Raw genomic sequence first — 115,343 nt, 5'->3', positions numbered from 1 at the left:
CGACGCGCGCACGGCGTAGCGTTCGCGCCCAAGCTGGGCGTGGGCTTCGTCACCAGCGGCGATGCCGATAGCGTGGTGGTGTTCGACCTGGAGAGCCTGAAAACCAGGAGCGAAGTGCGCGTCTCCGGCAAGAACCCCGACGCCGTGCTGTACGAAGAGGACAGCGGCAAGCTGTACACCTTCAACGGAAAAAGCGCCGACGTGTCGGTGTTCGACGCCGCCACGATGGCGCCCAAGGCCACCATCGCCGTCAAAGGCAAGCCGGAATTCGCCGTCAGCGATGGCCGCCGCATCTACGTCAACATCGAGGACAAGAACCAGATCGCCGTGATCGACATCGCCACCGACAAGCTGGTCGCGCAATGGCCGCTGGCCGGTTGCGACGAGCCGACCGGCCTGGCGCTGGATGCCGCGCACAAGCGCCTGTTCTCGGTATGCGGCAACGGCGTGCTGGCCGTCACCGACGCGGCCAGCGGCAAGGCCGTGGCGCGGGCCGCCATCGGCAAGGGCGCGGATGCGGTGGTGTTCGACGCCGCCAGCGCCACGGTGTTCTCGTCCAACGGCGAGGGTACGCTGACGCTGATACGCCAGACCGACGCGGATCACTATGCGACGCCAGTCACCGTCAAGACTTTCAAGGGCGCGCGCACCATGGCGATGGACCATGCCAACGGCAAGCTTTATCTTCCGACGCTGGTGGAGCAGCGTTTCACGGTATTGGTGACGACGCCGTAGCGGCGCGCTACAATGGGCTGATCGTAGCCACCACCGCCCGCCGGCGGGCAAATTGTGCTTCGCATTTCAACCAGCAAGTCTGTGCTTTGCGCGTTGCTGTCCATGCTCTGGACAGCTGGCGCAGGTGTGGCCGCGACTGAGATCCGTACGTCGGCGCAGCACGGCACCGAGCCAAAATTCCAGGCCGACGCCAACTCCGGCCGCGTGGTGGGCATCTGCATCGACATCATGCGCGCCGTCGAGCGGCTGGATCCCGGCCTGAAATTCACCGGCGACCAGGTCTGGCAGCCTTTACCCCGCATCTATTCCGCCATGGACCGTGGCATGCAGGATGCGTCCTGCGGCCTGTCGCACTCGCCGGAGCGGGATAAAAAATACCAGTTCGTCGGCCCGCCGCTGTTCAGCATCCGCTACTACCTGGTCGCGCGCAGCGATGATGCGGCGACGATCAACAACTGGGACGACCTGCGCAATCTGGGCAAGGACAGCGTGGTGCTGGCCAACCGTGGCTTTGCCGGGGCGACGATACTGGAAAGCCTGGGCGGTATCCAGGTCGATGCCGGCGCCACCGATCCCAAACTGAATCTGCAAAAGCTGCTGGCGCATCGGGGCCGCTTCTTCTTCCACCGCTCGCCGGGTTTGCAGGCGGTGCTGGAGCGTTCCGGCGTGGTCGGCAAAGTCAAGATCCTGCCGACGGTGATGACCACCAGCCAGCTGTATTTTGTGATGGGCCGGCAGGTCGCCCCGGCGCTGGTCGAACGGCTGCGCACGACCTTGCAGGCACTGGAGAAAAGCGGAGAGCTGGAGCGTATCGCTAAGTCCTGGGAGTAGCGGGCTGCAGCCCCGCGATCAGCGCCAGCAGGGCTTCGACATCGACCGGCTTGACGAAGTAGTGGTCGAAGCCTGCGGCGTCGGCCAGGTCGCGGTCCTCGCGGCGGCCGTAGCCTGTCACCGCCACCAGCGTGGCGTGGGCCGTTTGCGGCAGGGCGCGCAGGCCGCGCGCCAGCTCGTTGCCGCTGATGTCGGGCAGGCCGATATCGAGCAGGCACAGTTCCGGCGCCGAGCGCTGCGCGATCTCCAATGCGTCCAGCGCGGTGTGCGCGACCAGCACTTCATGGCCGGACGCATCGAGCAGCAGCTGCAGCGTTTGCGCGGCATCGACGTTATCGTCCACCACCAGCACGCGCAGTTTGGCGCCGCCGGTGGCCGCCGGCCCCGCCGGGAAGGATGGTTTCTGGCCCGGCCCGCCGGGCAGGGTGATGGTGAAGGTGCTGCCCTGGTGTTCGCCGGCGCTGTCGGCGGCGATGGTGCCGCCATGCAGCTCCACCAGCGACTTGACCAATGCCAGCCCCAGTCCCAGCCCGCCCTGCGAACGGTCGGGATTACGGTCCGCCTGTGCGAACAATTCAAACACGCGGCTGCGCAGTTCCGGCGCCATGCCGATGCCGGAATCGCTGACCACCAGCCGCACCAGGCCCGCTTCGCCGTGCACCGACAGCTTGATGATGCCGCCCACCGGTGTGTACTTGGCGGCGTTGTTGAGCACATTGACCAGCACCTGCACCAGCCGTTTGTGGTCGCCCGCGACCTGCTGCGGCACCTCGGGCAGCGTCAGTTCGAAGCGGTGCTGCTTGGTGTGGAATAGCGGCTCCGCCTGTTCGACGGCGTCGGCGACGACATCGGCCACGTTCAGCGGCACGCGCGTCAGCGTCACCAGCCCGCGCGTGACGCGCGATACGTCGAGCAGGTCGTCGACCAGCCGCGTCATGTGCGTCACCTGGCGCACGATGATGCCGGCGGTGCGCGACACCACCGCCTCGGTGGCGTGGCCGCTTTGCAGCAGCTGGGCGCCGGCGCTGATCGGCGCCAGCGGATTGCGCAACTCGTGCGCCAGCATCGCCAGGAACTCGTCCTTGCGCTGGTCGGCCAGGCGCAGCTGGCGCTCGGCGTTCAGGTGCTGCTGTTCTTTTTCCTGCAGCGCCTCGGCCATCGCGTCCAGCGCCCGCGCCAGTTCGCTGATTTCCTCGTTGCCGTAGCTGATGCCGCTGCGCGCGCCCAGCGTGCCGGAGGCGATGCGGTTGGCCGTGGCGGCCAGGCGCTTGACCCGGCGCAGCACCAGCACGTCGCCGACGAACCAGGCAGCCAGCATTGCCAGCAGCAGCGTGACGGCCAGCGCCGTCATGTCCATCAACTGGTCGCGGCGGGCGACGGCGGTGATGTCGTCGACCGGAATGCCGATGGTGACGGTGTAGTCGGACAAGCCGTTGTTGCCGACGCGGGCGAAGCGGTGCAGCCGTTCGATGCCGTCCGGCCCTGTCAGCAGCACCGGCTTGCCCGGTTCGCCGGCCATGGCGGCGCGCATCTCCGGCCACACCTGCTTGCCGAACCACTGCTCCGGATTGGGCTTGCGCGAGATGATCTTGCCTTCGGAATCGGCGGTCAGCAGCAGCGAGCCTGGCGGCAGCTTGATGTCGGCCACGAAGCGATCGAGCTTGGTCAGGTCCAGCGCCGCGAACACCACGGCCTTGACCTGCTGGTCGTCGTCCAGCAGCGGGTAGGTGAGGTTGACGGTGTGCTTCTGGATCACGCGGCCGAACACGTAGCCGCCGGCGACGAAGCGGCGCAGGTGCACGGCGCGGCGGAAGTGCGAACGGTCGGCCAGGTTGACCGGCGCCGACGCCGGTATGGCGCTGCAGGTGACGTCGCCGTTCAGCTGTATCAGTCCGAGGTTGGCGTAGTCGGGATTCTGGCGCTGGATGTTGGCCAGCAGGCGGCTGCAATGGGCCTGGTCGCCGGTGAGGTCGGGAATGCTGGCCAGGTCGCGCAGGATCTGGCGCGCGCCTTCGATCGATTGCGCTTCGTTGGCGGCGGCCAGGTTGGTCAGGCGTTGCAGGTTCTCTTCCGCCACCTCGACCGCGTGTTCGCGTTCGCGCACGCCGCTGACCAGCGTCATCACCGCGATCGGCGCGATCGCCAGCGCCACCAGCAGGATCAGGCGGCTGCGCAGGCTGTTGAGTTGGAAGAGAAGGAAGGCCATGTTGGCGGCTTAGCTGAGTGCCTGATAGCGCTCGTTGCCGAAGCGGATGATCGCCTTGACGCCGCGGCGCAGCGTGAAGATGTCGTCGGATATGTAGCCGATGCGGATGTAGCCCGGCATGCCGAGCGCCTCGCCGGGCATCAGCGCGACGCCGCATTCGCTCAGCAGCTGTTCGGCGAACTGGGTGGTGTCCATGGTCAGGGCCGAGATGTCGCCCCACAGGTAGGGGCCGGAAGCGGGGCAGTGCATGCGCAGCCAGGGCAGGCCTTGCACCAGGTCCAGCACCAGGTCGCGGCGCTGGCGGTATTCGCTCAGCATGGCCGAGGGCTCGCCCGATTCGAAGGCGGCCGCCAGTGCCAGCTGCATCAGCATCGGCGCGGCGGCGGTGATCGGGCCTTGCAGCGTTTCCATGGCCGTCACCAGCGCGGCCGGCGCCACCGCGAAGCCCGCGCGCCAGCCCATCATGGCATAGCTTTGCGAGGCCGAGTAGATGGTGACGATGCCGATATCCTGCCAGTCCGGCCGCGCGGCCAGGCTGATATGGGTGCCTTCGAAGATCAGCTTTTCGTAGCTCTCGTCGACGATGGCGCGGGTGCCGGTGCGTTTCAGCCAGGCGGCGATGCGGTCGGCTTCGTCCGCGCTCAAAACGGCGCCGGTGGGGTTGTGCGGATTGTTGATGATGAGGATCTTGGCCGGCGGCAGGCTGTCGAGCAGCTCGTCGGTGATGGCGCCGGGCAGGTCGACCAGCACCGGCTCCAGTCCCAGCAGCCGGCAGGTGGCGACATAGGCCGGCCAGTGCGGCTTGAAGATGATGACGGCGTCGCCCGGATCGGCCATCACGTACAGCGCCTGATACAGCGCCTGCTTGGCGCCGTTGGTGACGATGATCTCGTCGGCGCTGGCGGCGATGCCGTTCTCGTTCACCACTTTGGCGGCGAGGCGGGCGCGGATGGCGGCGTCGCCGCCGACGGTGGTGTAGTGCAGGGCCGGCAGTTCCAGCCCGTCGCGCACCGCCTGCAGCACGCTGTCGGGCGCCTGGAAGTGCGAGATCGCGATGGAGAAATCAATGACGTTTTCGCCGCGCGCCTTCATGGCGTCGACCCGGCCGTGCATGGCGGTGGTAGCCAGCGGGCGGGAGCGGCCAATGCGTTGTGAAGTTTCCATACAAAATGTCTCTATGGCAAATGTTTCGATTTGTCATTTTACTTCAGATACGCAAGTCGGTACGCACGCATGACATACATATTTGCCTGGTGGTATCCTTGGTCACTTAACCAATGAGGAAGCCTCAATAATCTTATGCAGCTGACAATAAAAACACTGGCCCAGGCGCTTGCGCTGGCCTTCGTTGCCACCGGCGCCGCGCAAGCGGAAGAGATCATCAAGATCGGCCACGTGGCGGCGACTTCGGGCGCCATCGCCCATCTGGGCAAGGACAATGAAAACGGCGCCCGCATGGCGGTCGACGAGCTCAACGCCAAGGGCGTGGTCATCGGCGGCAAGAAATACAAGATCGTGCTGCAGGCGGAGGATGACGCCGCCGATCCCAAGCAGGGCACGGCCGCCGCGCAAAAACTGGTGGACGCCAGGGTGAACGGCGTGATCGGCCACGAGACCTCGGGCACCACGATCCCGGCTTCCCGTATCTATCACGATGCCGGGATACCGCAGATTTCGCCGTCGGCCACCAATCCGCAGTACACGCGCCAGCGCTACAACACCGCCTTCCGCAACATCGCCAACGACGAGCAGCTGGGTTCCGCGCTGGCCCGCTATGCGATGCAGAACGTCAAGGCCAAGCGCATCGCCGTGATCGACGACCGCACCGCCTACGGCAAGGGGCTGGCCGACGAATTCATCAAGAACATCAAGCACGGCGGGGCGGCGACGGGCACGACCGTCGTATCGACCCAGTTCACCAACGACAAGGCCACCGACTTCAGCGCCATCCTCACCGCCATCAAGGCGACCAAGCCGGATATGGTCTTCTTCGGCGGCATGGATGCGGTGGCGGGGCCGATGCTGCGCCAGATGAAGCAGCTGGCCATCCCGATCAAGTTCATGGGTGGCGACGGCATGTGTTCGGATTCGGTGCCGCGCCTGGCGGGCGACGCCATGAGCGACGGCCAGGTGATTTGCGCGGAAGCGGGCGGCGTCGAGCCGTCGCAGGAAAAGGGCATGGCCGATTTCCGCGTGGCGTATCAGAAGAAGTACGGCATCGGCGTGCAGACCTACGCGCCGTACACTTACGACGCGCTGATGACGATGGTGGAGGCGATGCAGAAGGCTGGCTCGCCGGACCCGGCGCGCTACCTGCCGGCGCTGGCCGGGATCACGCACAAGGGCGTCACCGGCAACATCACCTTCGATGCGCGCGGCGACGTCAAGGACGGCGTGCTGACCATCTTCACCTTCCGCAACGGCAAGCGCGAGAAGGTGACGGTCATGAAATAAACTCCGGGGATTTTTAGCCGTCCGACGGGCCGCCCGGGCCGCCACGGCCTGGTCCGCCCGGACCTTGCGGCGGGCCGAAGCGCGGCTCGTTGTTCGACTCGGGCGCCGTCGCCGGACCGCCCAGGCGGTAGGACAGGCCCACGTAGAACACCCGGCCGTCGAAGCGGCGGGTGCTGGTCTCACGCAGCGTGGCGCTGTTGATGACGGTCTCCATCTTGTTGGTGCTGAACAGATCGGTCACGGTGCCGACCAGGCTCAGACGCGGCGTCACGGCCTGGCGCACGCTCAGGTTGAAGGTGTTGTTCGGCGAGCGGTAGCCCTGGCCGGACAGCGTCTTGCCCTGCATCTGCAAGGCCATCTGTACTTGCGTGGCGGCGCTGTATGCATAGTTCAGGCGCACGCGGCCGCTCAGCGAATTGGCGGTGCGGGTGACGAGCGCGCCGGTGTCGTCCTGCGTGGTCTGCTGGCTGCGCGCCAGGTTGCCGCTGGAGTTCAGCGTCAGCGACGGCGTCAGCTTGCCGCTGACCGTGAACTCCAGGCCGCTCGAATGGCTGCCTTCGCCGTTCTGGCGCGTAGTCAGCAACACGTTGTTGGCGATGAAGGTGCGGTAGTCGACGATGGCGTCGGTGTCCTTGCGGTAGTAGCCGCGCAGATTGGTTTCCAGCCCGGCCACTTTGGTCTCGTAGCCCACTTCGAACGAATCGGTCTTGGTCGGCTTCAGCATCGGATTGCCGGACGAGACGTTGAACTCGTCGCGATACACCACATACGGATTGAGGTCGTTGGCGTTCGGACGGCGGATGCGGCGCGCGTACGAGAAGCGCATATTGGCATCCTCGGTCGCCTTGTAGGTGGCGAACAGGCTCGGGATGAAGTTGGTGTAGCTGTTCTTGGCCTCGGTGCCGCTGGTGATCTGGTGGATATCCATGTCGGTGTACTCGGTGCGCAAGCCGCCCAGCACGCCCCAGCGGTCGTTCAGCTTGAGCTGGTAAGAGCCGTACAGCGCGACCACGGTTTCTTCCAGGTCGAAGCGGTTGCTGCGCGCCGGATTGACCACGGCCGCCGAGGTCTGCGGATTGATGTCGGTGTACAGCGTGTCGAAGTTGTTCTTGTTGGTGGCGACCTTGTAGCCTGCCTTCAGGCTACCGCCGGCCAGCGGCCGCTCGTAGTCGCCGGTGAAGTCGACGATGTGGGTGCTGGTGTCGTTGCGCTGATGGGCGCGCGTGTCCGGCAAGTTGCCGCTGGCGTAGTCGTTGGCGTAGGCGCTGTTGCTGTCGTTCTCGGAGGCCGACACGCGCAGGTCGATCTTCAGCGTTTCGTTGGGCAGCTGGCCTTTGTGGTCGTAACGCGTGCCCCAGCTGAAGTTCTTGGCGTCGCCTTCGCGCGCGGTGGTGCGCACGTAGTCGGTGGCGGGGAAGCCGGCGGTGGCGCCGTTCAGGTAGTGGTCGATGCCGCGCTGGTCGTTGCCGCGTGCCATGTAGTTGGCGCTGGCGGTCAGCGTGTCGCTCTGGTCCAGGTTGTAGCTGACGGTGCCGTTGACGCCGCCCATGTCGTTCAGGCCTGCGCCGGACGAAGTCTGGCTGCTGTGCACGAAATTGCCGGTGGCCGGATCGAGACGGTCGCGGCTGACGATGGCGGTCGAGTTGCGGCCGTCATGGCGCACGTTGACGCCGCCCTGGAAGCCCCACGGTCCTTCGTTGTAGCTGCCCGATGCGGCGCTGTTGTAGCGCCCGGCATAACCGGCGTTGGCGTTGACGTTGGCGAAGCCGCCCGGCTTGCGGTTGCGGCGCATCACCAGGTTGAGGATGGGGCCGCCGCCGGCTTCATTGCCGAACTGTGCGCCGGGATTGTTGATGACCTCGACGGATTCGATATCGTCGGCATTCATCGCCTGCAGCGTGGGGCCGCGGTTATCGCCCTGCAGCATGGCGGACGGCTTGCCGTCGACCAGGATCTGCACATTGGAACTGCCGCGCAGCGTCACGGTGCCGTCGGGGTCCACGGCCACCGAGGGCACGTTGTTCAGCGCGTCGGCGGCGGTGCCGTTGGTGCTGCTGATGTCGGACTTGACGTCGTACACCTGGCGGTCGATGCGGTTGGTCGGACGCTCGCCGGCCACCGTCACCGACGGCACCACCGGCGCGGCCTCCTTGGGCTTGGCGGAGGTGGCGGGCTTGGCCGGGGTGGCTTGACCCTGGGCCTGGGGCTGAGTCTGGGCAAGGGCGGTCAACGGCGCGGCGAGGCAGGCGGTCAGAAAAATCTTGTGCATGGTTGGGCGGGCCATCGCGATGGCGCCGTCGGGGTCGTCATTGAAAGGGTGCCATTTTACAGTTGAACTCAACTAAGAATGATTGCCATTTACAATACTTTACTTATCAGCACATGCCCGGGCTAAAATAGCGCTTCACATAGGAGACTCACATGGCACGCGGTACCGCCCACATCGGCAAGGATAGTTACCAAACGAAGATAGAAGTCGGCGGACACGCGCTGGTCGGCGACGAGCCGGAGCGCAACGGCGGCCACGACGCCGGCCCGGCCCCGTACGATTTCGTGCTGGCCGGCCTGGGTTCCTGCACCGCCATCACGCTGCGCATGTATGCGGACCGCAAGCAGTGGCCGCTGGACGCGGTCGATGTCGGCCTGCACCTGAGTCCGGGCGACGACGGCCTCATGCAGATCAAGCGCACGCTGTCGTTCACCGGCGCGCTGGATGCCGAGCAAAAAAACCGCCTCGCGGAAATCGCCGAGAAGACGCCGGTGACGCTGACACTGAAGGCCGGCATGGCCATCGCCACCTCGATCATCTAGGCAGCGGTATCGCTCTCCCGACCATCCGGCCTCTGCGCCGGATTTTTTTTGCCGGTGCGGGAACTGATGAGCGGCTGGCCGGTCTAACCCAGGCAAGCTGAGATCACTTGGGAGAGAAATATGGATACGATGAAACGATGGGCGGGGCTGTTGGCAGCCGCCGCGGGTTGCGCCGTGCAGGCCGCGCCGGACAATGGCGTCATGACCTTTCCGCACGTGAATGTCGTCAGGCAGGCGGCCCCGCCGCCGCAACAGACGGCGTCCGGACTCAAGGCCTACAAAGACCCCGTCACCGGCCAGCTGGTCGAGCCCAGTCCGGAGCAGGCGGCCGATCTGGATGCCGCGATCCGCGCCAGCAACGCCGGCAGGTTGCGCGCCACCAGTCCCGGCATCGTCCACCCGCCGCAGGGCGGCATCGGCGTCGTGCTCGATGAATCGCACACCCATTACGCTGTCGCGCGCAAGACGCCCGCCGCACGGGGAGAACAAAAATGAAACGCATGCTGCCCATCTTCATCGCAGCGTTGGCGCTGCTGTGCTCGTCGCCAGGCTGGGCCGCGGCGACCATCACCATCGTCAACGCGGACAGCCCCGGCGTGGGCTTCAACGATGTGACCACGGTGGCGCCGGTCGGCGGCAACACCGGCACCACGCTGGGCGCCCAGCGCCTGAACGCCTTCCAGGCCGCCGCCGGCAAATGGGGCGCCACGCTCACCAGCACCGTGCCGATCCGCATTCTCGCCACCTGGCAAGCCTTGCCCTGCGACGCCGGCGGCGCTGTGCTCGGCTCCGCCGGTGCGCTGGAGGTATTCCGCGACTTCCCCGGCGCACCGGTGGCCAACGCCTGGTTCAGCAAGGCGGAAACCAATAAATACGTCGGCGAGGACGTCGATCCCGACACGGCGGACATCCGCGCGCGCTTCAATATCAACCTTGGCAAGCCGGGCTGCCTCACCGGCTCGCCGTTCTACCTGGGCCTGGACAACAAGCATGGCGCACAGATCGATCTGGTGACGGTACTGCAGCACGAGTTCGCCCACGGCCTCGGCTTCCAGACCTTTACCGACGCCCAAACCGGCGAACAACTGGAAGGCTACCCCAGCATCTGGGACTACTTCCTGCTAGACACCGGCACCGGCAAACTGTGGAAGGACATGAGCGACGCCGAGCGCGTGGCGTCGGCCGTCAAGTCCGGCAAGCTGGTGTGGAACGGCTCCAACGTCAAGGCGGCCGCGCAGACGGTGCTGCAGCAAGGCACGCCGGTGTTGACGGTGCTGGCGCCGGCCAGCGTGGCCGGCGTTATCCAGGTCGGCACGGCCGCCTTCGGGCCGGTGCTTGCCAGCCCGGGCGTGACGGGCGAGGTGATGCCGGTGGTGGACATGCCGGACGGCCGTGGCCTGGCTTGCGATCCGCTGTCGGCCAACAACGCCGCCGCCGTCAGCGGCCATATCGCGCTGATCGATCGCGGTACCTGCACCTTCGTGATCAAGGTCAGGAACGCGCAGAGCGCCGGCGCCATCGGCGTCATCATCGCCGACAATGTGGCCGGTGCGCCGCCGCCCGGCCTGGGCGGCACCGATCCTTCGATCACGATTCCGGCGGTGCGCATTACGCTCGACGACGGCAACCGGCTCAAGGCCGCGCTGGCCGCCCGGTCGCGCCAGCATTCCGGCGTGTTTGCCAACCTGGGCGTCAACCTGGCGATACGCGCGGGTGCGGACGCGGCGGGCAGAGTGCTGATGTATGCGCCCAATCCCAGCCAGCCGGGATCGTCCGTATCGCACTACGACACCAGCGCCTTCCCCAACCAGCTGATGGAGCCGTCCATCAATGGCGACTTGTCGCATGACGTGGCGCCGCCGCGCGACCTGACCTTCCCGCTGCTCAGGGATATCGGCTGGTAGCGGCCTTAGGCCTGGCCGGCCTGGCTGCCCAGCTGCCGCCGGTACTGGCCCGGCGACGTGGCGAACCAGCGCTGGCATGCGCGGCAGAAGGTGCTCTGGTCGGCAAAGCCCAGCATGAAGGCGACCTGGCCGAGCACGATCTGCTCCTGCGCCAGGAACTGGCGGGCCAGGTCGCGCCGGGTGTCGTCCAGCAGTTGCTGGAACGACGTGCCTTCATCTTGCAGGCGGCGCTGCAAGGTGCGTTCGCTGATGTTCAGCGCGGCGGCTGCGGCGGCGCGCGGCGGGTCGCCGTCCGGCAGGCTGCGCACGATCAGCTCGCGTACGCGTGAGGTCAGCTTGTCCTTGTCCATCTGCTGGAGGAATTCTGCTGCGTAGCGCTCGTGCACCTCGGCCAGGCGCGGATTGGACGCGGGCAGCGGCGCGTCCAGGTCGGCGGTCGCGAACAGGATGCCGTTGCTTGCCGCGCTGAAGCGCAACGGTCCGGCGAAGGAGCGCGCGTGCGCCTGCGTGCTGCCCGGTTCCTCGTGCGTCAGCTCGATGCCGATCGGGTTGATGGTGCGGCCGGCGATCCAGCGGCACACGTTGAGGATGGTAATCAGCACGAACTCGAAACGCTGGCGCGGCACCGGCAGGCTGCTGCCGGCGATGAACAGCCGCAGCCACTCGCCGCCGCGCGCATCGGCCTCCATCGTGAAACTGGCGGCATCGCTGACGATGCGCACATAGCGTATGAAGCGGTGTAAGGCCGCGCGCATGGTCGGCGCCGTCATCATCGTATAGGTGAGCAGGTCCAGCATCGCCGGCCGCGGGTTTTCCTGCGACTCCAGCGCGACCGCTTCGTTGCCGGTGGCGGCGGTGATGACATTCCACAGCATGCTCAATTGATCGCTGTCGAAACGATGGTGCGGATCCTGCATGGCGCTGGTGTCGATGCCGGCGTCGGTGAAGATGCGGTGCGGGTCCATGCCGATGGAGGTCAGCATCTCCCATATGCCGTTCAGCCACGTACCTGCCGTGGTGAGTTGACTCATGTGGTCTCCTGTTGCGTATCCGCGGCTTTTGGCGCCGCTGTCTTCTTCAAACAATAAGCTGGCTTCTGCGGCAAAGACGCGGCGCCCGCGCCAGCCTACAGTGGGTTCCATTATGGCAGGCATGGAGACATGATGGTAGAAGAATGCAACAGCCCGGTACCGGGACAGATGATGCGCCGCCCTTTGTTGATCTCGTCGCTGCTGCGGCATGCGGACCGCTATTTCGGCCAGCGCGAGATCGTCAGCCGCAACGAGGACGGCAGCATCCACCGCTACACGTGGCGCGACTGCCACACCCGCACGCGGCGCATGGCCAATGCCTTGTCGGCGCTGGGCATACGCATGGGCGAGCGGGTCGCCACGCTGGCCTGGAACGGCTACCGGCATCTTGAGCTGTACTACGCCGTCTCCGGATCGGGCGCGGTGCTGCATACGTTGAACCCGCGTTTGCATCCAGAGCAGCTGGCCTGGATCATCAACGACGCCGACGACAAGCTGGTGTTCTTCGAGCGCTCCTTCCTGCCGCTGATCGCCGCCATTGCGCCGCTGTGTCCTTCGGTGCAAGCCTTCATCATGCTCGGTTCCCGCGCCGACCTGCCGGCCCACGCCTCGATGATGACCTACGAAGAGCTGATCGGCGCCCACGGCGGCGACTACACCTGGCCGGTGTTCGAGGAAGACGCCGCTTCCAGCCTGTGCTACACCTCCGGCACCACGGGCCATCCCAAGGGCGTGCTGTATTCGCACCGCTCCACCATCCTGCATTCGTATTCGTCGGTGATGCCGGACGCGATGAACATCTCGGCGCGCGATTGCGTGATGCCGGTGGTGCCCATGTTCCATGTGAACGCCTGGGGCTTGCCCTACACCTGCGCGCTGGCCGGCGCCAAGCTGGTGCTGCCCGGCTGCGCGCTGGATGGCCGCTCTCTCTATCAGCTGTTCGAAGAGGAGGGCGTCACCTTCTCGGCCGGCGTGCCGACCATCTGGATGGGACTGCTGGACCACGTGCGCGCCAACGGCCTCCGCTTTTCCACCTTCAAGCGCACCATGATCGGCGGGGCCGCGTGCCCGCCGGCGATGAGCGACGCCTTCCGCGACGACTACGGCATCGACGTGGTGCACGCCTTCGGCATGACCGAACTATCACCGCTGGCCACCACCTGCACGCTGCAGGCGCAGCACATGTCGATGACCAAGGCCGAAAAGCGCCGCGTGCTGCAGGCGCAAGGCCATGTGCTGTATGGCGTCGACATGAAGGTCATCGACGACGACGGTGCAGAACTGCCCTGGGACGGCGAATCCTCGGGCCACCTGATGATGCGCGGCCAGTGGGTGATGGACTCCTACTTCAAGCAGCCTCCCGGCGGCGCCCTGCGCGACGGCTGGTTCCCCACCGGCGACGTGGCGGTCATCGACGCCGACGGCTATATGCGCATCACGGACCGCAGCAAGGACGTCATCAAGTCCGGCGGCGAATGGATAGGCTCCATCGAACTGGAAAACATCGCCATGACGCACGAGGCGGTGCGGCTGGCCGCGTGCATCGGCGTCAGCCACCCCAAGTGGGACGAGCGCCCCTTGCTGGTGGTGGTGCGCAAGCAGGGCGCGGTGCTGGACCGCGACACGCTGCTCGGCTTCTACGAAGGAAAAATCGCCCGCTGGTGGACGCCCGACGACGTGGTGTTCGTCGACGCGCTGCCGATAGGCCCGACCGGCAAGGTGCTGAAGAACCGCATCCGCGAGCAGTTCCGCGACCACCGCCTGCCCACCGTGCGCGCGTAGCGCCAACCGAATGAATAGTCCCTGCCGATCCCCACGGCCAGGGATGTGCGGTGCCGGGGAAACCAAAACAATCATAAAAGAAGGAGACATGTATGCGATATACCAAAGAACTCTGCGGGACGATGGCCGCGCTGGGCCTGGCCGTCACCGCGCAAGCGCAGCAAAGCGACGATCAGGGCGACACCGCGCGCGTGGTCGTCACGGCGCAAAAGCGTGAGCAGCTGCTGCAGGACGTGCCGGTGTCCGTCAGCGCCATCAATTCCGACTCGCTGAAGAGCGCCAAGATCGACACCGGCACCGAAATCGCGCGCCAGGTGGCGAACCTGCGCGTATCGGTGCTGGGCGATGAATCGCAGCCCAAGTTCTCGCTGCGCGGCATCTCCACGCCGGAGTTCAACCTGAACGCCATCTCGCCCACCGGTATCTTCTTCGATGAAGTCTACGTCGGCGCACCGTTCCTGGGCGGCGCACAGATTTTCGACGTCGAGCGGGTCGAGGTGCTGCGCGGGCCGCAGGGCACGCTGTTCGGCAAAAACACCACGGCGGGCGCGGTCAACTTCATCTCCAAGAAGCCTACCTTCCGCCAGAACGGCGACCTGACGGTGGGCTACGGCAGCCACAATCTGAAGGAAGCCAAAGGCGCCATCGAAGTGCCGCTGATCGAGGACCGCCTGAGCGCGCGCTTCGCCTTCACCGCCGCGCATTCGGACGGCTACATCGAGAACGTCAACCCGGCCGGCCACGACCTGTCGAACATCGACCGCAAGGCGGCGCGCCTGACGCTGGCCTACAAGGACGGCGACGGCTGGAACGGCACGCTGCGCCTGTTCGGCGTCAACAACAATCCCGAGGCGGTCGGCGCGGTCAACGAGGGCAGCGGACCTGGCGGCCTGAATGCCAACGGCCGCAATCCGCGCATCAATCCCTACACCGGCCAGCCGCTGTCGCTGCACCAGGTGGCGACCGACCGTTCCGGCGTGATCGAAGTACGCGGCAGCGGCGGCTACCTCACCATCAACAAGAACACGGACCTCGGCACCTTCACCTCGATCACCTCCTACGTCGACGGCCGCTTCTACAACCTGGTGGACGCCGACGGCACCATCGATCCGCTGCTGCACATCGACTTCAGCTCCAAGACCCGCGAGATCAGCCAGGATCTGCGTTTCACCACTGCGCTGGACGGCCCGCTCCAGCTGATCGCCGGCCTGTATCACCAGCGCGACGACATCGATATCGGCACCACCTACACCATCTTCGGCGGCCCGCCGGTGCTGCCCATCCTGCGCCAGAGCTACAACCAGGGTCGCCGTTCGTACGCCGCCTACGCCGACGGCACCTATGAGCTGAGCAAAATCCTCACCCTGTACGGCGGCCTGCGCTACACCCGCGACGAGGGGCGGCTGAATAACTTCAAGGTCGACCCGGTGATACCGCAGCAGGGACAACTGAGCTACAACGACGGCAAGCCGACGGGCCGTATCGGCATGAGCGCGCAGCTGGACAAGGACGTCATGGTGTTCGGCCACTATGCGCGCGGCTACCGCAGCAGCGCCTTCAACGGCGGCACGCTGACCAACGTCGCCGACCTGAATGTGGCCAAGCCGGAAGACCTGAACTCCTTCGAAGCCGGCATCAAGACCCAGCTGTTCGACCGCAAGCTGACGCTGAACGCCTCCGCCTTTCTGTACAACTTCAAGAACCAGCAGTTCCTGAACGTGGTGGGCATCGGCACGCAGCAGCTGGTCAACGCAGGCTCCTCGCGCATCACCGGCACCGAGATCGAAGCGATCTACGTGCCGACCCGCAGCCTGCGCCTGTCGGCCGGCGTGGGCCTGCTGAACGCTTCCTACCGCGAGCTGCTCATCAACGGCGTCGACCTGTCCGGTAAGCGCATGATCGAAGCGCCGCGCTACACGGCCAACGCCGCCGCAGACTACCGCGTGGCGGCCGGCGCGTGGTCGCTCAACTTCCACGCCGACGCCACGCTGGTGGGCGAGCAGTACTTCATCGCCGCCAACACGCAGCCGTCGCGCGTCGGGCAATCGCGCGATGTCGCCGCCCGCGTCTCGCTGACCAGCCCATCGAAGAAGTACGAGTACGCGATCTACGGCAAAAACCTGACCGATAACCAGGTCGCCACCGGCATCGTGCTCGATCCGACTTCCGCCACCCGCTTCACCACCATGCCGTATCCTCGCCGTTACGGGATCGAAGCCTCGGTCCGATTCTAAGGGAGGTCGCGATGACGATACAGGAACAACGGCTCACGCTAACGGCCGACGACGGCCAATCGATCGAAGTCATTTGCTGGCAGGGGCGCACCAAGCCCCGCGCCATCGTCCAGATCGTGCACGGCATGGCCGAGCATTCGATGCGCTACCGGCACGTGGCGGAAGCGCTGGTGGCGGCGGACTACGTGGTCTACGCCAGCGAACATCGCGGCCACGGCATGCTGGCGCGTGAACTCGGCACTTTGGGTGACTTCGGCCCACGCGGCTTCCAGGGGCTGGTCGACGACATGGTGCGCGTGACGCGCCACGCCGAAGACAGCCACCCCGGCCTGCCGATGGTGATGCTGGCGCACAGCATGGGCTCCATGGCCGCGCAGATCTACCTGCTCGACCACGGCGGCTTGCTGGACGCGGTGGCGTTGTCCGGCACCACAGCGCTGGAGCTGCTGGATCCGCGCGTCTCCGGCTGGACGGTCGAAACGGCCAACGCCACGGTGCCGGATGCGCAATCGCCGGTCGATTGGCTGAGCCGCGATCCTGCCGTGCCGGCGGCCTACATCGCCGATCCGCTGTGCGCCTTCCCGCTGACCGAGGCGTCGCTGTTCTCGATCTTCGACACCGGCCTGCGCACTGCGGATCCGGCGCAACTGGCGCGCATGCCCAAGGATCTGCCGATGTACCTGTTCACCGGCGACAGCGATCCGGTCAACGGTATGCTGGCGTGGTTCGATCCGCTGGTGGCGCGGCTGCGCAAGGCGAGCATGCGCGATGTCTCGACCCATGTCTACGGCGGCGCGCGTCATGAGGTACTCAATGAAACCAACCGCGATGAGGTCATCGCCAATTTGCTCGCCTGGCTGGCCAGGGTGACAGGAGAATTATGAAAGACGTGTTTCAACCGAATCTGCTGGCGGGGAAGGCTGCCTTTATCACCGGCGGCGGCAGCGGCATCAACCAGTGCATCGCCGAGCGCATGGCCGCTGCCGGCGCGGCCGTCACCATCGTCGGCCGCGATCTGGCGAAGGCGCAGCGCGCCGCTGCGGCGATCAACGCGGCGGGCGGCAGGGCGATAGGCCTTTCCGCCGACGTGCGCGATTACGACCAGGTCAGCGCGGCGCTGCATCACGCGCAGCGCGAGTTCGGGCGGCTGGATATCGTGGTCGCCGGCGCGGCCGGCAATTTCGTCGCACCGGCGATGGACATGTCGTCCAAGGGCTTCCGTACCGTGATCGATATCGATTTGATCGGGACCTTCAACACCGTACATGCGGCCCACGAATACCTGGCCAAGCCGGGCAGCCTGGTGCTGGCGATATCGGCGGTGCAGTCCACCATGCCGACCGCCACGCAGAGCCACGTCTGCGCCGCCAAGGCCGGCGTGGACATGTTGATGAAAACCCTGGCCGTCGAGTGGGGCGCTCAAGGCATACGCTGCGTCGGCATCGCCCCGGGTCCAGTCGGCGACACCGAGGGCATGCGGCGCCTGGCGCCGGACGGGCAACGGAGCTGGGACCGGCTGCTGGGCAGCATACCTTCCGGCCGCGCCGGCGCGCGCGAGGAGATCGCATCGCTGGCCCTGTTCCTCGCCAGCGGCGCGGCCGACTATATCAACGGCGTAGTGCTGCCCATCGACGGCGGCCAGACGGCGGTAGGCGGCCATGAATTCGGCGCCATGCTGGTCGATTCGTTGCGGCCTCGGAGCACCAGCATTTGAAGCCGCCTGTTTTCGATTGCGATGTGCTGGTGGTCGGTGGCGGCATCAACGGCGCAGGCATCGCGCGCGACGCCGCCGGGCGCGGCCTGTCTGTGCTGCTGTGCGAGAAGGACGACCTGGCGTCGCATACCTCGTCCGCATCCTCCAAGCTGATACACGGCGGCCTGCGCTACCTCCAGTACTACGAATTCGGCCTGGTGCGCAAGGCGCTGATCGAACGCGAAGTGCTGATGCGCTGCGCGCCGCACCTGATAGCGCCGCTGCGCTTCGTGATGCCGCACGCGCCCGGCCTGCGACCCGCGTGGATGCTGCGGGCCGGCCTGTTCCTCTACGACCATCTGGCGCCGCGCAAGCTGTTGGGCGGATCGGAAGGCATCGACCTGCGGCGCCATGCCGCCGGAGCGCCGCTCAAGTCAGCCTACCGGCGCGGCTTTACCTACTTCGACGCCGCCGTCGACGACGCGCGGCTGGTGGTCGCCAACGCCATCGACGCGGCGGAGCGGGGCGCCCGCGTGCTGACGCGCACCGAGTGCCTGACCCTGATGGCCGAGGATGGCCACTGGACGGCCACGCTGCGCGGCACCGACGGCGCTGTGACTGGCGTGCGCGCACGTTGTGTGGTCAACGCCGGAGGCTCGTGGGCGATGAAGCTGCGCCATGGCGCGGTGGGCGCGGCTAAAGGCGGCCTGCGTCTGGTGAAAGGCAGCCATATCGTCGTCAAGCGCCTGTTCCAGCACGATGACGCCTATATTTTCCAGCATGCGGACGGCCGCATCGTGTTCGCCATTCCGTATCAGGGCGAGTACACGCTGATCGGCACCACCGACCTCGATTACGACGGCGACATGGGTAAGGTCGAGATCAGCCCGGAGGAAGTAGCCTACCTGTGCGACTTGAGCAGCACCTACTTCAAACAGCCGGTACGGCCGGCCGATGTGGTGTGGAGCTATGCGGGCGTGCGGCCGCTGGTGGACGACGGCGCAGGCGACGCCAAGGCCGTCACCCGCGACTATCAACTGGTGATGGACGAGAAAGCGGCGCCGTTGCTGTCCGTCTTCGGCGGCAAGATCACCACCTATCGCAAGCTGGCCGAGGAAGCGGTAGACCGCGTGTGCGCCGTCCTTGGCGCGCAGGGCGATGCCTGGACCGCCGGAACTTGCCTGCCGGGCGGCGACATCCACGGCATGCGACCCGATGACCGTTCGGTGGTCGGCTTCGGAGCGTTCGTGCGCGAGGCGCAGCGCCGATACAGCTGGCTGCCTGCACGTGTGATCACGCGCTATGCCCACGCCTACGGCACCCGCATGCACCGCATGCTGGACGGATGCAGCACGCCGGCTTGCATGGGCCGCCAGTTCGCGGCCGACCTGTACGAGCGCGAGGTGCGCTATCTCATCGATGTGGAATGGGCGCGTAGCGCAGACGACGTGCTGTGGCGCCGCACCAAGCTTGGGCTGCACACGCATCCGGAGACCGCTGCGGCGCTGACGGAATGGATGCACCATCATGCGTGATTACATACTGGCGCTGGACCAGGGTACATCCAGTTCGCGCGCGGTGCTGTTCGACCGTGCGGGCCGGATGGCGGGCATGGCGCAGCAGGCGTTCCGGCAGATCTTTCCGCAGCAGGGCTGGGTGGAGCACTGCCCGCAAGAGATCTGGAAATCGCAGTTGACCGTCATGCGGCAGGTGCTGGCGCAGCAGGGCGTGGCGCCATCGCAGCTGGCCGCCATCGGCATCGCCAACCAGCGCGAGACCACCGTGCTGTGGGACCGCGCCACCGGCCTGCCGCTGATGAACGCCGTCGTCTGGCAGGACCGCCGCACCGCCGACTACTGCGAAAGCCTGCGCCGCGACGGGCTGGAACCGTGGGTGGGCGAGAAGACAGGCCTGGTGATCGACGCCTACTTCTCCGCGACGAAGCTGAAGTGGATGCTGGAGCACATACCCGGCGCCCGCAAGCGCGCGGAACGCGGCGAACTGGCTTTCGGCACGGTCGATACCTGGCTGGCCTACAAGCTGACGGGCGCGCACATCACGGATGCGGGCAACGCCTCCCGCACCATGCTGTTCAATCTGCATACCCGCACCTGGGATGCGGATTTGCTGGCACTGTTCGACATACCGCCCGCGCTGCTGCCGCAGGTGGTCGACAGCAGCGGCGTGGCGGCGCATACGCTGCCGGAACTGCTGGGCTGTCCGGTGCCGCTGGCCGGCATCGCGGGCGACCAGCAGGCGGCCACGTTCGGCCAGGCTTGCCACCGTCGCGGCAGCGCCAAGAACACCTTCGGCACCGGCAGCTTCATGCTGATGAACGTCGGCGCCGAGCCGGTGGCGTCGCAGCACAAGCTGTTGTCGACATTGGGCTGGACACGCGGGAAGGAGACCAGCTATCTGTTGGAGGGCAGCGTCTTCATGGCCGGCGCCACGCTGCAATGGCTGCGCGACGGCCTGGGCATCGTCGACGTCGTCGAGCAGATCGACGCACTGGCCGCGACCGTGCCCGATGCCGACGGCGTGATGCTGGTGCCGGCCTTCACCGGCTTGGGTGCGCCGCACTGGGATCCGTTCGCGCGTGGCGCGATCCTTGGTTTGAGCCGAGGCTCAGGCAAAGCCCATATCGCCAGGGCTGCGCTGGAGGGCATCGCCTGCCAGAACGTCGACGTGCTGGCGGCCATCGAGAGCGATGCAGGCATGGCGCTGACCGAGCTGCGGGTGGATGGCGGCGGCTCGCGCAGCGACATGCTGATGCAGCTGCAAGCCGACTTGCTGGGAGTGCCCGTGGTGCGGCCAGTGAACATCGAAACCACAGCCCTCGGCGCGGCGCAACTGGCGGGGCTGGGCGTGGGCTACTGGCAGGGGCTGGACGAGCTGGAATCGCATTGGGTGGTGGAGCGCTGCTTCGAACCGGCCATGGGCCGCGACCAGCGCGAGCAGCAGATGGCCCAGTGGCGGCGGGCCTTGCAACGCGCCGCCGGCTGGCTGGCGCCCTGACGGCTTCAGTTTGCGGGGGCGCTGGTCACGTATTCGAAGATCAGCTCCGCCGTCTCGTCGGGTATGGTCAGGAAGCGCGCGCCGTTGCGGTAACGGCCCTGCGTTCCGATCATGGCGCTGTGCAGCACGATCAGCGTGACTTTGTTCTGGACAGGGCTGCCCGGAAAACTGAAAGTCAGTACATAGGTGCTGTCCACCGGCAGCTGGTGATCGCTGAGGAAGGCCACGCCCATGCGCGAAATGTCTATGATTTGTGCGATAGCGTTGTTTTGGCCATCCATGTCGCTGACGTGGGCATCCACTTGTAGCAGCCGGCGCACATGTTCTCGTCTCGGGTCCATCTATCCATACCAGCGAAAAAACATCAGTATGACAGATTTGGACGGCTACCGAGGCTGAACCTTCAGTGTGTTGGATGCTTGAAACGGACGGATGCAAGCCACTGCCAGCAACGCCGCGATCAATAGCAAACCGCTAGATACCGCCATCGCCTGCTGGATGCCGCCAAGCGCGCGCAGGCTGCCGTCCGCCGCCGCCAGCGCGCCGAACACGGCCACCCCCGCCGCGCCGCCGACCTGGCGCGCGGTGTTCAGCACAGCCGACGCGGTGCCGGCCTGGCGGCGCTCCACGCCGGACAGTATCGAGGTGGTCATCGCCGGCACGGCCAGCCCCATGCCGGCCGGGATCAACGCCAGGCCGGGCAGCATCTGCAGAAAAGTGGCTTCGCTGGATATACCCTGCCAGCCCAGCAGCGCGTAGCCGCTGGCGCCGATCAGGGCGCCCGCTATCATCGGCAGGCGCAAGCCGGTGCGCGGCGCCATCCAGCCGCTGACGATGTTCGACAGGATGAAAGTCGCCGTCAGCGGCAGGAACACGAGCCCCGCATGCAGCACGCTGAAGCCGCGCAGTTTTTGCAGGTAGAAGCTGAGCACAAAGATCACGCCATAGTATGAAAAATTCATCAGCACGCCGAACAGCACGGCGCCGGAGAAGGGCGCGTTGCGGAACAGCGGCAGTGGCAGCATCGGCGCCGCGCTGCGTGCCTCGACACGGATGAACAGCGCACCGGCCACGATGGCGGCGGCAAAACCTGTGCGCACCAGCCAGTGCGTCCAGCCCAGCGATTCGAACTCGATGATGGCACCGATCAGGCCTGTCAGCGCAACGATGGCCAGCAGCTGTCCCGCCAGGTCCAGCGCGCGGTGGGGATCGCGGCCGGCTGCCGCCGGCACCACGCGGCGGGTCAGCCAGAAGCCGGCGATGCAGATGGGGATGTTGACCCAGAAGATGCTGCGCCATCCCGATACCGACAGCAGCAGCCCACCCAGCACCGGCCCGGCCGCGATCGACACGCCGCCCGCCGCGGTCCACCAGGCGATGGCTTTCGCCAGCATGGCCTTGTCGTCCGCATAGGCGGTGTTGAGGATGGCGAGGGAGCTGGGCACCAGCAGCGCGGCGCCGGTGCCTTGCAGCGCGCGGGCGATGTTGAGCACCAGCGCCGTGGGCGCCATCGCGCACGCCAGCGAGGCCGCCGTGAACAATGCAAAGCCGGTCATGAAGATGCGGCGCGAGCCGAATTTGTCCCCCAGCGCGCCGGCGGACAGCAGGAATACGGCGAAGCCCAGCGTGTAGGCGTCCACCACCCACTGCAAGTCCGTCACGCTCGCACCCAGTTCGCGGCCGATCTGCGGCAGGGCCACATTGACGATGGTGACGTCCAGCTGGACGATGATGAAGGCGAAGCTGCAAGCGAGCAGGATGGCCAGGGAGGGGGTGTGGTCGGTTTTCATGACTGCACTATAGGATGGTTTGACTATTTAAAAAAATGAATAATAATGAAGCTATCTATCTCATTTTAAGAATCGACCATGGAACTCTCCGCCCTGCGCATTTTCAAAGCGGTTGCCGAAGAAGGCAGCGTTACGCTGGCCGCCTCGCGGCTGAACCGCGTGCAGTCCAATGTGTCGGCCCGGTTGACGCAGCTGGAGGACTCGCTCGGCGTGGCGCTGTTCCTGCGCTCCGGCCGCAAGCTGCAGATCACCGCCGAGGGTTCGCGGCTGCTGGCCTACGCCGACCGCCTGCTGCAGCTGGCGGACGAGGCGCAGGCCGCCGTGCAGCCGGACCAGAAGCCGTCCGGCCAGTTGCGCATCGGTTCGATGGAGACCACGGCGGCCGCCCGCCTGCCGCACGCGCTGGCCGCGTTCCATCGCAAGCATCCGCATGTGGAGCTGATGCTGGATACCGCGCCGACCGACCAGCTGCTTGAGGGCGTGCTGAAACACCGGCTGGACGTGGCCCTGGTGGCCGGCCCGGTGCCGCACACCGAACTGGCCTGCCTGCCGGCGTTCGAGGAAGAGCTGGTTCTGATCACCTGCCACGACCATCTGCCGGTGGCGTCGCCGCAGGACGTGGCGCGGCGCAATCTGCTGGTGTTCCGTTCCGGCTGTACCTACAGACGCCGTCTGGAAGCCTGGTTCGCCGAGGGCGACGTGGCGCCGGCGCGCGTGTCGGAGTTCGGCACCTACGAAGCGATCCTCGGCTGCGTGGCGGCCGGGATGGGCGTCGCGATCATGCCGAAGGAGATACTCAACCAGCGCAAGCTGGCCAGGACGATACGCCAGCACGCGCTGCCGCCGCATATCACGCAGGTGGAGACCCTGCTGGTGTGGCGCAAGGACGTGCTGCACCACCCGGCCCGCAGCGCCTTCGCGGAAATCCTCGCTTGAAGCCTCGCTCAGCGGCGCGGCAGGTGCGCCACCAGGAAGTCGACAAAGGTGCGTACCCGCAGAGACAGATGGCGCGCGTGCGGGTAGAGGAGGATGAAGGGGCGCGACGTGCCGCCATGCTGCGGCAGCAGTTCGACCAGGTCGCCGCGCTCCAGGTCCTGTTCGACGATGTAGCGGTAGGTCTGTACCAGCCCTGCGCCGGCGCGCGCCAGCGTCACGATACCCAGCACTTCTTCCGAGCAGCATAGGCCGCCGCTGGTCGGCATCTCGGTTTCCACGCCGTCCTGCATGAACAGCCACGGTATGCGGCGGCCGGTGCTGGGCAGTTCGAACTGTATGCATTCATGTTTGGCCAGGTCTTCCAGCTTGCGCGGCTTGCCGTGGCGCTTCAGATAGGCGGGCGACGCCACCAGCACCAGTTCCGCATCCTCCAGCTTGCGCGCGATGAGATTCGAATCGGCCGGCGCGCGGCCGCGTATCGCCAGGTCATAGCCCTCGTCGGCGAAGTCGATATTGCGGTTGCTGATGTGGATGTCCAGCGTGACTTCCGGGTACTTGCGGCGGAACTCACCCAGCAGCGGCAGCAGGCGGTAATGGGCAAACGGTGTCGGCGCGCTGACGCGCAGCATGCCGGCCGGCTTGGCCTGGCTGCCCGTGACCTGGCGCTCCGCGTCCGTCAACTGCGACAGCGCCTGCCGGCATTGTTCGAAGTAGATCCTGCCGCCGTCCGTCAGGCGTATCTGGCGCGTGGTGCGCACGAACAGGCGTACGCCCAGCCTTTCCTCCAGCCTGGCGATGGAGCGGCTCACCGCAGCGGGTGTGACGCTGGCGGCGGCAGCTGCTGCGGTAAAGCTGCCCAGTTCCGCAGCAAAGCAGAACAGCTCTATGCTGCCCAACAGGACATCGTCGAAATAGCGCTTCATATCCGCCTCATTGATTACATTGTGTATCAATTATCTTGCATTGGCATGTGTTTATCAACGCAGGGGTCATAAGTATAGTGATTTTCACCGTAACCCAAAAGGAGAAACACCATGAAAACAGTCATCGTCACCGGCGCATCGAGCGGCATCGGCTTTGCCACCGCAGAGGCTTATATCAAACGCGGCTACAACGTCGTCGGCAACGCCCGCACGCTGGACCGTTTGCAAACGGCGGCCGCCCAGTGGGGCAATCCCGCCAACTTCCTGCCGGTAGCGGGCGATATCGCCGACCCGGCCACCGCCACCTTGCTGTTCGAGCGCGCCGTCGCAGCTTTCGGCCAGGTAGACATCCTGATCAACAACGCCGGCATCTTCATCGCCAAGCCCGTCGGCGACTACACGCAGGACGAGGTCAAGTCCATCGTCGACACCAACCTGATGGGCTTCTTCTATCCGTCGCAAGCGGCGGCGCGGCATATGAGCGCCAACCGTAGCGGACATATCGTCACCATCACCGCCAGCCTTGCGCTGCAGCCGACCGCCAAGGTGCCCGCGCTGCTGCCCATCCTGATCAAGGGCGGCCTGAATAACGCCACGCGTGGTTTGGCGCTTGAACTGGCGGCGTCCAACGTCAAGGTCAACGCGGTCGCTCCCGGCATCATCGATACGCCGATGCACGGCAAGGACGAAGGCACGCGGGTCTTCTTGAAGGGACTGTCGCCTGCCGGGGAAATCGGCGGCGTGCAGGATGTGGTGGACGCGGTGCTGTACCTGACCGAATCCGGTTTTACCAGCGGCGTGGTGCTGCCGGTCGACGGCGGGGCCACCGCCGGCACCTGGTAAGGAGCTGCGCCATGCCCTACGTGAATATCCGCGTTACCAATGAAGGCGTTACGTCAGCCCAGAAGCTGGAGCTGATCGAAGGCGTCACCGATTTGCTCACCCGCGTGTTGAGCAAAGATCCGGCAACCACCTTCGTCATCATCGACGAGGTGGAAACCGATAACTGGGGACTGAACCGAGAGAGCATCACTACCCGCAGGCGGTGCCCCAAGGCTGCGGTATAAAAATCAGGCGGCGTGCTGGATGATGTTCGCGGGCGCACCGGCCGCCACCTGTTCCAGTGCGGAGCGCGATAGCACCACGAAGCCGCGCTGGCCCAGCGAAATCCAGCCGTTGCGCTTCAAGGCGCTGAGCGTGCGGCTGACCGTGGCCGGGGTCAGGCCGAGGTAGTCGCTGATGTCCTGGCGCGACATCGGCAGCGGCGAGTGCATCTCCGGCGATGGCGCTTGCGGCGCCGGTCCCGCGCGCTGCAGCAGGAACATCACGATACGTTGACAGGCGCCGGCGCTGCGCAGGATGGCGGCGGCCAGCTGCTGGCGGTCGATCTCGCGACTGAGCATCGCGCTGAACAGGTCGCAGCTGTAAGGCTCTTCATCCATCAGCTCCGCCAGCTGGCGATACTGCACCACATCGATCAGGCAGTCCGTCAGCGCGAGGGCGGAGGCATGTCGCTGCTGCTCGCCTATGGTGTCGATGCCCATCCAGTCGCCGGGCCGCACGAAATCGATAATGCGATTAACGCCGTCGCCGCAAGGCTGGTACAGCTTGAGATGGCCGCTGCGGACAAAGTGCAGATCGCCGCACACCTCATCCTGCGTGCGGAACAGGTGGGCGCCGCGCGGCACCTGCAGCGAAGTGCCAAGCTGGTACTGGGCGAGGTCCATGACCATCATGCCGCCACCAGCACCGGCGATGGCGTACGGCCCAATGCCAGATGGTGCAGCGTCGGCATGTCCAGCAATTTGATATCGCGGCGGCGCAGTTCGAACAGCGCCCGCTGCTTGAAATTCAACAGCAGCCGGCTCACGCATTCGGCGGTGACGCCCAGGTAGCTGGCGATATCGCAGCGCGACATCGGCAGCCGGAACTGCTCCGGTTCATGGCCGTATTCGGCACGGCGCTGCGACAGCGACAGCAGCAAATCCGCCATGCGCTGTTCGGCCTGGGTGTTGCGCAGCATGAGGGCGGCGCGCTGTTCGCGGCGTATCTCGCGGCTCAACAGCGCGTGCAGGCTGGCGCGCATGACCGGACGGCGACGGCCCTCGAAAGCGTGGCGGTTCCAGTTGATGCTGCATACCTCGCTGTCTTCCAGCGCGACGACCGTATTGGCGTACTGCCGGCTGTCCAGCGCATCCAGGCCGAGGAAGTCCGGCGCCAGCGCGAAGCCGATGATCTGCGCCGGGCCGCACGGCGCGGCGCGCAGCACCTTGAAGCTGCCCTTGCGGATGTTGAAGATATGGTCGCCGACCATGGACCCGGCCTCGTAAAGGCTGGTGTGGCGCTCGATGCGTATGCGCTGGCTGGCGTCCCGGCTGCCTGCGGCGGCGCCCACGCAGGTCATGCGGTGTTCGCATTCGGTGCAGTTATTGCGCTCGTTTGAGATGTTCATGATTTTCTAATCTTTGCTACGATGAGATCATGTTAGAGATGTGTAACTTTAATTTCTTTGATCCAGATCAATTAATTTCTTGATGAAGATCAGTAGTCTCTGCGGACTGATTTGTTAGCAACAAAGGTTTTAGATGAATTACTCCATGAGCGCTTGTGCAACGGCGCCCATCGCCACGGCCGATGCCGACGCCGTCCTGCGCGTGGCTGCAACCGTGTTCGAAGCCGCGCAGGGCATGATGGTGACGGATGCGCGCGGCCGCATCGTGCGCGTCAACCAGGCTTTCGTCCGCATCACCGGCTACAGTGCGGACGAAGTGCTGGGGCAGACGCCGAGGTTATTGAGCTCCGGCCGCCACGTGCCGGGTTTCTATGCGTCGATGTGGGCGGCCATCGCCCGCGACGGCAGCTGGGAAGGGGAGATCTGGAACCGCCGCAAGAACGGCGAGGTCTATCCCGAGCACCTGAGCATCACGGCGGTGCGCAACCGCGATGGCGTCATCATCAACTACGTCGCGGCGCTGACCGACATCACGCTTAGCAAAGCGGCCAACGATGAAATCCGCAGCCTGGCGTTCTACGATCCGTTGACCAGGCTACCCAATCGCCGCCTGCTGCTGGACCGTCTGCGGCAGGTGCTGGCGGCCAGCAGCCAGCATGACAGCCACTGCGCGCTGATGTTCATCGATCTCGATAACTTCAAGACCTTGAACGACACCCTGGGCCACAACGTCGGCGACCAGTTGCTGCAGCAGGTGGCGGAGCGTCTGCAATCGGGCTTGCGCAAGGGCGATACCGTGGCGCGGCTGGGCGGCGACGAGTTCGTGGTGCTGGTCGAAGGCTTGAGCAGCGGTGCGCGGGATGCGGGCGCGGAGGTCGAGGCACTGGGCGCCAAGATACTGGCAACGCTGAACCGGCCCTACGAACTGGGGAAGCATCTGTGCCGCAGCACGCCGAGCATCGGCGTCACATTGTTTCATGGCGCGCTGCCGCCGCATCCGGACGAGCTGCTGATGCAGGCCGATATCGCCATGTACCAGGCCAAGCAGGCCGGCCGCAATGGCATGCGCTTCTTCGACCGGCAGATGCAGGATCGCATCAGCGAACGCGCGCAAATGGAAAACGATCTGCGCCACGCCGTCGAGCGGCACCGGTTTGCGCTGCACTATCAGGTGCAGGTCGACCAGCACGGAAACGCCCGCGGCGCCGAAGCGCTGATACGCTGGGTGCGCGACGACGGCACGATGGTGTCGCCCGCCAGCTTCATTGCGCTGGCGGAGGAAACCGGCCTGATACTGCCGATCGGCAGCTGGGTGCTGGAGACGGCCTGCGCGCAGCTCAAGGCCTGGCAGCAGATGCCGGAGATGGCGCATCTTATCCTGGCGATCAATGTCAGCGCCCAGCAGTTCCATCAAGCGGAGTTCGGCGAGCAGGTGCGCGCGGCGGTGCAGCGGCACGGCATCGATCCGCGCTTGCTGAAACTGGAACTGACCGAGGGCGTTTTGCTGGATAAGATCGAGGACACCATCGCCTGCATGCAGCTGCTCAAGGCGATGGGCGTGCGCTTCGCACTGGACGATTTCGGCACCGGCTACTCGTCGCTGCAATACCTGAAGCGCCTGCCCCTGAACCAGTTGAAGATCGACCAGTCCTTTGTGCGTGACCTGGTCAGCGACAGCAGCGATCAAGCGATCGTGCGCACCATCATCGCGATGGCGCGCAGCCTGCAACTGGACGTGATCGCGGAAGGCGTCGAGACCGAAGCCCAGCGCGCGCTGCTGGAGGAACTGGGCTGCCGGCGTTACCAGGGCTATTTGTTCAGCCGTCCGGTGCCGGAGCCGCAGCTGCGGGCATTGGTTAAGGATTCACCTCGAACAGCAGCAGTTGTATGACCTGGTTCTTGCCGAAGTTATCGTCGGAGATGAGTACAAGGCTGGCGTGGCCGTTGGCCAGCATCGGGCCGAAGGACATGCCTTCCAGGTTGTCGACCGTGGGCAGGTTCAACTGGTTGAGGTCTAGCACCAGCCGCTTTTTCACAGGCTGGTAGCTTGCGCCGTGCAGCGCCGGCAGATGCTGGATGTCGGTGGCGCCGTCGGCATCTATCTCGAACAGTCGCACATAATCCTTGTACTTGCCGTCCGCGCTTTGCACACCGGAGCGCTCCATCACCAGCAGCTTGGTATCGCTGAGCGCGACGATCTCGGAGATGCCATTGTCGGCGTACTTGCCTTTGCCCGGCGCGGCCGGTATGGCGTCCAGCGGATAGGCGAACTGGCCAAGCACCTTGCCGTCACGGGCGAAGTGCGTGATGCGGTTGACCGAGCCCTGTTCCGGCGTGGGGGCCTCGCTGTCCTGGTACATCGGGCCTTCCATCGACACCCACAGCGAACGGCCATTCGGCGCGAAGCTCATGCCTTCGAAACTCAGGTTGTTGCGCGGCCCGGTCTTGTGGTCGGCCGATACGCTGAACATGTCGGGTAGCGGCAGCGTCGATAGATAGCGGCCGTCCCGCGTTGCGTGGCGCACGAAGGGATCGAGGCCCATGCCGGCGTCGCCTTCGCTGGCGTACCAGATGCTGCCGTCCTGCGGGTCGACGCGGATGGTTTCCAGATCCGGCACGACACCGCCACGGGTTTTGTATTCTTCCTTGGACGGATAGGTGCTGCCATCCGGTTGCAGCAGGAACGATACGCCGGTCAGTTCGACGGACTTGAATGCCTGCAGGTCGTAGTCCAGGCGCGCGCGGTAGTAGCGGGCTGGGTTGTTGGCCGACCGGTCATCGCTGATAAGCAGCCATTCGCCGCTGGCTGCGTCGTAGTCGATGCCGGACAGGCCACCGACCATGGTGTCCTGGAACTGCAGGCGCCATGGCAGGCGCTGCTCGCCGATAAAGCGCAGGCTAGCCACGGAATCCGGCGGCGCCTTGGTCGCCGTCATCGGCGCGCAGGCGGCCAACAGAAGCGGGAAGGCGAGCAGCGATATGGCACGGCGCCATATGGGCATTGATGGTTTCATATTCATGCGCGAAGTATAACGTGGGGTAGGCCGTTTCAGCGAGTGGTCCGGCGGCGTTTTTTTTCCAGCAGGACGGCGGCCAGCATCAGCAGCGCGGCGATCCACAAGGCCAGCGCGCCCAGCTGCGGCGGTGCTTGCGGCGATACCTTCATCGCTGCGGAGGCGGAGAAGCGCGGCACGCCGTCGAAGTCCAGGAAGCCAAATCCACCAAGGCAGGTGGCGGGGCAATGGTGTTTCGCATCGCCTAGCGCTGCTTTCCCGATGACGTCCTGGAAGTATCCGCGTAGCCGTAGCTGATGCTGCTGAACGTCAGCCATGAACTGTTGATGGCGTTCGCTGTCGTTGCCCGCAATGGCTGCCATGCTCTCGTATGCCAGCGTGACTGGACTGAGCACAAGCACCTGATTGAACAGCTGTTGCCTGCGCGTGCGGGCTTGCTGGAACATGCTGTCGACGCCGGCCATCTGGCCCTCCAGCGCGACGGCGCGGTCCAGGCGCTGCAACCCGCCGGGCAGGCGGTCGCCGGCGTCGCGCATCGCCTGCACATAGCGCTCGCGTTCCGGTACCGGTACGGCCAGCTGGGTCGCTGCGGTGAAGGCCGCAGGCAGCATGACCGCCAAAGCCAGCCACACGCCGAAGCCGGCGAAGGCCGCCATCATGCGGTTGTCGCAGGCCGCGCAGATGGCAATCGCCACTGCGCCCCAGAAGGCCGAGTACAGCAGGACGATGCCGCTCCATACGGCCAGCGCGGACAAACCGGGGGCATCCGGCGCCACCGCGCCAACGAGCAGCGAGGCGACCGTGCAGAACGCCAGCAATACAGCGCTTGCGCCCAGCGTGCGTGCCGTCACCTGTGCAGCCAGCATGCGGCCCTGGCGCACGCCTTGCAGCTGTAAGGCCCGCAGGCGATGGCTTTCACGGTCCTGCGTCAGGACCGACCTGCAGAGCGCCAGCAGTATCAACGGCCATAGATAGACGATGAAGAAGCCCAGGTCAAAGCGGCCAGCGGCCAGCCGCGCCGGGTGTTCGATCTCCACCGCAGTGCTGGCGGATTGCATCGATTCTGCCCGCACGCGTACATACGCCGGTTGCAGGTCCGCCTGGCCGACCGCCAGTGCGGAACCCGCGGTTTGCGGTTTGGCGGCAAAACCGACATGCTCGCGGAATGCGTATCCGCGCACGTCGATGGCGGTGCGGAACCATTGCAGGCTTTTGAATTCTTCCGCGCCGGGATCGGCGAAGTAGCGCTGCGCCAGCGAGTTCGCGTCGCTACGCGCCTGCGCTTCCTGTGCCTGCGCGGCGGAGATAGCCTGGCGCTGGTGGTGGTCGAAGCGCGCACCTTCAAACAGGCCGAAGCCCGCAAGCAGCAGCGCAACCAGCATCAACGCGATGCTGCCGCGTTCGCGCAACTGGATGCGCAGGTCATACGCGATCAGGGTCAATATCTTTTTCATCGTAAGCTTCCGCGACGGAGATGACGCAAGCCTGAACCGCACAGAAGCAGGCTTGCAAGGAAGAGGAATGCCAGCGGCAGCACCTGGCGCAGCGCCAGCGAGTCAAGATCCAGCGGCGCGTAAGTGAACCGGAACGGCGGCACACGGTCCCAGAGGGCCTGGTCGCCGTCGTAGCGCACGCCGTTCTTCTCCGGATTGGCGGTGATCGCGACGTTCAACACTTCCTGTATCGCGCGGCGTTGCTGTTCCGCGCCATTGACGAACTGGATATGGTGAGCGGTGTCGCTGCCTGCGGCGGCCCCGGACAGGCCGGCCAGCGCCACTGCGGGCGACAGCCAGCCGGCCAGCGCGGCCGCGTTGTCCTGGCTGCGCATGGCCGCGAACAGGCGGCCGTAATGTGCGTCGAACAAACGGTTGCCGTGTTCCTCGCCGCGCCGCAGGCTGATGCCTGCCCAGTTGACCGGCAAGTCCTTGACATCGCTGACGCCGTATTGACGCAGCAGCTGCTGCTGGTCGCGCCTGGCCTGATCGGGATCGTCCGGCGTGCCGAGTGCGGCGTCGAGATCGGCGCGGAACTGCTGCATGGTCGGCAGCGGCGCCGCCAGCTGCGCAAGCTCGATGGCCGCGCGCGGCAGCACCAGCGTGGTGGCGGCCCAAAGTCCGATCAGCACCGCCAGGCTGGCGCGCAACGATGGCGCCCACGCCGAAACTCCAGCGATCAAGGCCGCCCAGGTGCACAGGTAGAGCAGGTAGCCGCCGCCGAACAGCACTGTGCGTGCGGCGCCGTCGCTGAAGGGCGAGCGTGCGGCCGTCGACCATTCCAGCGCGCCGACCGCCAGGCACGCGGGCAGCACCAGCGTCGCGGCCAGGCATAGCAGCACCGCCGCGCGCGCCAGTGCGATAGCGCCCAGCGGCGCCGCATTGATGCGCAGCGACGCCAGCGTACCGCGTTCCCGCTCGCCGGCAAACATGCCGAAGCCGAGGAAGACCATCGCCATCGGCGCGATCACCAGCAGCACGAATGCGGGCGTGAGGCGGAACTGCCGGGTGGCGCCAGGTTCGTCGTCGGCAGGGCGGTAGATCAGTTCATTCTGCTTGTGCGCTTCCAGCCATACGCTGGAGCCGACGTAGCGCTCCACGCCGGGATCCAGCGCCGCCAACACCGACAAGGGTTTGAAGACATAGACGCCGTAGTGCGCCGCCGCATGCGGATACTTCTTGCCCTGATGCGACCAGCGCTCCTGCTCCGCATGCTGCGCGTCGGCGCGTGCCGCCAGCGTGGCGTTCAGCTCCAGCGACGACAGCAGCGCCGCGCAGACAGCCAGCGCCAGGCCCACGCCGATCACCAGCCATACCCGCCAGTCGCGGCGGCGTTCGCGCCAGTCGGCCTGCCATGCGCCATGGCAGGCGGTGGCCCATGCGCGCCAGCCGGTGCAGCCGGTCCGCTCAGTTGCGGCGGGCGAGGATGTCAAGGTAGTTACGTTCAAGTTCGCCTGCATTCAATTCTCCCAGTCTCCATTCACCGGCCAAGCGGCCACCCACCAGCATGCCGCAACGATCCGCCAGCTCCTGCGCGCGGAACAGGTCGTGCGTCGCCATCAGCACCGCCGCGCCATCCTTGGCCAGCGAGCGCACCAGCTCCCCGAAACTCACGCTGGCTTCCGGATCGAGGCCGGATGTCGGCTCGTCCAGCACCAGCACCTGCGCGCCCTTGGCCAGCGCCATGACGATGCCGACCTTCTGTCGCATGCCTTTCGAATAGCCGGAGGCCATGCGGTGCCAGGCATGTTCCGGCAGGCCGGCGCGTTCCAGCAGCGCCTCGATCTGCGCGCGGCTTGGGCGTTTGCCCAGCAAGCGCATGAAGAACTCGACGTTCTCCACGCCGGTCAGGCGTTCGTACAGCGCGATGTTCTCGGCGATGTAGGCGGCATGTTCGACGGCGGCGCGTGCCGGTGGTAGCGAGGATCCGGCCAGCCGGATGCTGCCGCCATCGGCTTCCACAAAGCCCAGCAGGCAGCCGATGGTGGTCGATTTTCCCGCGCCGTTGGGGCCCAGCAGCGCGTAGATCTCGCCGCCGTGCACGTGCAGGTCCAGCGCGTCGACCACGGTGCGGCCGTCGTAGCGTTTACTCAGTTGTTCGATGCGTATCATGCGGGCTCCCTAGAAGGCGTAGCGCACTTCGGCCGACAGCGTGCGTCCCGGATAGGGATGCAGCTGGTAGGCGCGGTTGTTGTTGAGGTTATCGATGCCGATGGCGACTTCCGCGCCTTTGGCGGGCTTGATCAGCAGCCGCACATCCAGCTGGCTGACGCGGGAGACGCCGCCGTAGACGTCGGAGTTGTAGTCGCTGTTATTGATCTCGTTGAACTGCGCGCCGGCATAGCGGTAGGTTGCGGAGGCGCTCCAGGTGTCGGCTGGCGCATAGGTCAGCGTGGTGGCCGAACGCACACGCGGCACGCGCGCCCAGTTCTTGCCGATTGACGGCAGATAGTTGTCGTTCTCCAGGATGGTGGATTTGCTGAATGCGATATTTGCGTCCGCGCTCAGGCCCTGGATGCCCAGCCTGTCGATCTGGCCGGCCAGCTCCAGCCCGCGCGTGCGCACGCGTCCGACGTTCTGGACATTGGTCACGTTGGGGAAGACGTTGAGATTCAACTGGCTCCAGATGGTGTTGCGTACGTCGTCCTGGAACAGCGAGGCGCGCAAACTGCCGGCCGTGTAGCGCTGTTCCGCCATCAGCTCCAGCGCGTTGGAGCGCTCAGGCTTCAGGTTCGGATCGTTGACGATGATGCTGCTGCCTGCCGCTGTACCCTGGAACAGCTCGGCCACGGTGGCGAAGCGGGTCGCCCGCGCGGCGGACAAACGTACCGTGGTGTCGGCCGATGCATCCCAGGCCAGCGAGAACTTCGGCGACCAGGCCTGCTCGCTGCGGCGTGGATAGGGCTGCGCGACCGCGCCCACGCGCTGCACGCCGTTGGTGGCTTCCCACGATTCGGCGCGCAGGCCGAAGGTGGCTTGCCAGTGCGACGCGAAGCGCCATGCATCCTGGGCGTATGCCGCCAGCACCTGGGTCTCGCCGCCGACGAATTGCGCTTCCGGGCCGTTGGCGTTGCGCCAGTCGGCGGTGTTGCGTGTGGTTTGTTTGAGTCGATAGTCGTCCGCGTGCAGGCCGAAGGTGAGGGCGTGTGCGCCGCCGGTCCAGTCGCCAGGCGTCGGCGTGTAGGTCGATTGCAGGTCGATGGAGCCGAAACCGCTGCCGTCGCGGACCACCGCGTTGCCCGCGCCGCCGCTGGCCGCAAGCGGATCGGCGCTGCCGGCGTTGCGCTGCACGTCGTCGAGTATGCGATAGACGCTGGCGGAAACGCTGGCGTTCCAGCCGATCTTGTTGCGGCTCTTGACCGTCAGGCCGGCCTGGCCATGGTGCTCGTCCCGCGTGTATGGCGCAAAAGCCGAAGCCGGAAGCACGAAGACATTGGCGCCGTCGGTGACGCGGCCGGACCATACTCTGGCGCCGGATGCGTCGCGCAGGAAGGTCTGGTTGCGGGTTACGCTCTGGTTGCCCCACCACGCCACGAAGCCTTCCGCACCCAGCACCGGCGAGAAGTCGTAGCCGAAGGTGGCCTTGGCGGTGTTCTGCTGCGTGTGGTCGATGGCGCCAGCGTTGGCGCCGAAGATGGCGCGTTTGGTGCCGAAAGGTCCAGTGTCGTAGCGGATGCCTGTCACCGGCGTGGCCGCGCCGCCCGCCGGCACGGGGAATGCGCCTGCCGCGTTGGCGGTGACGGTGTAGTAGCCCATCGGCTGGCTAGTCGAGTCCTGATGGTTGAGCATCAGCTTGTACCACAGGCCGGAAGCGAGCCTGTCGCCGATCAGCGCCGATCCCTGATAGTTTCGGTAGTGGCCTTTGTCGCCGTACTGGTCGAAGCTCTGGTCCTGCATCGCCAGTCGCACCGAGCCGCCGAACCGGGTCGGGCGGCTGGTGCTGACGGCGATGGTGGTGCCCATGGCGTTGCCGGGATAGAGCGCGGAGAAGGGGCCGTACAGCACATCGATGCGGGTGATCTCTTCCGGCGCGATCATGTTCCAGCGTGGCGCATCGAAGCGGCCCAGGAAGTTCGACAGCAGATAGCCGTCCATCGTCACCAGTGCACGCGGCGCCTGCGTGGTGGAGAAGCTGCGGCCGCCGACCAGCGCATTGCGGTCGCCGCTATAGCGCTTGCGGATCGTCATGCTGGGCAGGTTGCGCAGCGCGTCTTCCGGGTTAAAGATGTTCTGCTGCTGGCGCAGTTCTTCCTGCGTCTTGGTGACGCTGGTGGTCGGCAGGTCGGGATCGAGGCTGCTGCGGGCGCTGTTGATGGTCACGGTCGGCATGGCTGCATCGTCGGCGCAGGCGTAGCCGCCGGTGGCCAGTGCCAGCGAGATCGCTGCGGCCAAAGGTCGTATGGTCAGGTTCATAGTTGGGTCTTAGTTGGATAGTGCTTGTGGTTCGTCGTCTTCGCGGCTCCAGTCCGGGAAGGGATCGCTGTAGCTGCGCCATGCAGCGGGGCCTGCGGCGAGTTCCGCCTCGGTCAGTACGCAGGCGTCGAACGCGGCTTCGATGGCGCCTGCTTCCATGTGGCGGCCGATGAATACCAGTTCGTTGAGGCGGTCGCCATACGGTTCGGCCCATACGGCTTCAATCGCCAGGCGGTCTGGATCGCCTTTGGGCGGCCAGTTCTCCTTTCCGCTGGCGGCCCACCATTGTCCGACCGGTTCCACCGAGGCGATTTTGCCGGCGCGCGAATACGCCACGGCCCATTCGGGACGGCTGGCCAGCCAGACGTAGCCCTTGGCCCGTATCAGACCGGGGAAGGCCTGGTCCAGGAACTGGTCGAAGCGCTGTGGATGCAGGGGCCGGCGGTCGCGCAGCACGAAGCTGTCGATGCCGTATTCGTCGGTTTCCGGCGTGTGGATGCCGGCCAGTTCGCGCGCCCATCCCGCCATCTGGCTGGCGCGCTCAAGGTTGAATTTTCCGGTGCCGAGTATTTTGTCGAGGGCCACGCGGCCTTGTTCGGCGTAGGTGATCGCGGCGGTGGGATTGAGCGCCTTGATGACGGCGCGGACTTCGCCCAGCTGTTCCAGCGTGACCAGATCGGTCTTGCTGACGACGATGACGTCGGCGAACTCGATCTGCTCCGACAGCAGCGCAGCCAGCGTGCGGTCGTCGCCTTCGCCGGCGGTTTCTCCGCGCTGCGCCAGGAAGTCGGTGCTGTGGTAGTCGTTGAGCAGATTGAGGGCGTCGACCACCGTCACCATCGTATCGATGCGGGCGATGTGGTTGAGCGAGTCGCCGTGTTCGTCCTCGAAATCGAAGGTGGCGGCGATGGGCATCGGCTCGCCGACGCCAGTCGATTCGATCAGCAGGTAGTCGAAGCGCTGGCTGGCGGCCAGCTTGCGCACCTCCAGCAGCAGGTCTTCGCGCAGCGTGCAGCAGATGCAGCCGTTGCTCATCTCGACCATCTTCTCTTCGGTGCGGGACAGCGCGGCGCCGGCGTTCTCCGCGCCTTTGCGCAGCAGCGAGGCGTCGATATTCACCTCGCTCATGTCGTTGACGATGACGGCGACGCGCAGGCCTTCGCGGTTTGCCAGCACGTGGTTGAGGAGGGTGGTCTTGCCGGCGCCTAGAAAGCCGGAAAGGACTGTGACCGGCAGCCGGGTATCGAGCTTGGACATGAGATTCTCGCGGTGGTTGCGCGTGTGCGCAGGGATTGATGGGATACTCTCTAATGCAATTGACTTGCATAATCGATCTGCATCATAGTTGGTCTGGATTGTTAATGCAATACAGTTGCATTAAAATTTCTGCGGTGGGAATGGACGTGACGATGCGGCAGGCCGCCCTTGCCGGGGCCTGTCGCTATGAGGACGAACGATTGCGGGAGTTAGCGCTTGGCGCAGTGCGGGCAGGTGCCCTTGATGAGGAAGTCCATTTCCTGGCTCTGGAAGCCTTCGGGAAGCTTGATCTTGCGCGGTAGCGCGACCTCGGTAAAGCAGGTCACTTCCTCGCAGCTGGTGCATTGGAAGTGTGCGTGTTCGTGCGAGTGGTGGCCGGCGCCCGCGCTGAAGCGCCAGACGGTGTCGGCGCCGGCGATGCGGTGTACCAGTTCGTTCTCGGTCAGCCATTCCAGCACGCGGTACAGCGTGACCGGGTCGAGTGCGGCGTCGGACAACTGGGCGTGGATCTCGTGATGCGTCAGCGACTTGTGCTGGGCCAGCAGAAACTCCAGCACCGTGACGCGCGGGCGCGTCACGCGGGCGCCGGTGGCACGTATCAGGGTTTCTGCTTGGTCTGCTACTGGGGTATGCATGATGTCGGTGTTAGTGGATGAAGCACCGACATCTTATCACGCCCGGCTAAAGATCAGCCCAAGGCTTCGGCCGGGCCGAAGAACTCGTAGTAGGTTTGCGACTGCGGCACGCCCAGTTCCAGCAGGTGCGACTTGATGGCTTTCATGAATGGCGTCGGGCCGAGGAAGTAGGCTTCGACGTCGCGCGTCTCCGGCAGCCAGGCGCCCAGTTTCTGCTGGTCGATGTAGCCGGTGGCATGCGGCTGCGGGCCGGCGTCATTGGCCGCTTCGTAGCAGTAGAAGCGTTGCAGTTGCGGGTGTTGTGCCGCCAGCGCGTCGATGTGGTCACGGAAGGCGTGCACGTTGGCGTGGCGTGCCGCGTGGATGAAGTGGATGCGGCGGCCGGAGGTCAGCGCCGCCGTCAGCATCGCCAGCGTAGGCGTGATGCCGACGCCGCCGCTGATCAGCACCAGCGGCTTGTCGCTGTCCGCCAGCGTGAAGTCGCCCGACGGCGGGAACAGTTGCAGGCTGTCGCCAACGCCGACATGGTCGTGCAGGTAGTTGGACACCGCGCCACCCGGCTCGCGCTTGACGCTGATGCGGTAGCTGCTGCCGTTGCTCACCGCTGACAGCGAGTACTGGCGGCGCTGCTCTTCGCCGTTCACTACTGCCAGCAGGCCGATATACTGGCCCGGAGCATGCGCCACCACCTTGCCGCCGTCCGCCGGCTGCAAGACGAAGGAGGTGACTTCGTCGCTTTCCGCCGTCTTCGATACGACCTTGAACTCGCGCGCGCCGCTCCAGCCGCCTTCTGCCGCAGCGTTCTTTTCGTAGATGCTTTGCTCGGCGCCGGCCAGGATGTCGGCCAGTTGTCCGTAAGCCGCGCCCCATGCGTCCAGCACCGCGTCGGTGGCGACGTCGGCGCCCAGTACTTCGCGGATCGCCTTCAGCAGCGAGGCGCCGACCATAGGATAGTGCTCGCGCTGGATTTGCAGCGATACATGCTTGTTGATGATGGTGGAAACCAGCGGACCCAGTTGCTCCAGCCGTTCGATATTCTTCGCGTACATCAGCACCGCGTTGGCCAGTGCGCGCTGTTGATTGCCGTCCGCCTGGTTGGCCTGGTTGAAGATGGGCTTCACTTGCGGGAAGTCGCGGAACAGCGTCAGATAGAAGTGGCGCGTCAGCGCTTCGCCGCCTTGTTCGAGAATCGGGACGGTGGCGCTGATGATGGCTTTTTGTTCGGTGCTGAGCATTTTACGGTCCATGTTTGGTTTCGACATAAAGAAGTATATCACATGAATGTTTAAATGTCAGAGCAGGCGCAATCGAAAAAATCCGATTGCGCCTGCGGGCTTGCTGCTTAAAGATCGAACTTTAGTTCCGCCACGTAGGTCCGTTGCGGATACGGGTGGAAGTTCCAGTACTTGTAGTTGTTGAGGTTATCGATACCCACGGCGGCGCTCCACTGGCGGTTGATGCGGTAGCGTGCGCGCACGTCGGTGGTGAAGTATTTGCTGGCGCCCATGTAGGCGAAGCCATTGACGTCGGTGTTGTCCAGCGTCGAGTATTGACGGCCGCTGTAGCGCGCCGCCAGCGTCAGCGACAGCTGGTCGTTCACGTCGTAGTTGGCGACGCCGGTGGCACGCCACTCGGGTATGCGGGGCTGCCACTTGCCCACGCTGGCGGCGAACTTGTCGTTGCGGGCGATCTTGGAATCGGTCCAGGTGAGGCTGGAGCTCAGGCCCAGGCCACGCACCCACACATCGTCCGCCGTGTAGGCGGCTTCCAGGCCCTTGGTGTTGATGCGGTCGACGTTCTGCACGGTGCTGACCGAGGCGCCGGCCAGCACGTTCACTTGCGAGTACAGCGCGTCCTTGGTGCGTTCGCCGAACGCGGTCAGGCGCAGCTGGCCTGAGGCCAGGCGGCGTTCCGCAGTCAGCTCGGTGGTCCAGGATTTTTCCGGCTTCAGATTCGGATCGTTGTTGATCAGCTGTCCGCTCGCATTGATGCCGCCCTGGTACAACTCGGACACGGTCGGCATGCGTACGGCACGGCCCAGCGAGGCTTTCAGCACCCATGCATCGCTGGCCTGATACGCCAGCGCGGCTTTCGGCGACAGGTAGTTTTCGCTGCGCTCCGGATGCGGCTTGGTGGTCAGGCGGTTGGAGGTGGCGCCGTCGTGCGCGGTCCAGCGCTCGTAGCGCATGCCCAGCACCGTCTTCCACTCCGGTGCGAACTTCCAGCTGTCCTGCGCATACAGGCTGTTGGTTTCGGTCTTGCCGGCGAAGGCGGAGTTGCGGTCGCCCGGTGCGCCGTCGATCCAGTTGCTGGTGGTGTTCTCGATGCTGGCCAGCTTGTAGGCTTCGCGCTGGTAGCCGAATTCCGCCACATGCGCGGCATCCGGACGCCATACGCCCTTGGCCGACAAGGTGTTCCAGCCGGTGCCGCCCTGGTTGACGATGCGGCCCGGGCCTCCGGACAATGCGCCTGGCAGTTCGACGGTGGCTGCGCGCAGGCGGTCCTTGTCGTAGTCGTACAGGCTGGCGGCCAGCTCCCAGTCGAACACGCCCCTGGTGTTGGACTTGACGGTCAGGCCGTGCATCACGTGCTGCAGTTTTTCATTCGACACGTTGAAGTCCGTCGCGCCCAGCGTGTAGCTGCTGCCGGCGATGTTGACGGCGCCGAAGTAGACCGGGCGTCCCGCCGCATCGCGCAGATAGGTTTCGGGACGGCCTTCGGAATCGTTGCGCCACAGGCCGAAGGTGTAGGTGGCACGCACCGTTGGCGAGAAGTCGTAGGCAAGCTTGGCCTTGAACTGGTCCTGCACCGTGTGGTACTGGGTGCCGGCGCCCAGCAGCAGCCAGTTGCTGTTGGTGCGGTCCAGGCCCGCGACCGCGCCGGTGACGGGGATGCCCGCGCTGCTTGGCTTGCTGACGTTCTTGGCGGGGAAGGTCAGTGGCTGGCCTTCGCTGTCGGTGCGGCTCACGTCCACATACCACGACCAGGCGCCCTGGCGGTCGCCCAGCGCGATGCTGGCGCGCTTGCCGTCGTAGCTGTCGCTGGTGCCATACAGGTCGAAGGGCTGGTGCGTCAGCGTCAGCTTGGCGTGGGCCTCGAATTTGGTCGGCATGCGGGTGACGTAATCGACCACCGCACCGACCGAGTTGCCGCCGTAGGCCGCGGAGAAGGGACCGTACAGCACATCGACGCGATCGATTTGCTCCGGGCTGACCATGCCCCAGCGCGGCGCGAAGCTGGCGCCGTTGCCCAGGTAGTTGGACAGCAGGATGCCGTCGGCGTACACCATCGAGCGCGCACTGTTGCCGGTGCCGGAAGCGCGGGTGGACAGCACGGCGTGGTTGTAGTCGCCGATGTAGCGCTTGCGCACCAGCAGGCTGGGAAGGTATTTCAACGCGTCTTCGGCGTCGGTGGCGTTGATGGTCTTTTCGATTTCGGCCTGGGTGATGCCTTCAATCGTGGTCGGGATCTGCGTCGGCAGCGAGGTCGGACGGTTGCCGGTAATGGTGACGGTGCCCAGTAAATGGACTGGCGCGTCCTCCGCGCAGGCGAAGGTGGAGAAGGCGGCAAGCAGCGCCAGCGCCAATGGTGACATGGTCGTTTTCATGGTGTTCCTGATGTTGGGATGATGACCGCTACCCGCGCACGATGGCGACGGGCGGCAGCGGATACGGCAGACGATCAGGAACGGGCGGGCGGTCCGCGCGGTTTGGCGGCGCTCCAGCTATGCAGCGGGCGCGGGGCGTTGTAGAACAGCGGTGGGTAGTAGTCATGGCCGCCGATGACGGCGAAGCTGGCCATGACAGGCGGCAGCAGCGCGTACGTGCCGCCGTGGGTGGCGCAGTACGGGCAGTGCTCCGTGGTGTGGTCGTACTTGGCCGGGGATTTCTTGATCTGGTCGACCGAGCAGATCTCGGCGTAGCCGTAAGGTGAAGACGGCGTCATGGCGCGTGAAACAGCAGGCGCGAGTGCACTGAACAGGACGGCCATGATGGCGATCCAGAGGTACAGTGTCCGGCGTTTCACGAATTTGTGCATGGTCCCAATTATAACAAATCTCCACGCATTTACATTTGAGAATGAGAAGTGTTATCATTTGCGCCGTTGAAACTGAACTACACCTCACTATGCCGCTGACTACCCTCCCGTTCAAACGTTCGCTGATCGCCGCCGCCGTGTCCTTGCTGGCCTTGTCTTCCCATGCGCAGGAAGCCGCCGCGCCCATCGAATCGATCCAGGTGTCGGGCAGCTGGCTGGGGTCGGGTTTGCAGAACAGCGTGAAGAACTTCGCCGGCGCCCGCACCGTGATGAAGAAGGAAGACATCGACAACACCGGCGCAGCCGACATCGGCGACGTGATGCGCCGCATTCCGGGCGTGCAGGCCACCGACAACTCCGGTACCGCCGGCAGCGCGGTCTCGCTCAACATCGGCGTGCGCGGCTTGACGGGGCGCTACTCGCCGCGCTCGACCGTGCTGCTCGACGGCATTCCGCTGGCGGTCGCGCCTTACGGCCAGCCGCAGCTGTCGTTCGCGCCGGTCAGCCTGAACAACATCGAATCGATCGACGTGGTGCGCGGCGGCGGCGCGGTGCGCTACGGCCCGCAGAACGTCGGCGGCATCATCAACTTCCGCAGCCGTTCGATTCCGGACACGGCGGGCGTGAGCGGCGACGCCAGCTTCCGCTACAACGACTTTGGCCAGGGTGGCCAGAATCGTCAATACAGCGCCTTCGTCGGCACGCAGCAGGAGAGTGGGCTGGGCGTGGCGGTGCTGTACTCGGGCATGGCCGGCAGCGAATGGCGCGCGGGCAGCGACGAGAAGGTCAACGATCTGGCGCTGAAGTTCCGTTATCAATTGACGCCGCACAGCGAGGTGAACGCCAAGCTGTCCTACTACGAAGTCAATTCGCGCACGCCGGGCGGCCTGACGGTGGCGCAGTACAACGCCGATCCATTCCAGAACACAAGGCCTACCGACTTCTGGAGCGGCGACCGCCGCAGCGCCGATGTCGGCTACCTGAACACCTTGTCGGCCACGCAGGAGCTGGAGGTCAAGGCCTACTACAGCGACAGCTTCCGTCAGAGCTCGCTGATCAACGCCGCCAAGACCCAGCTGACCTGGCAGCCGCGCAACTACGAGGTGCTGGGCATCGAACCGCGCTACACGCAGCGCTTTGCCGGTGGCGGCATGACGCATGACGTGACGGTCGGCTACCGCTATCTGCGCGAGCGGGGTGATGACAACAACTACATCCAGACCGTGTCCACCGGCGCCAAGGGAGCGATCTCCACCTTCGTCAACAGCACCGATGCGCATGCCGTGTACATCGACGACCGCATCGCCGTGGGTGCATGGCGCATCACGCCGGGCGTGCGATACGAGCACATCAAGTCCGAGCGCAACGACCTGAGCGCCAAATCGACCTTCGAGACCGAGAACAGCAAGGCGCTGCCGTCGTTGAACGTGGCGTACCTGGTGAACCGCGCGCTGACCGTGTTCGCCAACTACACCACGTCTTTCGGACCGGTGCAGAACACGCAGCTGAACTCGCAGACGCCAACCAATCCGCTGGTGCCCGAGCTGGCCAAGACGGCCGAACTGGGCGCGCGCTGGAAGAGCGGGGCGGTCAATGCCGAAGTGACGGCCTTCAAGCTGAAGTTCGATAACCAGATCCTGCAAGTGCCGGGCACGACGCCGCCCGTGTTCCGCAACCTCGGCGCCACCAGTCACGACGGCATCGAGACGGCGGCCGACTACAGCTTCGACGACGCCGGCGCGCTGGCCGGGTTGAACGTGTACGCCAACTACACCTACACCCGGGCGATCCAGGATTCCGGTTCGACCGCCGGCATGGAGGTGCCGTTCTACTCGCGCAACACCGACACGCTGGGCGCGCGCTACCGCGTCGGTGCATGGACGGCCAACCTGTCGACCACGCATCAAAGCAAGCAGTATTCGGACGCCGCGAACACCGTGGCCGAAGCGGCCAACGGCAGCAACGGCGTGGTGCCGGGCTTCCGCCTGTGGAATGCGCAGCTGAGCTGGAAGTTGCCGGGCAAGCCGGGCTACGAAGTCATGGCAGGCGTCAACAACATCGCCGACAAGCGCTACTACACCCGCAACGTCGACGGCAACGCCGGCCGCATGGTGGGCGCCCCGCGCATGGCCTACGTCCAGCTGCGGGCCACCTTTTAAATAGGCTGGCTCGGGGCGTAGGACAAAGATGACATTTTGCAATGTTCATAACCTACATAGGACTACAGGGTGCTCCTATACCTGCTGATTGGGTGCGCGGATACAGTGTCTACATCGGCAAGGCGAATTCGCCGCTGTGATCCACACGACATGATTCGAAGGATCAATCAGACACAAGAGGCGCATCATGAACAGCACCCAACTCAACGCAGCTCCTGGTTCAACCATCAGCCTGATCGGCGCGCAACAGAACGATTTGCTGCGCGCCCTGTCACGCGAAGATCTGACAGCTCTGTTTGGCGACCTGGAACTGGTCACGCTGCCCGCAGATAAGCACCTGTTCGACTTCGGCGATCAGGTGGAATACTCCTACTTCCCGACCAACGCCATCGTCTCCCTGCAATATGTGATGGAAGACGGCGCCAGCACCGAGATCGCCGTCGTCGGCAGCGAGGGCGTGGTGGGCGTGGCGCTGTATCCGGCCGAACGCGCCAGCTACTCGGCCGTGGTGCAGTGCGCGGGCTACGGCTATCGCCTGCGCACCGACGTGCTGCGCGAAGCCTTCTACAGCGGCGGCCCGCTGGCCCAGCTGTTGATGCGCTACACCAGCGCGATGTTTGCCCAGCTGGCGCAAAGCGTCGCCGGCAGCCGCCACACCAGCATCGAACAGAAGCTGTGCCGCTGGCTGCTGGAGCGCCTGGACCGCTCGACGTCGAACGAGTTGAAGGTAACGCAGGAAATGATCGCCAATATGCTGGGCGTGCGCCGCGAAAGCATCACCGGCGCGGCAGGCAAATTGTCGGAGGAAGGGTTGATCGCCTATCGCCGCGGCTGCGTCACGGTGCTGGACCGCGACCTGATGGAACGCCGCGCCGGCAGCTGCTATCAGGCAGCGCGCTCCGGTGCGGCAACGGCGATGCGATACGCGGCGTAAGGATTAGTGCAGCACCCGGGAACGGGGCTGCATGCTGAAGCCGGCATAGTCCATGCGCGGCTCAAGATGAATGGCCTGGGCCTGGTCGAGCTTGCGTTGCACCAGTTTATGCCAGGCGCTGGCCCAGCGGGCCGCCAGTTGTGATTCCTCCGCAGAACGCGCATACAGCGTCCTCTCCACGGCGATTTTCTGTCTTTGCAGGGCGTAGGTGGCAGATATCAGAGTAGTCATGGCGGTGGCGATGCTGGCTAGGGTTAAGTAGTATGCGGTGCCATTGTGCCCGGCTTGCCCCCTTTCTGAATGTGCGCCATTTCACCCATGGCGATCAGAAAGCGAATATGCGCGTGTAAAATGCTGCCTCTGTTGTGTTTTCACATCACCTTCCGCCCGAAATATTTCCATGTCGCCAATTAATTTTTCCAGGAACGCATTGGCGGGCTTGACCACGTCCTTCGCGCTGGTACCCGAATGCATAGCTTTTGCACTGGTCGCGCAGCTCAATCCGCTGGCCGGACTGTACGGTGCGTTCTTCATTTGTACGATGACTGCGCTGTTCGGCGGCCGCCCGGGCATGATTTCCGGCGCCGCCGGGTCGATGGCGGTGGTGATCGTGGCGCTGGTCGCCCAGCATGGCTTGCAATATTTCCTGGCGACGGTGGTGCTGAGCGGACTCATCATGCTGATGTTTGGCTTGCTGCGGCTGGGCAAGCTGATCAGCATGGTGCCGCATCCGGTGATGCTGGGCTTCGTCAACGGCCTGGCCATCGTCATCGCCTGGTCGCAGCTGCAGCACTTTAAAGTGGGCGGCGCGTGGATGCAGGGTGACGCGCTGATGTGGATGTGCGGCCTGGTGGCGCTGACGATGGCGGTGGTGTACCTGCTGCCGCGTGTGACGAAGGCGGTGCCGCCGGCTTTGGTGGCGATCGTCGGCGTGGGCTTGCTGTCGCAACTGCTGCACCTGCCGGCGCGTACGCTGGGCGATATGGCGCATATCGCCGGCGGCTTGCCAGCCTGGCAGATCCCCACAGTGCCGATGACGGTCGAGACGCTGCGCATCGTACTGCCCTATGCGCTGCTGATGGCGGTGGTCGGCCTGCTGGAGACGTTGCTGACCTTCAATCTCACCGATGAAATCACGGAAACGCGCGGCTTGCCGGATCGCGAATGCGTGGCGCTGGGCGCGGCGAACATGGTCTCGGGTCTGTTCGGTGGCATGGGCGGCTGCGCGATGATAGGCCAGACCATGATCAATCTGGGCTCCGGCGGCCGCACGCGGGTGTCCGGCGCGGTAGCGGGGATAATGATTTTACTGTTTATACTGTTTCTGTCGCCGCTGATCGAGCGCATACCGCTGGCGGCGCTGGTGGGTGTGATGTTCGTGGTGGCGCAGCAGACCTTTGCCTGGGGCTCGCTGCGGGTGCTGGGCAAGGTGCCGCGCCATGATGCCTTGCTGATCGTGGTGGTGACTGCCATCACCGTGGCGACCGATCTGGCGGTAGCGGTGCTTTGCGGGATCGTGATCGCGGCGCTCAGTTTCGCCTGGCGCCACGCGCGCGAGGTCCGGGCCGATGTGGCGCAGGGCGCCGACGGCGTCAAGCACTACACGCCGCATGGCACCTTGTTCTTCGCCTCGGTCGCGCACTTCAACGATCTGTTCGACGTGCAGGGCGATCCGTCTGCGGTGACGCTGGATTGCCGCCATCTGCGGCTGGCCGATCATTCTGCCGTGGTGGCGGTGTCCGCCTTGCACGAGCGTTATGCCAAGGCTGGCAAGGCATTGCAGATACAGAATTTATCGAGGCGCTGCGAACTGTTGCTGGACAGGGCGGGAGCCGCGGTTACGGCATGAAGTCCTGATCGAGTATCTGCGCCACGGAATACGGATTGTCGGCCGGGAAGGCGCTGGCAGGCAAGCCGGTTTCCGCCGCTGCCATTCGGACTGCGGCGGGATAGATCTGGTGAACGTATTCCGGCAGCGCCGCTCGCAGGCTGGGACTGTCTTCCAGCAGCAGCGTCAGGCGTTCTCGTTGCTCGATCAACGTGGCCCGCCACCTGTTCTTTGGATGCTCAGGCTGGAACTGGCATTTGAGCAGATGCATGACCAGCACGCGCAGCCGGTTTTTCAGTGTTCTCAGCTCTCGCTTATTAATGCCATCGAGCTCCGCTATCAGATTCTTGATGTCCAATTCGGAGAACCTGCGACCTAGCAGCAGCCGGATTTGCGCATCTGTCCACAGCGCCAGATCGTCGTCGTAGCTAGGGTATTTGCGGGATTGGACCAGGGTTTGCATGGCGCACCTCAAGGCCGCTAGGGCATGAAGTCCTGATCCATCAACTGCGCCATTGAATAGGGCAGGCGTAGCGGGAAGGTTTCTTCGTCTAGCCCCGTCTCTTTTGCCGCTCTGCGGCGGGCGATGGGGTAGCACTCCACGGCAAACTGCGGCATTTTTGCGCGTGTGCTCGGGCTATCTTTCAGCAGCCGCGCGATGCGGTAGCGCTGCTCTATCAACGTGGATTGCCACTTGTTCTGCGGATAGTCTTTTTGAAACTGGCACTTGAGCAGGTGCATGATCAGCACCGTCAGTCTGCTGTCGAGTTCGTGCTCATATTGTTTTTTCATGCCGTCGAGCTCCGCGACCAGGTTCTCTATGTCCAACTCGGAGAACCTGCGATCCAGCAGCAGTTGGATTTGCGCATCTATCCACTGCGCCAGATCGTCGTCGTAGCTCGGGTATTTGCGGGATTGGACCAAGGTTTGCATGGCGCACCTCCAGAGGCGCCATGCTAGTCCTTCACCGGTCCCCGCGTTTGATTCCGCTCAATAGAAATAAGGTGTCTTGCGCGCCCACTCGTTGTTCTTGTAACGCTTGTGCAATAGCGTGAAGGCGTTCTTCGACAAGGTCTTGGAATCCGCGTCCAGGCAGCCTCCACGCGTCGATTGCACCGTCACGTACAGCAGCCACGGCAGCTCCGGATCGTTCGGCACGGCGGTGGCGCGTTGCAGGATCTGGTCGCCGATGTAGCCGGTGGCCGTCTTCAAGGTGGACAGTTGCGCAAGCTCCTTGTCGCGGGCGGCGCCGTTGCCCAGGTCCGGCATCGGCAGCGTATGTTCGGCGTCGGTGTTTTCGCCGTAGCTGTCGCCAGCCTTGGCCGGCACCTTGCACCACATGTCGGCCAGCGTGTCGTCCGGCGCGCGCACCGCCAACTCGCCGTTGTAGCCGTTATACATTGGCGACAGGCCGTATTTCAGCGCGTTCACCAGCATCCAGTAGCGATGCTCCGGCGTGCCCGCCAGCTTGCGGTACTTCTGCATCACGGGCGTCAGCAGCGGCGCGTTCTGTTCGATTTGCTGGGTTGCGCCCAGCGCAGTTTCGTCCTGGCCCAGCAGGTCTGCACGCATCCATGCGGCGATGGCGATGCGCGCGCGCAGGGCCTTCGGCAGCTTCTGGTTCGCGGCCAGTGCCGACAGGTCGGCCGTGGACAGGCCGCTGTTCAACCAGCGGATGCCGTCGGCGGCGATGTCCACCCGCGCTGCGACTGGCGTGGCGCCTGGCTCTTCGCTTGCCTTGGCCAACTCGCCGGTATCGGGGTCGAGATCGTGGCTCTCCGTGCGCAGCAGATAGTTGGCGGCATCCGCCGTCGACGACGCCACCGCGAAGCGCTCCTGCAGGAACTGGTTGCGTGCGCTGACCGAACGGTTGGCCGCCAGCGTTGGGCCGCTCAGAATCGCGTCGCCCAGCGTGCGCGCCTTGTCGGCCTGCTTGCTCAGACGGTAGTGGCGCACCAGCGCGTAACGCAGCGTCAGATACTCAGGCGCGGAAACAGGCGCCTGCTGCACGGCCTTCTCCAATTCCGGCGTCAGCGTATCGGACAGCATGACAGCGGCCAGCATCCACACGCGCGCCTGGGCCTTGTTGCCTTGCTTGGCGTAGCGGTTCCACTGGTCGATCGCGTGCGTGCGCTCGACCGCGCAGCTGCGCTTGGCCTGGTACTCCTGGCACGCCTGGATGGTCTGCATCCAGTCGATAAAGCCTGCCGCGCCGCGCAGGGCGGGGCGGGCGTCGGCCTGTTCGGCGACGGGTGGTTGCAGCAGGTCGTTGGCCAGCACGCGCCAGTCGCCCAGATGATCGTCCAGATACGGATTGGTGCGCGGATCGTCCAGCAGCTTGCTCAGTTCCGCAAAGCGCAGCGTCGGCGTCAACCGCACCTGCATGCTGCGCACGATGGCGCGGCTGGCCTCATGCAGCGACGACAGCTCCGGATTGGCGAGGATATGATCGGCGCTGGCCTGGATCACGGCCAGCTTCTTCTGCGCAGCCGCCAGCCGCACCGCTGCGGCGGCCGGGCCTTCGCGGCGGGCGTCGAGCCGCTCCTGCCACATCGCCTGATCGGCGTTCGGGCCCGGCACAAACACGGCGGCACGCGCCTGCGAGCGCAGGTTCAGATACTCGCCCCACTGGCGCAGCGGATGCTTGTCGGTGGCGCCGATCTTGGCGAACAGGCTGCCGCTTAGCGCATAGTTCTCACCGTAGAAGGCGGCCGACGCCAGCTGGTACTGCTGCATCTGGCGCCAGTACAGCGCCTCCGTTGCCGGCAACTCCACCGGTGCCGGTATCACGCGCTTGACGCCATCGTAGAAATTGCGCTTCGTTTCCGCATCGTCGCCGCAGAACTTGAAGACCTGGCGTTGCGTCGTGATCCACGCGTTCAGGCGGGCCGGCGTCGCATCGCTGCGGCGTGCCAGATCGTTCAAGGTGGCGGTGGCGAAGGTGTAGCTGCCCAGCGGACAAGTGAGGTAGCCGTTGGCCATGCTGTCGTCGTCCTTGGGCGCGACCGGCGCCTGCTTCAGCGCCGTGCTGATGGCGGCCTGCCAGGCGGCATAGACCTTCTTGCCTTCGCCCGCGTCGACCCAGCCGCCGTTACGGCTGCCGATCGCGCGCAGCAGGCCGCCCTGCGGATTCGGCGCGGCTTTCATATCGTCCGCGCCGAGCAGCACGCTGCGCCAGGCGGTGTACAGGTACATCCGCTCGTAGGTCGGCATCAGCACACCCAGCTCGCCGCTTTGATAGCGGCCCAGCGCGATATCCGGCCCGCTGCGGGTGACGTAGGAATCCCACGAACCGCCGCCGCTGGCGCCGACATTGGCGCAGGCCAGCAGTGCCGCAGCGATGATGAGTGGACGAAGACGATGTGTCATGGAGTGCTCCTTGAAAGCGGCGACAGGTCCGCGCCGGCACGCTTCCATGCGTGGCGGTCGAACCAGTAGGTTTTATGATATCGCGCCGCGACTTGCGGTGCGAACGGTTCCTGAGGCGAGAATCCAGCGCTGCCCGCGCGGCAGCTGGCGTGCAGCGTCGCGGGCGATTGTTCGACGATGGCGCGCATGCCGGCGTTGTCGCGGCCCATGCGGAAGAACATCGGCACCACTTCGTCGGCTGCCAGTCCGTCCAGCCAGGCCGGCGAGCGGCACCACCAGGCCAGCGCGGTCACGCTCAACTTGATGTGCGGCGGCAGCGCGGCGCGCAGTTGTTTGACCAGCGAACGATAGAACTCGCGCTGCGAGGGCTTGGCCTCCATATCCAGCTGCACCCAGCCGGACGTGCCGACTGCGGCCGCATCGAGCAGCGCCTGCACGATCATTGCGCGGCTGGCTTCAATATTCTGTGGTGGATTGACGGTGCTGACTTCCACATGCAGCACCGGCGTCACCCGCGTGGCGGCGGGCATCGCGGGCTGGCGCATGCGCGGACGGGTGCGTGCGGTGTCGCCGGTCAGCAGGATATGGCGTTGAAGGACGGCCGCTTCGGGCGCCGACCACACGGGCAGCAGCGCTTCGTCCCACAGCCACGCGACGGCCTGCGCGCGGGCGGCGCAAGGGCATAGCAGCAGGGCGCACAAGGCCAGGCGGAGGAATAGGGAGGGCATCGGTAAAACGGAGCGGCAAGGTGCTCCATTTTACCGGCATTTACTATTTTTACAAGGTTGGTTTATTTGCCTTCAAGCGCAGCGATCGCCGCCGCCACGCCCGCACCGTAGGCCGGATCGGCCTGCGTACAGTTGTGGATATGGCGTTGCTGCACCGGCTTCGATACGCCGTGGATGGCGCGCGCCGTGTTCTCGAACAGCAGCTGCTTCTTCTCGGCGGTCAGTAGGCGGAACAGATTGCCCGGCTGCGAGTAGTAGTCGGTGTCGACGCGGTGATCCCAGTGGCCGGCCGCGCCTTCCAGCGACAGCGGCGGTTCGGCGAACTGCGGCTGCTGCAGCCATTCGCCACGGCTGTTCGGCTCATACGACGTGCCGGCGCCGTGATTGCCGTCGGTGCGCATGGCGCCGTCGCGATGGTAGCTGTGGAACGGGCACTTGGGCGCGTTGACCGGAATCGCGTGATGATTCACGCCCAGGCGGTAGCGCGCGGCGTCGCCATACGAGAACAGGCGCGATTGCAGCATTTTGTCCGGCGAGAAGCTCACGCCCGGCACCACGTTGGCCGGCGAGAAGGCCGACTGTTCGACGTCCGCGAAGTAGTTCTCCGGATTGCGGTTCAATTCCAGCACGCCGACGTCGATCAGCGGATAGTCCTTGTGCGGCCAGATCTTGGTCAGGTCGAACGGGTTGTATGGCACCTTGGATGCTTCGTTCTCCGGCATGATCTGCACCGCCAGCTTCCAGCGCGGGTAGTCCTTGCTCTCGATGGCGTCGAACAGATCGCGCTGCGAGCTTTCGCGGTCGCGGCCCACCACTTCGGTGGCTTCGGCGTCGCTGAAGTTCTGTATGCCCTGCTGGCAGACGAAGTGGAACTTGACCCAGAAGCGCTCGTTCTTCGGGCTGATGAAGCTGAAGGTATGACTGCCGAAACCGTGCATGTGGCGGTAGCCTTTCGGGATGCCGCGATCGCTCATGACGATGGTGATCTGGTGCAGGGCTTCCGGCAGCAGGGTCCAGAAGTCCCAGTTGTTTTCGGCGCTGCGCAGATTGGTCTTCGGGTCGCGCTTGACGACGTGGTTCAGGTCCGGGAACTTGAGCGGGTCGCGGAAGAAGAACACCGGCGTGTTGTTGCCGACCACGTCCCAGTTGCCTTGCTCGGTATAGAACTTGACGGCGAAGCCTCGGATATCGCGCTCGGCATCGGCCGCGCCGCGTTCGCCGGCCACGGTGGAGAAGCGCATGAAGATGTCAGTCTTCTTGCCGACTTCGGAGAACAGCGCGGCGCGCGTGTACTTGCTGATGTCGTGGGTGACGGTGAAGGTGCCGAAGGCGCCGGAACCCTTGGCGTGCATGCGGCGCTCCGGGATCACCTCGCGCGCGAAGTGGGCCAGCTTTTCCAGGTGCCACACATCTTGCAGCAGGACCGGGCCATGCGGGCCGGCGGTCTGGGTGTTTTGGTTATCGACGACCGGCGCGCCGGCTGCGGTAGTGAGGTTCTTCATGAAACTTCCTTCAACAGTTTTGAGGGTGAATGGAAACTTCCAGCATAACGAACACATTGCTCTTGCACAGCTCCCTTAGGAGAGAGCCCCAAAACAAAAACGCCCGACTGTTGAGCCGGGCGTTCGATACTACCTGATGTCGCGGAAAACTGCCGCGTATTACAGCGTATTACTTGCTTGGGTAGACGATGTCAGCGCGGCGGTTCTGGGCGCGGGCTGCGTCGTCGCTGCCGGTGGCTTTTTCTTTACCGTAGCTGATGGCTTCCATCTGGGTGTCTTTCACGCCTTGTACTTTCAGGGCGGTGATGACGGCTTGTGCGCGCTTCTGGCCCAGGGCCAGGTTGTACTCTGCGCCGCCGCGTTCGTCGGTGTTGCCTTCGACTTTGATCGACACGTTCGGGTTAGCCGACAGGAATTTGCCGTGATCGGCGACCAGTGCGGTGAACTCAGGCTTGACGGTGTACTTGTCGAAGTCGAAGAAAACGCTGCGGTTTTTGTAGATCGAGCTGTTTGGGTCCAGGTAGGCTGGCAGGGACACGGCGACTGGCGCGGCCACTGGTGCCGGTGCTGGTGCGGCCGGTGCGGCTTTGACTGGCTCTGGAGCCGGTGCTGGGGCGACGACTGGGGCTGGGGTGCTGCAAGCGCTCAGAACAGCCAGCGCGCAGGCTGCCAGCAGAATTTTTTGTTGTGCTTTCATTGTAATGCTCCCGAATTGGTTTTTGGACATGCATTGGGTGTGAGGCTAGCTACTCCAGCCGCGTCCGACATTATATAAGGGTTTCCCTCAGAAAAATTGACTTACTGCATTATTTTTTTATCCAAGGGGCAAACGGGGCCAAATCCCTGCCAGCTTCGACGTACCAGGCACGGCGGGCGATGTCGAACTGGGCGCCCAGCGCCTTGACCTGGTCCTTCTCTTGGTAGCTGGCGACGAGGTACTGGCGCGACGGCGCGGCGGCCGGCTTGGCCTGGTTGCGGGCGATGGCGGCATCGGCTGCGGCGGCCGATTTGGGCAGGCGCATTTGCGCGATGAAGGCGCTGCGCAGCGCGGCGTCGGCCGGCGAGAGCAGCGTCAGGCGCGCGCGGGCGCGGGTGGCGCCGACGTAGAACAGGTTTTCTTCCTCGGCCCTGGATTGCGTCGGGTGCGGGAATTCGTCGGCCTGCAGGAAGGGCAGGATCACGTGGTCGAACTCCTTGCCCTTGGCGTTGGCCACGCATTCGATCAGCACCGCCTTGCGTTCGCGCTTGCGGCGCACGAAGGCTTCGCGCGCGTTCATCGCGGCCCAGAACTCGGCCAGGGTTTGCCCCGAGGCGGCCGCCGCTTCCAGCAAGCCCGCCACCGATTTGTTGACTACGCCCGCTTCGTATGGACGCACGAAGATGCGGCGCGCGGTCGCCACCAGCTTCACGCGTTCGCACACTTCGGTCAGCACGGCCGCCGCCGGCGTGGCCGGATCTACGCTGGACAGCCAGGCGATGGTGTCGATGACGGCCTTCTTGGTGGCCGTGCTGGCGACGTCGCGGTAGTTGAGCTCATCGCCGTCGCGCTGCTCGTCTTCGATCAGGAACAGTTCACCCAGCAGTGCCGGATCCTTGACGATCTGCGCCTTCAGGTTGTCCAGGCGGCGCGTGGAGAAGCGCATCTCGCTGAAGGCAATCATGGCGTCGACCACGGCGCCGCGCACCTGCTCCGACTTGACGGCGGCGAAGTCCTTCAGCCCGATCGCCAGCAGGCCGCGCAGGAACAGGATCTCGTCGCGTTGCAGGTAGCCGGCCATGGCGGGCGTGCGGTAGTCGATGTCGGCTTCGATCAGCGCGTTCTCGATGGCCATCGATTGATGGCGGTCGCGTATCAGGATGGCGCAGCCGTCGAGCGGATAGCCGTCGGCCTTCCACTGCTGGACTGCTGCCACGGTTTGCTGCGCGCAGGCGGCGCTGCCGTCGTAGTGGGCCTGGCGGATTTCGGTGCGCAGCGGCAGGCCCGATTCCACTGCCTTCTGCTTGAACTCCGCCATCGCGTAGGCCAGGTGCGGGCCGTGGCGATAGGTGGCCGTGAGCGGGTAGCGCACCAGGTTTGGATAGTTCTGGGCGAAGCGGCGGTTCAGGTATTCGTCGCTGGCGCCCAGCTTGGCGTGGATTACCTGGTCCTTGTCGCCGGCGCCGACGAAGTAGCAGTGCGGCTTGGCGATCAGCGCATCGAGGATCTGGAAGGCCGCTTCATTCAAGTCGTGCAGCTCGTCGCACAGCACGATCCGGTAGTCCGGGAAGTGCTCGGCCAGACGCGCGCCCGCTTGCAGATTGCTGGCCAGGTCGTAGGTGGCGTCGAACGGGCCACGGAACACGGCGCCCGCGCCACCGTCCAGGCGCAGCGTTTCGTATTCGACGGTGGTGAGGTAATCGGTCAGCGGCACGCCCATCAACTCGGCGATTTCTTCAAGGCCCATGTATTCGACATCGGCGGCCAGCGCCATCGTGGCCTTCAGTTGCAGCTGCACGTCGAGGAACTGGGCCAGCGCGATGCTGTGGGTTTGCAGATCGAGGCCCTCCATGCGGCCCGCATGGCGCTCGGCGGCGCGGTCGATCGCCGCCAGCGCGTAGGCCTTCAATTGGCGCGCTTCGGCGCATTGGCGCAGATTGTCGCCGTCGATGCGGTCCAGCTGCTGGCCGGCGAAATCCTCGAAGGTCAGCACGGCGACGCGATGCGCTTGCGCCGGCGGCACGCCGACATCCAGCAGGCGCTGGCGCAGCACGTCCCGCGCTTCCGGCGTGAAGGTCAGCGCCAGGATCTGCTCCGGCGGCAGCTTGCGTGCCAGCGCCTCGCCGATGCGGATCGCCAGCGTGGTGGTTTTGGCGGCGCCGGCGTTGGCGTCCACCAGCACGACCTTGTTCCTGGCCAGCTGGATGGCGGTCTGTTCGGGAGTCGGGATCAGGCCTTGCGGGGTGAAGCGGGGAGGGTTGGCATCGTTCATCCGCTACATTATAGCGACCGGCACGCGCGGGCCGGTGGCGGATGCTGTTTCCAGCGTGGGCGCGTGCGCCAGCGGGTGCAGGCGCGCGGTGGCGCCTTCGATGAACTGGGCGCTGAAGACGCGCCGTTCGACCTGGCTTTCGTGGCTGTCGATGACGGCGCACAGCAGGCTGGCGGCGGCGCAGGCCATCTTCGGCATGGGCTGGCGCAGCGTGGTCAGGTTGTAGCTCAACCAGTTGGACGGCTCGACGGCGTCGAAGCCGGCCACCGACAACTGGCCCGGCACGTCGATGCCCAGTTCATGGCGGGCGCAGTCCAGGCAGCCGATGGCCATCACGTCGCTGCCGCAGATGATGGCGTCCGGGACGCCGCCCATTTGCGCGATCAGGGCCTTGAGGCCGGCGGCGCCGCTGTTGTAGTCGTACTCGCCCGGCACCACCACCGGCGGCGGCAGGCCCAGCTCGGCCAGCCGTTCGACGGCGCCGCGGCGGCGCTCGTTGGCGACGGTGGAATCCTCGGTGCCGGCGATGATGCCGAAGCGCCGATGACCGGCTGCTGCCAGGCGCGACACCAGCATGCGGCCCGCCTCCAGATGGTCGCAGGTGACGGTGTTGACCGACTGGTCGCGCAGCGTGCGGTTGAACAGCACCAGCGGCATGCGGCGGCGTTCGAATTCGGCCACGTGTTCGGCGGACAGGCGGGTGGCGGCGATCACGCCATCGACCTGGAATTGCCAGACATCGGCCAGCACGCGGTCGACATCGGCCTCGCGCGCCAGCGGGAACAGCAGCACGCGCTTGCCCAGGCCGCTCAGCTGCTTGCTCAGTTCTGCCAGCAGTTCGGGGTAGTAGAGATTGGCCAGGTTGGTGACTAGCACCGCCACCATATTGGAGCGGCGCGTGATCAGGCTGCGGGCGGCGGCGTTGGGGATGTAGTCCAGCAGGGCGGCGGCCTTCATCACCCGCGCATGGGTGGACTTGGAGACGCTGGCGCCCGGCTTGAAGCAGCGCGACACCGCCGATTGCGACACGCCGGCCACCAGCGCCACGTCATACGAGGTGACGCGGCGGGCTTCCCGGGCAATGCTGGCTTTGTGTTCGGTGGCGCAGACTTCAATGGTCGGCTTGGATTTGGTCATCGTCTCGTGGCCTGCGTACAGCGGCTTGCATATTTGTCAGTTAATTCAGCATAATCAAAATCTTACCCAATGGCAACAATAATCGTTTTTCTCTCAAGAAATATTAAGGCAGGTGTGGTTCGGCTGCAATTTTTCCATGGAGACGGGGTTTTCTGATAACATAACGCCCCTTTATTCACGTGAAGGGTCGACATGGCCATTGCTTGCGGCGTCGATTTTGGCACGTCAAATTCCACGGTGGGCTGGGTGCGTCCCGGACATCCGGTGATGTTGGGACTGGAAGAGGGCAAGACCACCTTGCCGTCGGTGGTTTTCTTCAACGCCGAGGACGAAGAAGTTACCTTCGGACGTGCAGCGCTGGCCGAATATCTGGCCGGCTACGAGGGGCGCCTGATGCGCTCCATGAAAAGTTTGCTCGGTACCAGCCTGATCGACGGCCAGACCGAGGTGGGCGGCCGCGCGCTGCCGTTCCGCGCCTTGCTGGCGCAGTTCATCGGCGAGGTCAAGCGCCGCGCCGAACAATCGGCCGGACGCCAGTTCACGTCGGCCGTGTTCGGCCGTCCCGTGCATTTCATCGATGACAGCAAGGAAAACGACCAGCTGGCCGAGGATACCCTGGCCGAGGTGGCGCGTTCCGTCGGCTTCAAGGACATCGCTTTCCAGTTCGAGCCGATCGCTGCGGCGTTCGACTACGAGTCGCAGATAGCCCGCGAAGAGCTGGTGCTGATCGCCGACATCGGCGGCGGTACTTCGGACTTTTCGCTGGTGCGCCTGTCGCCCGAGCGCGCCAAGAAGGCCGAGCGCCGCGACGACATCCTGGCCAATGGCGGCGTGCACATCGGCGGTACCGATTTCGATAAATACCTGAGCCTGTCTTCTGTGATGCCGCTGCTGGGCTACGGCAGCCGCCTGCGCAACAACAGCGAGGTACCGTCCAGCTATTTCTTCAACCTGGCGACCTGGCACACCATCAACCAGGCCTACACCAAGAAGATGTGGACCCAGCTGTCCGACCTGCTGCGCGATGCGGCGGAACAGGAAAAGCTCGGCCGCCTGCAAAAGCTGATCGACCAGCGTGCCGGCCACTGGCTGGCGATGAAGGTGGAGGAGGGCAAGATCGCCCTGTCCGACGCCGCCAAGGTGCAGCTGTCGCTGGACCGCCTGTCGCCGGCCGTGACGCTGGAGCTGGACCGCGCGCAGTTCGACGACGCCATCGGCCACCTGGTCGGTTCGGTCGAGAACACCGTGCTGTCGCTGCTGCGCGATGCCGGCGTCGCGCCTGCCGATGTGGACACGGTGTTCTTCACCGGTGGTTCCAGCGGCGTGCGCATGCTGCGCGAACGCATCGGCGCGCTGGTGCCGTCCGCCCGCAAGGTCGAAGGCGATCTCTTCGGCAGCATCGGCGCCGGGCTGGCGCTGGATGCCGTCCGCAAGTTCGGCTAATCAAAGGGACCACAATGCTCGACCAACCTATCGTCATGCTCGACTTCGAGACCACCGGCCTGTCGCCCGACATGGGCGACCGCATCACCGAGGTGGCGGCCTTGCGCATCGTCGGCGGCAAGGTGGTCGAGCGCTATGTTTCTCTGATCAATTGCAATGTGCGGATACCGTCCTTCATCACCGGTCTGACCGGCATCACGCAGGCCATGGTGGATGGCGCGCCGCCGGTGTCGCAGGTGGTGCCGGAGCTGCTGGACTTCATCGGCGGCGATGCCTTGTCGGCCCACAACGCCAGCTTCGATGACAAGTTTCTGCGCGCCGAGGCGGCCCGGCTGGGCCTGACGCCCGGCTATCAATCGCTGGTGTGTTCGCTGAAATTGTCGCGCCGCGTGTTCCCCAATTTGTCGAGCTACAAGCTGGGCAATCTGTCCGGCGAGCTGGGCATCCGCTTCAAGAGCGCGGCCCACCGGGCCGAGTCCGATGCGGAAGTGGCGGCCGAGGTGCTGATACATATCGGCAAGCACATCGGTTCGACTTACGGCATCGCCGGCGTCGATCCGTCGCTGCTGGTGGCGATCAACAAGCTGGCCGCCGCCAAGGTGCACCAGTTCCTCGAAAAACAAAAAGTACGCTAAAAATGCGCGGCTCGCATTACAATACCGGCACTGATGCATCGTTAGTTGGTATTTCGTGAACATACGCCGCAACTTCTTCCATGTGCTGCTGTCGCTTCTGCTGGTGTTCTCCCAGCAGATGGGGTACTCGCACGCGCTGTCGCACGCCTCGGCCGCGACAGGCATCGTGCAGGCTGCGGAGCAGGCGGATGACGAGGTCAGCACCAGCATCACCAAGCTGGGGCTGGATCACAGTTGCGCGCAGTGTATGGCGTTCGCGCAGATCGCCTCGGCGGTCGATAGTCGTTTCCATTCCTTCCCGCTGGCTGCCAATACCTCGGTGGCCGTCGTCTTCACGCCGGTGCCGCTCGATTGCCAGCGCACCATTTGCGGCTTCCGATCGCGAGCGCCGCCCGTCCTGTCTTGATCGTCTCCCGTTGATCCGCCGCCGCTGCCGTTTGAGCAGGGGTGCGGTTTGTCGTAGTCATCTACAGGAATAAAAAATGTTGAAACACAGCGTAATCGCGGCCGCACTGAGCGCCGCCGTGGCGGCCCCACAAGTGTATGCCGCAGATAAAAAAGAACAGAAAGAACTGGCTGAAATCCGCGCGGAAATCCGCCAGATGAAGCAAGCTTACGAGGCTCGTTTGCAAGCCATGGAACAGCGCTTGCAGCAGGCGCAGACGGACAGTGCCGCCGCCAAGGCGCAGCTGGCTGCAATCGGTAGTGGCACGCCGGCCGCAGCCCCGGTTGCCGCCGCGCCAGCCGTCGCCGCCGCGCCATATGTCGAAACGCCTGCCGCTCCGGTGGCTGCCGCCGCAAACGCCAACACCGCCAGCAATCTGTTCAACCCGAACATCTCGATGATATTGGGCGGCACGCTGCAAAACCTGAAACAGGATCCGGGCCAGTATCGCCTGCAAGGCTTCGCGCCGAGCGGCGGCGAGACCGGTCCTGGCAAGCGCGGCTTCAGCCTCGGCGAGTCCGAGTTGACCATGGCCGCCAACATCGACCCGCAATTCGCCGGCCAGCTGACTTTTTCGCTGAGCGGCGAGAACGAAGTGTCGGTGGAGGAAGCCTTCATCCAGACCCGCGCCATGACGAACGGCTTGAACATCAAGGCCGGCCGCTTCCTGTCGTCGATCGGCTACTTGAACGGCCAGCACGCCCACACCTGGGATTTCGTCGATGCGCCGCTGGCGTATCAAGCCTTCCTCGGCGGCCAGTACAAGCCGGACGGCGTGCAGGCCAAGTGGCTGGCGCCGCTCGACCAGTTCGTCGAGATCGGCGCGGAAGCCGGCAGCGGCAGCGCCTTCCCGGGCAATGACCGCAACAAGAACGGCGCCGGCGCGGTCAGCGTGTTCGCCCACATCGGCGACGACATCGGCGCTTCATCGAGCTACCGCGCGGGCGTGTCCTACCTGCATACCGGCGCCGAGAAGCGCGCATATGAAGACGACGGCCTGACCAACAACTTCAGCGGAAAGTCCAACACCTGGATCGCCGACGCCATCTACAAATGGGCGCCGAACGGCAACCCCGTCAACACCAACTTCAAGTTGCAGGGCGAGTACTTCCGCCGCAAGGAAACCGGCACGCTGAACTACGCGGTCGACACCGACGCCGCCGCCAGCGGCGATTACCGCAGCGTGCAGTCGGGCTGGTATCTGCAAGGCGTCTACCAGTTCATGCCGACCTGGCGCGTGGGCTTGCGCTACGACCGCCTGTCGTCCGGTTCGCAGCGCATCGGCCTGATCGACAACGGCACGCTGGCCTGGGCCAACCTGCCTATCCTCGAAGCCTACAACCCGTCGCGCAGCAACTTCATGATCGATTACAGCCCGTCCGAGTTCTCGCGCCTGCGCCTGCAACTGGCGCGCGACAAATCGCGTCCCGGCGTCACCGACAACCAGATCTTCCTTCAATACATCATGAGCCTGGGCACGCACGCTGCCCACGCTTTCTAAAGGAGCAGGCATGAAACCTACACTCAAATCACTGCTGCTCGCCGCAGCCTTCATGATGGCCGGCTCGGCGCATGCAGCCATCAACGTGCTGGCCTGCGAGCCGGAATGGGAAGCGCTGGCCAATGAACTCGGCGGCGACAAGGTCAAAGTCTCCAGCGCCACCAACGCGCTGCAGGATCCGCACCGCATCGAAGCGCGCCCGAGCCTGATCGCGCGCACCCGCAACGCCAACCTGCTCGTCTGCACCGGGCTGGAGCTGGAGGTGGGCTGGCTGCCGGTGCTGATCCAGCAATCGGGCAACAGCAAGATCGCCGCCGGCCAGCCCGGCAACTTCGAAGCGGGCGCCTTCGTGCCGCGCCTCGACGTGCCGAACAAGGTCGACCGCAGCGAAGGCGATGTGCATGCCGCCGGCAATCCGCACATTCAGCAGAACCCGCACAATATCGCGCTGGTGGGCGTGGCATTGTCCAAGCGCCTGGCCGAGCTGGACCCGGCCAACGCCGCCTACTACCAGGCTCGCCAGAAAGACTTCGCGGCGCGCTGGGATGCGGCCATGCTCAAGTGGGAGAAGCAGGCGGCGCCGCTGAAAGGCGTGGCCGTGGTCGAGCACCACAAGAACATGGAGTATCTGATGGGCTGGCTGGGCTTGCGCCAGGTCGGCACGCTGGAACCCAAGCCGGGCGTGGAGCCGAGCGCTGCGCACCTGTCCGAACTGCTGGCGCAGTTGCAGCGGGCGCCGGCCAAGATGGTGATACGCGCGGCCTATCAAGACGGGCGCGCTTCGCAATGGCTGTCCGAACATGCGAAGATTCCTGCCGTCGTGCTGCCGTTCTCGGTGGGCGGCGACGACAAGAGCAAAGACTTGTTCGGCCTGTTTGACTCGACTGTACAACGCCTGGTGGATGCCAATAAATGAATACTGAATCGCTCGATCTGATGATCATCCTGCCGGCGCTGCTGGCGGGCCTGTTGGTGCTGCTGACCCATGTGCCGCTGGGCGCGCAGGTTCTGAAACGCGGCATCGTGTTCATCGATCTGGCGATTGCGCAAATCGCCGCGCTGGGCGTCATCATTGCCGGCGCGGCCGAGCTCGATCCGCAAAGCTGGGCGGTGCAGGCCGCCGCCGCCGCCGCCGCCGTGCTCGGCGCGCTGCTGCTGACGTGGACCGAGAAACGCTGGCCGGAAGTGCAGGAGGCGCAGATCGGCGTGATGTTTATCCTGGCCGCGACGGCGGGGCTGCTGCTGGTGGCCCACAATCCTCACGGCGGCGAGCACTTGCAGGATTTGTTGGCCGGCCAGATTTTGTGGGTGCGCTATGAGCAGTTGCTGCTGCCGGCCGTCGGCACGGCGCTGATCTGCGGGCTGCTGTATTTCCTGCGCGACCGTCTGAGCCGGCTTGGCTTCTATCTGATCTTCGCGCTGGCCGTGACGGCCTCGGTGCAACTGGTCGGCGTGTACCTGGTATTCACCAGCCTGATCGTGCCGGGCCTGGCCGTGCGTCACTATGTCGGCAAGAAACGCCTGGTGCTGGCCTACCTGATCGGCGCGGCGGGCTATGCAAGCGGGCTGGTGCTGTCCACGCTGTACGACTTGCCATCGGGCGCGCTGATCGTTTGGTGCCTGACGGTATTGGCGATGGGCGTGTACGCGCTCGGTCCTAAACCCGATGGTGCACAGCGGGTAGCCAACCACTAAAACGATAACATTTTATCATGACTCGTTTGAGCGCGCTCAAACTCTGGCCGGGACCGCGTTTTACACTTTAACCAACATTGTGATGGTGTTGGTCAGAGGTGTACCATGAAAAATCATAGCTCGGCGAGGGCAGGATACGACACCTTTTTATGGTACCGGGAGGCGGCCGAGCGCGGCGATCCTTATGCCCAGTTCAACCTGGGCTTGGTCTATAAAAAAGGGCAGGACGTGGCGCGCGACGATACGCGCGCGTTCTACTGGATGCTCAAGGCAGCCCAGCAGGGTCTGGCGTTTGCCCAGAATCACCTGGGCGTGATGTACTACAACGGCCGCGGCGTCGCCAGCAACGACAAGGAAGCCGTGCGCTGGTTCCGCGCCGCCGCCCTGCAGGGCGAAGTATCGGCGCAGCAAAATCTCGGGCAGATGTATAAAAAAGGGCGCGGCGTGGCCCGCAACGACGAGACCGCCTTGTCGTGGTTTTACCGCGCCTCCGAGCAGGGCGTCGCCAGCGCGCAGACGCTGCTGGGCGAGGCTTATGTGCATGGCCGTGGCGTGCGCCGCAACTATCCGCTGGCGCTGGCGTGGTTCCGCAAGGCCGCGCTGCAAAACGACGCCAGCGCCCAGCTCAATCTCGGCTTGATGTACCGGAACGGCCACGGCGTGGCGCGCAACGATGCGCAGGCGCTGGCCTGGTACCGGCAAGCCGCCGCCCAGGGTTGTGCCGTGGCCCAGCGCATGGTGGGCGTCGCCTACGCCGAGGGACTGGGCGTGGCGCCCGACCTGCTGCGCGCCTACGCCTGGCTGTTGCGCGCGGCGGAGCAGGAGGATGGGGACGCCCAGTTCAATCTCGGCATCATGCTGGCCAACGGCAAGGGCGTGGACCGCGACGACGAACTGGCGTTCACCTGGTACCGGCGCGCGGCCGAGTCCGGCCATGCGCTGGCGCAGTACAACCTGGGCGGCATGTATGCGCGCGGGCGCGGCGTGCCGCGCGACGAGCAGCGCGCGCTGGAATGGTACCGGATGGCGGCCGAGCAGGGGGCGCCCAACGCCCAGTTCAATGTGGGCGTGATGTACGCCAACGGCCAGGGCGTGGCCAAGGACGAGGCGCGGGCGGTGGCCTGGTACCGCTGCGCGGCGGAGCAGGGAGACGCCAGCGCGCAAAACAACCTGGGCGTGATGTATGCCCACGGCCTGGGTGTGGCCTGCGACGAGGAAGTGGCCGTGAGCTGGTACCGCAGGGCGGCCGAGCAGGGCCACGCGCTGGCGCAGTTCAACCTGGCCGGCATGTACGGCAGCGGCCGTGGCGTGGCGCGCGACGATCAGGCGTCCTGCATGTGGCTGACGCTGGCGGCGGAATCCACCGAATTGGCGGCGGCCAGCCAGCGCAAGAAAACCGAACTGAGCTTGACGCCGCAGGCGATGGCCGCCGCCGGCGAAGCCGCCCGCCGTTGGCGCGCGGCCCATGCCGTGCAGGCGCGGCCGGCCTGAGCCTGCACCGGTCAGGCGGTCTGCTGGCGGCGATCCATGAACAGGCTGTTGCCGTGGATTTTCTTGGCCTGTTTCTTCGACTCGGCCGCTGCGGTGGCGATCTGGTGGTGGGTGTAGTACTGGTGCGGTTCGACGCGGATCGCACCGATCGACAGGCTCATCAGCGAGTAAAACACTTTCTTCCCTTGGCGGTCTTCGCTGATGTAGCCGCCGCGGTCGCGGTCGTCGATGCTGTAGAAGTCCAGCACATGGCGGCTGAACTCGTCCAGGATGGCGCGGCAGCGCGCTTCCCAATCCTCGCTCTGGAACAGGATCATGAAGTCGTCGCCGCCGATGTGGCCGATGAAGTCGCGGTCGGCATCGCTGTGCTCGCTGAGCAGCTTGCCGGTCAGCTGGATGACGTCGTCGCCCCGGCGGTAGCCGTAGACGTCGTTAAACGGTTTGAAGTGGTCGAGGTCGACGTAGCACACCCAGAAGCGCGCGCCGCTTTCCAGCAGCCGGTCGATATGCTCGTTGATCGGCACATTGCCCGGCAGCTGGGTCAGCGGATTGGCGTAGCGCGCGGCGTTGATCTGCATCTGCGTGATCTCGCGCATCAGGTCGTGGCCGGTGCCCATGCCCAGGTAACGGCCCTGGTCGGTGATGATGAAACCGTTGAACAGATGATGGGCGTCGGCCTGCACCATGCGGAAGCTCAGGTCTTGCAGGCTGGTGTCCTTGTCGGCGATGAGCGCGTTGGCGTCCATGAACTGCTTGCACGATTTTTTACCGTACAGCTCGCGCTGGTAGGGGCGGGCGAAGTGGTCGATCATGTCGAAGCGGCTGATCAGGCCCAGCGGCACGCCATGGTCCACCACCGGAATGATCAGCAGCTTGGGGTGCTTGACGAAGATTTCGTACACCTCGTTGTTGTTCATGCTGGACGGCACGGCGTCGACCTGGTGCAGCAGCTTGTAGATGCTGGCGCCGTGCTTTTCGCCGCCGCGCTGCGGGTACACCGCCACGCCGTTGCGCGCCAGTGCCTTGACCACCTCGGCCGGCGCGGCCCGGGCCGGCTGCGCATGCGGACGTCCCAGGTGGTAGCCCTGGCCGAAGGCGACGCCGACATCGCGCAGCACCAACAGCTCGGCCTGGGTCTCTATGCCCTCGGCGATGACCAGCGTGTCCGACTTGTCGGCGATCTCCTGGATCGAACGCACGAATTGCAGCTTGACTGGATCGTGGTTGATGCCCTGGATGAAGTGCATATCGATCTTGACATACTCGGGCCGCAGCTCCGACCACAGCCGCAGGCTGGAAAAGCCTTCGCCCAGATCGTCGATGGCGATCTGGAAGCCCATGGTGCGGTAATGCAGCACCGCCTCGCGCATCAGTTCGTAGTCGTAGGTGGGCTGGTTCTCGGTCAGCTCGATGATGACGCGGTCCGGGTTGATGCCGATCTGGTGGATGTATTCCAGCGTCTCGCCATGGCGGGCGTCGCGTTGCAGCAGGCATTCCGGGCTGACGTTGAGGAACAGCTTGCCCGGCAGATCCAGCTCGGCGAAGCGCTCCAGCACCACGCGCCGGCACAGGTGTTCGACCTCGACCGTCAAACCGTTGGCGCGCGCCACCTTGAACAGATTCATCGGCGCGTGCAGCGGGCTGTCGGACGGACCGCGTATCAAGCCTTCGTAGGCGATGATCTCGCCGCTCTGCATGTGCACGATGGGCTGGAACAGCGCGCTGAGCTGGCGGCGGGCCAGGATATCGTAGAGATGCGCGCGCAACACCGCCTCTTCGTCCTCGGCCTGGGGCGGCAGATAAATGATGTTGGAGTTGAGGACGGTATTCACGATGTACTTGCCAAAAGTCTGTTTAACTGTACGATCCTATAGAGATTTTGTGACCGGTTAATGACTTGCGGAAATATTTTACGACTATCGGTGAAAAACAACTCTGTGGATTATTGCCCAGGCGCTACAATCGCAGCTACGTCTTCACAATCAGGCCACCCATGCATCGTCACACCTTACGCCAGGCGCTTTTCCCCCTGTTATTGCTGAGCACGGCAAGTGCCGGCGCCACCGGCATCGCCGTGCAGGTGCAGGATGCCGCCGGCAAGGTGCTGCCCGATACCATCATCTATGTCGAACCGGAAACTGGCCCGACCACCGGCCGTGCACCGGCCACGGCGGAGATCGAGCAAAAAGGCTTGAAATTCGTGCCGCTGGTCAGCGTGGTCCAGACCGGCGCCAAGATTTTCTTCCCGAATAACGACAAGGTCCGCCACCACATCTACTCGTTCTCGCCGGCCCACAAATTCGACCAGAAGTTGTATTCCGGCCAGTCGGCGACGCCGCAGATCTTCGATAAAGCGGGTACCGTTGTACTCGGTTGTAATATCCATGACAAAATGGTGGCGTATGTCAAAGTCGTCGACACGCCGTACTTCGCCAAGACCGATGGCGCCGGCGCCGCCCGCATCGAACTGCCGGCCGGCGGCAAGTACGTGGTCAAGGCCTGGCACTACAACACCGTCGGCGGCGCCACGCCGGAGCAGGTGTTGACCGTCAAGGCGGGCGACGCGTTGGCAACCGCCGTGTTCAAGCTGCCGATGAAACCGCCGGCGGCCGACGACGCGGCGTCGTCCACTCTTTAGGGGATAGTCCGAGCATGCGTATGCGCTTCCGTAGCCTGGAAAGCCGGATCGTCACACTGTTCCTGGTGTTGGTCGTGGCTGTGCAGTTGATCGGCCTGCTGGTGATCCAGCGCGGCATCGACAACAATGCGCGGCTCGCCATCAGCAGTGAGCTCAACAACGGCTCCAAGGTATTCCGCCGCCTGCTGGACCAGAACGCCCAAAGCTTGCGCTTCGGCGCGCGATTGCTGGCGCGCGACACCGCCTTCGTCGCCGCCATCGGCAACAACGACGAGAGCGACCGCGCCACCATCGAATCGGCGCTGGTCAACAGCGGCCGCCGCATCAAGGCCACGTTGACGATGCTGATCAGCTCCGAGCGCAAGATCAGCGTATCGACCAACAACGGCCAGTCCGCCGCGCTGGAAAAACAAGTCGTCAGCATGCTCGACGCCGCCGAAGCGTCGGACGGCGCCAACGGCATCGCCATCGTCGACCACCGGCCTTACCAGATCGTCGTCATGCCGATCAAGGCGCCGATCACGATTGGCTGGATCGTCATGACCTTCCCGATCGACCGCCAGCTGGCAACCGACATGCGCGAGGTCAGCTCGCTCGACACCACCGTGCTGACCCGCGACCCGCAAGGCAAATGGCTGGCCGTCGGCTCGACCTTCGGCGGCCCGACCGCGCAGACCGTGGTCGACCAGCTGCAAGCCTTGCCCGGCGCGCCGGCCGGTCCGTTCGACCTGATGCTGGAAGCAGGGAAGTACAGCGCGCGCCTGCTGGCCATCGGCCAGTACGGCGACCAGACCGCCAACGTGCTGCTGGCCCGCTCCATCGATGAAGCGACCGCCGAGTACAGCCGCCTGGAACGCTGGCTGATCGGCCTGACGCTGGGCGGCATCTTCCTGTCGGCGCTGGCCATCGTGTTCACCGCCAAGCGCATCGCGCAGCCGATCAGCGAACTGGCCGACACCGCCAAGCGCCTGGAGCAGGGCGACTACAAGGGCCAGATCGACACCAGCCGCGAAGACGAAATCGGCGCGCTGGCGCACGCCTTCGACGCCATGCGGGAAGGGATCGCCAAGCGCGAACAGGAAATCCGCCGCCTGGCGTACTGGGACACGCTGACCAATCTGCCGAACCGCGCGCAGTTCGTGCTGCTGCTGGACGACGCCCTGGCCGAAGCGGCCAAGCGCGAGGAATCCGTGTTCGTGCTGATGATGGACCTGGACCGCTTCAAGCACGTCAACGACGTCATGGGCCACAGCTTCGGCGACGCCTTGCTGCGCCAGGTGGCGGGGCGCTTGCAGCTGCTGCTGGCCAACCGCCGGCAATCGTCGGCGCAGGTGGCGCGGCTGGGCGGCGACGAATTCGCCGTGCTGCTGCCGGACTCCGACCTCGATTCAGCGCAGCGCATGGCGGCCGAGATCCTGCAGGCGCTGGAGACGCCGCTGTCGCTGGAAGACCAGATGGTCGACATCGGCGCGGGCCTGGGCATCGCCGGCTATCCTGAACACGGCAACCACGGCGAGGCTTTGCTGAGCATGGCCGAGGTGGCGATGTACGCGGCCAAGCAGCGCAACGACGGCGCCGTGGTCTACGACGCGGCGATGGACAAGTCCAGCGAGAAGAGCCTGTCGCTGTTGACGGAGCTGCGCAACGCCATCGAGCGCAACGAGTTCCGCCTGCACGTGCAGCCGAAGATCATGCTCGATACCGGCAAGGTGGTGGGCATGGAGTCGCTGGTGCGCTGGGTCCATCCCGAGCGCGGCAATGTGTTCCCCGACGAGTTCATCCCCTTCGCCGAGCAGACCGGCTTTATCCGCGTGCTGACGCGCTGGGTGATGGAGAAGTCGGCGGAGCTGTGCCACGAGCTGGCGGCCAAGGGTTATCCGCTGAAGGTGTCGGTCAACCTGTCCACGCGCGACCTGCTGGACCAGGACTTGCCGGCCAAGTTTGCCGAAACGCTGGCCCGCCACAAGCTGGCGCCAAGCTCGTTCTGCCTGGAGATCACCGAGAGCGCGATCATGGACGATCCGGTGCGCGCCCAGAACACGCTGGAGCGCCTGAGCGCGATGGGCGTCGATTTGTCGATCGACGATTTCGGCACAGGCTACTCGTCGCTGGCCTACCTGAAACGGCTGCCGGTGAATGAGCTCAAGATCGACAAGTCCTTCGTGCTGAACATGGAGAACGATGTCGGCGACACCAAAATCGTCCGCTCGACCATCGACCTAGGCCACAACATGGGCCTGCGCGTGGTGGCCGAGGGCATCGAGAGCGAGGCCGTATGGCGCCTGCTGGCGGAGCTGGGCTGCGACCAGGGCCAGGGCTACTTCATGAGCCGTCCCATCCCCGGCGACCAGCTGATCGCCTGGCTGGAGAAATGGCAGGCGCCGATCGCCATCCCGGCGCCGGACTACAGCGAAGTCGAAATGGGCAGTTGATTTTTCGGATACCCGCATCGCGCTCTATCCGGAAAATTTGCATTTTGGTTAGCTGAATCTGCAGTACATCGCATAGTTTGGACGAGCATTGCGCGGCCTCCTAAGATGGCGGATTCCATCTATCTGAGGAGGCTTTTCATGCAGCGTCTAATCGCCGGTATCCTTGTTGCTGCCGTGGTCCACGGCTACGTTGGCGCGGCTGAAGCGCCAGTCTCCTCGCAATTCAAGCCCGGCGCATGGAAGCTGCAACGGGGGTCGTCGAACGAGGTGCTGGTGCTCGGCACGGCCCACCTGTCGCAACTGCCGAAGACCTTCGATCCCGCCAATCTAAGTTTGCTGATGGACCGCCTGGCAAGCTGGCAGCCGAAGGCCATCGCCATCGAAGCGCTGTCCGGGCCGCAGTGCGCCTTCATGCGCGCCTATCCCGAGCGTTACGCCGATACAGTCAAGACCTATTGCTGGGACACGGCGCCTGCCGCCAGCGCCACCGGCCTTGACGTGCCGGCGGCCACCGCGCAGGTGGACCGTCTGCTGGCTGCCTGGCCGTCGGCGCCGTCGGCAGCCCAGCGCCGCAAGCTGGCGTCGCTGTTCCTGGCGGCGGGCGAGCGCGCATCCGCAACGGTGCAATGGCTGCGCCTTTCGGCCGAAGAGCGGCACGCCGGCGACGGCCTGAATGATCAATTGGTGGAGATCCTGGAAAAGCTGCGATCAAAACGCAATGAAGACTATCTGATCGCCGCCCAGCTGGCCGCCCGCTGCGGGCATGAACGGGTGTACCCGATGGATGACCACACGTCCGACTTCGACGTCGCCGATGAAAAGGCCTACGGTGCGGCGATCATGAAAGCGTGGGACAACTCGTACAGCGCGGCGCGCAAGCGCCAGGACGATGCCCTGCGCGCCGACCTGGCGACACCGGCCGGGGTGCTGGCGATGTACCGTGCGCATAACGCCGCCGGCGCCGCCGAACAGGTGCTCCACGCCGACTTCGGCGCCGCGCTGGAAGAGCCTTCGCCCCAGCATTTCGGCCGCACCTACGTCGGCGCCTGGGAGACGCGCAATTTGCGGATGGCGTCCAACATCCGCGAGGCGATGTCCGCGCGGCCCGGAGGCCGTATGCTTGTCATCGTCGGCGCGTCGCATAAGGGCTATCTGGAAGCCTACCTGGACCAGATGCAGGATGCGCGCATTATCAGCACCGACGCCATCCTGCGCGCCGAATAAAACACGCCGATAACGCTTTCCTATCATTGCTTATTTGTTACAAAGCAAGCTATGATCGACAGCTGCAGCCGTTGTGGCGACGGCTGTCATTGAGCCCTGGCGGCGCCGCAGCGCGGTTCGCCGCTTCCGAATATTTTTCGATTTTACGGACTTTCGCATGAAGCATATCAAGCGCGCCGCTCTGGTGGCTGCCGTCCTGCTGGCGCACAGCGCCTCCGCCCAAACCTGCGCCGTTGCCGGCCCTGGCGTGAGCTATCCCGCCACCCGCACCGTCGACCAGACCGACGACTATCACGGCGTCAAAGTGGCCGACCCTTACCGCTGGCTGGAAGACGCCAACAGCGACGAGACCCACGCCTGGGTCGTCGCCCAGAACAAGCTGACGCAGGACTACCTGTCGCAGATTCCCGGCCGCGACGCGATCAAGAGCCGCCTGACCAAGCTGTGGAACTTCGAGCGTTTCAGCGTGCCGTTCAAGGAAGGCGGCCGCTATTTCTACAGCCGTAACGACGGCCTGCAGAATCAATCGGTGCTGTACACGATGAAGACGCTGGCCGACGTGCCGCGCCTGCTGCTCGACCCGAACACCCTGGCCGCCGACGGCACCGTCGCCCTGGCCGGCCTGGCGGTGAGCCCGAATGGCAAATACCTGGCCTACAGCACCGCCGCTTCCGGCTCCGACTGGAACGAGATCAAGGTGCGCGATATCGACAGCGGCAAGGATATCGAAGACCACATCAAGTGGGTGAAGTTCTCCAGCACCGCATGGCTGCACGACGGTTCCGGCTTCTTCTACAGCCGCTACGACGAGCCGAAGGAAGCGACCAAGCTGGCCGACGTGAACTACTTCCAGAAGCTGTACTTCCACAAGATCGGCACGCCGCAAAGCGCGGACACGCTGGTTTACGACCGTCCGGACCACAAGGACTGGGGCTTCGGCGGCGAAGTCACCGAAGACGGCCGCTTCCTGATCATCACCGCCTCGCAGGGCACGGAGAACAAGAACCGCGTCTACTACAAAGACCTGTCGCGCAAGGACGCCAAGGTGGTGCCGTTGCTGGAGGACTTCGACGCGTCGTATAACTTCATCGGCAACGACGGCATGGTGTTCTGGTTCCGCACCGAGCGCAATGCGCCGCGCGGCCGCATCGTCGCCATCGACACCCGTAAGCCCGGTGTGCTGAACTGGAAGCAGATCGTGCCGGAAAGCGCCAACACCATGGTGTCCGCTTCCGTGGTCAACAACCAGCTGCTGGTGGACTACCTGAGCGACGCCCACAGCCTGGTCAAGGTGTTCGACCTGAAAGGTAAGCCGCTGCACGATATCGAACTGCCTGGCCTGGGTTCGGCCGGCGGCTTCGGCGGCAAGCGCACCGACACCGAGACCTTCTACTCGTACACCAGCTTCACCACGCCAAGCACCATCTACCGCTACGACCTGAAGGCCAACAAGAGCAGCGTGTATCGCCAGCCGAAAGTGGACTTCGACCCGGCCGCGTTTGAAACCCGCCAGGAGTTCTTCACCAGCCGCGATGGCACCAAGGTGCCGATGTTCATCGTATCGAAAAAAGGCCTGAAGCTGGACGGCAGCAATCCGACCTACCTGTATGGCTACGGCGGCTTCAACGTCTCGCTGACGCCAGCGTTCTCGGTCGCCAACCTGGCGTGGCTGGAAATGGGCGGCGTCTACGTGATGGCCAACCTGCGCGGCGGCGGCGAGTACGGCGAATCGTGGCACGCGGCGGGCACCAAGCTGCAGAAGCAGAATGTGTTCGATGACTTCATCGGTGCGGCTGAATGGCTGATCGCCAACAAGGTGACGTCGCCGGCCAAGCTGTCCATCGGCGGCGGTAGCAACGGCGGCCTGCTGGTCGGCGCGACGATGACGCAACGCCCGGACCTGTTCGCGGCGGCGATTCCGCAAGTGGGCGTGCTGGATATGCTGCGCTTCCATAAGTTCACCATCGGCTGGGCATGGACTTCGGACTACGGTTCGTCCGACAACGCCGACGAGTTCAAGGCACTGTTCAAGTACTCGCCGCTGCACAACCTGAAGAAGGGCACCTGCTACCCGGCCACCATGATCACCACGGCCGACCATGACGACCGCGTGGTGCCGGCGCACAGCTTCAAGTTCGCCGCTGCGGCGCAGGCCGACCAGGCTGGCGCAGCGCCTATCCTGATCCGCATCGACAGCAAGGCCGGCCACGGCGCAGGCAAGCCGACCACCAAGCAGATCGAGGAAGTGGCTGATCGCTGGGGCTTCCTGACCCGCGCGTTGAAAATGGACGGCGCTGCCGAAGCGGTCAAATCCGCAGGCCAGCAGTGAGGCCCGCGCCGGCCGCCGGGCCGCTGCTGCTCGCCATCCTGATGCTGGGCGTGGCGCCAGTAGCGCCGGGGCTGGCCACCGCCGCCGATAACGCGGCCGCCGCGACCGCGCCGGCATCGCCGAAGAAGATCGCCGATGCCACGCGTGGCCTGCAATCGCAGCCGGGCTTCATCGACGTCTGGCGCGACACGGACAAGGGCAGGGTGCTGCTCTCCGTGTCGTCGCTGGACCAGCCCTTTCTGCTGCTAAGCTCCTTGCCCTATGCGCTGGGCTCGAACGACGTCGGCCTCGATCGCGGCCAGCCGGGCGAGATGCGCATGGTGCACTTTGAAAAACACGGCGCCCGCCTGTTCCTGGTCCAGGAGAACACCAACTTCATCGCCGCCTCTGCGGACAAGGACGAACGCGCCGCCGTCGCCGAGTCGTTTGCCAGCGGCGTGCTGTGGTCCGGCGAGATCGTCGCCAGCGAGGGCGAACGCCACCTGGTCGATTTTTCCAGCTTCCTGCTGGCCGACCGCCATGGCATCGCCGCGCGCCTCGCCGCCGCCAAGCAGGGCGCGTATCAGGTCGATGCTGCGCGCAGCGCGGTGCTGGCAGATCAGGCCAAGGCCTTCCCGGACAACGTCGAGCTGGAAGCGCTGCTGACCTTTGCCGGTCCGGGCCAGGCCGACTACGTGCGCCAGGTGGCCGCAGACGCCAGCAGCTTGTCGCTGCGCCAGCGCATCAGCATGGTGCGCCTGCCTGCTGTCCGCGCGCAGGCGGGCGGCTGGCTGCCGCGCAGCTACCATCCATATTCCGGCGGCTTCGACGCCAACTACTACGATTTCGCCACGCCGCTTGCCAGCAGCATCGATGTGCACTGGCAGGTGCGCCACCGCCTTGAGAAGACCGATCCGTCGGCGGCGGTCAGCACCGTCAAGAAACCCATCGTCTACTACGTCGACCGTGGTGCACCCGAACCGGTGCGCTCGGCCTTGATCGCCGGCGCTTCGTGGTGGGCCAGCGCCTTCGAGAAGGCCGGCTTCAAGGACGCCTACCGCGTCGAGCTGCTGCCCGAAGGCGTGGACGCGATGGACATCCGCTACAACGTGATCCACTGGGTACACCGCGCCACGCGCGGCTGGTCCTACGGGAATGCGCTGACCGACCCGCGCACCGGGCAGATCATCCGTGGCGCCGTCACGCTGGGTTCCCAGCGCGTGCGCCAGGACATCCTGATCGCCGAAAGCCTGCTTGCACCGTACGGCAAAAACGCCCCGGCCGACAAGCAGAAGCTGGCCGAGGCGATGGCATTGGCGCGCTTGCGCCAGCTGGTCGCGCACGAAGTGGGCCACACGCTGGGCTTCGCCCACAACTTCGCCGCCAGCCGCATGGGCAATGGCTCGGTGATGGATTATCCGCACCCCATCCTCAAGCTGGACGCCAAGGGCAACGTCGATATCGCCGATGCCTACGGTGTGGGCGTCGGGCCGTGGGACGACTACATCGTCAAGTACATCTACGGCGACTTCGGCGGCGGCGCGCAGGAACAGGCGGCGCTGGCCAAGCTGCGTGCCGATGCGCGCGCGGCCGGCATGCTGTACTCCAGCGACCAGGACGACCGCTCGCCCAGCTCCAGCCATCCCGACGGTCTGCTGTGGGACTTCGGCCCGGACTCGATCAAGACCTGGGACCAGTTGGGCGCCGTACGCCAGCGCGCGCTGCAAACCTTCTCGGTAGACGTGCTGCCGGATGCGCGCCAGATCGGCGAGCTGGAAGCGCGGCTGGTGCCGGTCTATCTGCTGCAACGTTATCAGGGCGAGGCCGTTGCGCGCTTGATCGGCGGCGGCGATTTCGATTACGCCAGCAGCGGCGACGTCAAAGCCGGCATCGCCAAGGCCGGCGTCAAGGCCACGCCGGCGGCCGTGCAGCGCCAGGCCTTGAGCCGCTTGGTGGACAGCCTGCGCGCGGAGTACCTTGCGCTGCCGGCCGGCGTGCTCGATATCCTTACGCCGCCGGCCATGGGCCATGAACGCAGCCGCGAATACTTCGCCACCCGCATGGATTCCGTGTTCGACGCCTTCTCGATCGCCGAGGCGGGCGCCGCGCAGACCGCCGGCTTCCTGCTCGACCCGGCCCGCATCAATCGCGTCGCCTGGCAGCATGCGTGCGACGCGCAGCAGCCGGGCGTGCAGGAGGTGCTGTCGCTGCTGTTGCAAAAAACCTGGAAGCGCGAGCCGGTACCCGCCTCGGTGGCGGGTGGCGAAGCGGTGCAGCTGGCCGCCAACTGGGTCGTGGTCGACGCTACGCTCAACCTGCTCGACGACGGCAAACTGCATCCGCAGGTGGCGGCGGAAGTGCGCCAGGCCGTACGTGAGCTGGCGCAATGGCTGCAAAAAAATCCCGGCAAAGGTGTCACCGCTGACAGTCGCAAGCAGGCCGCCGAGCTGATAGCGGCCTACCTGAGCGATCCGCGCAGCGTCAAACTGCGGGCCATGCCGGCGATCCCGCCGGGCGCCCCGATTTGACCCTCCAAGGCCGCGCGCACCAAAATGACGCCTTATTTCGGTGCGCACGGCCTTGGTGCAGATTCATGCACAAAATAAAAACACCGTGAAATCAAGTACTTAAAATTTGCACCAAATTGGAACGAATATTGCTTTTAACGATACTCGTTGTCAATTTTTGCTTTATTTTGGGGAGAGATTTTGATGGGTGGATACAAAGACGGCGCCGATGCATTGTTCATACTGCTTGGCGCCATCATGATTTTGGCCATGCATGCCGGCTTCGCGTTTCTGGAGCTGGGCACGGTGCGCAAGAAAAACCAGGTCAATGCGCTGGTCAAGATCCTGGTGGACTTCGCAGTGTCGACGATTGCGTATTTTTTCGTCGGCTACAGCATCGCCTATGGTGTCAATTTCTTCTCCTCGGCCGAGGTGCTGGCCGCCAAGAACGGCTATGAGCTGGTCAAATTCTTCTTCCTGCTGACCTTTGCCGCCGCCATCCCGGCGATTATCTCGGGCGGCATCGCCGAGCGGGCCCGCTTCCATCCTCAATTGATCGCCACCGCGCTACTGGTGGGGCTGGTCTATCCATTTTTTGAAGGGATAGTCTGGAACCATCGTTTCGGCGTGCAGGAGTGGCTGGCGTCGGCCCTCGGCGCCGAGTTCCACGACTTCGCCGGCTCGGTGGTGGTGCACGCGGTGGGCGGCTGGATCGCGCTGCCTGCGGTGCTGCTGCTCGGCGCGCGCCGCGGCCGCTACATGAAGAACGGCGCCATCGCCGCCCATCCGCCGTCGTCGATTCCCTTCCTGGCGCTGGGCGCGTGGATCCTGACGGTGGGCTGGTTCGGCTTCAACGTCATGAGCGCGCAGGCGCTCGACAAGATGAATGGACTGGTCGCCGTCAACTCGCTGATGGCGATGGTCGGCGGCACGCTGGTCGCGCTGCTGATGGGGAAGAACGATCCCGGCTTCGCCTACAACGGCCCGCTGGCCGGCCTGGTGGCGGTGTGCGCCGGCTCGGACCTGATGCATCCGCTGGGCGCGCTGGCCACCGGCTGCATCGCGGGCGCGGTGTTTGTGTGGATGTTCACGCTGGCGCAAAACAAATGGAAGATCGACGACGTGCTGGGCGTGTGGCCGCTGCACGGCCTGTGCGGCGCCTGGGGCGGCGTCGCTGCGGGCATCTTCGGGCAGAAGGCGCTGGGCGGCATCGGCGGCGTATCGTTCGCCGCGCAGCTGGGCGGCACCTTGCTGGGCGTGGCGATCGCGCTGGCAGGCGGCTTCGCCATCTACGGCGCGCTGAAAGCCACGCTGGGCCTGCGCCTGGATCCGGAAGAAGAGTTCCAGGGCGCAGACCTGTCGATCCACCGCATCAGCTCCACGCCGGAGCGTGAATCGAACTGGTAGGCGTAGCTTAAAACACCGGCTCAGTTCCAGCCCACCCGATCGTTCCAGAAATCGCTCCACACATGGTTGTCGAAGCCGATGACGAATAGATCGAGATTGCCCGGCGCGCGCGACACGGCCGCAATGTGCTGGTGCTCCCGATCGAACACCGCCTGGCCCGGCAACGGGAACCAGTCGGCGTTCCAGCCGGCGTGGTCGTTCCAGAACGTGCTCCAGACGTGGTTGTCGAAGCCGATCACGAACAGGTCGAGATTGCCGTGGGCGCGCGATACCACGGCGAGTTTCTGCCTCTCGCGATGGAACTCCGCATTGCCGGGCAAGGGGAACCAGTCGCGGTTCCAACCCGTCTGGTCGTTCCAGAAGGTGCTCCAGGCGCGGTTGTCGAAGCCGATGACGAACAGGTCGAGATTGCCCGGCGCACGCGACACCGCCGCGATCTGCTGGTGTTCGCGGTCGAATACCGCCTGGCCCGGCAGCGGGAACCAGTCGGCGTTCCAGCCGGTGTGGTCGCTCCAGAACGTGCTCCAGACGTGATTGTCGAAACCGATCACGAACAGGTCGAGATTGCCCGGTGCGCGCGACACCGCCGCGATCTGCTGCTTCTCGTGGTCGAACACCGCGCGGCCTGGCAGCGGGAACCATTCGCCATTCCAGCCTGTGCGGTCATTCCAGAAGGTGCTCCAGACGTGGTTGTCGAAGCCGATCACGAACAGATCGAGATTGCCCGGTGCGCGTGAGACCGCCGCGACCTGCTGGTGTTCGCGGTCGAATACCGCCTGGCCCGGCAGGGGGAACCAGTCGGCGTTCCAGCCGGTGCGGTCATTCCAAAAAGTGCTCCAGATGCGGTTGTCGAATCCGATCACGAACAGATCGAGATTGCCGGGCGCGCGCGATACCGCCGCGATTTGCTGGCGCTCGCGGTCGAATACCGCCTGGCCTGGCAGCGGGAACCAGTCGGCGTTCCAGCCGGTGCGGTCGTTCCAGAACGTAGTCCAGACGTGATTGTCGAAGCCGATCACGAACAGGTCGAGATTGCCCGGTGCGCGCGATACCGCCGCGATCTGCTGCTTCTCGTGGTCGAAGACGGCCGCGCCGGGGAGTGCGAAGAATCCCGAATCCAGATAGGCTACCGTGAGCGCATCGGTTGCCAGGTCAACGTTGGTCAACGGCCGTCCGAACGCGACGATGTTGGTCGAGTCGCCGTTTTTTGGGTCGGCGCTGGCGGTGCCGTTCGCATCGGAACCCATCGCCGCCAGGAACTTGACCGGAGTGAATCGGGGCAGGGACGTATCGGGTTCGCCGGTGTTCGGCGCCTCGACGATCCACTCCACGCTGTTGCCGTTGAACGAAGCGCCGGGCGGCGGAGCGAGCTGGATGCTGAAGTAGCGTCCCCGGTCGACATTACCGAACATCACGTAGCCCTGGCCGTTCTGGTAGTGCACGCCGGCGAACACCTCGTCGCCCGGTTCGATGGGCATGTTCTCGATGTTGGTCTGGTAGATGTAGTCCGGCGACCCATTCACCTTCGGCGCGAACCATTCGTACCAGGCGACGTAGGTGGTGGAGCCGTCGGCGCCGACGGATTGCTGGACGCCCGCCTGCAGCACATCGTTGGAACCGTAGGCCCCGTCGATGCCGACCCAGGACGAGGAGTCCCAGCCGCCGTCGGTCCCGGCTGGGGTTGAGGGAACAGTCACTACCGGCACCCTCCAGATGCCGACGGCGTGCGCCCAGGTTCCCGGGATGGTGCTGCCAGCCCAATTGTTGGAGGTGTATGCGGTGTCGGAGATGCGTTTCGGCGGCGTCAGGAGATGGGTGACGCCGATCTGCGGCACCAGATGGGGGACTATGCGCGCGTTATCCGGCCACACGCGACTGAGCAGCCGCTGACGCAGCGCGGCGACGTGCCTGTTTGCGTGGCCCAGCGGCCCGGCGAGCAGTTCGTTCGCAATGGCTTCCGAGTGACTTGCATGGGCATCGGCTACGGGCGTCAACCACTGGATCGCCTTGACGCCGGAGAGGTTGGTATTTGCGAGGAGGGTGTAGGGTTTCTTGGGGGCGAGTGGCATTGGATACTCCCGATGTAAAAACACTAAGTTTTACATGTTAGTAAACAATGCGCGAAGGTCAAGGAATATCGTATGACCTTCCCATGCAAGGGATCAGCGGTGTATCACCACCAGCAGCGCCTTCGCCTCGGTCTTGCCGACGTTGCGGATGATGTGCTGCTGGTCCCCCGGGTAGCGCGCCGTGCTGCCCAGCTTTACCTTCTTCTTGTCGGGGCCGACCTCCACCTCCACCGAACCGTGCAGCAGCGTCAGGTGCTCCTGCGCGCCGGGATCATGGCCCTGCGAGGCCAGTTCGCCACCCGGCACCAGCGTCAGTTCATACCACTCGTATTTGCTGGCCAGCTCCAGCGGGCCCAGGATGCGCAGCACATAACCGGCGTGATGGCCGGGCAGGGTGGGGATCTCGTGCGCCTCGATCACGCGCACGGTCTCGGTCTGCCTCTCGGCCGTCGCCAGCAGCTCGCCGATCTGCACGCCCAGCGCGTTGGCCAGCCGCCAGGTGATGGCGATGGTCGGATTCGCCTTTTCCCGCTCGATCTGGGACAGCATCGATTTGGAGACGCCGGCGATGCGGGACAAATCCTCCAGCGTCAGGCCACGGGCCAGGCGCAGCCGCTGCAGGGCTGCGCCGACTTCTGGAGGTGCATTCGTCGAAACGGGAGTATTCATTGTTTTATTCGGCAGATGGGCTAAATTTCAAGTGAATCGCTGCGCGTTGATGGCTTGCGCAGTTCACTGGTGTTCTGTAATATTCGATATATTGAATTTGAGTTCGACATAACGGATTTCGTATAACGCAGTGAAATCGTACCACAGACAGGGACCCATCATGACCATTCCAGCAAAAACCACCTTCTTCAGCGGCCTGCAACAGAACCTCGACCAGTTGCGCGAGCAGGGCCTCTACAAGCCAGAGCGCGTTCTGGCTTCGCGCCAGGGCGCGGAAGTGACGAGCGAGGATGGTCGAATGCTGATCAATATGTGCGCCAATAACTACCTGGGCCTGTCCGGCCAGGAGTGGGTGGCGCAGGCGTCCATCGATGCGACCGAGAAGTACGGCTACGGCCTGTCGTCGGTACGATTCATCTGCGGCACCCAGACCGTGCACAAGCAGCTGGAGCAGGCGATCTCCAAGTTCCTCGGCACCGAAGACACCATCCTGTACGCGGCCGCCTTCGACGCCAACGGCGGCGTGTTCGAGCCGCTGTTCGACGAAAACGACGCCATCATCTCGGATGCGCTGAACCACGCGTCGATCATCGACGGCATCCGCCTGTGCAAAGCCGCGCGCTTCCGCTATGCCCATAACGATATGGCAGACCTGGAAGTGCAGCTGCAAGCGGCCGCCGGCAAGCGCCATAAAGTCATCGTCACCGACGGCGTGTTCTCGATGGACGGCACCATCGCCCAGCTGGACAAGATCTGCGATCTGGCCGACAAATACGGCGCGCTGGTGATGATCGACGAATGCCACGCCTCCGGCTTCATGGGCGCGACCGGCCGCGGCACGCATGAGCACCACAACGTCATGGGCCGCATCGACATCATCACCGGCACCCTGGGCAAGGCCCTGGGCGGCGCGATGGGCGGCTTCACCTCGGCGCGCAAGGAAGTGATCGACATGCTGCGCCAGAAATCGCGTCCTTACCTGTTCTCGAACACGCTGGCGCCATCGATCGCAGGCGCCTCGCTGGCCGTGCTGCAAAAGCTGTCGGAATCGACCGAACTGCGCGACCGCCTGCACGAAAACACCGCCTTCTTCCGCAAGGAGATCGAGCGTATCGGCTTCACCATCAAGCCGGGTACGCACCCTGTCGTTCCTGTCATGTTGTTCGATGCGCCCGTCGCGCAGAAATTCGCGGCACGAATGTATGAGCTGGGCGTTCTGCTCAGCGGCTTCTTCTACCCGGTGGTCCCGATGGGCCAGGCGCGTGTGCGTGTCCAGCTGTCGGCGGCCCACACCCGCGCCCAGCTGGAAACCGTGCTCAAAGCATTCGAACAGGCAGGCCATGAACTCGGCCTGCTGAAGAACTAAACATGAAAATCGTCAGGAACAATAATATGAACACTCAAGAACGCATCCTCGTTATCGGCGCCAATGGTCAGATCGGCAGCGAGCTGGTAGAAGCGCTGGCCGCCCAACACGGCGCGCAGAACGTCATCGCCGCCGACATCAGCCCGACCAATCTGTACAACGCGGCGCGCTATACCACGCTCAACGTGCTGGATAAGGTCGCGCTGTCGGCGCTGGTCACCGACGAGGGCATCACCCAGGTCTACCAGCTGGCGGCGATGCTGTCGGCCACCGGCGAAGCGGCGCCGCTGAAAGCCTGGACGCTGAACATGGACGGCCTGCTCAACATCCTGGAAGTGGCGCGCGAACGCGGCGCCATCGGCAAGCCGCTGCGCATCTTCTGGCCTTCTTCGATCGCTGCCTTCGGCCCGAACACGCCGGCCGTCAACACGCCGCAAACCACGGTGATGGACCCGACCACGATCTACGGCATCAGCAAGCTGGCAGGCGAGCGCCTGTGCGAGTACTACTTCATCAAGTACGGCGTGGACGTGCGTTCGATCCGCTACCCAGGCATCATCAGCTTCAAGTCGCCACCGGGCGGCGGCACCACCGACTACGCCATCGCCATCTTCCACTCGGCGCTGCGCGGTGAACGCTATGAGTGCTTCCTCGGCCCGCAGACCACGCTGCCGATGATCTACATGCCCGATGCTATCCGCGCCACCATTGAACTGATGGACGCGCCGGCAGCACAAGTGAAGGTCCGTTCCGCTTACAATGTGGCCGGCGTGTCGTTCAACCCGGAACAACTGGCCGCCGCGATCACCCGCGCACTGCCGGACTTCAAGATCGGCTACAAGCCGGACAGCCGCCAAGCCATCGCCGACACCTGGCCGCAAAGCCTGGACGACGCCACCGCGACCGCGGACTGGGGCTGGAAAGCCCGCATCGGCGTCGACGAGATGGTGGCCGACATGCTGGCCAACGTCGACGTCCACCTGGGCAAAGCAGCGTAATTCAACACACTATAAAAAAGAGAGACATCTGATGGACATGAGCGTATTCGACCTGTTTAAAATCGGCATCGGGCCGTCGAGTTCCCACACCGTGGGGCCGATGGTGGCGGCACGCCGTTTTCTGCTCGATAGCGCTCCGCTGGACGATGTCACCGGCGTCACCGCCGAGCTGTATGGTTCGCTGGCGCTGACCGGCGTCGGCCACGCGACCGACAAGGCGGTGATCCTCGGCCTGATGGGCGAAACCCCGCAGGACGTGGTGCCGACCAACGTCGACGTCCAGCTGGCGCAGGCCGAGCAGGCGGGCGAACTGCGTTTGCTGGGCACCCACAAGGTGCCGTTCAAGCGCGGCGTCAACCTGGTGTTCCACATGGCCGAGTCGCTGGCCGAGCACCCGAACGGCATGCGCTTCACGCTGACGCGCGCCGACGGCAGCACCTTCAGCAAGGTGTACTACTCGGTCGGCGGTGGCTTCATCAAAGAGGAGGGCGAGGCCCATCAGGCCGCGCCGACGGTGGGCAGCGCGCCGGCCGCCGAGATTCCGTTCGCCTTCGATACGATGGACCAGCTGCTGGCCCACGGTGAGCGCACCGGCCTGACCATTCCGCAGATGCTGCGCACGAACGAAAACGTCAAGCGCACCGACGAGGAAGTCAACGCCGGCATCGACAAGATCTGGCACGTGATGCGCGACTGTATCGCCCATGGCCTGGACACGCCGGGCCAGCTGCCGGGCGGCTTGAACGTCAAGCGCCGCGCCGCGAATCTGTGGAAACAGGCCAGCGACGCCAAGGCTTCCGACAACCGCGCCAACGACCTGCCGCACGATGCGCTGCACCAAGTCAGCCTATACGCGATGGCGGTCAACGAGGAAAACGCAGCAGGTGGGCGTGTTGTCACCGCGCCGACCAATGGCGCGGCCGGCATCATCCCTGCGGTGCTGCGCTACTACGCGGAAGACTGCAAGCCTAGCGATCCTGTCACCGGCGTGCGCAACTTCATGCTGACGGCTGCCGCCATCGGCATGCTGTGCAAGCGTAATGCGTCGATCTCCGGCGCGGAAATCGGCTGCCAGGGCGAAGTGGGCGTGGCCTGCGCGATGGCGGCGGCCGGACTGGTGGCGGCACTGGGCGGCACCAACGCCCAGATCGAGAACGCGGCCGAAATCGGCATCGAGCACCACCTGGGCATGACCTGCGACCCGATCGGTGGCCTGGTGCAGATTCCGTGCATCGAGCGTAACGGCATGGGCGCGGTCAAGGCGATCACCGCCGCCTCGCTGGCGCTGAAGGGCGACGGCACCCACTTCGTCAGCCTCGACGAAGTGATCGAAACCATGCGCCAGACCGGCGCCGACATGCAGGCCAAGTACAAGGAAACGTCGCTGGGCGGCCTGGCTATCCACGTCATTACGGTGAACCACGCAGCCTGCTGATACGCCGGGAAAGTCCGGCTTGGGTGATGGCAAAACAACAGGATTTTACGGGAATCGGCCGGGCGCACTATAATATCCGCTCGCTTCGTACCGTTCTGCCTTTTAGCCGTTAGCTCAACCGGACTTTCTAATCTATGCAATACGTGTCTACCCGCGCCGCCGCATCGGCCGCCGCTTCGTCTTCCCAACAATTCTCCGACATCCTTCTGGGTGGCCTGGCCGTCGACGGCGGCCTGTTCCTGCCGACTGCCTATCCGCAAGTGACCGGCGCCGAGCTCGATGCCTGGCGCCAGCTGTCCTATGCCGATCTGGCATTCGAGATTCTGAAGAAGTTCGCGACCGATATTCCTGAAGCCGACCTGCGCGCGCTGACCGCCAAGACCTACACCAAGGAAGTCTACAAGAACGCCCGCAAAGGCGAAAAAGCATCTCAGATCACGCCGCTGCGCGTGCTGGAAGAGGGCGAAAACGGCACCAAGCTGGTATTGCAGGCGCTGTCCAACGGCCCGACCCTGGCCTTCAAGGACATGGCGATGCAGTTGCTCGGTAATCTGTTCGAGTACACGCTGGCCAAGCAGAACGCACAGCTGAACATCTTCGGCGCCACCTCCGGCGATACCGGCAGCGCCGCCGAATACGCAATGCGCGGCAAGCAAGGCATCCGCGTGTTCATGCTGTCGCCGCACAAGAAGATGAGCGCCTTCCAGACCGCGCAGATGTTCTCGCTGCAGGACCCGAATATCTTCAACATCGCCATCGAAGGCGTGTTCGATGATGCACAGGACATGGTCAAGGCAGTCTCCAACGACCTGCCGTTCAAGGCCAAGCAGAAGATCGGCACCGTCAATTCGATCAACTGGGCGCGCGTTGTGGCGCAGGTGGTGTACTACTTCCGTGGCTACCTGTCGGCCACCACGTCGAATGACCAGAAGGTGTCGTTCACCGTCCCGTCGGGGAACTTTGGCAATATCTGCGCCGGCCATATCGCCCGCATGATGGGCCTGCCGATCGATAAGCTGGTCGCCGCCACCAACGAAAACGACGTGCTCGATGAGTTCTTCCGCACCGGCGTGTACCGCGTGCGCAAGTCGTCCGAGACGTACCACACCAGCAGCCCGTCGATGGACATCTCCAAGGCGTCCAACTTCGAGCGCTTCATCTACGACCTGGTGGGCCGCGACGGCGACCGCACCCGCGCGCTGTTCCAGAAAGTGGAAACCCACGGCGGTTTCGACCTGTCCGGCAAACCGGGCGCCGACGGCGACGAGTTCAAACTGGTGGCGAAGTACGGCTTCAAGTCCGGCAAATCCACCCATGACGACCGCCTGAACACCATCCGCGACGTGGCCGACGACTACGGCATCGTCATCGACACCCACACCGCCGACGGCATCAAGGTCGCGCGCGAGCACCTGGAACCAGGCGTGACGATGATCGTGCTGGAAACCGCGCTGGCCGCCAAGTTCAACGAAACCATCCTCGACGCGCTGGGTGAGGACGCAGAACGTCCGGAAGGCTTCGAGAACATCGAAGACCTGCCGCAGAAGTTCGTCGTCATGCCGCCGGACGTGGAGAAGATGAAAGCCTACATCGCTGCGAATACCGGCCTGTAAAAATGAGCGAGTACAAATCCAAGCCCCTGCTGGCGGTCAGCGAAGCGCTGGCCCTGATGGCCGCCGCCGCGCGTCCGCTGACCGATGTGGAAGTGGTGCCTACGCTGACGGCCAATGGCCGCGTGCTGGCAAAGGCGCAGGTGTCGGAGATGAACGTGCCGGGCCGCGACAATACGCAGATGGACGGCTACGCGGTGCGCGCCGCCGATTGCGTCAGCGGTAACGCGGCGCTGACTGTGTCGCAGCGCATCCCGGCCGGCCATGTCGGCCAGCCTTTGCTGCCGGGGACCGCTGCGCGCATCTTCACCGGCGCGCTGATCCCCGAGGGCGCGGATGCAGTCGTGATGCAGGAACAGTGCGAACTGGTGGGCAATCTGGTGACGATACGCCATGCGCCGAAGTCCGGTGAATGGATACGCCGCGCCGGCGAGGACATCACCAACGGCAGCGTGATCCTGCCATCCGGCACGCGCCTGCGCAGCCAGGAACTGGGACTGGCTGCATCGGTCGGCCTGGCCGAATTGCCGGTCAAGCGCAAGCTGCGCGTGGCCGTGTTCTTCACCGGCGACGAGCTGACGATGCCGGGCGAGCCGCTGGCGCCTGGCGCCATCTACAACTCCAACCGCTTCACGCTGCGCGCGCTGCTGGAAAACCTGGGCTGCGAGATTACCGACTTCGGCATCGTGCCCGATTCGTTGGAGGCCACGCGCTCGGTGCTGCGCGAATGCGCGCAGGCGCATGATTTGATCATCACTTCCGGCGGCGTTTCGGTCGGCGAGGAGGATCACATCAAGCCCGCCGTCGAGGCGGAGGGCAAGCTGAATATGTGGCAGATCGCCGTCAAGCCGGGCAAGCCGCTGGCGTTCGGCGAGGTGGGCAAGGCCTTCTTTGTCGGCCTGCCGGGCAATCCGGTGTCGAGCTTTATCACCTTCCTGATGTTTGTGCGTCCGTTCCTCCTGCGCCTGCAAGGTGTGACGGAAGGGCTGGCGCCGCGCTCGTTCGCGATGCGCGCCGATTTCAACTGGCCGAAGGCGGACAAGCGCAATGAGTTCCTGCGTGCCCGCATCAATGCCGCCGGCGGCCTGGAACTGTTCACCAACCAGAGTTCCGGCGTTTTGACGTCGACGGTGTGGGGCGACGGCGTGATCGATAATCCGCCGGGCCAGACCATCGCCGCCGGCGACACGGTTCGATTTATACCGTTTAGCGAGTTAATGTACTAATGGCTGTTACTGTAAAATTTTTCGCCAGCGTGCGCGAGGCGCTGGGCGCGTCGTCCGAGACGCTGGAGCTGCCGGCTGGTGTCGGTACCGTGGGTGACTTGCGCGCCCACCTGGCCGCGCGCGGCGAGGTTTGGCAGCAGGCGCTGGGTAATCCGGCTCTGCGCATGGCCTGCAATCAGGTGATGTGCGGCGCCGATGCGGCGTTGGCCGACGGCGCCGAAGTGGCGTTCTTCCCGCCGGTCACCGGCGGCTAAAGTAGCGGCTCAAGGTTTTTTTACCTTGGCGCTGGCGTTGCGTGCGGCGGCCAAATCGTCGCACATGCCGCAGGCCTTGGCGTTGCGATAGCGTCGCCAGGCGGCATAGGTGAAAATACCGGCTGCGGCCAGCGCCCAGACGGCGGCGCTCAGATAGTCTTCGCGCGTGGTCGAGCCTTTGATCCATTCCACCGCCGCCAGTATCGCAAACAAGGGCACCGCGGCCTGTAAATAGCGTTTCATCCAGAATGTCGCGCCCATCATGTCTCCTCTAACAATGTCTCATATCGGACCGAATGCATGCAGTCTAGTTTGACACCTTTTCGCGTTGCCGTCATCGGCGGCGGCCCCGCCGGCCTGATGGCCGCTCAAACCCTGGCGCAGGGCGGGGCGCGTGTCGATGTTTATGACGCGATGCCGTCGGTCGGCCGCAAGTTCCTGTTGGCCGGGCGCGGTGGCATGAACATCACCCACGCCGAGCCGTATGCGGACTTCGTCACGCGCTACGGCAAGGGTTCGGCGCCGCTGTGCGGCATGCTGGACGCGTTCGGCCCCCAGGATGTGCGGGACTGGGTGCATGGATTGGGCGTCGATACCTTTGTCGGCACGTCCGGCCGCGTGTTCCCGACCGATATGAAGGCAGCGCCGCTGTTGCGCGCCTGGTTGCACCGGTTGCGCGAGAGCGGCGTGCAGTTCCACATGCGGCACCGCTGGCTGGGCTGGCGCGCCGATGCGCTGGTGCTGAACACACCTGACGGCGAGCTGCTGGTGCAAGCCGACGCGGTAGTACTGGCATTGGGCGGCGGCAGCTGGGCGCGACTGGGCTCCGACGGCGCCTGGGTGCCTTTGCTGGAGGCGCGCGGCGCGGGTGTGGCGCCGCTGGCGCCGGCCAACTGCGGCTTCGACGTCGCCTGGAGCGAGCATTTCAGCAGCCGTCACGCAGGCGAGCCGCTGACCACCGTCGCCATCGTCTCGACCGGCGCGGATGGCAAGTCCTTCCGCAAGCAGGGCCAGTTCGTCGTCACCCAGGGCGGCATCGAGGGCAGCTTGATCTACGCCTTGTCGGCGGCCTTGCGCGACCAGATCGCCGCCGACGGCTTCACCACGATCTATCTCGACCTGCTGCCCGACCTGACGGCGCAACGCGTAGCGGACGAAGTAGCGCGGCCGCGTGGCGCGCGTTCGATGGCCAGCCATCTGCAAAGCCGTTTGGGGATCAAGGGCGTGAAGGCCGGCCTGCTGCGCGAATGCCTGAGCAAGGAGCAGTACGCGGACGAGGGCCAGCTGGCGCAGGCGATGAAGCACCTGCCGGTGCGGCTGCTGCGCCCACGCCCGATCGACGAAGCGATCAGCAGCGCCGGCGGCGTGCGTTGGGATGCGTTGGAAGGGACGATGCTGAAATCCGCGCCGGGCGTGTTCGTGGCCGGCGAGATGGTCGACTGGGAGGCGCCGACCGGCGGCTATTTGCTGACGGCCTGTTTGGCCGGCGGCCAGGCAGCAGGACGCGATGTCCTGGCCTGGCTGGCGCGCAGCTAGATCGTTATTCCCAGGTCACGTCGCCCGAACCGGTGCGGCTGACGTTGCGGTTGTCGGGATTGCCCATCACGCGGATATCGCCGCTGCCGCGCAAGGTCAGGTCGGCCGACTGCTTGGCGAAGACCTGGCTGGTGCCTGAACCCTTCAGGTTGACCGTCACTTTTTCCGACGCCAGATGGCGCGCATCGAGGTCGCCGGAGCCGGTCAGCTCCGCGGTCAGCGACTTGCAGCTGCCGGACGAGGTGATCTGGCCGGAACCCACCAGCTCCAGTTCCACATTCTCGCTGCTGCCCGCGTTCAGGTTCAGATGGCCGCTGCCGTGTGCGCTGGCGTTCAGTTCGCGATAACGGCCGGTGAAGTTCACATTGCCGGAGCCGTGCAGCTGCAAGTCGAGTTTGTCTCCGCTGAAGCCGGAGACCTTGGTGTCGCCGCTGCTGCGCACCGCCAGTTCCTCCAGCTGCGGCAGCACCAGCTCCACCTGCAGCGGATGGCGCGGATTGAGCAGCATGCCCTTGGTGCCGATGTGCAGGTCGCGGCCATCCTGGATGGTCTCGATATTGGCCAGCGAGCGCTGTTCGCCGCGTACCTTCAGCGAGGCCACCGGCCCCTGGATCAGGATCAGGTCTATCGGGCCGTTGAGCTCAATGGCCGTGGCCATGGCGTCGATCTTGCGGGTTTCGCTGCCCAGGGCGCGGCCGGCCGCACTGGTCGGGCTGGTGCTGCCGTAGGCCTTCAACATGCTGTAGCTGATGCCGATCAGGACGAAGGACAGCAGCAGCAGGCTGGTACCGATTTTTAATAAAGCGCGCATGTTCATGACTCCTTAGCGTCCGCGAAGCAGGGACACATTCATTGCGACATACCGTCTCAGGCCGATCAGGGTGTAGCGGGTGGCGACGATGCTGATCAGGCACAGGCCGATCCCGCCCAATATCAGGCCGAAGCCGATCAGCGACTGGCTGGTGCGGGCGCCGCTGTCGAAATCCGTGGTGATGTGGAGATCGCCGGTGGCCACCGCCTCGGCGCGGTTCAGCAGGCGCCCGCTGCGGCTCAGGTTTTCGTCGCCGGAGCTGCTGTTGTCCTGGGCGTCCGGTTCCTTGTTGATCTGGACGCCCATGCTGTTGATCGCCATGCGCCAGCCTTCGGTCTCCTGTTGCTGCTCCGGCGAGTCGAAGTGGGCGTTGGTGAACTCCATCACGTGGCGCAGCGGGCCTTCCAGCGCCAGTTCGTTCTGGCCGGACAGGCCGCTCGCCACCAGGGCCACGCCGCCGATGTAGAAGCCGAAGGCCGAGATGTAGACGGCGCCCAGCAGCGAGGCGTACACCATCGCCGGGATCACCATGAAGAGGTTGAAGATCGCCAGGCCGATGAAGGAGACCATCACGCGGGCCAGGTTGACCGGGGTTTTCTTCTGTTCGAAGGCGTTCAGGTGGAGGTTGGCGCGCAACGTCATGGCCACTTTGCGCGGCTCGTCGAGTTCCTTGTAGACCTCAGCCTCGCTGCGGCCGGCCACCAGGCCGTCGATGAAGCGCTGCTCGTAGTAGGCCAGGGTCTTGGCCACCGTTTCCGGGGGCAGTCCCTGCATGGCCTGTTTGAGCGCGTCGAGGTATGCCTGCTTGTTCATGATATCAAATACCTAATGTTGCGCTGTTGTGAGCCACGGCCATCGCGCTCTCCGCCACCGGCTTGGTCTGCACGATGGCGACCGTGCTGGCCGCGACGAAGGCGACCAGGGCGAGGGTTTTCAGGCTGAGGGCGAGGTTCATGTTGATTCCAATTATTGTCTTTTGTCGATGATGCTACTGTACGCAAGCGCTCGCCCGGATGCCATCGGCATGTGACAGGCTGCATAAATAGCGGGGCAGGCGACAAAAAAGGGGGACTAGAAGGCAGCCCCCTTGAGCAGCGCGGCAGCGGCGACGCCGCTGCGGACCGCCGATTCCAGCGTGGCCGGGTAGTCGCCGGCGGTGTAGTCGCCGGCGATGGCCAGGCCGGGCAGGCCGATGTCGTTGGCCGGACGGGCCAGCCCCGGCGTGCAGGCGTAGGTGGCGCGCTTTTCGGTGATGACCTTGAACCACTGCGGGCGTCCCAGTTCCGGGCGCTGGAAGGCCACCGCCAGCTGGACCGCGACCGCTTCGGCCAGCAGATCCTGGCTTTGCTCCGCGGCGCTGCCGGAGGCGCTGATGACCACCGCCAGCAGGCCTGCCTGGCCGGCGTCCAGCTGGCCGCGGTCGAACACGAACTGGCCCCATTGGTAGTTGTCCGGATCGTCCAGCAGGGCGAAGAAGGGCAGCTCCAGCCGCGTCGCCGGATCGTATTGCAGGTAGCAGGTGGTGATGGCTTCCGGCTCGAAGGCGGTCAGCTGGCTGCAGACGGCGCTGGTGTCGCAATCCGGGATCTCGTGCAGCAGGGCCGCCGCCTGGCTGGCGCCGGTGGCCAGCACCACGCCGCTGAAATAGGTGCTCCAGTTGCCGCCCACGGCTGCGCCGCTGATGTCGAGCTGCCACAGGCGGCCTTCGATGGAGCGCAGCGCGCGCACCTTGGCGCCGGTGCGGATCGAGCCGCCGTGCGCTTCGACGAGGGCGCCCGCCGCCTCGGGCAGCAGGGCAGACAGGTCGGCGCGCGGCAGCAGCATGTCCGAGGCGCTGCGTTTGGCGCCCAGGCTGTCGCGCAGCACGTTGAGGAAGACCTGCGCGGAGGCGCGCTCCGGCGGCGTGTTCAGCGCGGCCAGGCACAGTGGGCGCCACATCAGCTGGATCAGGCGCGGGGTCTGGTCGAAGCGTTCCAGCAGCTCGGTTACGCTGCAATCGGTATGCAGGCGCCAGCCCATCCAGCGCGCGGTGGTGGAAAAGCGCGCCAGGCTGAGTTTATCGGCGCGCTCCAGGCCTTGCGCGCGCAGCAGCGCCAGCGCCAGGTGCAGCGGCGCGGGCAGGCGCGGCGCCAGGAAGTCCATGCCGCCGGTTCCGGGCGGGTAGCGCATTTGCAGCGGCAGCGACAGCAAGGCTTGCTCGCGGTCGACGCCGGCCAGCTTCATCAAGCGCAGGGTGGCGCTGTAGGCGCCCAGCAGGATGTGCTGGCCGTTGTCCAGATGCCGGTGGTCGGTCTCGATGCGGCGTGCGCGGCCGCCCAGTGTGCGCGCCGCCTCGAACAGCGTGACCTTGTAGCCGGCGCGCGCCATTTCCACGGCCGCCGCGCAACCGGCCCAGCCGCCGCCGATCACCGCGACCGAACGGGAGGTCAGACCCGGCTCGCACTTGCCGGCGCGCTTGTCCTGCACTTGCTCAGCCACGAATGTAGGTCTTCCACGCCAGCCAGAGCTTGCGGATAGGCGTCAGAGAAATGCGCTGCGTGAGCACGTGGAAGCCGTCGGCCTCCACCTCGGTCAGCAGCGTGCGGTAGATGGCGGACATCATCAGGCCCGGGCGCTGGGCGCGGCGGTCTTCCTTCGGCAGCAGCGCGAACGCTTCGTCGTAGACCTTTTGCGCGCGGGCGGCCTGGAAAGCCATCAGCTTCTCGAAGTTCTCGGTGTGGCGCGCGTTGAGCAGGTCGGCGGCGGTGACGTTGAACTGCTGCAGCTCGTTGACCGGCAGGTAGATGCGGCCCTTGCGCGCATCTTCGCCGACATCGCGGATGATGTTGGTCAGCTGGAAGGCGTGGCCCAGTTTTTCCGCGTATTGCAGCGTCTCCGGCTTGGTCGCGCCGAAGATGCTGGCCGACAGGATGCCCACCACGCTGGCCACGTGCCAGCAGTACTTGCTCAGCGCCGTGTAGTCGAGGTAGCGGGTCTGGTTCAGATCCATTTCCATGCCGTCGATGATGGCTTGCAGGTGTTGCTGTTGCAAGTTGTACGGCGCCAGGTGCGGCTGCAATGCCAGCGTTACCGGGTGGGTCTGCTGGCCTTCGTACATATTGGCGATTTCCTTGCGCCACCAGGCCAGCTTGATGCGGGCGATCGACTCGTCCGTGCACTCGTCCACGGTGTCATCGACTTCGCGGCAAAAGGCATACAGGGCGGTGATTGCGCGGCGGCGCTCCGGCGCCAGGAACAGGAAGCTGTAGTAGAAACTGGAGCCGCTCTGGGCGGTCTTTTGCTGGCAGTAGTCGTCGGGAGACATGGATAAAAAAGCAAGGATGACATCGAAGCCGCTATTCTATAGGTTAAGTGTAACAATGTGGGCCACTGTCGCCACAGCGAGCAGGATTGGAGTACAGTTCCCAGTTCCTAAATTGGCAAGATTGCTCACTCGCTAAGGAGACTGTCATGGATAACAAAGGCCGGCCGCAGGGGGCCAATACGATCACACCGAACAGCATTGTCCGCAACGTGGCGGGCGCGGTGGTGTTTTACCAGGAGGTGTTCGGCGCGGAGGAGGTCTTGCGTCTGCATACGCCCGATGGCAAAGTAGTGCACTGCGAACTGAAGATAGGCGATTCGCGCATCAACCTGGGCGAATCCATGGAGGGCTGGCCGGAGCAGCCGTTGCTGGCGCAGATTTATGTGGCGGATGCGGATGCGGTGTTCGCCCGCGCGCTGGCGGCAGGTGCTCAGCAGCTGAGCCCGGTCGGCGACATGTTCTTCGGTACCCGCGAGGGGCGGGTGATGGACCCGTTTGGCAATACCTGGACCATCGCCACGCATAAGAAAGAGGTTTCAGGCGAGGAGATGCAGCGCCTGTTGAATGAGATGTACGCATGATTAAAATTCGCGAAATTGACCATCTGGTGCTGCGCATCGTCGACCTGGAGCGCATGCTGGCCTTTTACTGCGGCGCGCTGGGCTGTACGATCGAGCGGCGGCAGGACGCCATCGGGCTGGTGCAACTGCGCGCCGGCAGCTCGTTGATCGACCTGGTGCCGGTCGACGGCAAGCTGGGGCGCATGGGTGGCGCTCCGCCCGGCGCCGAAGGCCGCAATATGGACCACTTCTGCCTGCGCGTCGAGCCTTTCGGCGAGGCGGCCATCCGCGCCCACCTGGCGGCGCACGGCGTGACGGCAGGCCAGGTGGAGTCGCGCTACGGCGCCGAGGGGGAGGGGCCGTCGATCTATCTCACCGATCCGGAAGGCAATGTGGTCGAACTGAAAGGTGCGCCAGCGCAAGCGTGATGACGGATACTCATCTTCAAGGATACAATATGTTACGTTTCCCTGGAGATGATCTGTATGAATGCTTCGTATGCCGCCGTTCTGATGCTTGTTCCCGCCTTGTGGGGATGCGGGCGCGCGCCGGCGGAAATCGATGTGCAGATGAAGTCCGCGACGTATTACGCCAAGCACCTGCAGGAAGCCACGCAGGTGGCCAACCGCTGCAACCAGCTCAACGAGCAGGAGCAGCGCCGGATGAGCGCGCGCGACTATCAGGAGTGGCAGATGTCCAACGAGTGGGTCAATTGCCAGACGGCGATCTCGGTGACGGACGCGGCCGCGCTGCGCGAGTCGGTGTTGAAGCAATCGCGCACGCCACCGGCGCCGCTGGACGCCAATGCTGCGCTAGCGCCGTAGACCGAGGGCGCGGCGGCGCCCCGGCGGGTCCGACAGCACGCGGACGATGACGCTGAACGGGATATTCCTGCGGACCAAAAATTCCGACGCAAAGGCGCGGCCCCGGCTTTGCAGCAGGTTGACGCCCAATTCCACCACCTTCGATGTTTCCATATCCGGTCGCGACGACCGGTCTATCGTTTCCATGATGCCACCTCTCCATTTTCTGCGAAGGTAGCACGGAGCGGGGTAATTGTGCAGCGGCAACGATTTAATCGTGCGCGGCTATTCTATCTCCGCCTCAGGCGGCGCTGAACACCGTTTTCATCTGTTTTTTCATGCGCACGGCGGCCCAGAAGATGCCCAGCCAGTCGCGCCGGCTCAGCTTGGGGCGATGCAGGAAGACGTCGTATTCGGCGGCCTCGATCGCATCCAGGATGCGCAGCCCGCCTTGCACCACCATGCGCAGCTCGAACCCGATGCGGCCTTTGAGCCGCAGCGCCAGCGGTGCGCCGCTCAGCATCAGCGCGCGGGCGCGGTCCACCTCGAACTTCATCATCGAACGCCAGCGCGGACGGGCGCTGGCGTGGTCCAGCGCCGCCGGCGAGATCGCGTAGCGGTTCAAATCCTCCAGCGGAATGTAGATGCGCTCCTTGTGGATGTCGATCGCCACGTCCTGCAGGAAGTTGATCAGCTGCAGCGCGGTGCAGATGGCGTCGGAGTCGCGGATATTTTCCTCGTCGGCCTGGCCGTACAGATGCAGCATCAGGAAGCCGACCGGATTGGCCGAGCGAGCGCAGTAGTCCAGCAGCGCGTCGTAGGTGGCGTAGCGGCTCACCAGCACATCCTGCTTGAACGCCGACAGCAGCTCGTACAGCGGCTTGAGCGGCAGGTCATGCGCGCGCACCACCTGGGCCAGCCGTTCGAACATCGGCTCGTGGTCGGTGGCGCCGGCCTCGATGCGGTCCAACGCGGCCTCGTAGGCGTTCAGCGCGGCCAGGCGTTGCTCGGGCGTGGCGTCGCCTTCGTCGGCCAGATCGTCGGCGCTGCGGGCGAAGGCGTAGATCGCTTCCACCGCCGGCCGCAAGCGGCCAGGCAGCAAAATTGATGCAACAGGGAAATTTTCGTAGTGATCTACCGACATAAAACAGGGCCCAAAGCAAAATTTTAAAAATTAATGACGCGAAAGTCATTTGCAAACGGATTTGCTCGGCATATAATAAATTAACGGAAAGTCATTAATTTCCGAGCCGTAATAGTAGTGCCATCTACACTCCAGAGCAAGCTAAAGGAATACACCGTGGTCGCCTTTAAAAAACAGCGTCAGATTTCCCCTCTCATACTTAGCGTGCTGGCCGCCGCCGTGCTGGCCGGCTGTTCCAAGCCCGTCGAGAAAACCGAAGACATCCGCCCGGTGCGCGCCATCGTGCTCGCCAGCAGCGACGTCGATGTCAACGCCGAGTTTTCCGGCGAAGTGCGCGCCCGCGTGGAATCGCGCCTGGGCTTCCGCGTCGGCGGCAAGATCGTCACCCGCAAGGTCGACGTCGGCACGTTGGTCAAACATGGCCAAGTGCTGATGCAGCTCGATCCGCAGGACTTGCAGCTGTCCCAGGCCCAGGCGCTGGCCGGCCTGCGCGCCGCAGAGACCAACCGCGACCTGGCCAAGGCCGAACTCAAGCGCTATCAGGAATTGCGCAGCAAGAACTTCGTCAGCCAGGCCGTGCTGGACGCCAAGGATTCGACCTACAAGGCGGCGCAAGCCAATGTCGACGCCGCGCAGGCTGCCTATCGCGGCCAGTCCAACCAGGCCGGCTACGCCAGTCTAGTGTCCGATGTTGACGGCGTGGTGACAGCGGTCGATGCCGAAGTCGGCCAGGTGGTGCAGCCGGGCACGCCGGTGGTGCGCGTGGCCCGCCAGGGCGAGAAGGAAATCGTCATCGGCCTGCCGGAAGACAAGGTCGAGACGCTGCGCCGCGTGCCGGACGTGCAGGTGCGCCTGTGGGCCGACCCAAAGAACACGGTGGCCGGCAAGATCCGCGAGATCTCGCCGGTGGCCGATCCGTCCACCCGTACTTACACCGTCAAGGTATCCATCCCCGACTCGCTGGCCGAAGCCAAGCTGGGCATGACGGCCGTGGTGCAGTTCGCCTCCAAGACCGCGACGCCGCAGATCAAGGTGCCGTTGACGGCGCTGTACTATGAGAAATCGGCCTCGTCCGTGTGGGTGGTGGACGGCGGCGTGGTCAAGCTGGTGCCGGTGACGATCTCCGGCGCGGCCGGCAACGATATTGTGCTGGGCAGCGGCGTCAAGGCCGGCCAGACGGTGGTGACGGCGGGCGTCAACCTGCTCAAGCCGGGCCAGAAGGTCAAGATCCTCGGTAACGATTTGCCGACGGCTCCGGTTGTTGCGGGGACCGCCAAATGAAGGACGGATTCAATCTCTCACGCTGGGCACTGGAGCATATCCCGCTGACGCGCTACCTGATCGCCGTGCTGCTGATAGGCGGCATGCTCAGCTACTCCAACCTGGGCCAGGATGAAGACCCGCCGTTCACCTTCCGCGCGATGGTGGTGCGGGCCAACTGGCCGGGCGCGACCTCGCTGCAAATGGCCGAGCAGGTTACGGACAAGCTGGAGAAAAAGCTCCAGGAAACGCCGGACATCGACGAGATCAGCAGCTACTCCAAGCCGGGCGAAACCACCATCATCCTGAAGCTGCGCGAATCGGCGCCGCCCAAGGAAGTGGCGCAATCCTGGTACCAGGTGCGCAAGAAGATCGGCGACATCCGCGGCACCTTGCCGCCGGGCGTGCAGGGGCCGTTCTTCAACGATGAATTCGGCGATACCTACGGCTCTATCTTCGCGCTGTCCGGCGACGGCTTCACCTACGCCGAGATGAAGGACTACGCCGACTTCGTGCGCCAGCAGCTGCTGGGCGTGCCGCTGGTGTCCAAGGTCGAGCTGTTCGGCGTGCAGGACGAGAAGATCAACATCGAGTTCTCGCACAAGAAGTTTGCGCAGCTGGGCATACCGATCGAAGCCATCGCCAACCAGATCGCCACCCAGAACACGGTGGAAGCCACCGGCGTGCTGGTGACGCCGACCGACAACCTGCAAGTGCGCGTCACCGGCGCGCTGAAGACTGTCAAGGATCTGGAAGAGCTGGAGCTGCGCGCCAACGGCACCACCTTCCGCCTGGGCGACTTCGCCACCATCAAGCGGCTGTATCAGGATCCTCCGGGTAACAAGATGCGCTTCAACGGCAAGGAAGTGATCGGCCTGGGCGTGTCGATGGAAAAGGGCGGCAACATCATCCAGCTCGGCAAGCACATGGAGAAGACCGTGGCCGCGATGAAGGCCAAGCTGCCCGTCGGTATCGAGCTGGAGCGCGTGTCCGACCAGCCTGAGGCCGTCAAGGCTTCGGTGGGCGAGTTCGTGCACACGCTGATCGAAGCGGTGCTGATCGTGCTGGCCGTCAGCTTCGTCGCGCTGGGCCTGCACAGCAAACCCAAGCTGCGGCTGGACGTGCGCCCCGGCCTGGTGGTGGCGCTGACCATCCCGCTGGTGCTGTCCGTGACCTTCCTGTGCATGCGCATGCTGGACATCGACCTGCACAAGATTTCGCTGGGCGCGCTGATCATCGCGCTGGGCCTGCTGGTGGACGACGCCATCATCGCCGTCGAAATGATGGTGCGCAAGATGGAGGAGGGCATGTCGCGCTTCGACGCCGCCACCTTCGCCTACACCTCGACCGCGATCCCGATGCTGACCGGCACGCTGATCACGGTGGCGGGCTTCCTGCCGATCGGCCTGGCCAAATCGGCGGCCGGCGAGTACACCTTCTCGCTGTTCTCGGTCAACGCGCTGGCGCTGGTGATCTCGTGGGTGGTGGCGGTGGTGTTCACGCCCTACATCGGCTACGTGCTGCTGAAGGTCAAGCCGCACGCCGAGGGCGGCAGCGAGCACGACCTGTTCGACACGCCGGGCTTCCGCAAGTTCCGCGCCGTGGTCAACTGGTGCGTCGAGTTCCGCAAGACCACCATCGTCGCCACGCTGGTGATCTTCGCGCTGGGCGTGTACGGCTTCAAGTTCATCGAGAAGCAGTTCTTCCCGGATTCCAGCCGTCCCGAACTGATGGTCGAGCTGTGGACGCCGGAAGGCACGACCTTCGCCGCCAACGAGGCACAGGTCAAGAAGTTCGAAGCCTTCATCCGCAAGCAGGAAGGCGTGGTCAGCGTGACCAGCTACGTCGGCACCGGTTCGCCGCGCTTCTACCTGCCGCTGGACCAGATCTTCCCGCAGACTAACGTGTCGCAGATCGTCGTGCTGCCGAAAGACCTGCATGCCCGCTCGGCGCTGCGCGACAAGATCGTCGACGTCTTCAAGCATGACTTCCCGGAAGTGCGCGGCCGCGTCAAGCTGCTGCCGAACGGGCCGCCGGTGCCGTATCCGGTGCAGTTCCGCGTGACGGGCGGCGAGGTGGAGAAGGTGCGCGCCATCGCCGACCAGGTCAAGGACATCATGCGCGCCAATCCGAACACGCTGGGCGTCAACGACAACTGGAATGAATCGATCAAGGTGCTGCGCCTCGACCTGGACCAGGACAAGATGCGCGCGCTGGGCGTGACCTCGCAGACCGTGATGCGGGCTGCGAACACTATCCTGTCGGGCACCACGATCGGCCAGTTCCGCGAGGACATCAAGCTGATCGACATTCAAATCCGCCAGCCTATCGAGGAGCGCAACACCATCTCGATCCTGAATGATACGAATATCCCGACCGCCAGCGGCAAGTCGGTGCCGATCAGCCAGTTGGCCCGCGCCCACTTCGTGTGGGAGCCGGGCGTGGTGTGGCGCGAAGGACGCGAATGGGCGATCACCGTGCAGTCTGACGTGGTCGACAACATCCAGGGCCCGACCGTGTCCGGCCAGGTCGATCCGAAGCTGAAGGAGCTGCGCGACAAGCTGCCGGCCGGCTACGCCATCACCGTCAAGGGTGCGGCGGCCGACAGTGGCACGGCGGAAGCGTCGATCGCGGCCAACCTGCCGCTGGCGATCTTCATCATCTTCACCTTGCTGATGCTGCAGCTGCACAGCTTCTCGCGGGCGTTGCTGGTATTCCTGACCGGCCCGCTGGGCGTGGCGGGTGCGGCGATGGCGCTGCTGGTGCTGGGCCGTCCACTGGGCTTCGTGGCCAACCTGGGCATCATCGCGCTGTTCGGCATGATCATCCGCAACTCGGTGATCCTGGTCGACCAGATCGAGCAGGACATCAAGGCCGGCCACGATCCGTGGACCGCGATCGTCGAATCGGCGGTGCGCCGCTGCCGCCCCATCATCCTGACGGCCGCCGCGGCGGCGCTGGCGATGATCCCGCTGTCGCGTTCGGTGTTCTGGGGACCGATGGCGGTGGCCATCATGGGCGGCCTGATCCTGGCGACCGCGCTGACGCTGCTGTTCCTGCCGGCTTTGTACGCCGCCTGGTTCAGGGTTAAAAAACCACAAACCCGTCCCGTCGCTTAGTCAAGGATGGAAAACAACGGCGGATTCCGTGCCCGGAATCCGCCGTTTTTCTTTGGGAATCAAACGCTTGGAGCCAGCCCTGCGGGTACTGGCGGACGCATCCTTGACACCCTGGATTTCATATCCTAAGTTGGTCTAGCCATTGCTCAGGCGGTGGCTGTCGCTAGGGTCTGCCGGCAGGTGTGCGTAGCATGTTCGAAATGTGGGTAATTGTTGCGGTATGCCATCCGGTATTGCTAATAACTATTATTCGAGAACTAAAATGAACAGCAAAAACAGGGGATCTGCACTACTTGTGGCGTTGGTTTTTGCCACGTTTTCAACCTCGACTCTGGCTGCGCTTGCAACGGGCAGCCAGAACATTTCCGGCACGCGCACCACGCCGGCTTACGGCGATGCGAACCTGAAGGACAATGCCGGCAACGCCGGTCCTTTCGGTCCCTACAGCTGGGACTACAGCTATACGCGCAGCTTCGATGGCAAAAAGCTGGAGAAGGATATCCAGATCGACTTCAGCTTCGATGCCGCGCTCAACTACACGGCCGCCCAGAAGGACGCTTATATCAAGGCGGCGAAGGCCGGGGTTTCCTCGGTGTGGGACAATAAATACGCGGTCAAGGACAACAGTACTGGCCAGGTGATTCCGATCTTCGTTGCCGTGACGACGGACGGGCCATTCAACCAGAAGGTCCAGGTGCATGCCGGCCCCGGCCGTTCCGACATGCTGAACTGGTACACCGGAGACAGTGCCAGCGTCAACGCCCATGAAGTAGGGCACATGATGGGCCTGTTCGACGAATACATCGGCGGCGCGGTCGATAAATATCCGAATCCGACGCTGTCGAACGACGGTTTGATGGGATTGGGCGCGCTCAATGCCAACCCGGTCATGTATCCGCGGTACTATCAACAGTATTACGATTACATGAAGCAGCTGAATCCGGACACGCCGTTTACGCTGGTTGCGGTGCCGGAGCCGTCGGAGGTGATGTTGTTGTGCGGCGGGCTGTTCTTCTTGATGGGAATGTATGGACGCAAACGTCAAGCGTAGGGCGGTGATCTTGGCGGCCTTGCTGGTCGCTGCATCGCTGCCTGCCTGCGCACTGGAGGAAGGGCGGACCAAAGTGGATCAGGTGGCGGCGATTATCCTGCGTGACGTGCAAGCGCTGCACGGCGGCCAAGTCGTCTACCTTGCCGCCGACGGCAGCGGCTATTGCCAGTTGGTGTCCAGGCTGCCCGAGGTCGTGGCGCTGGCCGAGAAGCGCTATCGGCTGGCGGTGCCGGCCGATGCGATGGCCCGGCTGCGCCGCCTGGCCGCCAGCCACGCGGCCGCGCCCATCCCCTCCAGCACCGCGCCCGGCTTGCCGGACGCATCCAGGCCGCGCATCTCGGTGCGCCTGGCCTCCGGCCGCAGCGTCGATGTCAGCCGCTGGCAGCACGATCACAACGCGGAATTCGACGACTTGTACCAGGCGCTGCTCGCCGTGGTGCAGGCGGCGGCGACGCAAAAACCGCTAAGCCAGGGCAAGTTCGACCCCAACTGGACGCCGGACGGCTTCCCCGCACGCTAAAACGTGACGGCGTTTTCGCGTATTTGTGAGAGGGGAAGCCTGAGTTTTCGAAGAAGTTAGTTAAAGAAGCATAGAATGTTGGCGATAGGTTAAAAATCGCCACATGGCGCCGAAAAACCCGTTAAAATACCGCGTTGAAGTTGAAAGCTCTCGCCTATGGCGGGATGGGGCGACCGTTTTCACTTACGGGTCGCCCTTTGCTTTTGTGCAAACATGCCGCGAGGATGGCGAAATTGGTAGACGCACCAGGTTTAGGTCCTGACGCCAGCAATGGTGTGGGGGTTCGAGTCCCCCTCCTCGCACCAACTGTATTACTATTTTTTTGGACGATTTTTACATGGCAACTGCAGTCGAAACCTTAGGCAAACTCGAACGTCGTATCACGATCTCCTTCCCGCTGACCGAGGTCCGCGCTGAAGTTGAGAAGCGTCTGAAAGTGCAAGCCAAATCGGCTAAGGCACCAGGCTTCCGTCCGGGTAAAGTTCCTATGAAAATGGTCGCAGCACAGTACGGTTATCAGATCGAAACCGAAGTGCTGAACGATAAAGTTGGCCGCGCCTTCAACGATGCCGCCAACGCAGCCGAACTGCGCGTAGCAGGCTACCCGCGCATCGAGCCTAAGGAAGAGTCGCCAGAAGGCGTCCTGACCTTCGACGCGACCTTCGAAATCTACCCGGAAGTCGTCGTTGGCGACTTGACCACCGTGGAAATCGAAACCGTCAAGGCTGACGTGTCGGAAACCGAAATCGACAAAACCATTGAAATCCTGCGCAAACAGCGCGTGCACTTCCACACCAAAGGCGAAGCTGGCGAGCACGGCGACGGCGGCGCAGCCATTGCAGCCAACGGCGACCGCGTGACCGTGGACTTCGTCGGTTCGATCGACGGCGTTGAATTCCCAGGCGGCAAAGCTGAAGACTACGCTTTCGTGCTGGGCGAAGGCCGCATGCTGCCAGAATTCGAAGCAGCCACCGTAGGCCTGAAGGTCGGCGAAGCCAAGACCTTCCCGCTGGCTTTCCCAGAGGACTACCATGGTAAAGACGTTGCCGGCAAAACCGCATCGTTCACCATCACCCTGAAAAAACTGGAATGGGCGCACCTGCCGGAAGTTGACGGTGAATTCGCCAAGTCGCTGGGCGTGGCCGATGGCGACGTCGCTAAAATGCGCGAAGACATCAAAGTCAACCTGGAACGCGAAGTTGCCGGTCGTGTCAAAGCCCGCAACAAGGAAGCCGTGATGGAAGCGCTGGTGAAAACCGCGACCCTGGACGTACCACAAGCCCTGATCGCCCAAGACACCGAGCGCCTGGCTGAAATGACCCGTCAAGACATGGCGCAGCGCGGCATGAACGTCAAGGACATCCCGTTCCCACCAGAACTGTTCGCAGAAAAAGCCGAGCGTCGCGTACGCCTGGGCCTGATCCTGTCGCAACTGGTCGGCGAGAACAAGCTGCAAGCCCAGCCTGAACAAGTCAAAGCGCAAGTCGAAGACTTCGCACAGAGCTACGAAGACCCACGCGAAGTGCTGAAGTACTACTACAGCGATCGTCGTCGTCTGGCTGAAGTCGAAGCCCTTGTATTGGAAGAAAACGTCGTCAACTACGTCCTGGGCCTGTCGAAAACTTCGTCCAAGGTTGTGGCCTTCGACGAACTGATGGGAAGCAACGCACAAGCGTAATCCAGCGTGGGCCGGATGATGTAAGATAATCACTCCGGCCTCTAGCTGCTTCACAAGGAAATGGAATGACTGGTATGAACCGTAATCCGGCGCTGGACACTGAAATGCTCGGCCTGGTGCCGATGGTGGTCGAACAGAGCGGCCGCGGCGAACGCTCCTATGATATTTACTCGCGCCTGCTGAAGGAACGCGTAATCTTCATGGTCGGTCCCGTCAACGACCAGATGGCGAACCTGATCGTCGCCCAGTTGCTGTTCCTGGAAAGCGAAAATCCGGACAAGGATATCTCGCTGTACATCAACTCCCCAGGCGGTTCGGTTTCGGCCGGCCTGGCGATCTTCGATACGATGCAGTTCATCAAGCCTGACGTGTCGACGCTGTGCACCGGCATGGCTGCCTCCATGGGCGCCTTCCTGCTCGCAGCCGGCGCCAAGGGCAAGCGTTTTTCGCTGCCGAACTCGCGCATCATGATCCATCAACCTTCGGGCGGCTCGCAGGGCATGGCTTCGGATATCGAAATCCAGGCCAAGGAAATCCTGTATCTGCGCCACCGTCTGAACTCGATCATGGCCGAGCGCACGGGTCAAACCGTTGAGCAGATCGCCAAAGACACGGATCGTGATCGTTTCATGTCGGCGGAAGAGGCTGTAGAGTACGGTTTGATCGACAAAATGTTGTCCAGCCGGGCTTGATGCTTCCTTCGCAGCATTGCTGAAAAAACGCCCGGGCGATTAATCGTTCGGGCGTTTCGTTTTTATTTCGGGTAGCATGTAGTCATAGGCGGACTTTTCCGGACGCTGTTTGTTCGATTCACGTGCTTCCTGGCAACAGCCAAGCCATTCTGTAACCCAAAGAAAACTGCCCCATGTCAGACAAAAAATCCTCCAGCGGCGAAAAATTACTGTACTGCTCGTTTTGCGGCAAGAGCCAGCACGAGGTAAAGAAACTCATCGCCGGCCCGTCGGTCTTCATCTGCGACGAATGCATCGACCTGTGCAACGACATCATCCGCGATGAAACCTCGGCCATCGAGTCGGTCACGGGCGCCAAGTCGGACCTGCCGACCCCGCACGAAATCAAGGACTTGCTGGACCAGTACGTCATTGGCCAGCAAACGGCCAAGCGCATCCTGTCGGTGGCGGTGTACAACCACTACAAGCGCCTCAAGCACCTGGGCAAGAAAGACGACATCGAACTGGCCAAGAGCAACATCCTGCTGGTCGGCCCTACCGGCTCCGGCAAGACCCTGCTGGCCCAGACCCTGGCGCGCATGCTGAACGTGCCGTTCGTCATCGCCGACGCCACCACGCTGACCGAAGCGGGCTACGTGGGTGAAGACGTCGAGAATATCATCCAGAAACTGTTGCAGAGCTGCAACTACGATGTGGAAAAAGCCCAGCGTGGCATCGTCTACATCGATGAGATCGACAAGATTTCGCGCAAGTCGGACAACCCATCGATCACCCGCGACGTGTCGGGCGAGGGCGTGCAGCAGGCGCTGCTGAAACTGATCGAAGGCACGATGGCGTCGGTGCCACCGCAAGGCGGCCGCAAGCATCCTAACCAGGACTTCGTGCAGATCGACACCACCAACATCATGTTCATTTGCGGCGGCGCGTTCGACGGCCTGGCCAAGGTTATCTCGAATCGTTCGGAAAAATCCGGCATTGGTTTCTCGGCCAGCGTGAAGAGCAAGAAAGAGCGCAGCGCCAGCGACGTCCTGCTGGAAGCGGAACCGGAAGATCTGATCAAGTTCGGCCTGATTCCCGAGCTGGTGGGCCGCCTGCCGGTGGTCGCCACGCTGTCGGAGCTGACCGAAGAAGCGCTGATCCAGATCCTGGTCGAGCCGAAGAACGCACTCGTCAAACAGTACGCCAAGCTGCTGGACATGGAAGGCGCCGAGCTGGAAATTCGTCCTGCCGCACTGCATGCCATCGCCAAGAAAGCGCTGGCCCGCAAGACCGGCGCGCGCGGCCTGCGTTCGATCCTGGAACACGCATTGCTCGATACGATGTACGAGCTGCCGAATGAAACCAATGTCACCAAAGTGGTCATTGATGAAAACACGATCACCAGCGGTGCGAAACCTTTGTTGATTTATCAGGACCAGGCAAAAGCGTCTGGTGAGAATTAAATAACTTGTGCACACTTGCCTCGCTCAGCAGCAAAATTCATTTCGCATCTGTCAGGCAAGGCGGTACAATTTAAATCAATAAAAGAATGCAGGCTTCATTCGGAAAGCCACACGTGACAGCATCGTTTGTCACGCGTGGCTTTTTTATTTGACGCGTTTTTTTAGAACATGATTGGCTTCGTTGAAAATACTCTTTTTTAGGAGAATTATTTCTTGCAGGTCGGTCTTGTGATTCGGCGAAACAGCGCCCACATCATAATCACGCTTTCACATAAGGTACGCCATGACAACTTCCAAATTAACTGAGCAAACTCAACTGCCGTTATTGCCGCTGCGGGACGTTGTAGTTTTCCCGCATATGGTGATACCGCTGTTCGTAGGGCGCCCAAAATCGATCAAGGCGCTGGAAGCGGCTATGGAGCAGGGCAAGAGCATCATGCTTGCCGCGCAAAAAGCTGCAGCCAAGGACGAACCTTCTGCTTCCGATATCTATGAAATCGGCTGCGTGGCCAATATTCTGCAAATGCTGAAACTGCCGGACGGCACCGTGAAGGTGCTGGTCGAGGGCGCTCAGCGCGCACGCATCAACCGCATCACCGACGCACCGACGCACTTCATCGCCGATCTGACGCCGCTCGATTCCGAGCTGGGCGACGATTCGGAGATCGAAGCCATGCGCCGCGCCATCGTTCAGCAGTTCGACCAGTACGTCAAGCTGAACAAAAAGATCCCACCTGAAATCCTCGCTTCTCTGTCGGGCATCGACGACGCCGGCCGCCTGGCCGACACCGTCGCCGCACACTTGCCGCTGAAGCTTGAGCAGAAACAGGTGATCCTGGAAATCTTCAGCGTCGCCAAGCGTCTGGAGCACCTGCTGGGCCAGCTGGAAGGCGAGCTCGACATTCTGCAAGTCGAGAAGCGCATCCGTGGCCGCGTCAAGCGCCAGATGGAAAAGTCGCAGCGCGAGTACTACCTGAACGAACAAGTCAAAGCCATCCAGAAGGAACTGGGCGAGGGCGAGGACGGCGCCGACCTGGACGAGCTGGAGAAGAAGGTCGCGCTGGCCAAGATGCCGAAAGAGGCATTGGACAAGGCCACCGCCGAGCTGAAAAAACTCAAGCTGATGTCGCCGATGTCGGCCGAAGCCACCGTCGTGCGTAACTACATCGACACGCTGGTGAGCCTGCCATGGAAGAAAAAATCCAAGGTCAACAACGACCTGTCGAACGCCGAGAAAGTGCTGGAAGGCGATCACTACGGCCTGGATAAGGTCAAAGAGCGCATCCTGGAATACCTCGCGGTGCAACAACGCGTCGACAAGCTGAAAGCGCCTATCCTGTGCTTCGTCGGTCCTCCTGGCGTGGGTAAGACCTCGCTGGGCCAGTCCATCGCCCGCGCCACGAACCGCAAGTTCGTGCGCATGGCGCTGGGCGGCGTGCGCGACGAAGCCGAGATCCGCGGCCACCGCCGTACCTACATCGGCTCGATGCCGGGCAAGGTGCTGCAGTCGCTGGCCAAGGTTGGCGTGCGCAATCCGCTGTTCCTGCTGGACGAGATCGACAAGATGGGCGCGGACTTCCGCGGCGATCCATCGTCGGCCCTGCTGGAGGTGCTGGATCCCGAGCAGAACCATACGTTCTCGGACCACTACATCGAAGTCGATTTCGACCTGTCCGATGTGATGTTTGTGGCGACGTCGAACTCGTACAACATCCCGCCGGCGCTGCTGGACCGCATGGAAGTGATCCGCCTGTCCGGCTACACGGAAGACGAGAAGACCAGCATCGCCCAGCGCTACCTGCTGCCTAAACAGATCAAGAACAACGGTCTGAAGGAAGACGAGATTTCGGTGGCCGAGTCGGCGTTGCGCGACATCATCCGCTACTACACCCGCGAAGCCGGCGTGCGTTCGCTGGAACGCGAAGTGTCGAAGATCTGCCGCAAGGTAGTGAAGATGCTGCTGCTGAAGAAGTCGGACAAGAAAGTGGCCGTCACCAACAAGAACCTCGACAAGTTCCTGGGCGTGCGCCGCTACGACTTCGGCGTGGCCGAGAAAGACAACCAGATCGGCCAGGTGGTCGGCCTGGCATGGACCGAAGTGGGCGGCGATCTGCTGACCATCGAAGCCGTGCAGATGCCGGGCAAGGGCGGAGTGATCCGCACCGGCACCCTGGGCGACGTGATGAAGGAATCGATCGAGGCAGCCCGCACCGTGGTGCGCAGCCGCGCCAATCGTCTCGGCATCAAGAACGAAGTGTTCGAGAAGAGCGACATCCACATCCACGTGCCGGAAGGCGCAACGCCGAAAGACGGTCCTTCGGCCGGCGCGGCGATGACGGTGGCGATGGTGTCGGTGTTCACGGGCATTCCGGTCCGCGCTGATGTGGCGATGACGGGCGAAATCACGCTGCGCGGCGAAGTGCTGCCGATCGGCGGCCTGAAAGAGAAACTGCTGGCGGCCCAGCGCGGTGGCATCAAGACCGTGCTGATCCCTGAGCAGAACGTCAAGGACCTGGCCGATATTCCGGACAACGTCAAAAACAAACTGGAAATCGTGCCAGTGCGTTGGATCGACAAAGTACTGGAAATCGCTCTGGAACGCATGCCGGAAGCGCTGACGGAAACCGCTCCGGTGGAAGCCGTAGCCGCCGCAGCCGCCAAGGCCGACGGCCAAACGGAAGTGGTAAAACATTAATTTTTACTAGCGATTAGTAGAGTTGATGCTCAAACAGGCGCTTTTATGGCGCCTGTTTGTTATTTCACCCCGATTTTCTATGGTGCAGCGCTTGACACAGGGGCGGGCTGGCTTGTTTAATACGGCCTGAGATTTTTCTCGGCCTGGATACGGTATTCAACTACCGTTATCTACGAGCTAAAACGATATAACCTTTGTGACGGGGAATTGCTTTGAATAAGACTGAATTGATCGACCATATTGCTACCACCGCTGATATCTCGAAAGCGGCTGCTGCACGCGCACTCGACGCGGTGATCGACGGCGTTACCACCACCCTGCAAAAGAACGACAGCGTCACCCTGGTCGGCTTTGGCACCTTCTCCGTGAGCGAACGCGCTGCCCGTACCGGCCGCAATCCGCGCACCAAAGAAGAGATCATCATCGACGCAGCTAAAGTTCCTAAATTTAAAGCTGGTAAAGCTTTGAAAGATGCTGTAAACTAACGGACTTCAGTGAGCAGCAAGCAGTAAAGCTGCTCTCTAAAGGCAAAACGGGCGGTTAGCTCAGTTGGTAGAGCGGAGCCCTTACAAGGCTTAGGTCGGGAGTTCGAGCCTCTCACCGCCCACCAGTTTTGCAAGTAGTAAAGGTAGTACCCAGTGTTTTGTTGGAGCGGTAGTTCAGTTGGTTAGAATACCGGCCTGTCACGCCGGGGGTCGCGGGTTCGAGTCCCGTCCGCTCCGCCAACAAAATACAATATTGAGTTTGACCAAGGAGCGGTAGTTCAGTTGGTTAGAATACCGGCCTGTCACGCCGGGGGTCGCGGGTTCGAGTCCCGTCCGCTCCGCCAAGAACAAGATACCCCGCAGCTAATATTAGCTGCGGGGTTTTTCTTTTTCCGCCCCATATTAATTCCAGCCCCATCCTGCAAATAGCGCGGCTCGCGAATATATCTCCTTTAGAAACAAATATTTACCAATCGTATCGTGCGCCTGGAGCGAATTCATCAATAGTAGAATGCGCGCCGCTGTACTGAATCTATATTCATTAAATTATTTGTTTTATAACTTATTGAGAGGGCACATAATGTTTTTGAAAAAAGTTGGCATGGCCGTAGCCTTGCTGTGCGCGTCGGCGGCGCAGGCATCGACGATTTTTTCCGACAATTTCGACGGCGATGCGCTGGGCTTGAATGTCGTCAGTTTCAACGGTGGCTGGTCGGTGAGCGACGGCGCTGTGGACGTCATCGGAGCGCCGAATTATTTCGACCTGCAGCCTGGTAACGGCCACTACATCGATCTGGATGGTTCCAGCTTCAAGGCAGGCGTCTTCGCCAACTCCGTGGCCGTCGCCAGTGGCGTCACTTACACGCTGAGCTTTGATTTGGCTGGCAATAACCGCAATGCCGGCAACGATACCGTGGTGGTCAATTTTGGCAGCAACAGCCAGACGTTCACCCGCCAGGCCGGGGACAGCTTCCAGACGTTCACACTGAACTACACGGCGACCGCCAGCGGCAACGTTGCCTTCAGCTTTGCGGACCAGGGCAACGACAGGCAGGGCGCGCTGCTCGATCGCGTGACGGTGACGGCCGTGCCTGAGCCGGAAACCTATGGCATGCTGCTGGGCGGCCTGGCGGTGCTGGGTGCGGTGACGCGCCGTCGCCGGCAGGCTTGATACCACGGCCGGGAATATCCAGCGCCCGCTTCGGTGGGCGTTTTGTTGCAGGCCGTACGGTGTGACCGTTTTGCCAAGGATTTACTCTTGCTATAGAGGGGTGTGCACTGTAAAATCCGGCAACCGGAATTGGCGAACGCGAGTTCGCCTTTTTTGTATGTGCAAGTTCCACTCAATCCGAATTGGCAGACCATGTTTGAATTTATTCGTACCCATCAACGTTTGATGCAGATTCTCCTGGCGATTATTATCGTCCCGTCGTTCGCATTTGTCGGCCTCGGTAGTTACAAGGGTTTCGGCGAGGATGCCAATACGATCGCCAAGATCGACGGCAAGCCGCTGACCCAGCAGGAGTTCGACAACGCCGTGCGCAATCAGCTGGACACTTACCGCCAGCGCCTGGGCGCACAGTTCGACCAGAAGATGTTCGACACCCCTGAATTCAAGCAAAACATCCTCGACCAGCTGATCGCCGAGCGCGCTGTGGCTGCGGAAGTTGTGCATGCGCACCTGAACGTCAGCGATATCCAGCTGCAGAAGGTCATCAAGGAACAGTTCGGCGGCGAAGGCGCTTTCGACATGGAGCGCTACAAGGCCATCCTGTCCGCGCAAGGCATGACGCCGAGCATGTACGACCAGCGCCTGCGCCACGACCTGACGCTGCAACAGCTGGGCAACGCCATCCAGGCCACCGGCTTCGCGCCGCACGCCGTGGCCAAGACCCTGTCCGACATCGGCGCGCAGGAGCGCGAGGTGCAGGAACTGCTGCTGCCGGTTGCCGATTTCGTGCCGCAGGTGAAAATCACCGACGACATGGTCAAGGCTTACTACGACAAGAACGCCAAGTTCTTCGAAGTGCCCGAGCAGGCCAAGATCGAATACGTGGTCTTCAACAGCGACGCCGTCATGAGCCAGGTGTCCGTCACCGACGCCGACGTGGCCGCCTACTACGAAGCCAACAAAGCCGGTTTCGCCACGCCTGAAAGCCGCCGCGCCGCGCACATCCTGATCACGCTGAAGAAGGGCGCCAACGCCGCTGAAACCGCCGCCGCCAAGGCCAAGGCCGACGCCATCGTGGCCGAACTGCGCAAGACCCCTGGCGACTTCGCCAAGGTCGCCAAGGCCAAGTCGGAAGACCCGGTATCGGGCGAGCAGGGCGGCGATCTGGATATCGTCACCAAGGGTACGCTGCCGGCCCCGGTCGAAGCGGCCGTGCTGAAGCTGAAGCAGGGCGAGATCAGCGATGCCGTGCAATCCGACTTCGGCTTCCACGTGCTGACCGTGACCGCGCTGAAACCAGCCGTCGTCAAGCCGCTGGACGAAGTAAAAACCGAAGTGGCCGAAACGCTGAAAAAACAGAAAGCCGCCAAGAAGTATTCGGAAATGGCTGAAGCCTTCACCAACACCGTCTACGAACAGTCCGACAGCCTGAAACCGGTTGCCGACAAGCTGGGCCTGAAGATCGAAACCGCCGCCAACGTTTCGCGCACGCCGTCGCCGATGGCCGGTCCTGCTCCGTACAACAACGCCAAGTTCCTGGCTGCGCTGTTCTCCAACGAGTCGATCAGCAGCAAGCGCAACACCGAAGCGGTCGAGACCGCACCGAGCACGCTGGTAGCCGGCCGTATCGTCGAGTTCAAGGCCGCCAGCAAGCGTCCCCTGGCCGAAGTCGATGCCGCCATCCGCCAGCGCGTGACGATGGAAGAGGCTGCCAAGCTGGCCGCCAAGACCGGCGCCGAGAAACTGGCTGCGTTCAAGAAATCCGGCGACGCTACCGGCTTCGCCGCCGCCAAGCTGGTGTCCCGTTCCAAGCCTGAAGGCGTGAACGGCCTGGCCATGCAGGAAGTGATGAAAGCCGATACCGCCAAGCTGCCAGCCTACGTCGGCGTGGATGTGCCTGGCATGGGCTACGGCATCTACCGCATCGGCAAGGTGCAGCAGCCTGCGGTGCAGGACGAAGCGCGCCGCAAATCGGAAGCGGAACAGATCAGCAACATCGTTGCCCAGCAAGAGATGCATGACTACATCGAACTGTTGAAGCAAAAAGCCAAGGTCAAGGTTCTGAAACCGATCACAAAAACCACAGTTGTTGAAGTCAAGTAATTGAGTTTTCCGGGAAGCGCAGCGCGCTTCCCGGCTCCGCAGCACCCCTTCCTCCTATGGCGCCCCACGCCGTCCCCCAAGTAGTTTCCGCACCGCCATCCTCTTCATTATTGATAGTAAGTTAGCGTTTTTGAATAATTAATTGACATCTAAATTTGGCAGGTGTAACTTTGATTGGCGCACCTAGCTCATCAGTGCGCGTCAGGTTTCCACTTTCTTACCGGGGAAAAAATGAAACTAAAATCGTTCTTAATCGGGACTGTGCTGGCGGCCACCTCGATGACAACTTATGCCGCCGTCGGCGATAGCCAGAGTGTGGGTGTTACCCTGTACGGTACTCCTGCAACGGGCTATAGCACGAACTTCGGGCTGACGCATTTGGTGGTTGGCTCGTTTACCGATGTCTTTACCTTCAGCCCATCCGTGGGGCCGAGCTTGCTGAATGCCTGGGTGCAGACCATGAATTTGGGTGGCAACCACGATATCGACTTCGGGTCGGCGGATCTGAACGGTCATGCCCTGACGTTCACGCCAACGGGTGGTATCGAGGCTGGCTGGCTGGATCCTACCTGGGTCAGCGGTCCGCTGGTATTGACGGTCAACGGTATCTCGAACAGTGTCACCGCCAGCTATAGCGGCACACTGAACATCGATCCCGTGCCGGAGCCTGAAACCTACCTCATGATGCTGGGTGGTCTGGGTATCCTGTCCTACATCGGTCGCCGCCGAAAACAAAGCTAAAAAAACAGCAGCACTGCGCGCCAAAAACGCAATCTAAGCGAAGCCCCGACAGTTGGAAGCCGACTCTCGGGGCTTGGTGTTTTCAGGGCGCGAGGATGAGTGCGGCGGCCTGGAAGGCGGCGGCGTCGATGTCTTCGAGTTCCAGCGGCTGCGCCTGGCCATAGCGGACGAAATTGCGGTCGATCGAGCGCAGATAGGCCGGATCGTAGTGGTCGGCCAGCAGCTCCTCCACCAGGGCCGGTATCGCGCCTTCCACGGCCATGGCCTGCCAGCGCTTGATCTTGTCGCGGCCGTGCAGCGGCACCAGGAATTCCAGCTGCTCGTTGAGCGAGGCCGGGCTCTCGGTGAAATGCGCGTAGTCCGCCATCAGCAGGCGCACGCGGTTGGCGCGCGACAGCGTCAGCGCGATGCAGTCGGAGGCGCGCATGGCCTCCATCAGCGCGGCCGGCACGCGCAGGTTGCCGACCTTCTTGCTCTCCGATTCGACGAACACCGGCAGCGCCGGATCGAAGCGGCGCAGCGTATTCCAGATCGCGCTCTCGAAGGCTTTCTGGCTGGGCTGCGGGTGGCTGGGCAGGTGGCCCAGCACCGAGCCGCGGTGCGCGGCCAGCTGCTCCAGATCCAGCACCTGCGCGCCGTTCGCATGCAGTACTTCCAGCAGGCGGCTCTTGCCGCTGCCGGTGGTGCCGCAGATGACTTTGAAGTGCAGCGCCGGCGCCTGTTCCAGCGCGGCGTTGACGTGGGCGCGGAAGGCCTTGTAGCCACCGTCCAGCTGCACCACCGGCCAGCCTATCTTGGCCAGGATGTGGGCCATCGAGCCGCTGCGGTTGCCGCCGCGCCAGCAGTAGATCAGCGGCCGCCACTCGCGCGGCTTGTCCAGCCACAGCGCCTCGATGTGGGCGGCGATATTTTTGGCCACCAGCGCGGCGCCGACCTTCTTCGCTTCGAAGGAGTTGACCTGCTTGTACATGGTGCCGACGCGGATGCGCTGCTCGTCGTCCAGCACCGGCGCGTTGATGGCGCCGGGCAGGTGGTCGAGCGCGTACTCCGCCGGACTGCGGGCATCGATGATGGCGTCGAAGCTGTCGAGCTGCTGGAGCACGTCATCGAAACTCAGGATTTCTGGATACTTCATTTTGCCTTGATACTTTTTTGCAGGACTGGCCAGATGTTGGACAGGATGGTGGTGTGGGCCTCGGCCAGCGGGTGCAGGCGGTCGGGCTGGAACATCTGCGGCTTGTCGGCGATCCCGTCGAGCATGAACGGCACCAGCGGCGCCTTGATCTCCTTGCTCAAGCTGCCGTACATGGCGAAGAATTTGTCGGCGTAGTCGCGGCCGTAGTTGGGCGGCATGCGCATGCCGATCAACATGACGCGGGCGTCGGCCTTGGCGGCGGCATCGGCCATCGCGCGCAGATTGGTTTCGGCGGCGGCCACCGGCAGGCCGCGCAGGCCGTCGTTGGCGCCCAGTTCGATCACCACCAGCGCCGGTTTGTACTTTTGCAGCAGCGCCGGCAGGCGCGAACGGCCGCCGCTGGTGGTCTCGCCGCTGACGCTGGCGTTGACCACGGTGGCGTCGATTTTCTGCGCCTTGATCTTCTGTTCGGCCAGCGCGACCCAGCCGGCGCCGCGCGCCAGGCCGTATTCGGCCGACAGGCTGTCGCCGAGCACCAGCACGGTTTTTGGTGCAGAATAGGCGCTCGCCGCCGCCGATAACAGCAGCAGGGCCGACAAAGCCTGTACACTCAGTTTTTTTGATAAACCGTTTTTTAAACCATCTAACACATTCAGCATGCCTGATTTCCCTAAAGCGTCTTCCAATTTTATGCCGGATGGTCCGGGCTTGACGGCCAGCGCCGCAGCCGCGCCGCAGTCCGGCACGCAGCCGGCCATCGCGGTCCAGGGCCTGGCCAAGCGCGTGGCCGACGCCAGCGGCGAGCTGACGATCTTGCACGAGGTGGATTTTACCGTGCAAAAAGCCGAGACGCTCGCCATTGTAGGCGCTTCCGGCTCCGGCAAGTCGACTTTGCTCGGCTTGCTCGCGGGCTTGGATACGCCCAGCGCGGGCAAGGTGATGTTGAATGGCGTCGATATCTACGCGCTGGACGAGGATGGCAGAGCCGCGCTGCGCAAGGAAAAGCTGGGCTTCGTGTTCCAGTCCTTCCAGCTGCTGGCGCATCTGACGGCGCTGGAGAACGTCATGCTGCCGCTGGAACTGCGCGGCGCCCACCATGCGCGCGAGCAGGCCGAGTCCATGTTGGAGCGGGTGGGGCTGTCCAGCCGCTTGAAGCACTATCCCAAGTACCTGTCCGGCGGCGAGCAGCAGCGCGTGGCGCTGGCGCGCGCCTTTGTCACCGAACCGCCGCTGCTGTTCGCCGACGAGCCGACCGGCAGCCTGGACGCCGCCACCGGCGAAGCCGTCATCAAGCTGATGTTCGACCTGAATCGCCAGCATGGCTCGACGCTGGTGCTGGTGACGCACGACCAGTCCATGGCGCAGCGCTGCGGCCGCACCATCACCATCGCGGCGGGCCGGCTGGTATAGGTTGACGCCTTCTAGCGCCCGTGGTGCTGGACCATGCGGTTGAGCGCCACGCGGATCGCCGGTATCAGTTCGCCTGCGGTCAAGCCTATCGGCCCGGCGCCTTCCGTTACCAGCACATCGGCCGCCATGCCGTGCAGCCAGACCCCGGCCAGCGCGGCTTCCCACATCGGCCAGCCTTGCGCCATCAGGCTGCCGCACAGGCCGGACAGCACGTCGCCGGTACCGGCCGTGGCCAGCGCCGGATTGCCGGTGGTGTTGATGACGGCATCGCCGTTGGGCGCGGCGATCACCGTGCCGGAACCCTTCAGCACCACATGCGCGTTCAACTTCGCGGCCAGTTTGCGGGCCATGCCGACACGGTCGGCCTGCACCTCGGCGATGGAGCAGCCGAGCAGCCGCGCTGCTTCCAGCGGATGCGGCGTCAGCACGCTGCCACCTGGGCGCTGCGCCAGCGCCGTTTGCAGCCGCGGATTGGCCGCCAGCAGATTGAGGGCGTCGGCATCGGCCAGCAGCGCGCTGCCGCTGGCGATGGCACTGGCCAGCATGTCCGAGGCATATGGTGATGCGCCCAGGCCCGGACCGGCCACCAGCGTGGCCTGCTCCAGGTCGAACCCGGCCGCCGTGCGGCACATCAGCTCCGGCTGGCCGAAGTCGCAGGGCAGTGCGTCTTCCACAAACAGGGTGTAGACGCGGCCGGCGCCGCTGTTGAGCGCCGTGCGCGATGCCAGCAGCGGTGCGCCCGTCATGCCTTGCGCGCCGCCGATCACTGCCACGTTGCCGTAGCTGCCCTTGTGCGTATTGTGGCGCCGCGCGCGCAGGTGGCGCGAGAAGAATTTGACGTCGTTCAGGTGCAGCCGCGCCGGCGCGAAGTGGGCGGCGTCGATGTCGAGCCGCGATACGTCCACCAGCCCCGCGTAGTCGCGGCCGTCGCAGGTGTGCAGGCCGGGCTTGTTGCCGATGAAAGTGACGGTGTGGGTGGCGTGGATCGCGACGCCGTCCGGGCCGACGATGGCGCCGGTGTCGGCATCGAGCCCGCTCGGCAGGTCCAGCGACAGCACCGAGCATTTGAGGCCGTTGACCGTTTCAGCTACTGCGCGCAGCGCGCCGGCCAGCGGACGTTGCAGGCCGATGCCGAACAGGCCGTCGACCACCAGCGTCCATTCGGTGGCTGCGATCGCCGCCGCGTCCAGGTCGGCGAAGCGGGCATCGCTGGTCTGCGCCCGCTGCATCGCGGCCGCGCGCTCGGCGGACCGCTCCGACTGGGGCGGGAAATGCAGGATAGTGACCTGCGCGCCGGCATAGGCCAGATGGGCCGCCGTCTCCAGCGCATCGCCGCCGTTATTGCCCGGGCCAGCCAGCACCAGCACCTTGGCATTGGCGGTGGAGAAGGGCAGCAGGTCCAGCGCGGCATTGGCGCCGGCCTGGCCGGCGCGCTGCATCAGTGCACCGTCCGGCAGCGCAGCGGCGGCGGCTTGTTCGATGGCGCGTATCTCCGCGCTGGAGTAGAGTGGGTTCATGGTGTAATTTTAGCATCTAAATTATGTTGTAAGCCCGCTGTCCCGTGCGCGGCCGAGCTACTACAATATACGCTTCAGTCATCGTAACGAGGCAGGCATGGATTGGCAATTCTGGATAGACCGGGGCGGTACGTTCACCGACATCGTGGCGCGTCCGCCCGATGGACGCCTGCGCACGCTCAAGCTGCTATCCGAGAATCCCGAACACTACCCCGATGCCGCCATCGCCGGCATACGCCAGCTGATGGGCGTGGCCAAGGGCAAGCCGATACCTGTGGCGCAGATCGGCGCCGTCAAGATGGGCACCACCGTCGCCACCAACGCGCTGTTGGAGCGCAAAGGCGAGCCGACAGCGCTGGCCATCACGCGCGGCTTCCGCGATGCGCTGCGCATCGCTTATCAAAACCGTCCGCGCCTGTTCGACCGCCACATTCTGCTGCCCGAGCTGTTGTACAGCCATGTGATCGAAATCGACGAACGCATGGGCGCGCATGGCGAGACCGTGCTCGATCTCGACATGGAGACCGCCCGCGCCGGCCT

General features: G+C 64.1%; 98 protein-coding genes and 4 tRNA genes (2 of these 102 cut by a window edge). 60 read left to right on the top strand and 42 right to left on the bottom strand.

From position 1 onward, the window contains the following. Together GEV01_RS04125 and GEV01_RS04120 are read left to right on the top strand one after the other, a co-directional pair. On the top strand, positions 1-735 hold the 3' portion of the coding sequence (locus GEV01_RS04125; RefSeq protein ID WP_152801902.1) for a YncE family protein. The gene continues 222 nt to the left of window position 1, outside the view; 735 of the gene's 957 nt are visible here — the last part of the coding sequence; the start codon falls outside the window, past its left edge; its stop codon occupies positions 733-735. 102 nt (positions 736-837) lie between these two features. Continuing rightward, on the top strand, positions 838-1,566 hold the full coding sequence (locus tag GEV01_RS04120) for a substrate-binding periplasmic protein (protein WP_152801900.1): 729 nt from the start codon (positions 838-840) through the stop codon (positions 1,564-1,566). Here GEV01_RS04120 and GEV01_RS04115 read toward each other — a convergent pair. Next, entirely contained in the window at positions 1,550-3,772 is a 2,223-nt protein-coding gene (locus GEV01_RS04115; protein WP_152801898.1) for a hybrid sensor histidine kinase/response regulator, read from the bottom strand. The two genes, GEV01_RS04120 and GEV01_RS04115, sit on opposite strands and share 17 nt — an antisense overlap. Positions 3,773-3,781: 9 nt before the next feature. Beyond that, positions 3,782-4,936 carry a pyridoxal phosphate-dependent aminotransferase gene (locus GEV01_RS04110; RefSeq protein WP_152801896.1) on the bottom strand — a complete coding sequence of 385 codons (1,155 nt, stop codon included), beginning with the start codon at positions 4,934-4,936 and terminating at the stop codon, positions 3,782-3,784. Between the two features lie 135 nt (positions 4,937-5,071). Here GEV01_RS04110 and GEV01_RS04105 point away from each other — a divergent pair, with 135 nt between their 5' ends. Next, the gene (locus GEV01_RS04105) at positions 5,072-6,226 is read left to right on the top strand and encodes a branched-chain amino acid ABC transporter substrate-binding protein (RefSeq protein WP_152801894.1); all 1,155 of its coding nucleotides are present in this window, start codon (positions 5,072-5,074) and stop codon (positions 6,224-6,226) included. 13 nt (positions 6,227-6,239) lie between these two features. On the opposite strand, the gene GEV01_RS04100 is transcribed toward GEV01_RS04105, so the two are convergent. Continuing rightward, positions 6,240-8,495: a TonB-dependent receptor domain-containing protein gene (locus GEV01_RS04100; RefSeq protein WP_152801892.1), complete on the bottom strand. Its 2,256-nt coding sequence runs from the start codon at positions 8,493-8,495 to the stop codon at positions 6,240-6,242. Positions 8,496-8,647: 152 nt separating this feature from the next. Between GEV01_RS04100 and GEV01_RS04095 the strand changes: the two genes are divergently transcribed. The 3 genes from GEV01_RS04095 to GEV01_RS31395 all read left to right on the top strand — a co-directional run bounded on the left by GEV01_RS04095 (position 8,648) and on the right by GEV01_RS31395 (position 10,941). Continuing rightward, positions 8,648-9,037 (top strand): OsmC family protein, encoded by a 390-nt coding sequence (locus GEV01_RS04095; protein WP_152801890.1) that lies wholly within the window; start codon positions 8,648-8,650, stop codon positions 9,035-9,037. Positions 9,038-9,166: 129 nt separating this feature from the next. Next, a complete protein-coding gene (locus tag GEV01_RS04090) occupies positions 9,167-9,532 on the top strand; it encodes a post-PEP-CTERM-1 domain-containing protein (RefSeq protein ID WP_152801888.1) in 366 nt (121 codons plus the stop codon). Next, entirely contained in the window at positions 9,529-10,941 is a 1,413-nt protein-coding gene (locus GEV01_RS31395) for a PA domain-containing protein (protein ID WP_152801887.1), read from the top strand. The genes GEV01_RS04090 and GEV01_RS31395 overlap by 4 nt, the downstream gene beginning before the upstream one ends. A gap of 5 nt (positions 10,942-10,946) precedes the next feature. Here the strand turns inward: GEV01_RS31395 and GEV01_RS04080 are convergent, their stop codons facing one another. Next, a complete protein-coding gene (locus tag GEV01_RS04080) occupies positions 10,947-11,972 on the bottom strand; it encodes an AraC family transcriptional regulator (RefSeq protein WP_175022908.1) in 1,026 nt (341 codons plus the stop codon). 132 nt (positions 11,973-12,104) lie between these two features. Here GEV01_RS04080 and GEV01_RS04075 point away from each other — a divergent pair, with 132 nt between their 5' ends. The 6 genes from GEV01_RS04075 (at position 12,105) to glpK (ending at position 20,696) form a co-directional block, all read left to right on the top strand. Then, positions 12,105-13,754 (top strand): 3-(methylthio)propionyl-CoA ligase, encoded by a 1,650-nt coding sequence (locus GEV01_RS04075; protein WP_152802332.1) that lies wholly within the window; start codon positions 12,105-12,107, stop codon positions 13,752-13,754. A gap of 92 nt (positions 13,755-13,846) precedes the next feature. Further along, entirely contained in the window at positions 13,847-15,988 is a 2,142-nt protein-coding gene (locus GEV01_RS04070) for a TonB-dependent receptor (RefSeq protein WP_152801883.1), read from the top strand. An 11-nt stretch (positions 15,989-15,999) separates the two neighbouring features. Next, positions 16,000-16,872, top strand: a complete 873-nt coding sequence (locus tag GEV01_RS04065; RefSeq protein WP_152801881.1) for an alpha/beta fold hydrolase — start codon at positions 16,000-16,002, stop codon at positions 16,870-16,872. Beyond that, on the top strand, positions 16,869-17,702 hold the full coding sequence (locus tag GEV01_RS04060; RefSeq protein WP_152801879.1) for an SDR family oxidoreductase: 834 nt from the start codon (positions 16,869-16,871) through the stop codon (positions 17,700-17,702). The genes GEV01_RS04065 and GEV01_RS04060 overlap by 4 nt, the downstream gene beginning before the upstream one ends. Next, complete coding sequence (gene glpD / locus GEV01_RS04055; protein ID WP_152801877.1) at positions 17,699-19,216, top strand: glycerol-3-phosphate dehydrogenase; 1,518 nt, start codon at positions 17,699-17,701, stop codon at positions 19,214-19,216. The genes GEV01_RS04060 and glpD overlap by 4 nt, the downstream gene beginning before the upstream one ends. Beyond that, the gene (glpK, locus tag GEV01_RS04050) at positions 19,209-20,696 is read left to right on the top strand and encodes a glycerol kinase GlpK (RefSeq protein WP_152801875.1); all 1,488 of its coding nucleotides are present in this window, start codon (positions 19,209-19,211) and stop codon (positions 20,694-20,696) included. The genes glpD and glpK overlap by 8 nt, the downstream gene beginning before the upstream one ends. A gap of 5 nt (positions 20,697-20,701) precedes the next feature. On the opposite strand, the gene GEV01_RS04045 is transcribed toward glpK, so the two are convergent. Further along, positions 20,702-21,037 (bottom strand): PilZ domain-containing protein, encoded by a 336-nt coding sequence (locus GEV01_RS04045; protein ID WP_152801873.1) that lies wholly within the window; start codon positions 21,035-21,037, stop codon positions 20,702-20,704. A gap of 45 nt (positions 21,038-21,082) precedes the next feature. Then, the gene (locus GEV01_RS04040; RefSeq protein WP_152801871.1) at positions 21,083-22,486 is read right to left on the bottom strand and encodes an MFS transporter; all 1,404 of its coding nucleotides are present in this window, start codon (positions 22,484-22,486) and stop codon (positions 21,083-21,085) included. Positions 22,487-22,564: 78 nt separating this feature from the next. Between GEV01_RS04040 and GEV01_RS04035 the strand changes: the two genes are divergently transcribed. Beyond that, the gene (locus GEV01_RS04035; protein WP_152801869.1) at positions 22,565-23,422 is read left to right on the top strand and encodes a LysR family transcriptional regulator; all 858 of its coding nucleotides are present in this window, start codon (positions 22,565-22,567) and stop codon (positions 23,420-23,422) included. Positions 23,423-23,430: 8 nt separating this feature from the next. On the opposite strand, the gene GEV01_RS04030 is transcribed toward GEV01_RS04035, so the two are convergent. Further along, positions 23,431-24,345 (bottom strand): LysR substrate-binding domain-containing protein, encoded by a 915-nt coding sequence (locus tag GEV01_RS04030; RefSeq protein ID WP_152801867.1) that lies wholly within the window; start codon positions 24,343-24,345, stop codon positions 23,431-23,433. Positions 24,346-24,456: 111 nt separating this feature from the next. On the opposite strand from GEV01_RS04030, the gene GEV01_RS04025 reads away from it, so the two are divergent. Both GEV01_RS04025 and GEV01_RS04020 read left to right on the top strand, forming a co-directional pair. Further along, a complete protein-coding gene (locus tag GEV01_RS04025; RefSeq protein WP_152801865.1) occupies positions 24,457-25,188 on the top strand; it encodes an SDR family NAD(P)-dependent oxidoreductase in 732 nt (243 codons plus the stop codon). 11 nt (positions 25,189-25,199) lie between these two features. Further along, positions 25,200-25,412 carry a 2-hydroxymuconate tautomerase family protein gene (locus tag GEV01_RS04020; RefSeq protein WP_152801863.1) on the top strand — a complete coding sequence of 71 codons (213 nt, stop codon included), beginning with the start codon at positions 25,200-25,202 and terminating at the stop codon, positions 25,410-25,412. Positions 25,413-25,415: 3 nt separating this feature from the next. Here GEV01_RS04020 and GEV01_RS04015 read toward each other — a convergent pair whose 3' ends face one another. Further along, positions 25,416-26,081 carry a Crp/Fnr family transcriptional regulator gene (locus tag GEV01_RS04015; protein WP_152801862.1) on the bottom strand — a complete coding sequence of 222 codons (666 nt, stop codon included), beginning with the start codon at positions 26,079-26,081 and terminating at the stop codon, positions 25,416-25,418. After that, positions 26,078-26,797 (bottom strand): Crp/Fnr family transcriptional regulator, encoded by a 720-nt coding sequence (locus GEV01_RS04010; RefSeq protein ID WP_152801860.1) that lies wholly within the window; start codon positions 26,795-26,797, stop codon positions 26,078-26,080. Before GEV01_RS04010 ends, GEV01_RS04015 begins: the two co-directional genes overlap by 4 nt. Positions 26,798-26,942: 145 nt before the next feature. Between GEV01_RS04010 and GEV01_RS04005 the strand changes: the two genes are divergently transcribed. Beyond that, complete coding sequence (locus GEV01_RS04005) at positions 26,943-28,688, top strand: putative bifunctional diguanylate cyclase/phosphodiesterase (RefSeq protein ID WP_235914198.1); 1,746 nt, start codon at positions 26,943-26,945, stop codon at positions 28,686-28,688. On the opposite strand, the gene GEV01_RS04000 is transcribed toward GEV01_RS04005, so the two are convergent. The 10 genes from GEV01_RS04000 to GEV01_RS03955 all read right to left on the bottom strand — a co-directional run bounded on the left by GEV01_RS04000 (position 28,654) and on the right by GEV01_RS03955 (position 41,647). Then, positions 28,654-29,799: an esterase-like activity of phytase family protein gene (locus tag GEV01_RS04000; protein WP_152801856.1), complete on the bottom strand. Its 1,146-nt coding sequence runs from the start codon at positions 29,797-29,799 to the stop codon at positions 28,654-28,656. The genes GEV01_RS04005 and GEV01_RS04000 overlap by 35 nt on opposite strands. Positions 29,800-29,846: 47 nt before the next feature. Next, positions 29,847-31,265, bottom strand: coding sequence for a DUF3526 domain-containing protein (locus GEV01_RS03995; RefSeq protein WP_152801854.1), 1,419 nt, complete (start codon positions 31,263-31,265; stop codon positions 29,847-29,849). Beyond that, complete coding sequence (locus tag GEV01_RS03990) at positions 31,262-32,737, bottom strand: DUF3526 domain-containing protein (RefSeq protein ID WP_217428341.1); 1,476 nt, start codon at positions 32,735-32,737, stop codon at positions 31,262-31,264. Before GEV01_RS03990 ends, GEV01_RS03995 begins: the two co-directional genes overlap by 4 nt. Then, entirely contained in the window at positions 32,712-33,416 is a 705-nt protein-coding gene (locus tag GEV01_RS03985; protein ID WP_152801850.1) for an ABC transporter ATP-binding protein, read from the bottom strand. Before GEV01_RS03985 ends, GEV01_RS03990 begins: the two co-directional genes overlap by 26 nt. A 9-nt stretch (positions 33,417-33,425) precedes the next feature. Further along, a complete protein-coding gene (locus GEV01_RS03980; protein ID WP_152801848.1) occupies positions 33,426-35,717 on the bottom strand; it encodes a TonB-dependent receptor in 2,292 nt (763 codons plus the stop codon). A gap of 9 nt (positions 35,718-35,726) precedes the next feature. Beyond that, complete coding sequence (locus GEV01_RS03975) at positions 35,727-36,974, bottom strand: GTP-binding protein (RefSeq protein ID WP_152801847.1); 1,248 nt, start codon at positions 36,972-36,974, stop codon at positions 35,727-35,729. A gap of 209 nt (positions 36,975-37,183) precedes the next feature. Next, the gene (locus tag GEV01_RS03970; protein ID WP_070266572.1) at positions 37,184-37,609 is read right to left on the bottom strand and encodes a Fur family transcriptional regulator; all 426 of its coding nucleotides are present in this window, start codon (positions 37,607-37,609) and stop codon (positions 37,184-37,186) included. Between the two features lie 53 nt (positions 37,610-37,662). Beyond that, positions 37,663-38,844 (bottom strand): NO-inducible flavohemoprotein, encoded by a 1,182-nt coding sequence (hmpA, locus tag GEV01_RS03965; protein ID WP_152802330.1) that lies wholly within the window; start codon positions 38,842-38,844, stop codon positions 37,663-37,665. Between the two features lie 107 nt (positions 38,845-38,951). After that, the gene (locus GEV01_RS03960; RefSeq protein ID WP_152801846.1) at positions 38,952-41,216 is read right to left on the bottom strand and encodes a TonB-dependent receptor; all 2,265 of its coding nucleotides are present in this window, start codon (positions 41,214-41,216) and stop codon (positions 38,952-38,954) included. Between the two features lie 74 nt (positions 41,217-41,290). After that, complete coding sequence (locus GEV01_RS03955) at positions 41,291-41,647, bottom strand: DUF2946 domain-containing protein (protein ID WP_152801845.1); 357 nt, start codon at positions 41,645-41,647, stop codon at positions 41,291-41,293. A gap of 89 nt (positions 41,648-41,736) precedes the next feature. Here GEV01_RS03955 and GEV01_RS03950 point away from each other — a divergent pair, with 89 nt between their 5' ends. Together GEV01_RS03950 and GEV01_RS03945 are read left to right on the top strand one after the other, a co-directional pair. After that, positions 41,737-43,806 carry a TonB-dependent receptor family protein gene (locus tag GEV01_RS03950; protein WP_152801844.1) on the top strand — a complete coding sequence of 690 codons (2,070 nt, stop codon included), beginning with the start codon at positions 41,737-41,739 and terminating at the stop codon, positions 43,804-43,806. A gap of 187 nt (positions 43,807-43,993) precedes the next feature. After that, entirely contained in the window at positions 43,994-44,740 is a 747-nt protein-coding gene (locus GEV01_RS03945) for a Crp/Fnr family transcriptional regulator (protein ID WP_152801843.1), read from the top strand. A 3-nt stretch (positions 44,741-44,743) separates the two neighbouring features. On the opposite strand, the gene GEV01_RS03940 is transcribed toward GEV01_RS03945, so the two are convergent. Beyond that, the gene (locus GEV01_RS03940; RefSeq protein WP_008448261.1) at positions 44,744-44,971 is read right to left on the bottom strand and encodes a hypothetical protein; all 228 of its coding nucleotides are present in this window, start codon (positions 44,969-44,971) and stop codon (positions 44,744-44,746) included. 169 nt (positions 44,972-45,140) lie between these two features. On the opposite strand from GEV01_RS03940, the gene GEV01_RS03935 reads away from it, so the two are divergent. Next, the gene (locus GEV01_RS03935) at positions 45,141-46,589 is read left to right on the top strand and encodes a SulP family inorganic anion transporter (RefSeq protein ID WP_152801842.1); all 1,449 of its coding nucleotides are present in this window, start codon (positions 45,141-45,143) and stop codon (positions 46,587-46,589) included. Here GEV01_RS03935 and GEV01_RS03930 read toward each other — a convergent pair. The 8 genes from GEV01_RS03930 to GEV01_RS03895 all read right to left on the bottom strand — a co-directional run bounded on the left by GEV01_RS03930 (position 46,579) and on the right by GEV01_RS03895 (position 56,273). Beyond that, on the bottom strand, positions 46,579-47,031 hold the full coding sequence (locus tag GEV01_RS03930) for a DUF29 domain-containing protein (RefSeq protein ID WP_152801841.1): 453 nt from the start codon (positions 47,029-47,031) through the stop codon (positions 46,579-46,581). The two genes, GEV01_RS03935 and GEV01_RS03930, sit on opposite strands and share 11 nt — an antisense overlap. Positions 47,032-47,048: 17 nt before the next feature. After that, positions 47,049-47,501, bottom strand: a complete 453-nt coding sequence (locus GEV01_RS03925; RefSeq protein WP_152801840.1) for a DUF29 domain-containing protein — start codon at positions 47,499-47,501, stop codon at positions 47,049-47,051. Positions 47,502-47,558: 57 nt separating this feature from the next. Beyond that, entirely contained in the window at positions 47,559-49,937 is a 2,379-nt protein-coding gene (locus GEV01_RS03920; RefSeq protein WP_152801839.1) for a hypothetical protein, read from the bottom strand. Further along, positions 49,934-50,665, bottom strand: coding sequence for a hypothetical protein (locus tag GEV01_RS03915; protein WP_152801837.1), 732 nt, complete (start codon positions 50,663-50,665; stop codon positions 49,934-49,936). The genes GEV01_RS03920 and GEV01_RS03915 overlap by 4 nt, the downstream gene beginning before the upstream one ends. Positions 50,666-50,727: 62 nt before the next feature. Further along, entirely contained in the window at positions 50,728-52,167 is a 1,440-nt protein-coding gene (locus GEV01_RS03910; protein ID WP_152801835.1) for a catalase, read from the bottom strand. 169 nt (positions 52,168-52,336) lie between these two features. Further along, positions 52,337-52,864 carry an OmpA family protein gene (locus GEV01_RS03905; protein ID WP_070266582.1) on the bottom strand — a complete coding sequence of 176 codons (528 nt, stop codon included), beginning with the start codon at positions 52,862-52,864 and terminating at the stop codon, positions 52,337-52,339. Positions 52,865-52,973: 109 nt separating this feature from the next. After that, the gene (locus tag GEV01_RS03900; protein ID WP_152801833.1) at positions 52,974-55,136 is read right to left on the bottom strand and encodes a 3'-5' exonuclease; all 2,163 of its coding nucleotides are present in this window, start codon (positions 55,134-55,136) and stop codon (positions 52,974-52,976) included. 3 nt (positions 55,137-55,139) lie between these two features. Continuing rightward, positions 55,140-56,273, bottom strand: a complete 1,134-nt coding sequence (locus GEV01_RS03895; RefSeq protein WP_152801831.1) for a LacI family DNA-binding transcriptional regulator — start codon at positions 56,271-56,273, stop codon at positions 55,140-55,142. 192 nt (positions 56,274-56,465) lie between these two features. Between GEV01_RS03895 and GEV01_RS03890 the strand changes: the two genes are divergently transcribed. From GEV01_RS03890 to GEV01_RS03860, 7 genes are all read left to right on the top strand, one after another. Further along, positions 56,466-57,716 (top strand): Hsp70 family protein, encoded by a 1,251-nt coding sequence (locus GEV01_RS03890; protein WP_152801829.1) that lies wholly within the window; start codon positions 56,466-56,468, stop codon positions 57,714-57,716. A gap of 14 nt (positions 57,717-57,730) precedes the next feature. After that, positions 57,731-58,351, top strand: a complete 621-nt coding sequence (locus GEV01_RS03885; protein WP_070266585.1) for a 3'-5' exonuclease — start codon at positions 57,731-57,733, stop codon at positions 58,349-58,351. Positions 58,352-58,406: 55 nt separating this feature from the next. Next, on the top strand, positions 58,407-58,757 hold the full coding sequence (locus GEV01_RS03880; RefSeq protein WP_328595431.1) for a hypothetical protein: 351 nt from the start codon (positions 58,407-58,409) through the stop codon (positions 58,755-58,757). Positions 58,758-58,833: 76 nt separating this feature from the next. Continuing rightward, positions 58,834-60,297 (top strand): porin family protein, encoded by a 1,464-nt coding sequence (locus GEV01_RS03875; RefSeq protein ID WP_152801827.1) that lies wholly within the window; start codon positions 58,834-58,836, stop codon positions 60,295-60,297. Positions 60,298-60,307: 10 nt separating this feature from the next. Beyond that, positions 60,308-61,213: a metal ABC transporter substrate-binding protein gene (locus tag GEV01_RS03870; RefSeq protein WP_152801825.1), complete on the top strand. Its 906-nt coding sequence runs from the start codon at positions 60,308-60,310 to the stop codon at positions 61,211-61,213. Beyond that, positions 61,210-61,992 carry a metal ABC transporter permease gene (locus GEV01_RS03865; RefSeq protein WP_152801823.1) on the top strand — a complete coding sequence of 261 codons (783 nt, stop codon included), beginning with the start codon at positions 61,210-61,212 and terminating at the stop codon, positions 61,990-61,992. Before GEV01_RS03870 ends, GEV01_RS03865 begins: the two co-directional genes overlap by 4 nt. Positions 61,993-62,097: 105 nt before the next feature. Beyond that, complete coding sequence (locus GEV01_RS03860; RefSeq protein WP_152801821.1) at positions 62,098-63,483, top strand: tetratricopeptide repeat protein; 1,386 nt, start codon at positions 62,098-62,100, stop codon at positions 63,481-63,483. Positions 63,484-63,494: 11 nt separating this feature from the next. On the opposite strand, the gene GEV01_RS03855 is transcribed toward GEV01_RS03860, so the two are convergent. Next, positions 63,495-65,315, bottom strand: a complete 1,821-nt coding sequence (locus GEV01_RS03855) for a GGDEF domain-containing protein (RefSeq protein WP_328595430.1) — start codon at positions 65,313-65,315, stop codon at positions 63,495-63,497. 161 nt (positions 65,316-65,476) lie between these two features. Between GEV01_RS03855 and GEV01_RS03850 the strand changes: the two genes are divergently transcribed. The 6 genes from GEV01_RS03850 (at position 65,477) to GEV01_RS03825 (ending at position 75,999) form a co-directional block, all read left to right on the top strand. Then, positions 65,477-66,121 carry a methylamine utilization protein gene (locus tag GEV01_RS03850; RefSeq protein ID WP_152801819.1) on the top strand — a complete coding sequence of 215 codons (645 nt, stop codon included), beginning with the start codon at positions 65,477-65,479 and terminating at the stop codon, positions 66,119-66,121. Between the two features lie 14 nt (positions 66,122-66,135). Beyond that, a complete protein-coding gene (locus GEV01_RS03845) occupies positions 66,136-68,553 on the top strand; it encodes a putative bifunctional diguanylate cyclase/phosphodiesterase (RefSeq protein WP_152801817.1) in 2,418 nt (805 codons plus the stop codon). 138 nt (positions 68,554-68,691) lie between these two features. Next, positions 68,692-69,777, top strand: coding sequence for a DUF5694 domain-containing protein (locus tag GEV01_RS03840; protein ID WP_152801815.1), 1,086 nt, complete (start codon positions 68,692-68,694; stop codon positions 69,775-69,777). Positions 69,778-69,934: 157 nt separating this feature from the next. Next, positions 69,935-72,106 carry a prolyl oligopeptidase family serine peptidase gene (locus tag GEV01_RS03835; protein WP_152801813.1) on the top strand — a complete coding sequence of 724 codons (2,172 nt, stop codon included), beginning with the start codon at positions 69,935-69,937 and terminating at the stop codon, positions 72,104-72,106. After that, the gene (locus GEV01_RS03830) at positions 72,103-74,613 is read left to right on the top strand and encodes a zinc-dependent metalloprotease (protein ID WP_328595429.1); all 2,511 of its coding nucleotides are present in this window, start codon (positions 72,103-72,105) and stop codon (positions 74,611-74,613) included. The genes GEV01_RS03835 and GEV01_RS03830 overlap by 4 nt, the downstream gene beginning before the upstream one ends. Before the next feature lie 183 nt (positions 74,614-74,796). Further along, complete coding sequence (locus GEV01_RS03825) at positions 74,797-75,999, top strand: ammonium transporter (RefSeq protein ID WP_152801811.1); 1,203 nt, start codon at positions 74,797-74,799, stop codon at positions 75,997-75,999. Between the two features lie 20 nt (positions 76,000-76,019). On the opposite strand, the gene GEV01_RS03820 is transcribed toward GEV01_RS03825, so the two are convergent. Both GEV01_RS03820 and GEV01_RS03815 read right to left on the bottom strand, forming a co-directional pair. Next, a complete protein-coding gene (locus tag GEV01_RS03820; protein WP_152801809.1) occupies positions 76,020-78,068 on the bottom strand; it encodes a G1 family glutamic endopeptidase in 2,049 nt (682 codons plus the stop codon). Between the two features lie 93 nt (positions 78,069-78,161). Then, positions 78,162-78,737 carry a helix-turn-helix domain-containing protein gene (locus GEV01_RS03815; protein WP_008448302.1) on the bottom strand — a complete coding sequence of 192 codons (576 nt, stop codon included), beginning with the start codon at positions 78,735-78,737 and terminating at the stop codon, positions 78,162-78,164. A 160-nt stretch (positions 78,738-78,897) separates the two neighbouring features. On the opposite strand from GEV01_RS03815, the gene kbl reads away from it, so the two are divergent. The 6 genes from kbl to moaD all read left to right on the top strand — a co-directional run bounded on the left by kbl (position 78,898) and on the right by moaD (position 85,626). Beyond that, entirely contained in the window at positions 78,898-80,103 is a 1,206-nt protein-coding gene (gene kbl, locus GEV01_RS03810; protein WP_152801807.1) for a glycine C-acetyltransferase, read from the top strand. A 26-nt stretch (positions 80,104-80,129) separates the two neighbouring features. Beyond that, entirely contained in the window at positions 80,130-81,101 is a 972-nt protein-coding gene (locus tag GEV01_RS03805; RefSeq protein ID WP_070267079.1) for an NAD-dependent epimerase/dehydratase family protein, read from the top strand. A gap of 31 nt (positions 81,102-81,132) precedes the next feature. Further along, on the top strand, positions 81,133-82,536 hold the full coding sequence (locus GEV01_RS03800; protein WP_152801805.1) for an L-serine ammonia-lyase: 1,404 nt from the start codon (positions 81,133-81,135) through the stop codon (positions 82,534-82,536). A gap of 134 nt (positions 82,537-82,670) precedes the next feature. Then, complete coding sequence (gene thrC, locus GEV01_RS03795) at positions 82,671-84,149, top strand: threonine synthase (RefSeq protein WP_152801802.1); 1,479 nt, start codon at positions 82,671-82,673, stop codon at positions 84,147-84,149. A 2-nt stretch (positions 84,150-84,151) separates the two neighbouring features. After that, positions 84,152-85,372, top strand: a complete 1,221-nt coding sequence (locus GEV01_RS03790; RefSeq protein WP_152801800.1) for a molybdopterin molybdotransferase MoeA — start codon at positions 84,152-84,154, stop codon at positions 85,370-85,372. Next, positions 85,372-85,626 carry a molybdopterin converting factor subunit 1 gene (gene moaD, locus GEV01_RS03785; protein WP_152801798.1) on the top strand — a complete coding sequence of 85 codons (255 nt, stop codon included), beginning with the start codon at positions 85,372-85,374 and terminating at the stop codon, positions 85,624-85,626. The genes GEV01_RS03790 and moaD overlap by 1 nt, the downstream gene beginning before the upstream one ends. A 9-nt stretch (positions 85,627-85,635) precedes the next feature. Here the strand turns inward: moaD and GEV01_RS03780 are convergent, their stop codons facing one another. Then, entirely contained in the window at positions 85,636-85,887 is a 252-nt protein-coding gene (locus tag GEV01_RS03780; protein ID WP_152801796.1) for a hypothetical protein, read from the bottom strand. Between the two features lie 39 nt (positions 85,888-85,926). On the opposite strand from GEV01_RS03780, the gene GEV01_RS03775 reads away from it, so the two are divergent. Further along, positions 85,927-87,162 carry a TIGR03862 family flavoprotein gene (locus GEV01_RS03775; RefSeq protein ID WP_152801795.1) on the top strand — a complete coding sequence of 412 codons (1,236 nt, stop codon included), beginning with the start codon at positions 85,927-85,929 and terminating at the stop codon, positions 87,160-87,162. A gap of 4 nt (positions 87,163-87,166) precedes the next feature. Here the strand turns inward: GEV01_RS03775 and GEV01_RS03770 are convergent, their stop codons facing one another. The 5 genes from GEV01_RS03770 to hpnD form a co-directional block, all read right to left on the bottom strand. Further along, positions 87,167-87,973 carry a head GIN domain-containing protein gene (locus GEV01_RS03770; protein ID WP_152801794.1) on the bottom strand — a complete coding sequence of 269 codons (807 nt, stop codon included), beginning with the start codon at positions 87,971-87,973 and terminating at the stop codon, positions 87,167-87,169. Between the two features lie 12 nt (positions 87,974-87,985). Then, positions 87,986-88,786, bottom strand: coding sequence for a DUF1700 domain-containing protein (locus GEV01_RS03765; RefSeq protein WP_152801793.1), 801 nt, complete (start codon positions 88,784-88,786; stop codon positions 87,986-87,988). A gap of 4 nt (positions 88,787-88,790) precedes the next feature. Next, a complete protein-coding gene (locus tag GEV01_RS30695) occupies positions 88,791-88,928 on the bottom strand; it encodes a hypothetical protein (protein WP_008448316.1) in 138 nt (45 codons plus the stop codon). Positions 88,929-89,044: 116 nt separating this feature from the next. After that, a complete protein-coding gene (gene hpnE, locus GEV01_RS03760) occupies positions 89,045-90,451 on the bottom strand; it encodes a hydroxysqualene dehydroxylase HpnE (protein WP_328595428.1) in 1,407 nt (468 codons plus the stop codon). After that, the gene (gene hpnD, locus GEV01_RS03755) at positions 90,444-91,277 is read right to left on the bottom strand and encodes a presqualene diphosphate synthase HpnD (protein WP_152801792.1); all 834 of its coding nucleotides are present in this window, start codon (positions 91,275-91,277) and stop codon (positions 90,444-90,446) included. The genes hpnE and hpnD overlap by 8 nt, the downstream gene beginning before the upstream one ends. A 146-nt stretch (positions 91,278-91,423) precedes the next feature. Between hpnD and GEV01_RS03750 the strand changes: the two genes are divergently transcribed. Genes GEV01_RS03750 through GEV01_RS03740 form a run of 3 tightly spaced genes read left to right on the top strand, consistent with a single transcriptional unit; the run spans position 91,424 to position 92,661 of the window. Continuing rightward, entirely contained in the window at positions 91,424-91,858 is a 435-nt protein-coding gene (locus GEV01_RS03750; protein ID WP_152801791.1) for a VOC family protein, read from the top strand. Next, on the top strand, positions 91,855-92,265 hold the full coding sequence (locus GEV01_RS03745) for a VOC family protein (protein WP_152801790.1): 411 nt from the start codon (positions 91,855-91,857) through the stop codon (positions 92,263-92,265). Before GEV01_RS03750 ends, GEV01_RS03745 begins: the two co-directional genes overlap by 4 nt. A 57-nt stretch (positions 92,266-92,322) precedes the next feature. Beyond that, positions 92,323-92,661, top strand: a complete 339-nt coding sequence (locus GEV01_RS03740; RefSeq protein ID WP_152801789.1) for a hypothetical protein — start codon at positions 92,323-92,325, stop codon at positions 92,659-92,661. Here GEV01_RS03740 and GEV01_RS03735 read toward each other — a convergent pair. Further along, entirely contained in the window at positions 92,650-92,814 is a 165-nt protein-coding gene (locus tag GEV01_RS03735) for a hypothetical protein (protein ID WP_192819897.1), read from the bottom strand. The two genes, GEV01_RS03740 and GEV01_RS03735, sit on opposite strands and share 12 nt — an antisense overlap. A gap of 127 nt (positions 92,815-92,941) precedes the next feature. Beyond that, positions 92,942-93,784: a squalene synthase HpnC gene (hpnC, locus tag GEV01_RS03730; RefSeq protein WP_152801787.1), complete on the bottom strand. Its 843-nt coding sequence runs from the start codon at positions 93,782-93,784 to the stop codon at positions 92,942-92,944. 156 nt (positions 93,785-93,940) lie between these two features. Here hpnC and GEV01_RS03725 point away from each other — a divergent pair, with 156 nt between their 5' ends. From GEV01_RS03725 to GEV01_RS03650, 16 genes are all read left to right on the top strand, one after another. Continuing rightward, on the top strand, positions 93,941-95,065 hold the full coding sequence (locus tag GEV01_RS03725; protein WP_328595427.1) for an efflux RND transporter periplasmic adaptor subunit: 1,125 nt from the start codon (positions 93,941-93,943) through the stop codon (positions 95,063-95,065). Further along, positions 95,062-98,163, top strand: a complete 3,102-nt coding sequence (locus GEV01_RS03720; RefSeq protein WP_152801784.1) for an efflux RND transporter permease subunit — start codon at positions 95,062-95,064, stop codon at positions 98,161-98,163. The genes GEV01_RS03725 and GEV01_RS03720 overlap by 4 nt, the downstream gene beginning before the upstream one ends. A gap of 262 nt (positions 98,164-98,425) precedes the next feature. Continuing rightward, positions 98,426-99,214: a PEP-CTERM sorting domain-containing protein gene (locus GEV01_RS03715; RefSeq protein ID WP_175022904.1), complete on the top strand. Its 789-nt coding sequence runs from the start codon at positions 98,426-98,428 to the stop codon at positions 99,212-99,214. Continuing rightward, positions 99,192-99,734, top strand: coding sequence for a hypothetical protein (locus GEV01_RS03710; protein WP_152801780.1), 543 nt, complete (start codon positions 99,192-99,194; stop codon positions 99,732-99,734). The genes GEV01_RS03715 and GEV01_RS03710 overlap by 23 nt, the downstream gene beginning before the upstream one ends. A gap of 218 nt (positions 99,735-99,952) precedes the next feature. Then, positions 99,953-100,039: transfer RNA gene (locus tag GEV01_RS03705), tRNA-Leu, on the top strand. A gap of 32 nt (positions 100,040-100,071) precedes the next feature. Continuing rightward, a complete protein-coding gene (gene tig, locus GEV01_RS03700; protein ID WP_008448335.1) occupies positions 100,072-101,412 on the top strand; it encodes a trigger factor in 1,341 nt (446 codons plus the stop codon). A gap of 74 nt (positions 101,413-101,486) precedes the next feature. Then, positions 101,487-102,104 (top strand): ATP-dependent Clp endopeptidase proteolytic subunit ClpP, encoded by a 618-nt coding sequence (gene clpP / locus GEV01_RS03695; protein WP_408014816.1) that lies wholly within the window; start codon positions 101,487-101,489, stop codon positions 102,102-102,104. A gap of 173 nt (positions 102,105-102,277) precedes the next feature. Further along, positions 102,278-103,546, top strand: coding sequence for an ATP-dependent Clp protease ATP-binding subunit ClpX (gene clpX, locus GEV01_RS03690; protein WP_008448338.1), 1,269 nt, complete (start codon positions 102,278-102,280; stop codon positions 103,544-103,546). A 283-nt stretch (positions 103,547-103,829) separates the two neighbouring features. Then, the gene (gene lon / locus GEV01_RS03685) at positions 103,830-106,241 is read left to right on the top strand and encodes an endopeptidase La (RefSeq protein WP_070357400.1); all 2,412 of its coding nucleotides are present in this window, start codon (positions 103,830-103,832) and stop codon (positions 106,239-106,241) included. A 212-nt stretch (positions 106,242-106,453) separates the two neighbouring features. Then, positions 106,454-106,726 carry an HU family DNA-binding protein gene (locus tag GEV01_RS03680; protein WP_008448340.1) on the top strand — a complete coding sequence of 91 codons (273 nt, stop codon included), beginning with the start codon at positions 106,454-106,456 and terminating at the stop codon, positions 106,724-106,726. A 49-nt stretch (positions 106,727-106,775) separates the two neighbouring features. Next, positions 106,776-106,851, top strand: a tRNA-Val gene (locus GEV01_RS03675). A 38-nt stretch (positions 106,852-106,889) separates the two neighbouring features. Continuing rightward, positions 106,890-106,966, top strand: a tRNA-Asp gene (locus tag GEV01_RS03670). A gap of 27 nt (positions 106,967-106,993) precedes the next feature. Next, positions 106,994-107,070, top strand: a tRNA-Asp gene (locus GEV01_RS03665). Positions 107,071-107,327: 257 nt separating this feature from the next. Beyond that, a complete protein-coding gene (locus GEV01_RS03660; protein ID WP_152801776.1) occupies positions 107,328-107,897 on the top strand; it encodes a PEP-CTERM sorting domain-containing protein in 570 nt (189 codons plus the stop codon). 192 nt (positions 107,898-108,089) lie between these two features. Continuing rightward, a complete protein-coding gene (locus GEV01_RS03655) occupies positions 108,090-110,000 on the top strand; it encodes a SurA N-terminal domain-containing protein (RefSeq protein ID WP_152801774.1) in 1,911 nt (636 codons plus the stop codon). A 231-nt stretch (positions 110,001-110,231) separates the two neighbouring features. Continuing rightward, positions 110,232-110,741, top strand: a complete 510-nt coding sequence (locus GEV01_RS03650; RefSeq protein ID WP_152801772.1) for an FxDxF family PEP-CTERM protein — start codon at positions 110,232-110,234, stop codon at positions 110,739-110,741. Between the two features lie 82 nt (positions 110,742-110,823). On the opposite strand, the gene mnmH is transcribed toward GEV01_RS03650, so the two are convergent. Both mnmH and GEV01_RS03640 read right to left on the bottom strand, forming a co-directional pair. Further along, a complete protein-coding gene (gene mnmH, locus GEV01_RS03645; protein ID WP_152801770.1) occupies positions 110,824-111,876 on the bottom strand; it encodes a tRNA 2-selenouridine(34) synthase MnmH in 1,053 nt (350 codons plus the stop codon). Beyond that, on the bottom strand, positions 111,873-112,535 hold the full coding sequence (locus GEV01_RS03640; protein ID WP_152801768.1) for an arylesterase: 663 nt from the start codon (positions 112,533-112,535) through the stop codon (positions 111,873-111,875). Before GEV01_RS03640 ends, mnmH begins: the two co-directional genes overlap by 4 nt. Positions 112,536-112,566: 31 nt before the next feature. Here GEV01_RS03640 and GEV01_RS03635 point away from each other — a divergent pair, with 31 nt between their 5' ends. Then, positions 112,567-113,286, top strand: coding sequence for an ABC transporter ATP-binding protein (locus GEV01_RS03635; protein WP_152801765.1), 720 nt, complete (start codon positions 112,567-112,569; stop codon positions 113,284-113,286). Between the two features lie 11 nt (positions 113,287-113,297). Here the strand turns inward: GEV01_RS03635 and GEV01_RS03630 are convergent, their stop codons facing one another. Then, the gene (locus GEV01_RS03630) at positions 113,298-114,803 is read right to left on the bottom strand and encodes an NAD(P)H-hydrate dehydratase (protein ID WP_152801763.1); all 1,506 of its coding nucleotides are present in this window, start codon (positions 114,801-114,803) and stop codon (positions 113,298-113,300) included. Positions 114,804-114,900: 97 nt separating this feature from the next. Between GEV01_RS03630 and GEV01_RS03625 the strand changes: the two genes are divergently transcribed. After that, positions 114,901-115,343, top strand: partial view of a hydantoinase B/oxoprolinase family protein gene (locus GEV01_RS03625; RefSeq protein ID WP_152801761.1) — the 5' end (the start) only. 3,190 nt of this gene lie beyond the right edge of the window; 443 of the gene's 3,633 nt are visible here — the first part of the coding sequence; it begins with the start codon at positions 114,901-114,903; its stop codon lies beyond the right edge, outside the window.

Origin of the sequence: Rugamonas rivuli, assembly GCF_009380165.1 — a bacterium.
GTDB lineage: Bacteria > Pseudomonadota > Gammaproteobacteria > Burkholderiales > Burkholderiaceae_D > Rugamonas > Rugamonas rivuli.
Note: the sequence above shows the minus strand (reverse complement) of the source record. Positions and strands in the feature narration are given on the sequence as shown.

Coding starts and splice junctions, on each gene's coding strand:
- GEV01_RS03955 (WP_152801845.1), bottom strand. CDS start 41,647: ATGCACAAATTCGTGAAACGCCGGACACTGTACCTCTGGATCGCCATC.
- GEV01_RS03930 (WP_152801841.1), bottom strand. CDS start 47,031: ATGCAAACCCTGGTCCAATCCCGCAAATACCCTAGCTACGACGACGAT.
- GEV01_RS03650 (WP_152801772.1), top strand. CDS start 110,232: ATGAAACTAAAATCGTTCTTAATCGGGACTGTGCTGGCGGCCACCTCG.
- GEV01_RS04100 (WP_152801892.1), bottom strand. CDS start 8,495: ATGCACAAGATTTTTCTGACCGCCTGCCTCGCCGCGCCGTTGACCGCC.
- mnmH (WP_152801770.1), bottom strand. CDS start 111,876: ATGAAGTATCCAGAAATCCTGAGTTTCGATGACGTGCTCCAGCAGCTC.
- GEV01_RS03765 (WP_152801793.1), bottom strand. CDS start 88,786: ATGAACAAGCAGGCATACCTCGACGCGCTCAAACAGGCCATGCAGGGA.
- GEV01_RS03740 (WP_152801789.1), top strand. CDS start 92,323: ATGAATGCTTCGTATGCCGCCGTTCTGATGCTTGTTCCCGCCTTGTGG.
- GEV01_RS03840 (WP_152801815.1), top strand. CDS start 68,692: ATGCAGCGTCTAATCGCCGGTATCCTTGTTGCTGCCGTGGTCCACGGC.
- GEV01_RS03750 (WP_152801791.1), top strand. CDS start 91,424: ATGGATAACAAAGGCCGGCCGCAGGGGGCCAATACGATCACACCGAAC.
- GEV01_RS03745 (WP_152801790.1), top strand. CDS start 91,855: ATGATTAAAATTCGCGAAATTGACCATCTGGTGCTGCGCATCGTCGAC.
- GEV01_RS03640 (WP_152801768.1), bottom strand. CDS start 112,535: ATGCTGAATGTGTTAGATGGTTTAAAAAACGGTTTATCAAAAAAACTG.
- GEV01_RS03860 (WP_152801821.1), top strand. CDS start 62,098: ATGAAAAATCATAGCTCGGCGAGGGCAGGATACGACACCTTTTTATGG.
- GEV01_RS04000 (WP_152801856.1), bottom strand. CDS start 29,799: ATGCCCATATGGCGCCGTGCCATATCGCTGCTCGCCTTCCCGCTTCTG.
- GEV01_RS03850 (WP_152801819.1), top strand. CDS start 65,477: ATGCATCGTCACACCTTACGCCAGGCGCTTTTCCCCCTGTTATTGCTG.
- GEV01_RS04040 (WP_152801871.1), bottom strand. CDS start 22,486: ATGAAAACCGACCACACCCCCTCCCTGGCCATCCTGCTCGCTTGCAGC.
- GEV01_RS03865 (WP_152801823.1), top strand. CDS start 61,210: ATGAATACTGAATCGCTCGATCTGATGATCATCCTGCCGGCGCTGCTG.
- GEV01_RS03820 (WP_152801809.1), bottom strand. CDS start 78,068: ATGCCACTCGCCCCCAAGAAACCCTACACCCTCCTCGCAAATACCAAC.
- GEV01_RS04020 (WP_152801863.1), top strand. CDS start 25,200: ATGCCCTACGTGAATATCCGCGTTACCAATGAAGGCGTTACGTCAGCC.
- GEV01_RS04045 (WP_152801873.1), bottom strand. CDS start 21,037: ATGGACCCGAGACGAGAACATGTGCGCCGGCTGCTACAAGTGGATGCC.
- GEV01_RS04075 (WP_152802332.1), top strand. CDS start 12,105: ATGGTAGAAGAATGCAACAGCCCGGTACCGGGACAGATGATGCGCCGC.
- GEV01_RS03920 (WP_152801839.1), bottom strand. CDS start 49,937: ATGACACATCGTCTTCGTCCACTCATCATCGCTGCGGCACTGCTGGCC.
- GEV01_RS04115 (WP_152801898.1), bottom strand. CDS start 3,772: ATGGCCTTCCTTCTCTTCCAACTCAACAGCCTGCGCAGCCGCCTGATC.
- GEV01_RS03905 (WP_070266582.1), bottom strand. CDS start 52,864: ATGAAAGCACAACAAAAAATTCTGCTGGCAGCCTGCGCGCTGGCTGTT.
- GEV01_RS03910 (WP_152801835.1), bottom strand. CDS start 52,167: ATGAAGAACCTCACTACCGCAGCCGGCGCGCCGGTCGTCGATAACCAA.
- GEV01_RS03975 (WP_152801847.1), bottom strand. CDS start 36,974: ATGTCCAAGCTCGATACCCGGCTGCCGGTCACAGTCCTTTCCGGCTTT.
- GEV01_RS03805 (WP_070267079.1), top strand. CDS start 80,130: ATGAACACTCAAGAACGCATCCTCGTTATCGGCGCCAATGGTCAGATC.
- GEV01_RS30695 (WP_008448316.1), bottom strand. CDS start 88,928: ATGAACCTCGCCCTCAGCCTGAAAACCCTCGCCCTGGTCGCCTTCGTC.
- GEV01_RS03655 (WP_152801774.1), top strand. CDS start 108,090: ATGTTTGAATTTATTCGTACCCATCAACGTTTGATGCAGATTCTCCTG.
- GEV01_RS04005 (WP_235914198.1), top strand. CDS start 26,943: ATGAGCGCTTGTGCAACGGCGCCCATCGCCACGGCCGATGCCGACGCC.
- GEV01_RS04025 (WP_152801865.1), top strand. CDS start 24,457: ATGAAAACAGTCATCGTCACCGGCGCATCGAGCGGCATCGGCTTTGCC.
- GEV01_RS03890 (WP_152801829.1), top strand. CDS start 56,466: ATGGCCATTGCTTGCGGCGTCGATTTTGGCACGTCAAATTCCACGGTG.
- hpnC (WP_152801787.1), bottom strand. CDS start 93,784: ATGTCGGTAGATCACTACGAAAATTTCCCTGTTGCATCAATTTTGCTG.
- GEV01_RS04030 (WP_152801867.1), bottom strand. CDS start 24,345: ATGAAGCGCTATTTCGACGATGTCCTGTTGGGCAGCATAGAGCTGTTC.
- GEV01_RS03825 (WP_152801811.1), top strand. CDS start 74,797: ATGGGTGGATACAAAGACGGCGCCGATGCATTGTTCATACTGCTTGGC.
- GEV01_RS03960 (WP_152801846.1), bottom strand. CDS start 41,216: ATGAAAACGACCATGTCACCATTGGCGCTGGCGCTGCTTGCCGCCTTC.
- GEV01_RS03835 (WP_152801813.1), top strand. CDS start 69,935: ATGAAGCATATCAAGCGCGCCGCTCTGGTGGCTGCCGTCCTGCTGGCG.
- glpK (WP_152801875.1), top strand. CDS start 19,209: ATGCGTGATTACATACTGGCGCTGGACCAGGGTACATCCAGTTCGCGC.
- GEV01_RS04095 (WP_152801890.1), top strand. CDS start 8,648: ATGGCACGCGGTACCGCCCACATCGGCAAGGATAGTTACCAAACGAAG.
- GEV01_RS03985 (WP_152801850.1), bottom strand. CDS start 33,416: ATGATACGCATCGAACAACTGAGTAAACGCTACGACGGCCGCACCGTG.
- GEV01_RS03885 (WP_070266585.1), top strand. CDS start 57,731: ATGCTCGACCAACCTATCGTCATGCTCGACTTCGAGACCACCGGCCTG.
- GEV01_RS03945 (WP_152801843.1), top strand. CDS start 43,994: ATGAACAGCACCCAACTCAACGCAGCTCCTGGTTCAACCATCAGCCTG.
- GEV01_RS03870 (WP_152801825.1), top strand. CDS start 60,308: ATGAAACCTACACTCAAATCACTGCTGCTCGCCGCAGCCTTCATGATG.
- GEV01_RS03845 (WP_152801817.1), top strand. CDS start 66,136: ATGCGTATGCGCTTCCGTAGCCTGGAAAGCCGGATCGTCACACTGTTC.
- tig (WP_008448335.1), top strand. CDS start 100,072: ATGGCAACTGCAGTCGAAACCTTAGGCAAACTCGAACGTCGTATCACG.
- GEV01_RS03720 (WP_152801784.1), top strand. CDS start 95,062: ATGAAGGACGGATTCAATCTCTCACGCTGGGCACTGGAGCATATCCCG.
- clpP (WP_408014816.1), top strand. CDS start 101,487: ATGAACCGTAATCCGGCGCTGGACACTGAAATGCTCGGCCTGGTGCCG.
- GEV01_RS03915 (WP_152801837.1), bottom strand. CDS start 50,665: ATGCCCTCCCTATTCCTCCGCCTGGCCTTGTGCGCCCTGCTGCTATGC.
- GEV01_RS03970 (WP_070266572.1), bottom strand. CDS start 37,609: ATGCATACCCCAGTAGCAGACCAAGCAGAAACCCTGATACGTGCCACC.
- GEV01_RS03980 (WP_152801848.1), bottom strand. CDS start 35,717: ATGAACCTGACCATACGACCTTTGGCCGCAGCGATCTCGCTGGCACTG.
- kbl (WP_152801807.1), top strand. CDS start 78,898: ATGACCATTCCAGCAAAAACCACCTTCTTCAGCGGCCTGCAACAGAAC.
- GEV01_RS31395 (WP_152801887.1), top strand. CDS start 9,529: ATGAAACGCATGCTGCCCATCTTCATCGCAGCGTTGGCGCTGCTGTGC.
- GEV01_RS04060 (WP_152801879.1), top strand. CDS start 16,869: ATGAAAGACGTGTTTCAACCGAATCTGCTGGCGGGGAAGGCTGCCTTT.
- GEV01_RS03630 (WP_152801763.1), bottom strand. CDS start 114,803: ATGAACCCACTCTACTCCAGCGCGGAGATACGCGCCATCGAACAAGCC.
- lon (WP_070357400.1), top strand. CDS start 103,830: ATGACAACTTCCAAATTAACTGAGCAAACTCAACTGCCGTTATTGCCG.
- GEV01_RS04105 (WP_152801894.1), top strand. CDS start 5,072: ATGCAGCTGACAATAAAAACACTGGCCCAGGCGCTTGCGCTGGCCTTC.
- GEV01_RS03940 (WP_008448261.1), bottom strand. CDS start 44,971: ATGACTACTCTGATATCTGCCACCTACGCCCTGCAAAGACAGAAAATC.
- GEV01_RS03790 (WP_152801800.1), top strand. CDS start 84,152: ATGAGCGAGTACAAATCCAAGCCCCTGCTGGCGGTCAGCGAAGCGCTG.
- GEV01_RS03925 (WP_152801840.1), bottom strand. CDS start 47,501: ATGCAAACCTTGGTCCAATCCCGCAAATACCCGAGCTACGACGACGAT.
- hpnD (WP_152801792.1), bottom strand. CDS start 91,277: ATGTCTCCCGACGACTACTGCCAGCAAAAGACCGCCCAGAGCGGCTCC.
- clpX (WP_008448338.1), top strand. CDS start 102,278: ATGTCAGACAAAAAATCCTCCAGCGGCGAAAAATTACTGTACTGCTCG.
- GEV01_RS03770 (WP_152801794.1), bottom strand. CDS start 87,973: ATGCGCGCTTTATTAAAAATCGGTACCAGCCTGCTGCTGCTGTCCTTC.
- GEV01_RS04015 (WP_152801862.1), bottom strand. CDS start 26,081: ATGATGGTCATGGACCTCGCCCAGTACCAGCTTGGCACTTCGCTGCAG.
- GEV01_RS03900 (WP_152801833.1), bottom strand. CDS start 55,136: ATGAACGATGCCAACCCTCCCCGCTTCACCCCGCAAGGCCTGATCCCG.
- GEV01_RS04080 (WP_175022908.1), bottom strand. CDS start 11,972: ATGAGTCAACTCACCACGGCAGGTACGTGGCTGAACGGCATATGGGAG.
- GEV01_RS04065 (WP_152801881.1), top strand. CDS start 16,000: ATGACGATACAGGAACAACGGCTCACGCTAACGGCCGACGACGGCCAA.
- GEV01_RS04035 (WP_152801869.1), top strand. CDS start 22,565: ATGGAACTCTCCGCCCTGCGCATTTTCAAAGCGGTTGCCGAAGAAGGC.
- moaD (WP_152801798.1), top strand. CDS start 85,372: ATGGCTGTTACTGTAAAATTTTTCGCCAGCGTGCGCGAGGCGCTGGGC.
- GEV01_RS03710 (WP_152801780.1), top strand. CDS start 99,192: ATGGACGCAAACGTCAAGCGTAGGGCGGTGATCTTGGCGGCCTTGCTG.
- GEV01_RS03635 (WP_152801765.1), top strand. CDS start 112,567: ATGCCGGATGGTCCGGGCTTGACGGCCAGCGCCGCAGCCGCGCCGCAG.
- GEV01_RS03715 (WP_175022904.1), top strand. CDS start 98,426: ATGAACAGCAAAAACAGGGGATCTGCACTACTTGTGGCGTTGGTTTTT.
- GEV01_RS03735 (WP_192819897.1), bottom strand. CDS start 92,814: ATGGAAACATCGAAGGTGGTGGAATTGGGCGTCAACCTGCTGCAAAGC.
- GEV01_RS03815 (WP_008448302.1), bottom strand. CDS start 78,737: ATGAATACTCCCGTTTCGACGAATGCACCTCCAGAAGTCGGCGCAGCC.
- GEV01_RS03780 (WP_152801796.1), bottom strand. CDS start 85,887: ATGGGCGCGACATTCTGGATGAAACGCTATTTACAGGCCGCGGTGCCC.
- GEV01_RS03875 (WP_152801827.1), top strand. CDS start 58,834: ATGTTGAAACACAGCGTAATCGCGGCCGCACTGAGCGCCGCCGTGGCG.
- GEV01_RS03995 (WP_152801854.1), bottom strand. CDS start 31,265: ATGAAAAAGATATTGACCCTGATCGCGTATGACCTGCGCATCCAGTTG.
- GEV01_RS03775 (WP_152801795.1), top strand. CDS start 85,927: ATGCAGTCTAGTTTGACACCTTTTCGCGTTGCCGTCATCGGCGGCGGC.
- GEV01_RS04010 (WP_152801860.1), bottom strand. CDS start 26,797: ATGAACATCTCAAACGAGCGCAATAACTGCACCGAATGCGAACACCGC.
- GEV01_RS04090 (WP_152801888.1), top strand. CDS start 9,167: ATGAAACGATGGGCGGGGCTGTTGGCAGCCGCCGCGGGTTGCGCCGTG.
- GEV01_RS03935 (WP_152801842.1), top strand. CDS start 45,141: ATGTCGCCAATTAATTTTTCCAGGAACGCATTGGCGGGCTTGACCACG.
- GEV01_RS04110 (WP_152801896.1), bottom strand. CDS start 4,936: ATGGAAACTTCACAACGCATTGGCCGCTCCCGCCCGCTGGCTACCACC.
- GEV01_RS03660 (WP_152801776.1), top strand. CDS start 107,328: ATGGCCGTAGCCTTGCTGTGCGCGTCGGCGGCGCAGGCATCGACGATT.
- GEV01_RS03800 (WP_152801805.1), top strand. CDS start 81,133: ATGGACATGAGCGTATTCGACCTGTTTAAAATCGGCATCGGGCCGTCG.
- GEV01_RS04120 (WP_152801900.1), top strand. CDS start 838: ATGCTCTGGACAGCTGGCGCAGGTGTGGCCGCGACTGAGATCCGTACG.
- hmpA (WP_152802330.1), bottom strand. CDS start 38,844: ATGCTCAGCACCGAACAAAAAGCCATCATCAGCGCCACCGTCCCGATT.
- thrC (WP_152801802.1), top strand. CDS start 82,671: ATGCAATACGTGTCTACCCGCGCCGCCGCATCGGCCGCCGCTTCGTCT.
- GEV01_RS03895 (WP_152801831.1), bottom strand. CDS start 56,273: ATGACCAAATCCAAGCCGACCATTGAAGTCTGCGCCACCGAACACAAA.
- GEV01_RS04070 (WP_152801883.1), top strand. CDS start 13,847: ATGCGATATACCAAAGAACTCTGCGGGACGATGGCCGCGCTGGGCCTG.
- GEV01_RS03950 (WP_152801844.1), top strand. CDS start 41,737: ATGCCGCTGACTACCCTCCCGTTCAAACGTTCGCTGATCGCCGCCGCC.